General features: G+C 52.9%; 98 protein-coding genes, 1 tRNA gene and 3 pseudogenes (2 of these 102 only partly in view). 36 read left to right on the forward strand and 66 right to left on the reverse strand.

Annotated features, from left to right (window positions below):
• On the forward strand, positions 1–780 hold the end of the coding sequence (mscM, locus tag H7R58_RS21595; protein WP_182929605.1) for a miniconductance mechanosensitive channel MscM. It extends 2544 nt beyond the left edge of the window; 780 of the gene's 3324 nt are visible here — the last part of the coding sequence; the start codon falls outside the window, past its left edge; the stop codon is at positions 778–780.
• A gap of 55 nt (positions 781–835) precedes the next feature.
• Here mscM and yjeM read toward each other — a convergent pair whose 3' ends face one another.
• Together yjeM and epmA are read right to left on the reverse strand one after the other, a co-directional pair.
• Entirely contained in the window at positions 836–2350 is a 1515-nt protein-coding gene (gene yjeM, locus H7R58_RS21600) for a glutamate/gamma-aminobutyrate family transporter YjeM (protein WP_106927430.1), read from the reverse strand.
• Between the two features lie 220 nt (positions 2351–2570).
• A complete protein-coding gene (epmA, locus tag H7R58_RS21605) occupies positions 2571–3548 on the reverse strand; it encodes an elongation factor P--(R)-beta-lysine ligase (protein WP_106927428.1) in 978 nt (325 codons plus the stop codon).
• Between the two features lie 311 nt (positions 3549–3859).
• On the opposite strand from epmA, the gene frdA reads away from it, so the two are divergent.
• From frdA to frdD, 4 genes are read left to right on the forward strand one after another with little or no spacing between them, the layout of a single operon-like run.
• Positions 3860–5650, forward strand: coding sequence for a fumarate reductase (quinol) flavoprotein subunit (gene frdA, locus H7R58_RS21610; RefSeq protein ID WP_106927427.1), 1791 nt, complete (start codon positions 3860–3862; stop codon positions 5648–5650).
• Entirely contained in the window at positions 5643–6377 is a 735-nt protein-coding gene (gene frdB, locus H7R58_RS21615) for a fumarate reductase iron-sulfur protein (RefSeq protein ID WP_106927425.1), read from the forward strand. The genes frdA and frdB overlap by 8 nt, the downstream gene beginning before the upstream one ends.
• Before the next feature lie 10 nt (positions 6378–6387).
• Positions 6388–6783, forward strand: a complete 396-nt coding sequence (gene frdC / locus H7R58_RS21620; protein ID WP_106927423.1) for a fumarate reductase subunit FrdC — start codon at positions 6388–6390, stop codon at positions 6781–6783.
• A gap of 10 nt (positions 6784–6793) precedes the next feature.
• Positions 6794–7150 carry a fumarate reductase subunit FrdD gene (gene frdD, locus H7R58_RS21625; RefSeq protein ID WP_106927421.1) on the forward strand — a complete coding sequence of 119 codons (357 nt, stop codon included), beginning with the start codon at positions 6794–6796 and terminating at the stop codon, positions 7148–7150.
• A 129-nt stretch (positions 7151–7279) separates the two neighbouring features.
• Here the strand turns inward: frdD and sugE are convergent, their stop codons facing one another.
• The 3 genes from sugE to efp all read right to left on the reverse strand — a co-directional run bounded on the left by sugE (position 7280) and on the right by efp (position 8620).
• The gene (gene sugE, locus H7R58_RS21630; RefSeq protein WP_106927419.1) at positions 7280–7597 is read right to left on the reverse strand and encodes a quaternary ammonium compound efflux SMR transporter SugE; all 318 of its coding nucleotides are present in this window, start codon (positions 7595–7597) and stop codon (positions 7280–7282) included.
• Positions 7598–7735: 138 nt separating this feature from the next.
• Positions 7736–7882, reverse strand: coding sequence for a lipoprotein toxin entericidin B (gene ecnB / locus H7R58_RS21635; protein ID WP_106927417.1), 147 nt, complete (start codon positions 7880–7882; stop codon positions 7736–7738).
• 171 nt (positions 7883–8053) lie between these two features.
• Positions 8054–8620 carry an elongation factor P gene (gene efp, locus H7R58_RS21640; RefSeq protein WP_003855940.1) on the reverse strand — a complete coding sequence of 189 codons (567 nt, stop codon included), beginning with the start codon at positions 8618–8620 and terminating at the stop codon, positions 8054–8056.
• Between the two features lie 40 nt (positions 8621–8660).
• Here efp and epmB point away from each other — a divergent pair, with 40 nt between their 5' ends.
• The gene (gene epmB / locus H7R58_RS21645; RefSeq protein WP_106927415.1) at positions 8661–9689 is read left to right on the forward strand and encodes an EF-P beta-lysylation protein EpmB; all 1029 of its coding nucleotides are present in this window, start codon (positions 8661–8663) and stop codon (positions 9687–9689) included.
• A 79-nt stretch (positions 9690–9768) separates the two neighbouring features.
• Here the strand turns inward: epmB and H7R58_RS21650 are convergent, their stop codons facing one another.
• From H7R58_RS21650 to H7R58_RS21660, 3 genes are all read right to left on the reverse strand, one after another.
• Positions 9769–10122: a DUF4156 domain-containing protein gene (locus H7R58_RS21650; RefSeq protein WP_106927413.1), complete on the reverse strand. Its 354-nt coding sequence runs from the start codon at positions 10120–10122 to the stop codon at positions 9769–9771.
• 133 nt (positions 10123–10255) lie between these two features.
• Positions 10256–11902, reverse strand: a complete 1647-nt coding sequence (gene groL, locus H7R58_RS21655; RefSeq protein WP_106927411.1) for a chaperonin GroEL — start codon at positions 11900–11902, stop codon at positions 10256–10258.
• 33 nt (positions 11903–11935) lie between these two features.
• On the reverse strand, positions 11936–12229 hold the full coding sequence (locus H7R58_RS21660; protein WP_003855929.1) for a co-chaperone GroES: 294 nt from the start codon (positions 12227–12229) through the stop codon (positions 11936–11938).
• Between the two features lie 252 nt (positions 12230–12481).
• Between H7R58_RS21660 and yjeH the strand changes: the two genes are divergently transcribed.
• The gene (gene yjeH, locus H7R58_RS21665) at positions 12482–13717 is read left to right on the forward strand and encodes an L-methionine/branched-chain amino acid transporter (RefSeq protein ID WP_182929606.1); all 1236 of its coding nucleotides are present in this window, start codon (positions 12482–12484) and stop codon (positions 13715–13717) included.
• Between the two features lie 155 nt (positions 13718–13872).
• Here yjeH and H7R58_RS21670 read toward each other — a convergent pair whose 3' ends face one another.
• A complete protein-coding gene (locus tag H7R58_RS21670; protein ID WP_106927407.1) occupies positions 13873–14349 on the reverse strand; it encodes an FxsA family protein in 477 nt (158 codons plus the stop codon).
• 339 nt (positions 14350–14688) lie between these two features.
• Between H7R58_RS21670 and aspA the strand changes: the two genes are divergently transcribed.
• From aspA to H7R58_RS21705, 7 genes are all read left to right on the forward strand, one after another.
• Complete coding sequence (gene aspA, locus H7R58_RS21675; protein ID WP_106927403.1) at positions 14689–16125, forward strand: aspartate ammonia-lyase; 1437 nt, start codon at positions 14689–14691, stop codon at positions 16123–16125.
• Positions 16126–16235: 110 nt separating this feature from the next.
• Positions 16236–17537 (forward strand): anaerobic C4-dicarboxylate transporter, encoded by a 1302-nt coding sequence (locus tag H7R58_RS21680; protein WP_182929607.1) that lies wholly within the window; start codon positions 16236–16238, stop codon positions 17535–17537.
• A 106-nt stretch (positions 17538–17643) separates the two neighbouring features.
• Positions 17644–17967, forward strand: coding sequence for a divalent cation tolerance protein CutA (cutA, locus tag H7R58_RS21685; protein ID WP_182928424.1), 324 nt, complete (start codon positions 17644–17646; stop codon positions 17965–17967).
• Positions 17943–19634 (forward strand): protein-disulfide reductase DsbD, encoded by a 1692-nt coding sequence (locus H7R58_RS21690; protein ID WP_182929608.1) that lies wholly within the window; start codon positions 17943–17945, stop codon positions 19632–19634. Before cutA ends, H7R58_RS21690 begins: the two co-directional genes overlap by 25 nt.
• 45 nt (positions 19635–19679) lie before the next feature.
• Positions 19680–20255, forward strand: a complete 576-nt coding sequence (locus H7R58_RS21695) for a transcriptional regulator (RefSeq protein ID WP_106927395.1) — start codon at positions 19680–19682, stop codon at positions 20253–20255.
• A gap of 128 nt (positions 20256–20383) precedes the next feature.
• A tRNA-Phe gene (locus H7R58_RS21700) sits at positions 20384–20459 on the forward strand.
• Positions 20460–20623: 164 nt separating this feature from the next.
• Positions 20624–21883 (forward strand): tyrosine-type recombinase/integrase, encoded by a 1260-nt coding sequence (locus H7R58_RS21705; protein ID WP_182929609.1) that lies wholly within the window; start codon positions 20624–20626, stop codon positions 21881–21883.
• A 188-nt stretch (positions 21884–22071) separates the two neighbouring features.
• On the opposite strand, the gene H7R58_RS21710 is transcribed toward H7R58_RS21705, so the two are convergent.
• From H7R58_RS21710 to H7R58_RS21765, 13 genes and pseudogenes are all read right to left on the reverse strand, one after another.
• Positions 22072–22953 (reverse strand): integrase domain-containing protein, encoded by an 882-nt coding sequence (locus tag H7R58_RS21710; RefSeq protein ID WP_182929610.1) that lies wholly within the window; start codon positions 22951–22953, stop codon positions 22072–22074.
• 934 nt (positions 22954–23887) lie between these two features.
• Positions 23888–24103 (reverse strand): helix-turn-helix domain-containing protein, encoded by a 216-nt coding sequence (locus tag H7R58_RS21715; protein WP_182929611.1) that lies wholly within the window; start codon positions 24101–24103, stop codon positions 23888–23890.
• Complete coding sequence (locus H7R58_RS21720; protein WP_142464964.1) at positions 24100–24561, reverse strand: hypothetical protein; 462 nt, start codon at positions 24559–24561, stop codon at positions 24100–24102. The genes H7R58_RS21715 and H7R58_RS21720 overlap by 4 nt, the downstream gene beginning before the upstream one ends.
• Positions 24562–24857: 296 nt before the next feature.
• Positions 24858–29051 (reverse strand): NACHT domain-containing protein, encoded by a 4194-nt coding sequence (locus H7R58_RS21725; RefSeq protein ID WP_182929612.1) that lies wholly within the window; start codon positions 29049–29051, stop codon positions 24858–24860.
• Positions 29052–29128: 77 nt separating this feature from the next.
• Positions 29129–31180 (reverse strand): RNA-binding domain-containing protein, encoded by a 2052-nt coding sequence (locus tag H7R58_RS21730; protein ID WP_182929613.1) that lies wholly within the window; start codon positions 31178–31180, stop codon positions 29129–29131.
• Between the two features lie 98 nt (positions 31181–31278).
• Positions 31279–32427, reverse strand: a complete 1149-nt coding sequence (locus H7R58_RS21735; RefSeq protein WP_182929614.1) for a DUF3322 domain-containing protein — start codon at positions 32425–32427, stop codon at positions 31279–31281.
• 1 nt (position 32428) lies between these two features.
• Positions 32429–33775 (reverse strand): annotated as a pseudogene (locus H7R58_RS25360) (SbcC/MukB-like Walker B domain-containing protein).
• 1737 nt (positions 33776–35512) lie between these two features.
• Positions 35513–35716 (reverse strand): annotated as a pseudogene (locus H7R58_RS25515) (ATP-binding protein); the annotation flags it as partial.
• Positions 35713–36462, reverse strand: a complete 750-nt coding sequence (locus tag H7R58_RS21745; RefSeq protein ID WP_182929615.1) for a DUF4194 domain-containing protein — start codon at positions 36460–36462, stop codon at positions 35713–35715. The gene H7R58_RS21745 and the pseudogene H7R58_RS25515, both read right to left, overlap by 4 nt.
• A gap of 5 nt (positions 36463–36467) precedes the next feature.
• Positions 36468–37964 (reverse strand): DUF3375 domain-containing protein, encoded by a 1497-nt coding sequence (locus tag H7R58_RS21750; RefSeq protein WP_182929616.1) that lies wholly within the window; start codon positions 37962–37964, stop codon positions 36468–36470.
• Between the two features lie 601 nt (positions 37965–38565).
• Complete coding sequence (locus tag H7R58_RS21755; RefSeq protein ID WP_106927393.1) at positions 38566–39966, reverse strand: hypothetical protein; 1401 nt, start codon at positions 39964–39966, stop codon at positions 38566–38568.
• Positions 39966–40400, reverse strand: coding sequence for a hypothetical protein (locus H7R58_RS21760; RefSeq protein WP_182934528.1), 435 nt, complete (start codon positions 40398–40400; stop codon positions 39966–39968). Before H7R58_RS21760 ends, H7R58_RS21755 begins: the two co-directional genes overlap by 1 nt.
• Before the next feature lies 1 nt (position 40401).
• Positions 40402–41099, reverse strand: a protein-coding gene (locus H7R58_RS21765) for an IS1 family transposase (RefSeq protein ID WP_223335778.1) whose coding sequence is annotated in 2 segments (ribosomal slippage) — positions 40402–40850 and positions 40850–41099 — 699 coding nt in all. Because the reading frame shifts where the segments join, the coding sequence is not laid out codon by codon here.
• A gap of 135 nt (positions 41100–41234) precedes the next feature.
• On the opposite strand from H7R58_RS21765, the gene H7R58_RS21770 reads away from it, so the two are divergent.
• The 6 genes from H7R58_RS21770 (at position 41235) to H7R58_RS21795 (ending at position 49198) form a co-directional block, all read left to right on the forward strand.
• Positions 41235–41510: a YtcA family lipoprotein gene (locus H7R58_RS21770; RefSeq protein ID WP_106928649.1), complete on the forward strand. Its 276-nt coding sequence runs from the start codon at positions 41235–41237 to the stop codon at positions 41508–41510.
• A 19-nt stretch (positions 41511–41529) separates the two neighbouring features.
• Positions 41530–42561, forward strand: coding sequence for a multidrug transporter subunit MdtN (mdtN, locus tag H7R58_RS21775; RefSeq protein WP_106928500.1), 1032 nt, complete (start codon positions 41530–41532; stop codon positions 42559–42561).
• Entirely contained in the window at positions 42561–44528 is a 1968-nt protein-coding gene (mdtO, locus tag H7R58_RS21780) for a multidrug efflux transporter permease subunit MdtO (protein ID WP_106928502.1), read from the forward strand. The genes mdtN and mdtO overlap by 1 nt, the downstream gene beginning before the upstream one ends.
• Before the next feature lie 2 nt (positions 44529–44530).
• Positions 44531–45985, forward strand: a complete 1455-nt coding sequence (locus tag H7R58_RS21785) for an MdtP family multidrug efflux transporter outer membrane subunit (RefSeq protein WP_182930678.1) — start codon at positions 44531–44533, stop codon at positions 45983–45985.
• Between the two features lie 289 nt (positions 45986–46274).
• Positions 46275–48422, forward strand: a complete 2148-nt coding sequence (gene fdhF / locus H7R58_RS21790) for a formate dehydrogenase subunit alpha (protein ID WP_106928504.1) — start codon at positions 46275–46277, stop codon at positions 48420–48422.
• Positions 48423–48514: 92 nt separating this feature from the next.
• Positions 48515–49198, forward strand: a complete 684-nt coding sequence (locus H7R58_RS21795) for a tetratricopeptide repeat protein (RefSeq protein WP_182929631.1) — start codon at positions 48515–48517, stop codon at positions 49196–49198.
• 127 nt (positions 49199–49325) lie between these two features.
• Here H7R58_RS21795 and gltP read toward each other — a convergent pair whose 3' ends face one another.
• Complete coding sequence (gene gltP / locus H7R58_RS21800) at positions 49326–50639, reverse strand: glutamate/aspartate:proton symporter GltP (RefSeq protein ID WP_106928508.1); 1314 nt, start codon at positions 50637–50639, stop codon at positions 49326–49328.
• A 414-nt stretch (positions 50640–51053) separates the two neighbouring features.
• Here gltP and acs point away from each other — a divergent pair, with 414 nt between their 5' ends.
• The 4 genes from acs (at position 51054) to H7R58_RS21820 (ending at position 56685) form a co-directional block, all read left to right on the forward strand.
• Positions 51054–53012, forward strand: a complete 1959-nt coding sequence (gene acs / locus H7R58_RS21805; protein ID WP_182929632.1) for an acetate--CoA ligase — start codon at positions 51054–51056, stop codon at positions 53010–53012.
• Positions 53013–53140: 128 nt separating this feature from the next.
• Positions 53141–53455 carry a DUF485 domain-containing protein gene (locus tag H7R58_RS21810; protein ID WP_106928512.1) on the forward strand — a complete coding sequence of 105 codons (315 nt, stop codon included), beginning with the start codon at positions 53141–53143 and terminating at the stop codon, positions 53453–53455.
• A complete protein-coding gene (gene actP / locus H7R58_RS21815) occupies positions 53452–55101 on the forward strand; it encodes a cation/acetate symporter ActP (protein WP_035895955.1) in 1650 nt (549 codons plus the stop codon). The genes H7R58_RS21810 and actP overlap by 4 nt, the downstream gene beginning before the upstream one ends.
• 288 nt (positions 55102–55389) lie before the next feature.
• Positions 55390–56685 (forward strand): ABC transporter substrate-binding protein, encoded by a 1296-nt coding sequence (locus tag H7R58_RS21820; protein WP_182929633.1) that lies wholly within the window; start codon positions 55390–55392, stop codon positions 56683–56685.
• 65 nt (positions 56686–56750) lie between these two features.
• On the opposite strand, the gene H7R58_RS21825 is transcribed toward H7R58_RS21820, so the two are convergent.
• Positions 56751–59726 (reverse strand): alpha-mannosidase, encoded by a 2976-nt coding sequence (locus H7R58_RS21825; RefSeq protein ID WP_182929634.1) that lies wholly within the window; start codon positions 59724–59726, stop codon positions 56751–56753.
• A gap of 397 nt (positions 59727–60123) precedes the next feature.
• Positions 60124–61701 carry a hypothetical protein gene (locus H7R58_RS21830; protein WP_182929635.1) on the reverse strand — a complete coding sequence of 526 codons (1578 nt, stop codon included), beginning with the start codon at positions 61699–61701 and terminating at the stop codon, positions 60124–60126.
• A 48-nt stretch (positions 61702–61749) separates the two neighbouring features.
• Between H7R58_RS21830 and H7R58_RS21835 the strand changes: the two genes are divergently transcribed.
• Positions 61750–63045, forward strand: a complete 1296-nt coding sequence (locus tag H7R58_RS21835; RefSeq protein WP_106928520.1) for a Gfo/Idh/MocA family protein — start codon at positions 61750–61752, stop codon at positions 63043–63045.
• A gap of 104 nt (positions 63046–63149) precedes the next feature.
• Positions 63150–64439 carry an ABC transporter substrate-binding protein gene (locus H7R58_RS21840; RefSeq protein ID WP_374956748.1) on the forward strand — a complete coding sequence of 430 codons (1290 nt, stop codon included), beginning with the start codon at positions 63150–63152 and terminating at the stop codon, positions 64437–64439.
• Between the two features lie 83 nt (positions 64440–64522).
• On the opposite strand, the gene H7R58_RS21845 is transcribed toward H7R58_RS21840, so the two are convergent.
• Both H7R58_RS21845 and H7R58_RS21850 read right to left on the reverse strand, forming a co-directional pair.
• Positions 64523–65212: an LrgB family protein gene (locus H7R58_RS21845; RefSeq protein ID WP_106928524.1), complete on the reverse strand. Its 690-nt coding sequence runs from the start codon at positions 65210–65212 to the stop codon at positions 64523–64525.
• Positions 65205–65615, reverse strand: a complete 411-nt coding sequence (locus H7R58_RS21850) for a CidA/LrgA family protein (protein ID WP_106928525.1) — start codon at positions 65613–65615, stop codon at positions 65205–65207. Before H7R58_RS21850 ends, H7R58_RS21845 begins: the two co-directional genes overlap by 8 nt.
• Before the next feature lie 102 nt (positions 65616–65717).
• Between H7R58_RS21850 and H7R58_RS21855 the strand changes: the two genes are divergently transcribed.
• Positions 65718–66602, forward strand: coding sequence for a LysR family transcriptional regulator (locus H7R58_RS21855; RefSeq protein WP_106928527.1), 885 nt, complete (start codon positions 65718–65720; stop codon positions 66600–66602).
• A gap of 72 nt (positions 66603–66674) precedes the next feature.
• On the opposite strand, the gene H7R58_RS21860 is transcribed toward H7R58_RS21855, so the two are convergent.
• From H7R58_RS21860 to soxR, 3 genes are all read right to left on the reverse strand, one after another.
• Positions 66675–68321 carry a Na+/H+ antiporter gene (locus H7R58_RS21860; RefSeq protein ID WP_106928529.1) on the reverse strand — a complete coding sequence of 549 codons (1647 nt, stop codon included), beginning with the start codon at positions 68319–68321 and terminating at the stop codon, positions 66675–66677.
• A 194-nt stretch (positions 68322–68515) separates the two neighbouring features.
• Positions 68516–69865, reverse strand: a complete 1350-nt coding sequence (locus H7R58_RS21865; RefSeq protein WP_106928531.1) for an NCS2 family permease — start codon at positions 69863–69865, stop codon at positions 68516–68518.
• 395 nt (positions 69866–70260) lie between these two features.
• Positions 70261–70719 carry a redox-sensitive transcriptional activator SoxR gene (gene soxR / locus H7R58_RS21870; protein WP_106928533.1) on the reverse strand — a complete coding sequence of 153 codons (459 nt, stop codon included), beginning with the start codon at positions 70717–70719 and terminating at the stop codon, positions 70261–70263.
• A gap of 87 nt (positions 70720–70806) precedes the next feature.
• Between soxR and soxS the strand changes: the two genes are divergently transcribed.
• The 3 genes from soxS (at position 70807) to H7R58_RS21885 (ending at position 73264) form a co-directional block, all read left to right on the forward strand.
• Entirely contained in the window at positions 70807–71136 is a 330-nt protein-coding gene (gene soxS, locus H7R58_RS21875) for a superoxide response transcriptional regulator SoxS (RefSeq protein ID WP_106928535.1), read from the forward strand.
• A gap of 221 nt (positions 71137–71357) precedes the next feature.
• Positions 71358–71639 carry a YjcB family protein gene (locus tag H7R58_RS21880; RefSeq protein WP_106928537.1) on the forward strand — a complete coding sequence of 94 codons (282 nt, stop codon included), beginning with the start codon at positions 71358–71360 and terminating at the stop codon, positions 71637–71639.
• Between the two features lie 131 nt (positions 71640–71770).
• The gene (locus H7R58_RS21885) at positions 71771–73264 is read left to right on the forward strand and encodes an MltF family protein (protein ID WP_227673992.1); all 1494 of its coding nucleotides are present in this window, start codon (positions 71771–71773) and stop codon (positions 73262–73264) included.
• A 6-nt stretch (positions 73265–73270) separates the two neighbouring features.
• Here H7R58_RS21885 and H7R58_RS21890 read toward each other — a convergent pair whose 3' ends face one another.
• From H7R58_RS21890 to H7R58_RS21910, 5 genes and pseudogenes are all read right to left on the reverse strand, one after another.
• Positions 73271–73975 (reverse strand): GntR family transcriptional regulator, encoded by a 705-nt coding sequence (locus H7R58_RS21890; protein ID WP_106928541.1) that lies wholly within the window; start codon positions 73973–73975, stop codon positions 73271–73273.
• A 14-nt stretch (positions 73976–73989) separates the two neighbouring features.
• Positions 73990–75308, reverse strand: a pseudogene (gene oxlT / locus H7R58_RS21895) (oxalate/formate MFS antiporter).
• A gap of 32 nt (positions 75309–75340) precedes the next feature.
• Positions 75341–76951 (reverse strand): gamma-glutamyltransferase family protein, encoded by a 1611-nt coding sequence (locus H7R58_RS21900; protein WP_320108684.1) that lies wholly within the window; start codon positions 76949–76951, stop codon positions 75341–75343.
• Positions 76952–77385: 434 nt separating this feature from the next.
• A complete protein-coding gene (locus tag H7R58_RS21905; protein WP_001514834.1) occupies positions 77386–77631 on the reverse strand; it encodes an AbrB/MazE/SpoVT family DNA-binding domain-containing protein in 246 nt (81 codons plus the stop codon).
• A gap of 656 nt (positions 77632–78287) precedes the next feature.
• A complete protein-coding gene (locus tag H7R58_RS21910) occupies positions 78288–79652 on the reverse strand; it encodes an anti-phage deoxyguanosine triphosphatase (protein WP_001514832.1) in 1365 nt (454 codons plus the stop codon).
• A 526-nt stretch (positions 79653–80178) separates the two neighbouring features.
• On the opposite strand from H7R58_RS21910, the gene H7R58_RS21915 reads away from it, so the two are divergent.
• Together H7R58_RS21915 and H7R58_RS21920 are read left to right on the forward strand one after the other, a co-directional pair.
• A complete protein-coding gene (locus H7R58_RS21915; RefSeq protein WP_001514831.1) occupies positions 80179–80745 on the forward strand; it encodes a DNA adenine methylase in 567 nt (188 codons plus the stop codon).
• The gene (locus H7R58_RS21920) at positions 80742–81587 is read left to right on the forward strand and encodes an 8-oxoguanine DNA glycosylase (protein ID WP_001514830.1); all 846 of its coding nucleotides are present in this window, start codon (positions 80742–80744) and stop codon (positions 81585–81587) included. Before H7R58_RS21915 ends, H7R58_RS21920 begins: the two co-directional genes overlap by 4 nt.
• Here the strand turns inward: H7R58_RS21920 and H7R58_RS21925 are convergent.
• From H7R58_RS21925 to H7R58_RS21975, 12 genes are all read right to left on the reverse strand, one after another.
• Positions 81531–82217, reverse strand: coding sequence for a nitroreductase family protein (locus H7R58_RS21925; RefSeq protein ID WP_224376115.1), 687 nt, complete (start codon positions 82215–82217; stop codon positions 81531–81533). The two genes, H7R58_RS21920 and H7R58_RS21925, sit on opposite strands and share 57 nt — an antisense overlap.
• Complete coding sequence (locus H7R58_RS21930; RefSeq protein ID WP_016236833.1) at positions 82183–82788, reverse strand: 7-cyano-7-deazaguanine synthase; 606 nt, start codon at positions 82786–82788, stop codon at positions 82183–82185. The genes H7R58_RS21925 and H7R58_RS21930 overlap by 35 nt, the downstream gene beginning before the upstream one ends.
• Positions 82785–84026, reverse strand: coding sequence for a PfkB family carbohydrate kinase (locus H7R58_RS21935; protein ID WP_001514827.1), 1242 nt, complete (start codon positions 84024–84026; stop codon positions 82785–82787). Before H7R58_RS21935 ends, H7R58_RS21930 begins: the two co-directional genes overlap by 4 nt.
• Entirely contained in the window at positions 84023–84355 is a 333-nt protein-coding gene (locus H7R58_RS21940) for a hypothetical protein (protein ID WP_001514826.1), read from the reverse strand. The genes H7R58_RS21935 and H7R58_RS21940 overlap by 4 nt, the downstream gene beginning before the upstream one ends.
• Before the next feature lie 185 nt (positions 84356–84540).
• Positions 84541–85572, reverse strand: coding sequence for an IS630-like element ISEc33 family transposase (locus H7R58_RS21945; RefSeq protein ID WP_001395480.1), 1032 nt, complete (start codon positions 85570–85572; stop codon positions 84541–84543).
• Positions 85573–85983: 411 nt separating this feature from the next.
• Complete coding sequence (locus tag H7R58_RS25670) at positions 85984–86103, reverse strand: IS1 family transposase (RefSeq protein ID WP_077258877.1); 120 nt, start codon at positions 86101–86103, stop codon at positions 85984–85986.
• A 155-nt stretch (positions 86104–86258) separates the two neighbouring features.
• Positions 86259–87431 carry a response regulator gene (locus H7R58_RS21955; protein WP_001514825.1) on the reverse strand — a complete coding sequence of 391 codons (1173 nt, stop codon included), beginning with the start codon at positions 87429–87431 and terminating at the stop codon, positions 86259–86261.
• Positions 87428–87886, reverse strand: coding sequence for a response regulator (locus tag H7R58_RS21960; RefSeq protein WP_001514824.1), 459 nt, complete (start codon positions 87884–87886; stop codon positions 87428–87430). Before H7R58_RS21960 ends, H7R58_RS21955 begins: the two co-directional genes overlap by 4 nt.
• Positions 87876–89039, reverse strand: coding sequence for a hypothetical protein (locus tag H7R58_RS21965; RefSeq protein WP_320108685.1), 1164 nt, complete (start codon positions 89037–89039; stop codon positions 87876–87878). The genes H7R58_RS21960 and H7R58_RS21965 overlap by 11 nt, the downstream gene beginning before the upstream one ends.
• A gap of 28 nt (positions 89040–89067) precedes the next feature.
• Complete coding sequence (locus H7R58_RS25520) at positions 89068–89253, reverse strand: hypothetical protein (protein WP_320108686.1); 186 nt, start codon at positions 89251–89253, stop codon at positions 89068–89070.
• Entirely contained in the window at positions 89235–90215 is a 981-nt protein-coding gene (locus H7R58_RS21970; protein ID WP_000019445.1) for an IS5-like element ISKpn26 family transposase, read from the reverse strand. The genes H7R58_RS25520 and H7R58_RS21970 overlap by 19 nt, the downstream gene beginning before the upstream one ends.
• A 45-nt stretch (positions 90216–90260) precedes the next feature.
• Complete coding sequence (locus tag H7R58_RS21975) at positions 90261–91778, reverse strand: hypothetical protein (RefSeq protein ID WP_227674947.1); 1518 nt, start codon at positions 91776–91778, stop codon at positions 90261–90263.
• A gap of 111 nt (positions 91779–91889) precedes the next feature.
• Between H7R58_RS21975 and H7R58_RS21980 the strand changes: the two genes are divergently transcribed.
• On the forward strand, positions 91890–92921 hold the full coding sequence (locus tag H7R58_RS21980) for an IS630-like element ISEc33 family transposase (protein ID WP_001395480.1): 1032 nt from the start codon (positions 91890–91892) through the stop codon (positions 92919–92921).
• A gap of 15 nt (positions 92922–92936) precedes the next feature.
• On the opposite strand, the gene H7R58_RS21985 is transcribed toward H7R58_RS21980, so the two are convergent.
• From H7R58_RS21985 to ssb1, 8 genes are all read right to left on the reverse strand, one after another.
• Positions 92937–93227, reverse strand: a complete 291-nt coding sequence (locus H7R58_RS21985; protein WP_227674948.1) for a hypothetical protein — start codon at positions 93225–93227, stop codon at positions 92937–92939.
• A gap of 87 nt (positions 93228–93314) precedes the next feature.
• Positions 93315–94346: an IS630-like element ISEc33 family transposase gene (locus tag H7R58_RS21990; RefSeq protein WP_001395480.1), complete on the reverse strand. Its 1032-nt coding sequence runs from the start codon at positions 94344–94346 to the stop codon at positions 93315–93317.
• Positions 94347–94442: 96 nt separating this feature from the next.
• Complete coding sequence (locus tag H7R58_RS21995) at positions 94443–94685, reverse strand: hypothetical protein (protein WP_182934529.1); 243 nt, start codon at positions 94683–94685, stop codon at positions 94443–94445.
• A 104-nt stretch (positions 94686–94789) separates the two neighbouring features.
• Positions 94790–95209 carry a hypothetical protein gene (locus H7R58_RS22000; RefSeq protein WP_032142156.1) on the reverse strand — a complete coding sequence of 140 codons (420 nt, stop codon included), beginning with the start codon at positions 95207–95209 and terminating at the stop codon, positions 94790–94792.
• A complete protein-coding gene (locus tag H7R58_RS22005; RefSeq protein ID WP_016236831.1) occupies positions 95202–97235 on the reverse strand; it encodes a hypothetical protein in 2034 nt (677 codons plus the stop codon). Before H7R58_RS22005 ends, H7R58_RS22000 begins: the two co-directional genes overlap by 8 nt.
• The gene (locus H7R58_RS22010; protein ID WP_001514820.1) at positions 97228–98787 is read right to left on the reverse strand and encodes a site-specific integrase; all 1560 of its coding nucleotides are present in this window, start codon (positions 98785–98787) and stop codon (positions 97228–97230) included. The genes H7R58_RS22005 and H7R58_RS22010 overlap by 8 nt, the downstream gene beginning before the upstream one ends.
• Positions 98777–100024, reverse strand: a complete 1248-nt coding sequence (locus tag H7R58_RS22015) for a tyrosine-type recombinase/integrase (RefSeq protein WP_032142157.1) — start codon at positions 100022–100024, stop codon at positions 98777–98779. The genes H7R58_RS22010 and H7R58_RS22015 overlap by 11 nt, the downstream gene beginning before the upstream one ends.
• A gap of 157 nt (positions 100025–100181) precedes the next feature.
• On the reverse strand, positions 100182–100718 hold the full coding sequence (gene ssb1 / locus H7R58_RS22020) for a single-stranded DNA-binding protein SSB1 (RefSeq protein WP_064546676.1): 537 nt from the start codon (positions 100716–100718) through the stop codon (positions 100182–100184).
• A 258-nt stretch (positions 100719–100976) separates the two neighbouring features.
• Between ssb1 and uvrA the strand changes: the two genes are divergently transcribed.
• The gene (gene uvrA, locus H7R58_RS22025) at positions 100977–103802 is read left to right on the forward strand and encodes an excinuclease ABC subunit UvrA (protein WP_182929636.1); all 2826 of its coding nucleotides are present in this window, start codon (positions 100977–100979) and stop codon (positions 103800–103802) included.
• On the opposite strand, the gene H7R58_RS22030 is transcribed toward uvrA, so the two are convergent.
• From H7R58_RS22030 to dnaB, 5 genes are all read right to left on the reverse strand, one after another.
• The gene (locus tag H7R58_RS22030; protein ID WP_106928562.1) at positions 103803–104156 is read right to left on the reverse strand and encodes an MmcQ/YjbR family DNA-binding protein; all 354 of its coding nucleotides are present in this window, start codon (positions 104154–104156) and stop codon (positions 103803–103805) included.
• A 159-nt stretch (positions 104157–104315) separates the two neighbouring features.
• Positions 104316–105029, reverse strand: a complete 714-nt coding sequence (aphA, locus tag H7R58_RS22035) for an acid phosphatase AphA (RefSeq protein ID WP_182928430.1) — start codon at positions 105027–105029, stop codon at positions 104316–104318.
• A 199-nt stretch (positions 105030–105228) separates the two neighbouring features.
• Positions 105229–106422: an aromatic amino acid transaminase gene (gene tyrB / locus H7R58_RS22040; protein ID WP_106928566.1), complete on the reverse strand. Its 1194-nt coding sequence runs from the start codon at positions 106420–106422 to the stop codon at positions 105229–105231.
• A 234-nt stretch (positions 106423–106656) separates the two neighbouring features.
• Positions 106657–107736, reverse strand: a complete 1080-nt coding sequence (gene alr / locus H7R58_RS22045) for an alanine racemase (protein WP_182929637.1) — start codon at positions 107734–107736, stop codon at positions 106657–106659.
• A 47-nt stretch (positions 107737–107783) separates the two neighbouring features.
• Positions 107784–109199: a replicative DNA helicase gene (gene dnaB / locus H7R58_RS22050; protein WP_182929638.1), complete on the reverse strand. Its 1416-nt coding sequence runs from the start codon at positions 109197–109199 to the stop codon at positions 107784–107786.
• A gap of 66 nt (positions 109200–109265) precedes the next feature.
• On the opposite strand from dnaB, the gene H7R58_RS22055 reads away from it, so the two are divergent.
• Positions 109266–110249 carry a quinone oxidoreductase gene (locus H7R58_RS22055; protein ID WP_182929639.1) on the forward strand — a complete coding sequence of 328 codons (984 nt, stop codon included), beginning with the start codon at positions 109266–109268 and terminating at the stop codon, positions 110247–110249.
• A gap of 173 nt (positions 110250–110422) precedes the next feature.
• Here the strand turns inward: H7R58_RS22055 and pspG are convergent, their stop codons facing one another.
• The 4 genes from pspG to H7R58_RS22075 form a co-directional block, all read right to left on the reverse strand.
• Positions 110423–110662, reverse strand: coding sequence for an envelope stress response protein PspG (pspG, locus tag H7R58_RS22060; RefSeq protein ID WP_182929640.1), 240 nt, complete (start codon positions 110660–110662; stop codon positions 110423–110425).
• 141 nt (positions 110663–110803) lie between these two features.
• Positions 110804–111802, reverse strand: a complete 999-nt coding sequence (gene dusA, locus H7R58_RS22065) for a tRNA dihydrouridine(20/20a) synthase DusA (protein WP_182929641.1) — start codon at positions 111800–111802, stop codon at positions 110804–110806.
• A gap of 191 nt (positions 111803–111993) precedes the next feature.
• Positions 111994–113241 carry a conjugal transfer protein TraF gene (locus H7R58_RS22070; RefSeq protein ID WP_182934530.1) on the reverse strand — a complete coding sequence of 416 codons (1248 nt, stop codon included), beginning with the start codon at positions 113239–113241 and terminating at the stop codon, positions 111994–111996.
• A 172-nt stretch (positions 113242–113413) separates the two neighbouring features.
• Entirely contained in the window at positions 113414–113902 is a 489-nt protein-coding gene (locus tag H7R58_RS22075; protein ID WP_106928657.1) for a cupin domain-containing protein, read from the reverse strand.
• A gap of 126 nt (positions 113903–114028) precedes the next feature.
• On the opposite strand from H7R58_RS22075, the gene zur reads away from it, so the two are divergent.
• A complete protein-coding gene (zur, locus tag H7R58_RS22080; protein ID WP_106928580.1) occupies positions 114029–114544 on the forward strand; it encodes a zinc uptake transcriptional repressor Zur in 516 nt (171 codons plus the stop codon).
• Between the two features lie 53 nt (positions 114545–114597).
• Here zur and H7R58_RS22085 read toward each other — a convergent pair whose 3' ends face one another.
• Together H7R58_RS22085 and dinF are read right to left on the reverse strand one after the other, a co-directional pair.
• On the reverse strand, positions 114598–114807 hold the full coding sequence (locus tag H7R58_RS22085) for a CsbD family protein (RefSeq protein ID WP_106928582.1): 210 nt from the start codon (positions 114805–114807) through the stop codon (positions 114598–114600).
• Between the two features lie 124 nt (positions 114808–114931).
• Positions 114932–115343, reverse strand: the final stretch of a protein-coding gene (gene dinF / locus H7R58_RS22090) for an MATE family efflux transporter DinF (RefSeq protein ID WP_182934531.1). The gene runs 908 nt beyond the window's last position; only the last 412 of its 1320 coding nucleotides appear in the window; its start codon lies beyond the right edge, outside the window — the gene reads right to left on this strand; its stop codon occupies positions 114932–114934.

Genomic DNA, 115343 nt, shown 5'->3' on the forward strand with positions numbered 1-115343 from the left:
AATCTGCCAGCGCTGCTGGAACTGGCTATTTTGCAACACCTGTCGCTGACGCCGGGCACCGGCTACGCTATTACCACCATCACCAAGTATATTCTGATGATGATTGGCGGCCTGATGGGCTTCTCGCTGCTGGGAATCGAATGGTCGAAACTACAGTGGCTGGTCGCCGCGCTCGGTGTCGGTCTCGGCTTTGGCTTACAGGAGATCTTTGCCAACTTTATCTCCGGCCTGATCATCCTGTTTGAGAAACCGATTCGTATCGGCGACACGGTGACGATTCGTGATTTAACCGGCAGCGTCACGCGTATTAACACCCGCGCCACCACCATCAGTGACTGGGATCGCAAAGAGATTATCGTGCCGAACAAGGCCTTTATCACCGAACAGTTCATCAACTGGTCGCTGTCGGATTCGGTAACTCGCGTGGTGCTAAGCATCCCTGCGCCGTCGGACGCCAACAGTGAGGAGGTAGCACAGATTCTGCTAACCGCCGCGCACCGCTGTTCATTGGTGATTGATACACCTGCGCCAGAAGCGTTCCTTGTGGATTTACAGCAGGGAATTCAGATTTTCGAGCTGCGTATCTACGCCGCCGAGATGGGCCACCGCATGCCGCTGCGCCACGAGCTGCATCAGCTGATTCTGGCAGGCTTCCGCGAGCACGGTATTGATATGCCGTTCCCACCGTTCCAGATGCGTCTGGAGAGCATGAACGGCAAGAAGTCATCGACCACTCTGACCTCCACTGGCCGCGCTAGCCGCAAGCCGGGAAGCTTGTAACAGCGGGTTCAGTCTCCCCCTCTCCCTTTTTAAGGGTGAGGGGGCCATTAGGTGCTTATTCGCTGGTTGGGCATTCCGCCAGGCTCGGCTGGCCGTTCACGCGGCGGCTATAGCGCTCATAGATACTCATCGCCAGCAGCGAGAAGAAGATTGGCCCGCCAATCATCCACAGCGCGCTGCTCCAGTCTCCGGCTTCGATTACCGGCTGAATAACGGTAAACAGGTTCGCAAAGCTCACCACCAGGACCACCACGGTCGTGGCCAGCAGGGTCGACAGCCGGGTTTTGAAAATCACGAACGGGCGTTCGAGATCGGCCCTGGCTTTAAAGAAAGGGAAGGCCAGCGCCAGGAACAGATACGGCAGGGTCATCGAGACATTCGCCATCAGCGTCAGCTTGTTGTAAAACGCCGAGGCAGTATCACCGCCGAACGACACCAGCAGGATGAACAGGCTCACCAGCGCGCACTGCATCCACATCGCCGTTGACGGCATCCCGTTTTCGTTCAGGCGAGTCATGGACGCCGGCCACAGCGCCTTCGGTGTGCCCTGAATAATCGCCTTCAACGGCGAATAGCTCAGCGTAAAGAACGCACCGGTATAGGCGAGAAACATCGACAGGCCGGTAATACGGGCAAACCATACCCCCACGGCAGCCGCCGCTTCCGGCGACAGGTTCAGCGCCTGACCCAGCGTTGAGCCAAGGCTGGTCATCAGCACGTAGGTAATGTTGCCAAGGTTCACCGAGCGGTCGCTGAGAATTTGCTGCCAGTTAGTGCTTACGCCCCACAGGAAAATCGCCAGCGAATAGCCAATCGAAATGACGATCGCGGCGAAGACAATGCCTTTTGCGAAGTTCTTTTCCGGTTTATCGGTTTTATCCACCAGCCCGCCAACGGCTTCAATACCGCCGTACGCGAAAATAGCAAACACCACAAACGACAATACCGCCAGACCGGATTGATAGCCCGGGTGAGGTGACGCGGTAAAATTCAGCGGCTGAGCGAACTGGCCGCCGTTTAATAACAAAATCGCGATACTGACGCACAGTAAAACGAGATTCAGGCACATCACGGCAATACCGCCAACGGCGGTAATACGCGCGATTTTATTAATCCCTTTCGCCGCAATCGTGGTCACCAGCACCATCCATACCACCGCCAACAGCCCGACCACCTGCGTCGACTGCAGGCCGGCCATGCTCCAGCGCTGCGTCATATCCGCACCAAACAGGAAGGTTGAAAACGGCACCCACACTTTTGCTGAGGTGCTGACCATCCAGATAACGTACGAAGAGAACCACATAAACGTGCCGATAAAGGCGTAACGCGGCCCGACGCTGTTATTCATCCAGGAATAAATGCCGCCCTCTTCTTTGCGATAGGCGGAGCCCATTTCAGCCATCATTAAGGCAAATGGAATGAAGAATAATAAGGCGGAAAAAATATACCAGGCGATCGCGCTATAGCCCATCAGATAAAACGCCGACGGACTATTAGCGAAACCAAAAACTGAAGTAAATATCATCAGGATGAGGCCCATCAGGCTCATCTTTTTTATTGATTGGGTCATGTAACCTTCCCTAACTCTGAATCGTTTTTCCCGTCGACAGGACAGCGCGCTGCGAGCTCGTCAGCGACAAGGCAGCGGAAAATCGACGCGTAGAAATGCGGGCCGGATGATAGCAAACAACCAGACAAATATTGTGGCTAGAAGAGTGGTTTGTGGATATAAAATTGGAAAATGGCGCATTTAGCGCCATTTTATTTTGTAAAAAAGTACGAAATCAGACTTATGCCCGATCGACGCTAAACGCCAGGACTTCGGCCAGGGTTTCAACGCCCAGCGCCAGCATGACCAGACGGTCAACGCCCAGCGCCACGCCGGAGCAGTCAGGCAGGCCAGCCGCCAGCGCGTCCAGCAGGTTTTGATCGATCGGCTGCACCGGCAGGCCGCGCGCGGCGCGCTTACGGTTATCCTGCTCAAAACGCTGCTGCTGTTCGCGGGCATCGGTCAGCTCGTGGAAGCCGTTAGCCAGCTCCATTCCCTTGAAGTAAACCTCAAAACGCTCGGCCACACGGTGATCCTCAGCGCTAATCTGTGCCAGCGATGCCTGGCTCGCCGGGAAGTGGTAGACAAACGTCGGACGCTCTTTGCCGATGTGCGGCTCTACGCCGAAAGCAAACAGCAGTTGCAGCAAGGTATCGCGGTCTTCTTCTGTATCAGCCACGTTGCTCAGGTCGAGCTTCGCCGCGGCTTCACGCAGCTGGGTTTTATCCGCCGACAGCGGGTCAATTTCCAGATGACGCTGGAAGGCCTGCTGATAAGAGAGGCTTTCCGCCGGCTGGCACTCGAGCACCTGCTGCAGCAGATCGTCAACTTCGTTGATCAGTCGATACATATCGAAGTGCGGACGATACCACTCCAGCATCGTAAATTCAGGGTTATGGTGACGGCCCATCTCTTCATTGCGGAAGCTACGGCACAGCTGGAAAACGGGGCCGCATCCTGCTGCCAGCAGGCGCTTCATATGATATTCCGGGCTGGTCATCAGATAGAGGTTCATTCCCTGAGAATGCCCCGGACCGACGAAACGCGTTTCAAACGGGACCAGATGTACGTCAGTCACCGTCGCCTGGCTCATACAGGGCGTTTCCACTTCCAGCACGCCGCGGTCAGCAAAGAAACGACGGATCTCCGTCATCAATGCCGCACGCTTCAACAGGTTAGAAATGGATGCGCTCGGCTGCCAGGTTGCCGTCTCGCTCATGGTTTTTTCTCCGATTACAGACAAGGGCACGAAGTCTACCCGCAAGCCGCACACGACACAAATATTGCTCAGTAATTTCTCGTCGAGCAGGAAAGAAGATTTTTTTATGTAATTCGAGAACCTAATTCATCAGCTACAGTGATAAATAAACCGCACTTAACGACAAAAAAATCGAACACATCAAATTTCCTTATTAACCCGACGGGTATACTGCCTTACCCATAAAGGAGCAGTGGAAACGTTTTTGCGCAGGCCACGTGATATCCCCCCACGTAGCGTGTTGTGAAATAACAAAAATCTGGAGGAATGTCGTGCAAACCTTTCAAGCCGATCTAGCCATTATAGGCGCAGGCGGAGCGGGACTACGCGCTGCAATCGCAGCCGCTCAGGCCAACCCGAAAGCCAAAATTGCTTTGATATCAAAAGTCTATCCTATGCGCAGCCACACGGTTGCTGCTGAAGGCGGGTCCGCTGCCGTCGCACAGGATCATGATAGCTTCGACTACCATTTTCACGACACCGTCGCCGGCGGCGACTGGCTTTGCGAACAGGATGTCGTTGATTACTTCGTTCACCACTGCCCGACAGAAATGACCCAGCTTGAACAGTGGGGCTGTCCGTGGAGCCGTCGTCCCGACGGCAGCGTGAACGTCCGCCGCTTCGGCGGGATGAAGATAGAGCGTACCTGGTTCGCCGCCGATAAAACCGGCTTCCACATGCTGCACACCCTGTTCCAGACCTCCTTACAGTTCCCGCAAATTCAGCGCTTTGACGAACACTTCGTCCTTGACATTCTGGTCGATGACGGTCAGGCCCGTGGCCTGGTCGCGATGAACATGATGGAAGGCACGCTGGTGCAGATTCGCGCCAACGCGGTGGTCATGGCGACCGGCGGCGCAGGCCGCGTGTACCGTTACAACACCAACGGCGGCATCGTCACCGGTGACGGTATGGGCATGGCATTAAGCCACGGCGTACCGCTGCGCGACATGGAATTCGTTCAGTATCACCCGACCGGCCTGCCGGGCTCCGGTATCCTGATGACCGAAGGCTGCCGCGGTGAAGGCGGTATTCTGGTCAACAAGAATGGCTACCGCTATCTGCAGGACTACGGTATGGGCCCGGAAACACCGCTGGGCGAGCCGAAGAACAAATATATGGAGCTGGGTCCGCGCGACAAAGTTTCCCAGGCCTTCTGGCACGAATGGCGCAAAGGCAACACCATCCCAACGCCGCGCGGCGATGTGGTCTATCTCGACCTGCGTCACCTTGGCGAGAAAAAGCTGCTGGAGCGTCTGCCATTTATCTGCGAGCTGGCGAAAGCCTACGTGGGTGTCGATCCGGTGAAAGAGCCAATTCCGGTACGTCCAACCGCGCACTACACCATGGGCGGCATCGAAACCGATCAGCAGTGCGAAACCCGCATCAAAGGGCTGTTTGCCGTCGGCGAATGTTCCTCCGTGGGTCTGCACGGCGCCAACCGTCTGGGCTCCAACTCGCTGGCGGAGCTGGTGGTGTTTGGCCGCATGGCCGGTGAACAGGCGATGGCCCGCGCGGCCACGGTCGGTGAAGCCAACGGCAGCGCGCTGGACGCGCAGGTCAGCGACATCGAAAACCGCCTGAAAGCGCTGGTGAACCAGGAAGGTAATGAAAACTGGTCGAAAATACGCGACGAAATGGGTCTGTCGATGGAAGAAGGCTGCGGTATCTACCGTACGCCAGAGCTGATGCAGAAAACCATCGATAAACTGGCCGAGCTGCAGGAACGCTTCAAGCGCGTACGCATCACCGACACTTCCAGCGTGTTCAATACCGACCTGCTCTACACCATCGAGCTGGGCCACGGTCTGAACGTTGCCGAATGTATGGCGCATTCCGCCATGGCGCGTAAAGAGTCCCGCGGCGCGCACCAGCGTCTGGACGAAGGCTGCACCGAGCGTGACGACGTTAACTTCCTCAAGCATACCCTCGCCTTCCGCGACGCCGACGGCACCACTCGCCTCGACTACAGCGATGTGAAGATCACGAGCCTGCCACCGGCAAAACGCGTGTACGGCGCAGAAGCTGAAGCGGCCGAGAAGAAGGAGACGGCGAATGGCTGAGATGAAGAATTTAAAAATTGAGATTGTGCGCTATAACCCGGAAGTGGACAGCGCACCGCACAGCGCCTTCTATGAAGTGCCTTACGATGAGCAGACCTCGCTGCTCGATGCGCTGGGTTACATCAAAGATAACCTCGCGCCGGACCTGAGCTATCGCTGGTCCTGCCGTATGGCTATCTGCGGCTCCTGCGGCATGATGGTCAACAAGGTGCCGAAGCTCGCCTGTAAAACCTTCCTGCGTGAATACACCAAAGGAATCAAGGTCGAGGCGCTGGCGAACTTCCCTATCGAGCGCGATCTGGTGGTCGACATGACCCACTTCATCGAGAGTCTGGAAGCGATTAAGCCGTACATCATCGGCAACCCGCGCACGCCGGATCAGGGGCCAAACACCCAGACCCCGGCGCAGATGGCGAAGTACCACCAGTTCTCCGGCTGCATCAACTGCGGTCTGTGCTATGCCGCCTGCCCGCAGTTTGGCCTGAATCCAGAGTTCATTGGCCCAGCGGCGATTACCCTGGCGCATCGCTACAACGAAGACAGCCGCGACCACGGCAAGAAGGAACGTATGGCGCAGCTGAACGGCCAGAATGGCGTCTGGACCTGTACCTTCGTCGGCTATTGCTCCGAAGTGTGCCCGAAACACGTCGATCCGGCCGCCGCTATTCAGCAGGGTAAAGTAGAAAGCTCGAAAGACTTTCTTATCGCAACCCTGAAACCACGCTAAGGAGTGCATGATGACGACTAAACGCAAACCCTATGTACGGCCAATGCCGTCCACCTGGTGGAAAAAGCTGCCGTTTTATCGCTTCTATATGCTGCGTGAAGGCACCGCGGTGCCAACGGTGTGGTTCAGCATCGTGCTGATTTACGGCCTGTTTGCGCTTAAGCACGGCGCCGAAAGCTGGGCCGGCTACGTCGGTTTTCTGCAAAACCCGATCGTGGTTGTGCTGAACTTGATTACCCTGGCCGCCGCGCTGCTGCATACTAAAACCTGGTTTGAGCTGGCGCCTAAAGCCGCCAATATCATCGTGAAAGGCGAAAAAATGGGGCCGGAGCCAATTATCAAGGGGCTCTGGGTGGTGACCGCGGTGGTCAGCGTGGTGATTCTGTTTATCGCCCTGTTCTGGTAAGGAGACTGGCATGATTAACCCTAATCCAAAACGTTCCGATGAGCCGGTATTCTGGGGCCTGTTCGGCGCGGGCGGTATGTGGAGCGCAATTGTCGCACCGGTCATGGTGCTGCTGGTGGGCATTCTGCTGCCGCTGATGGCCTCTGGCGACGCCTTCACCTATGAACGCGTGTACGCGTTCGCGCATAGCCTGATTGGCCGCGCGTTTCTGTTCCTGATGATTGTTCTGCCGCTGTGGTGCGGTTTACACCGTATTCACCACGCAATGCACGACCTGAAAATCCATGTGCCGAACGGTAAGTGGGTATTCTACGGTCTGGCGGCCATTCTGACGGTCGTTACGCTGGTCGGCGTACTGTTTATTTAACCCATTGGCGCTGTGCGGGGCTTGTAGGCCGGATAAGCGCAGCGCCATCAGGCACGCAGAGCACATTGCCGGATGGCGGCTACGCCTTATCCGGCCTACATGGCCCCTCTCTCCGGGGCCTGTTGATTGTTAATGTGCACTCATCTTCAGGCCAATAATTCCCAGCACAATCAACGCGAGGCTCGCAATGCGCATTGGGCTGGCGGATTCGCCTAACAGCAAAATGCCGGTAATCGCCGCACCCACCGCGCCAATCCCCGTCCACACCGCATAGGCAGTCCCCACCGGCAGGCTTTTCATTGCCCACGATAGCAACGCCATGCTGGCAATCATCGCCACAGCGGTGATAACGCTTGGTACCAGGCGGCTAAAACCATGGGTGTATTTGAGGCCAACGGCCCAGACGACTTCGAGAAGGCCGGCAATAAACAGAATTAGCCAAGGCATAACAGGCTCCATAATCATGGGGCCGTCCCCGGATGCGATACGCTTACGGGTCGTCCCGCAAGGTGTTGAAATGAAACGCCGTCAGTATAGGTGACAAAAAACGACGGTACAACAGAGCGCCATACCGTCGGTCCGGATTTATTGCTGCGCTTTCGTCGCTGCCCCTGAAATTGCGCTACCGCCGTCCGAAATATCCTGCCCAATACCGCGTGTGGTATTACAGGCCGTGAGTACAGAGGAAAGCGCCAGAACTGTAAAAAACGCTGCAATCGCTTTTTTCACCATAATGTCATCCTTTGTGTCAGTTATCGTTATCTTGCTTCATAAGCATAGACAACTTCATACAGGATGCGGGATCTCGGCGATTTTTTTCAGACGAAGACGAAGCGGGTGGGAGCAAATCAGAAGGTAGGCTGGCGCAGCATCGCTGCTGCGCCGAACGGATCAACGCACGAATTATTTCACGCGGGATACGTATTCGCCGGAGCGAGTATCCACTTTGATCACTTCGCCAATCTGAACGAACAGCGGAACTTTAACCACAGCGCCAGTGGACAGGGTTGCCGGCTTGCCGCCAGTACCTGCGGTGTCGCCTTTCAGACCTGGATCGGTTTCCACGATTTCCAGCTCAACGAAGTTCGGCGGGGTCACGGCGATCGGCTGGCCGTTCCACAGGGTGACGATGCACTCAGCCTGATCCAGCAGCCATTTCGCGTTGTCACCGATCGCTTTCGCATCAGCAGACAGCTGTTCGAAGGTTTCGTTGTTCATGAAGTGCCAGAACTCACCGTCGTTGTACAGGTAAGTCAGGTTCATATCCACTACGTCAGCGCCTTCAGCGGAGTCAGTAGACTTGAAGGTTTTCTCTACGCGAGTGCCGGTCAGCAGGCGGCGCAGCTTAACGCGTGCGAATGCCTGACCTTTACCCGGTTTAACGAATTCACTGGCTTCAACCGCGTACGGTTCGCCGTCCATCATGATTTTAAGACCAGCACGAAAATCGTTGCTATAGTAAGTCGCCATAAGGCCCTCTGAAATTGTTAAATGGTAGCTAAGCCACAAAATGGCGCATATTGTAACCCTAAATACCCCATCCAGAGAAGATTGGTTGATGCAACTTGCCGATGTTCTCACCGATCCGGATGAACTATTCCGTCTGTTGAATATAGACGCCGATGAAAATTTGCTCGCTGGCCGTGACGCTAAGCGCCTTTTCGCCCTGCGCGTCCCGCGCGCATTCGTGGCGCGAATGGAGAAAGGCAACCCGAACGATCCTCTTTTACGTCAGGTACTTACCTCGCAGGAAGAGTTTATCGCTGCACCGGGATTCTCCACCGATCCGCTGGAAGAACAGCACAGCGTTGTGCCCGGTTTACTGCACAAGTACCACAACCGCGCGCTGCTGCTGGTGAAAGGCGGCTGTGCGGTAAATTGTCGCTATTGTTTCCGCCGCCACTTCCCGTATGCCGAAAACCAGGGCAATAAGCGTAACTGGCAGGCGGCGCTCGACTACGTAAGCGCACATCCGGAGCTCGATGAAATCATCTTCTCCGGCGGCGACCCGCTGATGGCCAAAGACCACGAACTGGACTGGCTGCTTAGCCAGCTGGAGTCTATCCCGCACATTAAGCGCCTGCGCATCCACAGCCGTTTGCCGATCGTTATCCCAGCGCGCATTACCGATACGCTGGTCGCTCGCTTCGAGCAATCCTCACTGCAAATTCTGCTGGTGAACCACATCAATCACGCCAATGAGATTGACGCAACGTTTTGCCAGGCTATGTCACGCCTGCGCCGCGCTGGCGTCACGCTGCTCAACCAGAGCGTGCTGCTGCGCGGCGTGAACGATAATGCGCAAACGCTGGCGAACCTTAGCAACGCGCTGTTTGATGCCGGCGTCATGCCGTATTACCTGCACGTGCTGGATAAAGTTCAGGGCGCGGCCCACTTCCTCGTCAGCGACGATGAGGCGCGGGAAATTATGCGGGAACTGTTGACGCTGGTATCCGGCTATATGGTGCCGAAGCTGGCGCGTGAAATCGGCGGGGAACCGAGTAAGACGCCGCTGGATCTTCAGTTGCGTCAACGGTAAGCGACCCAGGGCAGGCAGCAGCCTGCCCTGGGCCAGAATCCGTTCGCTGGATAAACAAGACGCTATCCGGCAAAAGCAATCAGTTCGGGCATTTATAAACCTGGCCGTTCATTTCGCTGTCGGTCGGCACAAAGCTCGAGAGCATGCCCTGCGTTGGGCTGCTGACGCCGTAAATGACGTTGCCGCCCATTTCGGCCGCGTGGTTACGCAGCGCATTGGCCGCACCGCGCATGGAGCCGCCTTCGGCGCCCTGCTGGCCGGAAAGCCAGTTGCTCTGCGCGCCGTTAGCCGTCCCCAACAGCTGGCACTCAGCGCCCGGTTTGTCTTCAACAAAGCGAACATTCTGCCCCGATGCGGTCAGCTCGGTCGTAGAGCTACAGCCCGCCAGCAGCAGCGCTGCGCCGACAATCCCTGCTAAATATTTTACCTGCATGTTATTCCCCATAATCAATGAGCTGGACGCATGTCGTCCGTGTGTAAACCTTATACTAAAAAGATGACCAAAAGAAAAACCCCCGAGCATTTCTGCCCGGGGGTTTCTTATTTCTATGGGGTATAGCGCACGATTACATCATGCCGCCCATGCCGCCCATGCCGCCCATACCGCCAGCAGCACCTAAATCAGGCGCGTCGCCTTTCGGCAGGTCGGTCACCATGCACTCGGTGGTGATCATCAGGCCCGCAACGGAAGCCGCGTACTGCAGAGCAGAACGGGTCACTTTGGTTGGGTCCAGGATACCGAAATCAATCATGTTGCCGTATTCTTCGGTCGCCGCGTTGTAACCGTAGTTACCTTCACCGGCTTTCACCGCGTTAGCCACAACAGACGGTTCTTCACCGGCGTTCAGGACGATCTGACGCAGCGGTGCTTCCATTGCGCGCAGCGCAACTTTGATACCGACGTTCTGATCTTCGTTCTGAGCGGTCAGTCCAGACAGTTTCGCTGCAACGCGAACCAGGGCAACACCACCACCGGCAACCACACCTTCTTCTACCGCAGCACGGGTCGCGTGCAGGGCATCGTCAACGCGTGCTTTTTTCTCTTTCATTTCAACTTCGGTAGCAGCACCGACTTTGATAACGGCAACGCCGCCAGCCAGTTTCGCTACGCGTTCCTGCAGTTTTTCGCGGTCGTAGTCAGAAGTGGCTTCTTCAATCTGTTTGCGGATCTGAGCAACACGGCCCTGAATTGCCGCTTCTTCACCCACGCCATCGATGATGGTGGTGGTGTCTTTGTTGATCACAACGCGTTTAGCCTGGCCCAGGTCTTCCAGGGTCGCTTTTTCCAGCTCCATACCGATCTCTTCAGAGATAACGGTACCGCCGGTCAGGGTAGCGATATCCTGCAGCATCGCTTTACGACGGTCGCCGAAGCCAGGAGCTTTAACAGCAGCGACTTTCACGATACCGCGCATGGTGTTGACCACCAGAGTAGCCAGCGCTTCGCCTTCAACGTCTTCAGCGATAATAACCAGCGGTTTGCCTGCTTTCGCAACGGCTTCCAGAACCGGCAGCATTTCGCGGATGTTAGATACTTTTTTGTCAGCCAGCAGGATGAACGGGCTTTCCAGCTCAACAGCACCGGTTTCCGGCTTGTTGATGAAGTACGGGGACAGGTAGCCACGGTCGAACTGCATACCTTCAACCACGTCCAGTTCGTCTTCCAGACCGGTACCGTCTTCAACGGTGATCACGCCTTCTTTACCGACTTTGTCCATCGCTTCAGCGATCAGTTTACCTACGGTTTCGTCGGAGTTAGCGGAAATGGTACCAACCTGAGCAATCGCTTTAGAGTCGGAGCACGGTACGGACAGCGCTTTCAGTTCTTCAACGGCAGCAGCGACAGCTTTGTCGATACCACGTTTCAGATCCATCGGGTTCATGCCCGCAGCAACGGCTTTCAGACCTTCAGTGATGATGGACTGAGCCAGTACGGTTGCGGTGGTGGTACCGTCGCCTGCAGCGTCGTTCGCTTTAGAGGCAACTTCTTTCACCATCTGTGCGCCCATGTTTTCGAACTTGTCTTCCAGCTCGATTTCACGCGCTACGGATACGCCGTCTTTCGTGATGGTCGGCGCGCCGAAGGATTTGTCCAGAACAACGTTACGGCCTTTCGGGCCCAGGGTCACTTTAACTGCATCTGCCAGTACGTTAACGCCGCGCAGCATTTTTACACGTGCGTCGTTACCAAATTTTACGTCTTTAGCTGCCATTTCTTCTATTCCTCAAATTCGTTCGCGCGTTTCTTACGCTTCAACAATTGCCAGGATGTCGCTTTCAGACATGATCAACACTTCTTCATTGTCGATCTTCTCAGATTTAACGCCGTAGCCATCGTTGAAAATCACGATGTCACCAACTTTAACGTCCAGCGGCTGCACGGTCCCGTTTTCCAGGATGCGGCCCTTACCGACAGCGATGATTTCGCCACGAGTTGATTTTGCTGCCGCAGAACCGGTCAGGACGATGCCGCCAGCAGATTTAGTTTCAACTTCTTTGCGTTTGACGATCACACGATCATGTAACGGACGAATACTCATTGATAGCTCTCCTTCGAGAAAGTCATTATCAGTTATGGGTGACGCCGGGCCACGTAGGGTTTTCCGGCTAGTGCCAGAGAGATGGGGATGGTTATTTTGGCCTTCAAGGGGGCACCCTAAAAAAAATTTTTCGCACGCCGTTAATCGCGATAAATCGCTGAAATAGCGGCTGAGAACAGCACAATGACGCGGGGCCATGCGCCGTGCTGGTATGGTAACATTCGCCTCTTTGCAAGGGTATGGAAGCATGTCATGTCAGGTCTGAAACAGGAGCTGGGGCTGGCTCAGGGCGTTGGGTTATTGTCGACATCGCTGCTGGGCACCGGCGTATTTGCCGTTCCGGCGCTGGGTGCGATTGTTGCCGGAGATAACAGTCTGTGGGCCTGGCCAACGCTGATCGTGCTGGTTTTCCCGGTCGCGATTGTCTTCGCGCTGTTGGGAAGACACTACCCCAGCGCGGGCGGCGTGGCACACTTTGTAGAGCAGGCCTTTGGCCCAAGACTGGCGCGCGTCACCGGTTGGCTCTTTCTCTCCGTCATTCCGGTGGGCCTGCCCGCTGCGTTACATATTGCCTCTGGTTTTACCCAGGCGCTGTTCGGCTGGCACGGCTGGCAGCTGCTCATGGCCGAGATGGCGACCCTCGCCGTCATCTGGTGGCTGGGCCTGCGCGGCGCCAGCTCGAGCGCTAACTTACAAACCCTGGTCGCGGTGCTGATCGTCGCCCTGCTGGCCGCCGTTTGGGTGTACGGCGATATCGCCGTGAAGGAAATTCCCTTCCCGGCGCTGGCAGATATCGAAATGTCGCCACTTTTCGCGGCGCTTTCCGTCATGTTCTGGTGTTTTGTCGGCCTGGAGGCGTTCGCCCACATGGCGTCTGAGTTTCGCCACCCGGAACGCGATTTTCCCCGCGCGCTGATGATTGGGCTGCTATTGGCGGGCATGGTTTACTGGGCCTGTACGGTGCTGGTGCTGCATTTTCACGCTTACGGTGCCGCCAACACCGCCGCCGCGTCGCTGCCAACCATCGTAGTACAGCTGTTCGGCGTGAAGGCGCTGTGGGTTGCCAGCGTGGTCGGCTTCCTCGCCTGTTTTGCCAGCACCAACATCTACATTCAAAGCTTTGCCCGGCTGGTGTGGTCGCAGGCGCAGCATAAACCCGATAGCTTCCTGGCGCGGCTTTCGCCGGGGCTGGTGCCGCGCAACGCGCTCAGCGTGGTCATCGGCAGCTGCATGGTCAGCACGCTGGCCAGCTACTGGCTGAACATCAATCTGGATGCGCTCATCATCTATGCCAACGGCATTTTTATCATGATTTATCTGCTGTGCATGCTGGCGGGTTGCCGGCTGCTGGCAGGCCGCTACCGGGCGCTCTCGATGATTGGTGTGGCGCTATGCCTGCTGCTGTTGGCGATGGTGGGATGGAAAAGTCTGTACGCGGTAGTCATGCTGGCCGCACTGTGGATGCTGCTGCCAAAAAGGCGTGGGTAGGCGCATTCATTACCCGATGACGCTACGCTTATCGGGCCTACGTGGGTATACATCCCTTGTCGGCCGGATAACTCGCTTGCGACGCCATCCGGCGGTTTGTCAGTAATCTGAAGCCGGAGGCTTAACGCGCTCCGGCTTTTTATTATCGCCATAACTTACGGGCGATTATCGTCTTTATGATCCAGTTGGTCAGGGCGTTCGTCCTTACGCTGATACTCACCGTCGAAGGTCTGGCCGCTGGTTGTCCCGCCGCCAAAACCGCCCCCCGGCATGCGCCCAAAGTGCAGGTGCGGCATCAGCTTCACGGTCAGATGCTTCTGCACCGGCGGCAGCAACAGCACCAGACCCAGGAAATCGGTAAAGAACCCCGGCAACAGCAGCAGCAGGCCGGCGAGGATCAGCGATACGCTTTTAATCATCTCAGCCGCCGGGCTTTCACCCGCCTGCATTTTTTCCTGCATTAGCATCAGGTTTTTGAAGCCCTGGTTACGCACCAGCGACATGCCGATCACGGAAGTAAAAATAACCAGAATCAACGTCATCAGGACGCCAAACACATGGGCGACCTGGATAAAAATGGATATCTCAATGTAAACATAGAGAAATATGGCAATTAACGGTATCCAGCGCACTGGCATCTCCTGTGAGGTAAATAACGCGTATCACGCGCCTGCAGCGATTCATGTTTCTCTGCACTACAGTGAAGTGGTGATTAATCGCCGTTTTTCAATCAGCGGTTATTGAGATTTTTGTCAACAATCGTCAAGCGGTGATTCATTTCACAAATTAATAATTCTTATCCATTGCTTCTGATAATAAGTGATCCAGATTACTGCAATCCGCTATTATCAGCATATGATCATGGACACCGGGCCGATTAAGGAAATAATCTGCGGTCAGAAAAACGCATGACCATAAAAATCCTGCGTATTTGGGTGAAATCATTGGCAGCTCGCAAAAAGAAGGTTCACATGCTAAACAACATTCGTATCGAAGAAGATCTGTTGGGTACCAGGGAAGTTCCTGCTGACGCTTACTACGGCGTTCATACTCTGAGAGCGATTGAAAACTTTTACATTAGTAACAGTAAAATCAGCGACATCCCAGAGTTCGTACGTGGGATGGTGATGGTGAAGAAAGCAGCGGCCCTGGCGAACAAAGAATTACAAACCATTCCTAAAGGCGTAGCCAACGCCATCATTGCAGCCTGCGATGAAGTTCTGAATAACGGCAAGTGCATGGATCAGTTCCCGGTAGACGTCTACCAGGGCGGTGCGGGTACCTCCGTAAACATGAACACCAACGAAGTGCTGGCAAACATCGGTCTGGAGCTGATGGGCCACCAGAAAGGTGAATACCAGTACCTGAACCCGAACGACCACGTTAATAAATGCCAGTCCACCAACGATGCTTACCCAACCGGTTTCCGCATCGCGGTTTACACCTCTATCGTTAAGCTGGTTGATGCTATCCACCAGCTAGGCGAAGGCTTCCAGCGTAAAGCGGCTGAATTCCAGGACGTGCTGAAAATGGGTCGCACCCAGCTGCAGGACGCAGTGCCAATGACCCTGGGCCAGGAATTCCATGCCTTTAACGTGCTGCTCAATGAAGAAACCAAAAACCTGCTGCGTACTGCGGAACTGTTGCTGGAAGTGAACCTCGGCGCAACCGCAATCGGTACTCGCCTGAACACCCCGGATGGCTACCAGCAGCTGGCGGTGCAGAAACTGGCGGAAGTCAGCAATCTGGCCGTCGTCCCGGCGGAAGACCTGATTGAAGCCACCTCTGACTGTGGCGCGTACGTAATGGTTCACAGCTCGCTGAAACGCCTGGCGGTGAAAATGTCGAAGATCTGTAACGACCTTCGCCTGCTCTCCTCCGGCCCGCGCGCTGGCCTGAATGAAATCAACCTGCCGGAACTGCAGGCAGGGTCCTCCATCATGCCGGCAAAAGTTAACCCGGTCGTACCGGAAGTGGTTAACCAGGTGTGCTTCAAGGTCATCGGCAACGATACCACCGTCACCATGGCCTCCGAAGCCGGTCAGCTGCAGCTGAACGTGATGGAACCGGTCATTGGTCAGGCGCTGTTTGAGTCTATCCATATCCTGACCAACGCCTGCTACAACCTGCTGGAAAAATGCATCGACGGGATCACCGCGAACAAAGAAGTCTGCGAAAGCTACGTCTATAACTCGATTGGTATCGTCACCTACCTTAACCCGTTCATCGGCCACCACAACGGCGATATCGTCGGTAAAATTTGTGCCGAAACCGGTAAGAGCGTGCGTGAAGTAGTGCTGGAACGTGGCCTGTTGACCGAGGCAGAACTGGACGATATTTTCTCGCCGCAGAACCTGATGCACCCGGCCTATAAAGCAAAACGTTATACCGATGAAAGCGAACAGTAATCTTTCTGACTAATAAACTGAGGCATGTCATGATGACATGCCTTTTTTGTTTCTATAATTCACGAAAACACAACAATTACATATCAACTTGTTAAACAAGGAAGGCTAATATGTTTGGAGCAGAACTGGTCATTGTGCTTCTTGCCATCTATTTAGGGGCAAGACTTGGGGGGATAGGCATCGGCTTTGCCGGCGGCTTCGGCGTGCTGGTGCTGACGCTTATTTTTCAAATTAAACCGGGCGCGATACCCTTTGACGTTATCGAGATCATCATGGCGGTTATCGCCGCAATTGCCGCGATGCAAATTGCCGGTGGTATGGACTATCTCGTCAGCCTCGCCGAGCGCCTTCTGCGTCGGCACCCAAAATACATTACGTTCCTCGCGCCGCTGGTCACCTGGTTTATGACTATCCTTGCCGGTACCGGGCATACCGCATTCTCTACGCTGCCGGTGATCACCGAAGTAGCAAAAGAACAGGGCATCCGTCCTTCCCGCCCGCTGTCTATCGCCGTGGTCGCCTCGCAGATTGCGATTACCGCCTCGCCGATTTCCGCTGCGGTTGTGTTCTTCGCCGGCATCCTTGAGCCAATGGGCGTGAGCTACCTGACCCTGCTGGCCATCTGTATTCCGGTCACCCTGATTGCCGTAATGCTCACCGCGATCGTCTGTAACTTCCTGGGCTGCGAACTGAAAGACGACCCGGTGTACCAGGAACGTCTGGCAAAAGGCGAAGTGCGCCTGCGTGGCAGCAAGGTGTTTGAGCTGAAGCCGCACGCTAAACGTTCGGTGCTGCTGTTCCTGATCGGTATTGTGGCGGTGATGTTCTACGCAACGGCCATCAGCGATACCGTCGGTCTGATTCAGAACCCGGTGCTGCCGCGTAACGAAGCCATTGTGGTGTTTATGCTGACTATCGCCACGCTGATTTGCGTCACCTGTAAAGTGGACACCGGTGAAATCCTCAACGCCAGCACGTTTAAATCCGGCATGAGCGCCTGCGTGTGCGTGCTGGGCGTCGCGTGGCTGGGCGATACCTTCGTGAAGGCGCACATCGCTGATATTCAGGGTATTGCGGGCGACCTGCTGCAAAACTACCCGTGGCTGCTGGCGGTGGTGCTGTTCTTTGCGGCCACTCTGCTGTATTCCCAGGCGGCGACCACCAAGGCCCTGATGCCTGCGGCGCTGATGCTGGGCGTTACGCCGCTGACCGCGATTGCGTCCTTTGCGGCAGTGTCTGCGCTGTTCGTTCTGCCAACCTATCCAACGCTGCTGGCAGCGGTAGAAATGGACGACACCGGCTCGACCCGTATCGGTAAATACGTTTTCAACCACGCGTTCCTGATCCCGGGCGTGATTGCCATCGCCCTGTGCGTGATTCTTGGGTTTATCTTCGGTGGGTTAATCCTCTAACCGCCTGTAAATATCCTTAAAGCCGGGCCGCTCTGCGGCCCGATTCACTCAACCCGCTCCTACCTCCGTGCTATAGTGCCTCTTTTCATCGATAACGAGGTTTACAATGAGCACTCCCGACGCTGTAGTGGTTCTCTGTACTGCTCCGGATGAAGCGACCGCCCAGGATCTGGCGGCCAAAGTGCTGGCGGAAAAATTAGCCGCCTGCGTGACCCTGCTACCCGGCGCGACATCGCTATACTATTGGGAGGGGAAGCTCGAACAAGAGTATGAAGTTCAAATGCTGCTCAAAACCGACCTTACCCACCAGCAGGCGTTGCTGGACTGCCTCAAGGCGCACCACCCGTACCAAACGCCAGAACTGTTAGTATTACCCGTTACTCACGCAGATGTTGATTATCTCTCATGGCTCAACGCATCCTTACGCTGATTCTGCTGCTGTGCAGCACCTCAGCCTTCGCCGCCGGGCTGTTTGACGGCCCCGGCAAGACAAATTTCGTTCCCGCTGATCGGGCGTTTGCCTTCGATTTTCAGCAGAAACAGCATGACGTGAATCTCCGCTGGCAGGTAAAAGAGGGCTACTACCTCTACCGCCAGCAGATCAAGATTAACCCGGCCAACGCCAGCATCGCCCCGCTCGCGTTGCCCAAAGGTCAGCCGCATAACGACGAGTTCTATGGCAACAGCGAAATCTACCGCCAAAGCCTGACCATACCCGTCACGCTGACCGAGGCCAGCCACGGCGCCACCTTGACGGTCACCTACCAGGGCTGCGCCGACGCGGGCTTCTGCTACCCACCGGAAACCCGAACCGTACCGCTGAACGCGGTCTCTGCCCTCCCATCCTCCGGGGAGGCCGCCGGGGTAAGGGGCGATGCTAGCGCCGCCCTCCCCTTCAGTGCGCTTTGGGCCTTACTTATCGGTATTGGTATCGCCTTCACTCCGTGCGTACTGCCGATGTACCCGCTGATCTCCGGCATCGTCCTCGGCGGCAAACAGCGTCTTGCCACCGGCCGCGCGCTGCTGCTGGCATTCATCTACGTGCAGGGCATGGCGCTCACCTATACCGCGCTGGGCCTGGTCGTTGCCGCTGCCGGGATGCAGTTCCAGGCCGCGCTGCAGCATCCTTACGTACTGATCGGCCTGTCGGCGGTCTTTATTCTGCTGGCGCTGTCGATGTTTGGTGCCTTTTCGCTCCAGCTACCGTCATCGCTGCAAACCCGTCTGACCCTGATGAGCAACCGCCAGCAGGGCGGCTCTGTGGGCGGCGTGTTTGCGATGGGCGCGATTGCAGGGCTGATTTGTTCGCCGTGTACCACCGCACCGCTGAGCGCTATTCTGCTGTATATCGCCCAAAGCGGTAACCTGTGGCTCGGCGGCGGCACGCTGTACCTCTACGCGCTGGGCATGGGCCTGCCGCTGATCCTGGTAACGGTGTTCGGCAACCGCCTGCTGCCAAAAAGCGGGCCGTGGATGGCGCACGTCAAAACTGCCTTTGGCTTTGTGATCCTTGCGCTGCCGGTGTTCCTGCTGGAGCGTATTATTGGCGATATCTGGGGGCTGCGGCTGTGGTCAATGCTCGGCGTGGCCTTCTTCAGCTGGGCGTTTATTAGCAGCCTCGGCTTGAAAAAACCCTGGCAGCGCATCGGGCAAATTATCCTGCTGGCCGCCGCGCTGATTAGCGTGCGCCCGCTTCAGGATTGGGCCTTTGGCACCACCGTGGCGCAGAACCCATCGCACCTCGCCTTTACCCGCATCAGCAGCGTCGAAACGCTGGAAAGCGCGCTGGCTAACGCCCGCGGTAAACCGGTGATGCTCGACCTGTACGCCGACTGGTGCGTGGCCTGCAAAGAGTTTGAGAAGTACACCTTTAGCGACCCGCAGGTACAGCAGGCGCTGCAAAACACCGTCCTGCTGCAAGCAGATGTTACCGCCAACAGCGCCCGGGACGTGGCGCTGCTGAAACATTTGCAGGTACTCGGTCTGCCGACAATCCTTTTCTTTGATGAAAACGGCAACGAGCTGCCCGCTTTACGGGTGACCGGCTTTATGGACGCCACCGCGTTCCGCGCACATTTGCGCGATCGCCAACCGTAGACAACACTTTTAGACGAATAGCCGTCGGGAACGGAGGAGAATACCGTGCAACGCGAAGACGTATTGGGAGAAGCTCTGCAGCTCCTTGAACAAAAAGGGATGGCCAGCACAACGCTGGAGATGGTTGCTGAGCGTGTGGACCGCCCGCTGGAAGAGCTGCGCCGCTACTGGCCTGACAGCGAAGCGTTGCAGTATGACGCCCTGCGCTATCTGAGTCAGCAGGTGGAAACCTGGCGTCGCCAGCTGATGCTAAACGATGCGCTGACGGCAGAAGAGAAGCTGCTCGCCCGCTACAGCGCGCTAACCGACTGCGTCACCAAAAACCGCTATCCCGGCTGTCTGTTTATCGCCGCCTGTACCTTCTATCCGGACGCCGAGCACCCGATTCATCAGCTCGCTAACCAGCAGAAGCAGGCCGCATTCCAGTTCAGCCATACGCTGCTGACCCAGTTGGAAGTCGACGACCCATCGATGGTGGCGAAACAGATGGAGCTGGTACTGGAGGGCTGCCTGAGCCGCATGTTAGTCAACCGTAGCCAGGTCGATGTTGATACCGCCCACCGGCTGGCGGAAGATATTTTGCGCTTCGCGCAGTGCCGCCAGGGCGGCGCGCTCACCTGAGCCCACCGGGCATGGCTACGCGTTTCCACGACAGAAACCGCAAAATTGCCGTAATAGTAAGCAGTTGAACCATTTTCGCCGAAATTTGGTTGACGGCCGTGACTGATTGCGGTTTAATGCGCCCCGTTGCCCGGATAGCTCAGTCGGTAGAGCAGGGGATTGAAAATCCCCGTGTCCTTGGTTCGATTCCGAGTCCGGGCACCACTATTTAGTTTCATGGCGTTCCTATACGTCCTGAAACGTTAAAAAATCAGTAAGTTACAAAGAGTCTGGAGTATCAATAGATACTGCCAGATTTTTTGACATCCAGAGTTTTTGGGGGCTTAATTGGGGGCCTGTTGGTTCGATAAACTCTGGAGCCCCCCGCTATGCCACTCACCGATACCGCCATCCGTAACGCAAAGCCGCTCGATAAACCTTACAAACTCAGCGACGCGCAGGGTTTATACCTGCTGATCAAACCCAACGGCTCCAAACTCTGGCAACTCAAGTACCGCTTTGGCGGCAAGGAGAAGAAGCTGGCGTTTGGCGCTTACCCGACCGTGACGCTGGCAAATGCGCGCAAACTTCGTGAAGAGGCTCGCGCCGTACTCAGCGCAGGCGACGATCCGGGGGTGAAGAAGCAGCAGGAAAAACAGGCGAAGAAAAGCGGTAATACCTTTGAAGAGATCGCCCGTAAGTGGCTGGCGGGAAATATCCGCTGGAATGAAGCCCACGCGGCCAAAGTCCTGCGTTCGCTGGAACTGCACGTTTTCCCCCTAATCGGTAAATTCCCTGTCGCCGATTTGAAAACTGCCGATCTGCTGATCCCGCTGCGGGTGGCTGAGAGAAAAGGCAATCTGGAAACCGCCGCGCGGATACAGCAGCGCACCACGGCGATTATGCGCTACGCGGTGCAGGAGAGTCTGATCGCCAGCAACCCGGCCAACGATCTGACCGGGGCTATCGCGCCGCCGCCGAAAAACCACTACCCCGCCCTGCCACTGGAGAAGATCCCGGAGTTACTGGAGAAGCTGGAAAGCTATTCCGGCAGGCTGTTAACCCGGCTGGCGGTACAGCTTAACCTGCTGATCTTTATCCGTTCCAGCGAACTGCGCTTTGCCCGCTGGACGGAGATCGATCTGGATGGCGCAATGTGGATCATCCCCGCCGAACGTGAGCCGATCCCGGATGTGCGTTATTCAGAGCGTGGCGCAAAGATGAAAATGCAGCATCTGGTGCCGCTGTCAAAACAGGCGGTCGCGGTGCTAAAACAGCTAAAATTGCTGTCCGGCAGCAGTGAATTGCTGTTTCCCGGCGATCACGATCCACGTAAGCCAATGAGTGAAAACACCATCAACAAGGCGCTGCGGGTGATGGGCTACGATACGAAGGTGGACGTCTGCGGTCATGGCTTCCGCACGATGGCCTGTAGCGCGTTGATTGAGTCCGGGCGCTGGTCGAAAGACGCCGTGGAGCGGCAGATGAGCCATCAGGAGCGTAACAACGTTCGCGCCGCCTATATCCACAAAGCTGAGCATCTCGACGAGCGCACGCAGATGATGCAGTGGTGGTCGGACTGGCTCGACGCCAGTCGGCAGAAGTTTGTTGCGCCGTATCGTTATAACAGGCAGGTTCAGGTAGCCTAAGCCATTCAGCGAGCCACGCCGGAAAGCAGATCTCACGGATCTGCTTTTTTATTTGTACCAGTGCCGAAACCCGGTTAACTGCGCCAGTTCCGGCCTTTTAAGCCCTTTGGCCTTTTCCGGTCTGGCGCTGTTACCCTTAGCGTCCCCTTATCCCTTCGGCCTTTTCATGATTGCACCAGAACAGGAAATTACTCCTCATCACGCCGCCCGTAGACCTGCACCACATATCGCCCGCGTCCGTCGCCGTGGCCCAAATCCATTGAGGTCAGCGCCAGCGCTTCTTTGTCGCTGAATCCCTGCGTCAGATAGTGACGGATGGCATCCTGCGCCCACGCATAGCGCAGTGAGTGCGGGGTATAATTCCCCGTCAGTCCGGCTTCAGCGAGCGCTCCCCGCCAGTAATTCATGGCCTTCTGGAGGTTGGGCTGATCAATCAGTCTGCCGTTACGCAACTCTGCGACAGATAAGGCGTTATCCAGCGCTTTTTTCACTGCGCCAGTATCCTGAATAATAGTTTCACGCGGACGATGCCCCTTGGTGCCAAACACTACCGTCAGCCGGGTTTCGCCGCGCTCCAGCGCCTGTTTCCACGTTTTTAATGACTGACAGCACTGAACCGCTTCCTGCGAGCGCAACCCCATCAGCCTTGCCAGTTCCAGCGTTACCGCCAGCCCTGCGTCTTTATCGCGGGCGGCTTCCAGCACCTGCTGATAATACTCCGGCGTGATGGCCCGGTTGGTGCCGTTACGCGATGCGCCAGCCAGCCCCAATGATTTATTGGTCAGCCGCTCATGCTCTGCCACCTGCTTACATCCGGCCTGTTGCAGTACGCCGCGCAGCGCGGCCATTTCATTTTGCAGCGTCCGTTTACCGATTTCCTGCGCCAGACGTGCCTGAACGTAGCATTCGATATGGCGAACCTTGATCTGCTCCACCCGCTGGATCTGGATATTCAGCGAGCGTAAATGGTGGCTGAACCGCTGCACAATATGAATGCGGTCATCCACCGTTTTAAAACTGCCACCGACCTTTTTCGCCAGCGCCTTCATTTCACCGCCTAATTTACCCATAGCTACCCCTTGCCGCTGTTAAAAAGCACAATCTGGCCCCGGCGTATGCTTTATGGCTGCGCCAGAACGATACCTTCACGCCGGGGTGGCAGGTTGTTGAGGTGTAGGGAGTTTCAGACTGTACGCGGTACAGGCTGCTTGCCGTAGCAGGAAATTCTCCGGGGCATCATGCCCCCCTCGGTATCGATCTTCTTCTCCTTTTTATGGCTGACAGCGGCCTGAAAACGGCGTGTCAGTGTGGGGGATTGAGGGCGCAGGCCAGATTTTCCGTGGCTCGCGTCGGTGTGGTGGAACGGCGTCACTTGCGCCCGTAATACGGGACTCAAGTGACGCCCGGTCAGGTTTGGTGCTCTGAAAGAGGCAGTTCTGGTGCAGGTTTACGGTCACGCGGCAGCAAAGCCTTGCGGCAATGCAGGCCGCAGCCCGTAACGCAAAGGGCGCCGATGTAGCAGCAGGTGCAGGATTTACCGGAAAGTTTCCGGCACGGTGAAACATCGACCAGTGGACTGGTGCAGGTAAAAGGCGCTGAAATTCAGCAGGTGTAAGTGAGCCGTGAAATCGGGTGATTTCCGGTTGTGTGGAATGACAGCCGATGAACTGGCGCAGTAAAAGGATGTAGCGTGTATAACTTCGGGCCTCCGCCGCGATGTTTTGCGACCCGGTGTTTGCAGAGGTCTGCACCGGTAAAGGGATCAACCGTCCTGATAACAGGTGCTTCTTTCAGGTTTTGAAGCAAAGGGAGCTGTCGACGACAGCATATTGCAGGAGGGAGATTACACCCGGTTTATGAGGATGAAAAGGGGAAATCTTTTTTCTGGAAATTGAGTTGTTTGTGGATTTTTTCGTCATTCTGTGAATGGCAGTCTGCCGCGCTTCGCTTGCCTTCTCCCGATCTTCAGCCAGCAGAGCTGACAGAAGATCGGGAGAGTCTGTTTTAACTTGGTCTGTGATAGCGGGAAGGCCAGATTTGCTCAGGCGCAATGCCCAGCGCTTCGGCGATCAGCCTTTCACCTTTGGGCCAGTGTCTAATCAGCGCATTCGCCAGCGTGGAGGACGCCAGCCCTGAGTTGCGGGAAACGGCGGACAGCGACGTTCCACGCTTTTTCAGCGCCGCGATAATGTCGGCGGAATGCCAGTCCGGTTGCATCATGCCGCCACCCCATCAATAAACTTTACGCCGTCAGGTGTACGCAGCCAACGCGGGGCTTTCATTTCTGCCGCAAAGTAATTGATCAGGTCATACAACAGCCAGCTAAGGTATTTCTCCGTTTCAGAGGAAAACCCCTGCCCCGCCAGCGTCTGCGTCAGGGCAAGGCAGTAGTTACATAGCTCGGTACATTCAGGCCCAAACTGAGGGGCGTTTGCGGGGAGGGTGTCAACGGTCAGGCTTTCAACAAGATGGGGCGGGACGGGGTCTAACAGCGTGGGCTGGAGCAGCGTCAGAGCGGTGTTGAGTCTGCCGCAGAGCGCCATTTTTAACGCGATATCTTTACTTTCAATCAGGGTTTCGGCGAAGTTTTCGCAGTGGCTGGCAAGGACGGTGAAGTCCGTAGCGGCATTGAAGGGAACGGCAAGTAACGGGTGTGTCTGGGTGGGGATCGTAGCCATAATGGCAACCTCCAGTAAGTGATTAATTGAACCACCACCGAAGAGACCAATCTTGCGGGTGGTGGAACCGGACGGAGTTGGTCTTACCGGCCTTACTGGACACCGGCGCGTCTTACGACGCCTCCGCCCGGCCCACCATTGAGATGTAGCCGGATGAACGACATAAAAAAGACGCAAAGCGCGTCATATGTCGCCAGTAAGGAATATCTTCAGGAGACCAATCCCGGCACCTGAATTTGCAGGCGCCGGGAAAAGATACCGCTATTGGTAACAGACGGCAAGAAATTTTTAGCCCCTTATTTAATTATTCTCCACCCGCCTACATTATTATTCTTTAAAGTATAAAGCCCATATATCTCCAGCCATTTATCACCATCGAGATCAATATGACGCATTGAGTGAATATTCTTTTCACCGGTAACAACCCAAACTATATTCAATTCATTTTTTAATAAAAATTGCTCTAGTTTATCTTTATCAACAATGAGTGCTGATTTATTTTCACAGTGAATAGACGGATCCAAAAATGTAACATCGCCATCACTATCCAACCATTCCCCTGTATTTTCAGAATAATTCAACTTCATACCATGATACATAAATTCGCAAGGTGCCAGATATGATAGTTCATTATCACCGGACGAATCAGACTCCCAATGATGACTTTCAGATGTCAGACAAACCGTCGCAATGGGTTTTCCCTGCTTTTGCCAATCAGTATAAATATTCTGCCATCCCTTATCTCCGTAGTACGGGTCGTCAAAATATTGATATGCAGGCGACCAGTAATACTCTCGGCTAAAGACTCGGTATTGATCATGCGATTCTGGTAAATTTCGGATTAATGACAGATCTTTATTCAAATTGGATATTAGCGTTGGTAATTCACCTTCTTTTACTAAATAACTTCTAATATGATACCAAAGGTGTTTTTTTGCATAGCCATATTCGTCCTCACCAAGAGGAAGTGGCTCATCCCATGTAAAAAAGCCATCAAGCAATAAATATTTTTTATCATCAGCAGACAGAACTGATATCAGTTCAAGTGGATCAGGTAAATTAGCCTCTCTCTTCAACCAATCATTAATAGTGCCATCCCAGTCATTATATGGATTTTCATTATTCCAGAAGCTTTTTTGTCTTATAATCTCTTTGCTATAAGATGGCGTGGTTGGATCTATTTTTCTGACAAACAACTCCCAGGGCCCCTGAAACCAGACATAATTTTTCGACTCTGACCAGCGACTGCCCCCTTCGGCCACCTGATGATTGTCCGCAATACGCGCCAGAACCTCATACAATGCAATCCATTGGTATTTTTTACCTATTCTTTCTTTTTTGTTCCTGCTTCTATCCCCCTCACTGGCGTATCGATCAAACTGTCCATGCTTCTCAACATCATAGCCATATTTCTCAAAAATCAGTTTACAGGCATAGTTACTTAGATCATTAGGGTCAAAATCACACCATCCAGATAATGCACTCTGAAAAGTATAACGTCCGAAATCACCATAGCTACAGATCCCCCGTCCATACTCAGTAACCATTGAGCTTAATATTGCATTTTGTCCCCAATAGTAATCTTTAAAATCCGCAGCATTATAATCATATTTATACGCATCAATTTCCTCATTGGTTGGGAAAGTCGTTGGAAAATCACTTCGATATGGAGGCCGAATAATATCAACATTATCCATTTGATATACTTTTTTATATAAAGCATATTCTATTATATTTCTGGCATAATCCCTGACAAGAACATTAGGATATACTTCCTCAGCTTCAAAAATAGTGGCAACAATATTTTCAGACAATTTATCTAAATCATCCAGAGTAACAGAATTTAAAACCGCGCCATAAGAGGCCGCCAGGATCCGCTCCAGTACGTAAGGATCATTAACATCTTTAAAGCTGTCTATGAGCGCCGTAATCGTTTTAATATTATTTTTCAATAAATTGGCTAACGATTTCGTTGCGCCATCTCGTAATTTGATATTCGTGCTCGTCAGTAGCCATGACAGCGCCTTAGCAGCCAGTAATCTTGAGTCATCCGATAAATAAAACTTATCCTCTTCCGTGCCAGCCCAGTCAATTAAACGCTGCATCGAAGAAGTTTCGTAATAATCTAAATTATGGAGATACTTCGTCCAGAATGAATCTCTGATTGCCATTGAATGTTTTGAAAGAAATTTGTGTAACTTGTCTGCGTTATAAATATGTTCGGGGTCGGAGGATACGGTATAAACCATTTGCATAAAGGCATCAAAGCCGTTATCAAATGGAATGATATATTTATTAATATATTCAAGCGTCTTTTCCTCAATATTATCAGGCTTACGCCAGATAAGACTTGAGATAAATGCACGAATAATACCATCATGTTTTTTATACTCAACTTCAACCAATTCATAAAGCTCTTTGCCAAATTTCTCAGGCAACTGAATAGAAAGTGATTCAATTATACCCTGATAAAAATAGCTCGATTTTATATATTTATATAACTCACCATTCTCTTTAAAAAAAGAATCTAGTGCATCATTATTATTTATTGAATATTTATCTAAGAGAAAAGATACTGTCAGATGGTCTTCAAATCGTTCATAAGCCAGATATACCCCTTCTTCATAATTATCTTTCGAATTCCAATAGATATTCTTTGACAATATCCCTTCTGAAATTAATTCATCGAGAAAACGACGTCGATCACTATATCGACCAATGATTTTCTCTGCAATATCAAATGCTGCTTCATACGGAATAAAACTCAAGTCATTATTTAGCTTATATTCTATTAATTCATTAATGGTTTTCTCTATAAGCTTAAAATTTTCAGGGTAATTGAAAGAGGAAGGTCTCGATAATTTAGCCTCAATACTGTTTATGAAAAATGAAATGATATTACTTATCCCAGAATATCCTTTCGGAATTTTATTTAATCCAGAGCGATATAGACCTTCGCAAAAAATTTTAAGAAAAAGTGGATTACTGAATTCAGGATGTAATATCGGGACTCCCGGTTGCTCTATACCATATTGAGAAAAGAAGAACTTAGATGCCTGATATTCGACACTCCCAAAACCAGAATGAGCAATTCGTGTTATTTTATTTTCATCGAAAAAGTCTTTGGGGACAATTAATTTTTCATATGAGCTTCTGATACTCAAAACAAGCCCAAGCCAAGGATATTTAGAGAACTGATTTATCATACCGACTATATAATCGGGCCAAAAATACCGTCCTTTCCCTTCATTGATTGCATCAATAATAAATAGCAGACGTTCTCCCTGAGCCTCAGCTCTGGCATTCAATGCCCCTAATAAGACATTTTCTTTACTATCAACACGCAGAATATTTCTTAGTATTTGTGTCCATGGTGACTCTTCTGATACAAAGTTTTGCCCCAGAAGTAATAGACAAGGAATCCTACTTTTTATTCGATGGTTTGCTATATCCGCTAATAAATGAGATTTTCCAATCCCGGCCTCCCCTGACAGAATCATTAGAGGGCTATTTGCCAATTTCAGCATTGGGCCCTTGATAAAGTCTGAAAAGTCAGAAATTGCCTGCCATGCATTATTAACCTGATACCTCAGATCGTCATTTTTCTTTTCGCTATTATCAATAAATTCATGTTCAAAATCAGATAAGTACTTACTAATATTATCTATGTGACTCAACAATAAATTTATATCAAACTGTTCCAATGCACGGTCTTCGGGAACAAAGCTGTCTTTAACATCATAAATCCAGCGTTTAAATTGTTCGGATGTGTTATTACCAGAATAATGAATGGCTCCATCTGTAAACTTGTTAAGTTTTGAAAGAAAATCATGAAAATATTTATGTGTTACCTTATAAAAACCACTATTTCTGCTAATTGCATCAAAATTTCTGGAAATATCCAGTTCGACATTCAGTTCTGGAGTATATCGCTTGCCAAGGTTTTTAGTACTCTCTTCTATCTGTTCGCTAAACCAACGAGTGGTAAACTCTTCCGCTGAGAACCAAAAATGTAACCGGCCAGCATTATTCTCTTGTGATAACCGATGGGTTAGTTCCGAGCTTCCCCAATACTCAATACTGATATTTCTTCCTAGCCCTTTAGCGTATTGAGTCCATTCAGCAACCTTTTTATTCCATTTATCCATAAACCAATCCTGATCCTTTCTACGAGGATCCTGTCGATCTAACGGAATACAGATATAATATTTGGTAAGATTTGGATGTGTTTTTAAAGCAGTTTCAAATGATTCTTTTAACTGTTTCCACTGAGCATCACCCATACTAAAAAAATACTTTGCCTGCCAGCCATATTCAGTTCCATCATCAAGTACACAATAGGCTTCGACGCCACCATCTGGCGCTGCCACACGGCGAAAATCTATTTTGTTAATAATAGGTTCTTCTCTTGCTAACTGACAAATCAGTTCTTCAAAAGCATTATTTTGAGAATTGTTGAACGTCCTGATGCTTTCCCATCTTATCGACATATTATTTCCTTACGATGTGCGTTCAAATCAAACGACACGAGGCGCACGTTTATTGAATATCGCAACCAGATATAGCATTAAACTGCACTATACCCCTGCTTCGGGTCATTCTTATACTGCGGAAACGCCAGCTTCAGTTCCCCTTGCTCTACCAGCGGTTTTAAGTACTGCTGACGCAGCGCATTAGGGTTACGGCTAAGGATCTGCCCCAGCGCTGCAACGGAAATATACTGCCCCTGGCACACATTCAGGATCACACTTTTCATCAGCGCTTTATCCCCCAGACGCAGCCTTTCACGTGGAACCGCAGCCAAAGCAAATAGCGAATCCCGGAAAGCATCAGTAAGATTTTCAACATCATCAATATAAGGTCTGTCGATAAAGCGATTAAGCAAACGTCCATACTCATCCCGGAACGCAGGTTGATCGTCCCCGGCGTTATGTGTGGACCTCTTCTCGTTATATGTGGAGTTCCCCTCGTTATGTGTGGACCTCAGCTCGCTATATGTGGAGCTCCCCTCGTTATGTGTGGACCTCTGCTCGTTATATGTGGAGTTCCCCTCGTTATGTGTGGAGCTCACCACCGCACCTAACGAGAAAACTTCATCCGGCGTCATGACCGATACGCCGGGCAAGGTGTAATATTTGCTTTTCTGCTCACCTCCAGCGACCAGAAAACCTTTACTTTCCAGACGTGGAAGCGTCAACGTGACTTCGCGGGAATGACGGGTTGTTAACTGGCAGGCGCGTTCATGATTGACCCAACCTTCAATCGCTGCGGTTGCAACAATCACCTGTTCAAAATCATCAAGCTGATCGAAAGTCTCGCCAAATCGTTGATGCAAATCATCCAGAACGTGCTGCGGGATCAGGCTGGCGGTTGGTAACTCCAGTATTGTCTGTGCCGGGAAGGGATTTTCTCTCAGTCTCGGCATGCGCCAGTTGGTCGTTCGCCAGCCGCTAAAAATCTTCGGCATTCCTGAACCTGCACGTTCACCCAAACCAATCAGCAAAAACATCTGGTGTAGCAACCTGTTGCGGCAATCACTGACGCCGCCTGCAATCACATCCTCCAACGGCAGGCGCATCAAGCCGGGATTGCGAAAGCCAAACATATCGGGGCGTTTGACGATCAGAATAGAAACCCGGTCGGTAAAATCAGCATGGACCAGCGTGTTAACCAGCGCTTCACGCAGCGCGATATGTACTGGCGTATCCGTTTTGCGCTGACCCTCTTCAAGGGTAAACGGGACTTTCAGATCGGCGACCAGCTTTTGGTATACCTTGCGATAAAAATCAAACAAGTTCCCTGACCATGTACCGTCCGGACATACCCGATCCACCCAACGTAGCTCCGTTTTAGCCTCGGGCCGTTCCTGATAGTCCACCATGTAGTTGGGCGCTGCGGCAATAATTGCATCCCATTGACCAAACATGAGAACGCCAGCCAGCGTTATGCCCTCTTTTCCGGTTTCCCTGTCTTTACGCCATCCACCAACCATTTTAAATAGTTCAAACGGCTCACAGGCCAGATAAGGATGTTGCGGGTTATTTGCCGATAGCAGATTGCGATAGACTTTCAGACTGTCCAGATCGATATCGTCCTGAAAGGTATAGTGTTCGGAAAGCACTTCATTATCGCGACTGTCGTGGATCTGCTCTGCAAGCATCCGCTTGACGGTCATATCATCACAAACGCGATCGCCTTCGTGCAGACGTTGATAGGTGTTACCAAATGGGGACTTTTTCAGGTGAACCGGCTTTTGTTTGCGCATCGCCTGTGGAATATGGATCGCCAGAACGTCCGTTCCCTGCAAAGAGACCTGTTGCACATCGTTTTCTGATCTCAGCACATTCGCACTGACCCGATCGCGATCGTTTAACTGATTAAACAGATCGGTCTTAATCTTTTCGGGATCAGCAATACCAACTGGTGTAAATTTTCCAGCCTGTTCTTTTACACCGAGAACTACCCAACCGCCCCGACCATTTGCCATTGCGGAATAGGTGGGCCAGAAGTCTTTCGGTAACTCGCCTTTGCCGTCTTTTCCCCCTGCCAGCTTGAACTCTACCTGTTCCGATTCAACAAGGGTTTGCAGATCTATAATGTCTTTTATTTGCAAAGGCATAGAGGTTCCTCTGGCTGAAAAATCTTCGGCTATATGATACCGCATCTACCGAATATCCGGTAGATTGCTAAGGGTACTCACGGATCTTTCAACCTTCTTTATAATCCTTTCCGCCACATGACCAGCGCCTTTTCAACTATCCCCGCAGGCAAAAATTCCTGCTCCAGACGACCACGCGGCAAGCGGATCAAGTTGCGATAAAAATCGATCTCTTCATTAAGCAAGCCATCAGGTATTGCTTGCTGCGCTATTACCGGTTCAGAAACGGCGCTATGGCTGGCATATTGCTCAAACAACTCACGGTTCATAAGCAGAACATCAAGCGTCGGGCGACAGCGCCTGGCTCTCGCCAGCATCAGTAGCCCCCAGCTATCCATGTCCCCCCAATAGGCAACGCGTTTTTCATCCAGAACAGAGCTGGATAACCATTGCACGTCAAGGCCGCACCCTAAGATCGCAATAGTGTCAGATAACGCTGGAAGTTGATGCAGACACTGTTCATTTTCAATCACCAGAATACGCGACGCGGGCAATGTCGTTTCCGCCAGTTCCGCCGTCGTCACCCGGCATTTTTTAAAAGGGAGCAATCCGGGCGATAATGGCACAACCAGAACCCAGTGGCTGGACTCATCGAAAGCGTCAAGAAAGGTGGTTAATCCCTGCTCGCTGGCTTCGCCGGAAAAACGCACATCCAGCAGTCGGGTTAATAACGAAATATTATTCTCGATAAATTTGGTATCCACCCCTTGCCCGGAAAGCAGCCTTAACGGTAGCCCTTTTGCGCAGCCTGGCTCTAATCGGCAGGCCAGCCTGGCTGCGCTGATGATGTCTTGTGGGTCTTTGTGCCGCCAGAGAGAACGATGGCTGACCAACAGCGGATGAAAAATGGCATCAACCTGCTCAATAATTCTCTCCAGCAAGCGAAATTCCCGACTCATCACCGGATCCGCCGCTGCGTTGATCCAGTCAGAAGGGCCATTCAGTATCCAGCGTAACGGCATTAATACTGGCGTGCCGCTAGCCCGATAACTCACCTCTTCCCAATCCACACGCCCAACCGTTACTTGCCGCCATAACTGTACGTGCTGCAAAACGTACTGCGTTTGCTCTGCGAACATTCTGGCGGAAGGTTTGCCAATGGGCAGGCAGAGCGGCCAGCTACTTGGAGGAAGTAAGCGCTCAGCCCGAAGCTTTGCATTATCCCACTGCCGGGCTAGTTTTTTACGCAGTTCCTCAGGAGAATACATTTTACGCGTTCTCCCGCCGCTGGTAGTGTTGTTCCAGTTCTTCCCAGCTCAGCGAGGCCATATTCGAATCCTGACCGCGCCGGTGGACGACAATCGCCGAGCGAGTATGGTCGCGCAACAGGCGCATCTCTTTATTAGGGGTGATAAATACCGCATGTAAACCAAACTCTCTAAGCGCGGCAATGATCCTGCCCGCCACGGCATGAGAGCTACGGGAGAAAGCTTCATCAAGGACAATAGTGCCAAACAGCGGATAACGACTCCCCGCAGGGCATAGCGCGTAGCTAAGTGATGCGGTCAGCACGTAAGACGCGATAATCTCTTTTTCTCCGCCGCTACCGCCCTGCGAGCCGGTACGTGACTCAATTACATTACCACTCTGGCGATCCATCACCGATACGGCGAACTCCAGACGAAAACGGGGATCCAGCAGCGCCTTCGCCCCCAGGGTACGGTTTCGTTCACAGGCATCCCGCAGTTGCGCCACCAGCACCTGTAAGGCCTTATAATGGCTCTCGCCATTATCATCAACAAACCGGGCGGCATTTAGCTGACGCTGCGCTTTTTCAAGCGTGCGCAGGCTTTCATGAACAACTTTTTTGGTATCCAGACGCAGGTAGCGATCCGGCTGAAAATCAACCCTGAACATGGTTTCATTGAGTTCGCTGAGTCGCGCTTCAATCACCAGCACCTCATGATCGATATGGCTGAGCAGTTGCGTTACGCCGTCGTCAGATGAACGATTCAGATAGTCAAGAAAGCGATTAAGCTTTTCCGGCAGGGCTTCTTCGGTCAGTTCCTGCAAACGCTGTAAATAGACAGGAATATCGTCTAAATCAGCCCCTGCCTCAACGAGCGCCCCGGTATCCACACGTTTGGCTTCAGACATACGTTTGGTCAGTTCAATGTTCAGTCGATGCAGTTCACCTTTAACACCCTCAATTTCTTGCTGAATTCCCCGCTCATGTTGACGTTACAGATCGCGAATGTCGGGCAGCTGCTCCAGAGTCACCGCAGGAAAATGTAACGCGCACAACTCTCGCTCTTCATCCTGCATAGCTTGTTGCGCGGTTTGCTGGGCCTTACGTTCTGCGGCCCGGGCTGAGGTGAGTTCTGTATCCAGCCCGTTAGTGACTTTATTGGCGGCTCTGAGCTGCGTATCAAGTTCAGATTCAACCGTTTGAGCTTCATCAAGCTTTGCTTTCGCTACGCTGGCGTCAGAATCCGGGCGGATTAGATTCTCCAGCCGTTCCTTGAGCGCTTCCAGTTGGCCCTTTGCGCCGGGAACATCGATGCTATCGTAATCAATTTGTTGTATTTTCTGGAATGAAATGGCCTGATTTTGCAAAAGCCCCACCTCGCCTTTCGCAAACTCAAGTGCCTTGTTTGCGGCTTTAACCTGCTCCTGAAGCGCGGCAATTTCTTTTGCAAGGAAATTCAAGCGATCGCGGTTATCGAATCCCGTTAGCCAGTCTTCATCAAGGCGTTTCTGATCCTGCTTGTCATAAAAACGCTGTTTACCGGACATTAATCCCTGCATCGTCATGGCATGAGGCATGTCGCGCAACTGTTCAGGGCTGTCAACACAATGCCTGTCGCTTTCCGCCAGTAAGGCTTTGACGGCTTCCCGCCACGGATGCTCTTTCCACAACAGCTTGCGGGTAAAGCCATCGTCGAAAAACCGGGCGGGAGAGTGCGGCAATTTGACTTCCAGCATCCGCACATGCAGACGGTTGTTGCGCTGATTTACCCAGCGCAGCGCTTCCGGTGCAGATTCTGGTGAAACCAGAATACGCAGCCGGTTACTGCCAACGGCACGTTCAATCGCACCGCGCCATTGCGCCTCTTCCGGTTTAACCTGAATCAGTTCGGCGACAAAAGGCAGTTCAGACTCATCAATGTTCAGCGCTTTTGCCAGCTCGCTGCGAAACGCCTGATAATGTACGGGAAGGTTAGAATCTGGACGACGCGCGATCTCGGCGCGTTCAGTTTCCCGCTCACGCAGTTCTTCGGTAATGCGATGGCTGAGCGCGCCTTTTTGATACGCCTCCTCCTGTTTTAACTTTATATCATCGGCGAGCTGTTCACGTCGGGCCTCGGCTTCATGCTGATTCGCTTCCAGCTGTGGCTGGCTCAGGTCAGGCGGCAATCCAAGATTGCGGGTCAGCTGTTGATACTGGTGCGCCAGAGTTTCTCGACTACCGAGCGTTTTTTGCCAGTCATTGATGCGCTCGTTCAGTTCATCAATATTGGCGCCGCCGACCTGGAGATAGCGCTGCATACAGTCGCTAACCACCTTTTTTTGCAGTTCGAGCCGTGACTGGATCTGTTCTTCGTGAGTTTGTGCCTCACCAAGCTCAGCGTTAAGGAGGCTAATCTTTTCCCGCCAGAGCTGACTCGCCTGTTGGGCAAACCAGATAGGTAACAACGATTCCTGCATCTTCCTGTCAGCAAGTTGTCGCTCTTGCTTCTGGTACTTGTCCCAACTCAGAGCAACAGGTTGCAAGGACTGCTGCTGTTTACGCGCCGTTTCGAGTTCCTGATGAATCTCAGTCAGACCATCAAAACTATTGGCCACTTCTGTTGCGCGATCGAAGGCGGAATGGTCGTCCAGCACCAGCTCCCGGAAAATCTCATCAATACTGTTAAGCTGTTTTAACCCTGCCGCCCGGTTTAACAACGTAAACGCGTTTTCCCCCACTTCGAAGAAATCCCGCAGGCGAGCCAGGTACTGCTTTTTATTCGGGTATGTCCAGATGCCGGTCGCTTCCTTTTCCATTTGCCGCAGCAAACGTGTGCCGCCATCATGGTAAACGTTCAACCAGTGCTCCAGTGTCTGCCCGGGGTTATCGCTGAACAGCCAAAGCCTTTTCATATCCGTCACGCTGGAGCTGGTGGAATCAAACCACAACAGCGCCCCCAGACGTACCTGTTGTCCTTCGCGCTCCAGCGTAGCGGCAATACCGGTCACGGTTTTACCCGGTCTGGCAATATGCGATTGGCCTTCTCCTCCATCACCGGGGCCGGATACGCCGCGCACGTAGGAGATAAGATCCCTGTCGCTTTCATGACCGCCGGTTGAGGCCAGGTTGTAACGGGGATTGGCGCAGAGTAGCGTCATCAGGGCATCGACCAGCGTGGTTTTTCCGCTCCCGGTTGGGCCAATAACGGCAGTGCCTTCATGATGGATTGCGGCCTGATGCAATCCATGAAAACCGCCCCAGTTGAACAACTCGATGTGGGTAAGAATGAAAGATTCCTTCCCAGTCAGACGAACCATCTGATTCATACGTCCTCCTCACTGCTATCCTTTTCTGACGCGTTATCCGGGGAGGTTTGCCGGGCAATCTGTTCCCGCAGCCATGCCAGTAATGCCTGAAGATTCATCGGATCGGCAAGATGAGCAATAATCGGACGAATCACGATCCGCTCATGCGCATCCGGCGACGTTACCAGCCCATGACCCTTTAATTGATCCAACAGGGTAAGCAACCGGGTACGTTCTTTTGATTCACTCCCCGGATCGCCAAGGTAAATCTGGAGCTGAGGGAGAAGATCGTCGATAGCGATCTGCGCCTGGCTGGCGCCGGTTCCACTTTCTTGCTCCCAGGCAACAAAATGCTGACGCAATATGGCGACTAATAATGATTGTTCAAGATTGAGCCGTTGCCGTCTCACCAGAGGGTGTGACCATTCATCCTGTTCTGGCGTTTCGTCAAGCCTGACTTTGACATACAGCAGACCGCGGATCTCATCAATGCCAATATCCAGATCGAGAGGTTCCAGAATGCGAGTAACCTCTTCAGGGTGAGTCAGTACCACGCGGTACAGATTGGGTTTACTGGCCTCTTCCAGCAGGCCGTATTTGAGCAATTCCTGAGTCGCTTCGCGTATTTTTTTCAGTGTTCGCGTTTCACTACTGGTTGCATTTTCCTCAACCAATGCTTCGGCAACTTCTTCATCCAACGATTCTGATTCACTGCCTGTATTTGCAGTAACGCTCCGGTTAATCAGTTTGTCAAAAAAGCCCGCCATGCCAACTACTCCCAATCAATATCCATTAATGCCTGACTTTCCAGACCGGTAATGGGCAGATTAAATCGCCAGCGACGACCTTCCCCATCACTAAGTTCAGCAAATTCGCGCTGTGAATCAATAACCTCAATGCCCGCTTCTCTCGCCATGCCAATCCAGACGGCGAACGTTTCGAGATCGTGAGCCGGGGGCAACAACGCCGCCAACTCAGCCAGACCAACGGGACGATTTTCTTTTGCCAGAAGCTGCAACGTCTGCTGAATCAACGCCTCACGATCGAGACCATTGAAAGCATCCCAGAAATCATCACCAATCTGCGTTAAATCTGCCGCATGATTACTGAGATCCAATGTCTGTTCCGCTTCATCGTCCACTTCTTTAAAACGCAAGCGTTCAATAGCAGGGACACCCGTGACTGACACACCAATGGCAGGAAGCGGAACCTCTTGTTTGCGAATAACCTGGCGCTGCCAGTCGAGTTTTAATGCCAGATTCAGAAATTCGTTAAGCAGATGGCCAACACGGTGATGTTCAGCCGCAAGACCCGTTTTCATAAAACCGCGAACATCGCGCTCGCTACGGGCGCGAGCCTGAAGTACGGTTTGCGATTCATCGACCAGGCGTTTAACCAGCCAGCGCAAATCATGACGCTGTAGACGGTTGAGCGCATCAGAAGCAGAAGGATGGCCAAGGATTACGTGCAGTCGCTCGCTCATTGCAGTCAGTTCAGCTGACTGGCGTAGCTGTTGCTGAAAACTGTCGAAGACTCTTCCCTCTGGTGTATTAAGCAGCGCGTCCTGATCGTTTAACAGGCGTTCTACTATATCGCCACGGTGATATTGCTCACCGATAATGGATTGCCGAAGCGCACGGTCTGCCTCACGCCAGGAATCTTCAACGCGACGAAAGTCAGCCCTCAGGCTGGAAGCTAAATTGAAGACCTCACGAATATGTTCGACCGCCTGATACGTTTCCAGTACTTCAATATGTCCGGCTTCTGCCTCCTGTAATTCACATTCCAGCTCGGCAATACGACGACGTAAGGTTGAAACCCGGTTTGCCGGGTTAGGATTAAGCCGGGTTTCCAGATTTTCAATTTCTCGCTGTACGGTGGACAGACGGGAAGCCGTAGAGGTCATGAAACGATTATCCAACGACTCAACAAACGTAATCGCGACCTCAAGCGCATCGGTGGCGAAGATACGCCCATCCCGTTCGACAATTAAACGCCGTTTTATCCATTCTCGTAGTTCACGGCTGGCCTGAAGAGACGGATTTTCCTGATTAATATCATACTGTTCCTGACTCACATGCTCGACAAGAATACCGGTAAGGGACTGAATCGCGTCCTCAAGAGGGATACCATCATTTGATTTTTCAAACAGCGTTTTCAGGCAACTCAGTATCAGCGGGGAACGACGGGTAGCAAGAAGTATCCAGGCAGGATGCTGGTTTTTTGCTGAAATATAATTTTCCGTACGCTGCCTTGTGTTTTCTTCCATGTAGCAGAGCCTTCAAAATACTGGTTGAGGTACACAGACTACGATAATTCGCCGTTGCGGATTTTTTCTCCAGTAGCCTGCCTTACTTTGTGATTTTTATCACAATATTTTCCCTAGTGACTTTTCTCCATTATCAGAAAAAATCCCGGAATCTGTATGCGATAAGTTCGGGCTAACGCATGAACTGATAACGTCTAGTAATAACTTTACAAGACAGGATGCTGAAAGGCGTGGTGGAAAAATGCGGAAATGGTGTTAACTCCCTACGATAAAAAACAACAACTCTGCTTCATAACAATGGTGAGTTTTATGGTATGGAGCAAATCGCGTGTCGGAAGAGTGGGGGTGTGGGTCAATTACACTCCAATTTTTCGAGACAATCATCACAAAAACAAAGCGATTTTTTATGGGGGCCTAAGTGGGGGCGCTGTTTGTGAGAAATATCAACAAAACCAATAACAAACAGCATGTTAATCGTCGATATGATTCCGAGTCCGGCACCACTATTTAAAGAACCCAGCCTATGGCTGGGTTTTTGCTTTTGGGTATTCTCCATTTATGCCACGCCAGCCTTATGCCAAATGAGGCGATACACTGCTTATCACCGATACCCTACATTATTAAATGAAATCACTCCCCTCCTCAGCACGCTAAACCCCGGATGAGCATGTTGGTAAGATTGGGGATGGAAGCGCGCGATGGCGAACCGCTGAGTCTTGAAGGTTTGGCGCGCAAAAAGATCGAATCCGACCTCCCTGAGGACCTCTTCAGGAACCTGATACGATTGATCGACTAACCCCCAAAACGTCCAGCCAGATTCAACGCAAATTCCAAGTATCTTGCTGTTCGCGTAGCTGACGCTGACTGCGCCCAGCGTTGAACCAACCAGATTGCCGAGCAAAGCCCCCAATACCGGTACCGGAACAATCATCTGTCCCAGTAATGCCCCTCCGCTTCCCATAATAAGCGCTACAGCATCTCTTGAGGACTTAAAGGCCAGTTCTTTGCCGGTGATCTGCCCCTGAGCATATCGCCAGGAGTTTTCAATGGAATTCAGCGCGATGGCGGTCGCCATGCCAACCGCAGTGGGGGAGATACCTTTAAAAGACTGTCCCATTAGCCCCGTTTTGCATGAGGCCGTAATGAGCGCCGCAAGACCGCCTCGTAATCCCGCGCCAGAGGAGCTGGAAAGCACCTGACCTGCGCCTTCACGAATGAGCCTAGCATCCCATTGACCGGACTGAATGTACTGAACCACGAGACGATATACGTGAGGGGCGGCAGTCAACGCCGCAGAAAAAGCGGCCGCATTTAGCGCCGCATTCCCGGACTCTCTAAGAATATCTGACCACGCAATGAAACTCTCGGTATTCAGCCCGTACGCATCGGGATCAATTTCGCCCTCGCGTTTAAAGTCTGATGCCATTTCTCTGGCTTCATTTTCACTTTGAGGCTTAGACGAAATGCCATCCACTTCAATACGATCCCTCGCCGTATCAGCCGTGTTTTGATATGCATCCGCCAGTTCAGGGGAAATCGCCTGGTTTCGCGCCGCTTGTTTTTGCGACTCTGCAATAACACCGTCAAGCTGATCGCTCGGTACAATTTTTTGGCTGCCGGAATAGGCAGGCTCACCCAGTTCCCTGGCCGTGTCTTTCGCTGTTTTGTAGTATTTTAATTCTGCGTAAGAGGCGGTTTCGGAATCGCCGTAATGAATATCCTGGCCTGTCTTATTGTTCCCTGGTACGTTAGCCCATATGTCATCATGACCTTTCGCCGTGGCGGAAATCTTTAGTGTTTCCGAATGCCAGACCTCAGCAATGTGACCTTTAACGTAGTTTGCATCCACATTGGCACGACGCTCAGCCTCCGTTTTAAGTGCTTCAACAGCCTTATCTATCGCAGACTGAACATCATTGACGAATTCTGCCGATTCCTGGGCACCCGCTACCCCAGAAAAATCACGGCTCGCGCTGTAATAGGCATCGGCAAAATCAGTCATTATGAACAGCCCTCATTGCCAACCCAGGCATCCAGTTCAGTAAAAACAAAATGGTAAATGGCGAGCTTTGTTTGCTCGTAACGCAATGCTTTTACTTCACTCTTGCCCTTAAAAAAATTGACGACTTTATACCCAATAATGCCTAAGGCGCCGCCGAGGGGAATGAACGGGACGGAAAGAAGCAATGCGGCATTAACCGAAGCGCCAATCTTTCCTGAAGGCTTTAGCCCATAACCTAAATCATGTCGATAGGCTTCAAAATCTTGTTTCTGTGCCAGATTACCCATTCCGAATACGACGGCTTTACTCCCATCATGCCCAAAACAGACACCGTTGATATTCACAATATTGGAAATCTGTGGCAGGTACATCTTTGAGAATTTATTTTCTTCCGCATCACCAATGAATATCACATAGCTAGGTAATGACTCCAACTTAATGATAGTGTTTTATGTTCAGATAATGCCCGATGACCTTGTCATGCAGCTCCACCGATTTTGAGAACGACAGTGACTTCCGTCCCAGCCTTGCCAGATGTTGTCTCAGATTCAGGTTATGTCGCTCAATGCGCTGAGTGTAACGCTTGCTGATAACGTGCAGCTTTCCCTTCAGGCGGGATTCATACAGCGGCCAGCCATCCGTCATCCATACCACGACCTCAAAGGCCGACAGCAGGCTCAGAAGACGCTCCAGTGTGGCCAGAGTGCGTTCACCGAATACGTGCGCCACAACCGTCTTCCGGAGCCTGTCATACGCGTAAAACAGCCAGCGCTGGCGCGATTTAGCCCCGACGTATCCCCACTGTTCGTCCATTTCCGCGCAGACGATGACGTCACTGCCCGGCTGTATGCGCGAGGTTACCGACTGCGGCCTGAGTTTTTTAAATGGCGGAAAATCGTGTTGAGGCCAACGCCCATAATGCGGGCGGTTGCCCGGCATCCAACGCCATTCATGGCCATATCAATGATTTTCTGGTGCGTACCGGGTTGAGAAGCGGTGTAAGTGAACTGCAGTTGCCATGTTTTACGGCAGTGAGAGCAGAGATAGCGCTGATGTCCGGCGGTGCTTTTGCCGTTACGCACCACCCCGTCAGTAGCTGAACAGGAGGGACAGCTGATAGAAACAGAAGCCACTGGAGCACCTCAAAAACACCATCATACACTAAATCAGTAAGTTGGCAGCATCACCCGAAAATAGCCATACTGTCGCTTTACGTTATTTCATATTCACTCCGGATATTGTTCGAAATACACAGGATGTATTTTATTATGCAAATCGTTAAATCCAGGGCCATCCGTTCGCTAATAAAAGGGGCCTGTTTCACGCCGCTCGTGATGCTCGCCGGGTGTTCATTGCCCCCTGCCATTCCGTTTATTGGCGCCTATTACCCCGGCTGGCTTCTGTGCATGATTGTCGGCGTTATTCTCACGCTGCTCTCCCGGCGAATTCTTTTACGTAAGCGTCACGCCCTGCCGTTGGCCGGCGTGGTTTATACCGCCCTCTTTGCCCTCTACTCCATGCTGTTCTGGCTGGTCTTTTTCTAATTTATATTGAGATGCGCTAATGGAAAGCACGCAGAAAAACGTTCCTCGTCGTAAAGCCCACGCGCTGGCGCTGGCCCTGCTCGCCCTCGTCGTGATGGTATTCGTTATCTGGCGCATGGAAACGTCGCCTTCCACTAACGATGCCTATGCATCCGCAGACACCATTGACGTGGTGCCCGAAGTCAGTGGCCGTATCGTTGAACTGGCGGTAGCAGATAACCAGCAGGTTAAGCAGGGAGACCTGCTGTTTCGGATAGACCCCCGGCCTTATGAAGCCAGCCTCGCCAAAGCAGAAGCCTCGCTGGCCGCGCTGGATAAACAAATTATGCTGACCCAGCGCAGCGTTGATGCCCAGAAATTTGCGGCCGGCTCCGTTGAAGCCACCGTAGCCAAAGCGCGCGCGGCGGCCAAACAGGCCAGCGATACGCTGAAGCGCACCGAACCGCTGCTGGCCCAGGGATTTGTTTCCGCCGAAGACGTCGACCGCGCCAGAACCGCCCAGCGCGCCAGCGAAGCCGATCTTAACGCCGTGCTGTTGCAAGCGCAGCAGGCCGCTAGCGCGGTGAGCGGCGTTGATGCGCTGGTCGCCCAGCGCGTCGCGGTGCAGGCCGATATTGCGCTGACTAAGCTGCACCTTGAGATGGCGACGGTTCGCGCACCGTTCGACGGCCGCGTGGTCTCGCTGAAAACCGCCATCGGCCAGTTCGCCTCGGCCATGAAGCCGGTCTTCACGCTGATTGATACCCGCCACTGGTATGTGATCGCCAACTTCCGAGAAACCGAGCTGAAAAATATCCGCCCAGGCACCCCCGCCACCGTACATCTGATGAGTGACAGCGGTAAAGCCTTCAGCGGTAAAGTAGACTCCATCGGCTACGGCGTGCTGCCCGACGATGGCGGTATAGTGATGGGCGGACTGCCGCGCGTTGCGCGCTCCATCAACTGGGTACGCGTGGCCCAGCGTTTCCCGGTGAAGATTATGGTCGACAAGCCAGACGCAGAGACGTTCCGCATCGGAGCCTCGGCGGTTGCCACGCTTGAGTCGCCATAATGAACATACTCTCCTACCTGCCGCTACCGTTGGTCAGGCTGCTGGCATTTTTCCGTGAGGAGCTGAGCGAGAAGCGGCCCGGGCGATTCACCCACACCATGCAGCTATGGGCGGGCTGTCTGCTGGTGGTGCTGATCTCCATGACCTTCGAGATCCCTTTTATGGCCATCTCGCTGGCGGTGCTGTTTTACGGCGTACAGTCGAACGCGTTTTACACTAAATTCGTCGCCGTGCTGTTCATCATGGCGACGGTACTGGAAATCGGCAGCCTGTTTCTTATCTACAAATGGTCGTACGGCTATCCGCTGGCACGCATGATTATCGCCAGCGCTATCCTGATCGGCTGCATGTTTATGATGCGCACCCATCGCCTGGGGCTGCTGTTCTTCGCCGTGGCAATCATCGCGGTCTATGGTCAGACGTTTCCCGGCATGCTCGATTACCCGGAAATTGTTGTACGCCTCACCCTCTGGTGCATTGTGGTTGGCCTGTATCCAACGCTGCTGATGGTACTGCTTGGCGTGCTCTGGTTTCCTCTGCGCGCCGGAAAGCAGATGCAGGAAGCGCTGTGTGCCAGGCTCGATGACGCGCTTGGCCATCTGGCAACGCCCGCCGCACCGCTGGCGGAAAAATACGTCGAGCGGGAAGCGCTGGCGCTGCAGAAGCTGAATGTCTTCTGTATGGCCGATGATGCCGACTGGAAGGCGCGCAGCGCCTGGTGGCAGTGCTGCGTCTCCACCGTGACCTTCCTGTATACCACGCTCAACCGCTACTCAGGCACCGCACCGCGTGCGCTCACCGACAGGCTAAGAGATGAAATGCTGTCGCTACGTCAGGCCATTGCCGCCGGTCAGTGCTGGCAGAGCCGCTGGACGCTCAGCGACGATGAGCACGCCATCGCCCGGCAATACGGCCTTGAGAACCTGTGCGAACAGCTACGTCTGCTGGGGCAGATGGATCCTGACACGCCGCCCACGCCCGCCGTGAAGCCACCATCCATGGCCGCAGATGCCTTCACGAATCCTCACTACATCCGCTATGCGCTGAAAACGCTGCTGGCCTGCATGATTTGCTATGTCTTTTACTCCGGCGTCGACTGGGAAGGGATCCACACCTGCATGCTGACCTGCGTGATTGTCGCCAACCCCAGCATCGGATCGTCGTATCAGAAAATGGCGCTACGCTTCGGCGGCGCAGTCTGCGGCGCTGTACTGGCGCTATTGGTCACCATTTTCATCATGCCGTGGCTGGATAACATCGCCGAGCTGCTGTGTTTGCTGGCCCCCATTTTCCTGTTCGGCGCATGGATCGCTACCGGATCGGAACGATCGTCCTATATCGGCACACAGATGATCGTCACCTTTGCGCTGGCGACGGTCGAAAACGTCTTTGGCCCGGCTTACGATCTGACCGAAATACGCGATCGCGCCGTCGGTATTCTGATTGGCACCGCCGTTTCCGCCGTCGTGTATACCTTTGTCTGGCCGGAAAGCGAAGCCCAGGCTCTGCCGAAAAAGCTGGCCGCCGCACTGGGTATGCTTGGCAAAATGCTGCGTCTTCCGCAGCAGGAACCCGCGACCCAGCGCAGCTATTTACAGCTGCGCATCGGCTGCCATGCAGCCTTTAATGCCTGTGAAGAAATGGCCGAACGCGTCGCGCTGGAGCATCAGCTTGACGCCGACGCGCGAAGCGCGCTGCTGGCCAACAGCCGCGCCGTTATCGCCTGCGGTCGCGAGATCCTCTACCGCTGGGAGGGCGCTTCCGCTCCCGAGCCTCGGCTCGCCGAAGCCCTGGAGCACTACGCCGCAAGTCTGGAAAATGGCATCACGGCGTCGGTAGCCCCTTTTGAATATCCCCCTTCACTCGCCGCGCATGCCCAAGGCGTGATGCAGCAGATAGCCCATTTACCCGACTGGACTCACCGGGCGGCCCTTCCGGCCGGAAAACAGGCGCAAGGAACCCCATGACCATGATCCGTTCTCTTTCTCCTTTACTCCTTTGCAGTCTGCTTGCGAGCACGACGGTGCTCTCAGGCTGCGCGCTGATCCGCGAAGATGCCTCGCCGCATCAGCAGCTGGCGCCGGAGCAAATCAAACTGGCCGATGACATCCACCTGGCCAGTAGCGGCTGGCCGCAGGCGCAGTGGTGGCGGCAGTTTAACGACCCACAGCTGGCGGCGCTGATAGACAAAACGCTCTCCGGTTCCCACACCCTTACTGAAGCCAGGCTGCGTGAAGAACAAGCGCAGTCTCAGGCCGAACTGCTGGAGGGCGGCTCGCAGCTGCAAATGGCGGCACTAGGCATGATTAACCGCCAGCGAGCCTCCGCCAACGGCTTTCTTGGCCCCTATGCGCTGGATGCGCCGAAGCTTGGTATGGATGGCCCATACTACACGCAGGCCACCGTTGGCCTGGTCGCCGGGCTGAATCTCGATCTGTGGGGCGAGCACCGTTCGGCCGTCGCAGCGGCCATCGGCGCGCAAAACGCGGCCGTCGCAGAAACTGCCGCCGTCGAACTGTCGCTTTCGGTGGCCGTCGCGCAGCTGTACTACAGCATGCAGGCCAGCTATCAGATGCTCGACCTGCTGGAGCAAACCCGCGATGTGATTGATTACGCGGTACGAGCGCATCAGAGCAAAGTGGCCCAGGGGCTGGAAGCGAAGGTGCCGTATCACGGCGCACGGGCGCAGATGCTGGCCATCGATAAGCAAATCGCCGCAGCCAAAGGCCAGCTCAAAGAGACACGCGAATCGCTACGCGCGCTGGTGGGCGCGGGGGCCGATACGCGGTTAGACATCAAGCCAACGGCGCTGCCACAGGTACAGACGGGGATCCCGGCAACGCTCTCCTACCAACTGCTCGCTCGCCGGCCGGATCTTCAGGCCATGCGCTGGTACGTGCAGGCCTCGCTCGATCGGGTCGATGCCGCGCGGGCCCTATTCTACCCCAGCTTCGATATCAAAATGTTCTTCGGCCTTGATGCAATTCACATCAACGATCTGTTTAAGGGGACCAGCCGACAAATTAACTTTATCCCCGGCCTGCGCCTGCCGCTGTTTGACGGCGGTCGCCTCAACGCCAACCTGAAAAACACCCGTGCCGCCAGCAACATGATGATAGAACGCTACAACCAGTCGGTACTGAATGCGGTGCGCGATGTCGCCATTAACGGTACCCGTCTGCAAACGCTCAACGACGAGCGGATGATGCAGGCCGAACGGGTAGATGCCACCCGCTATACCCAGAGCGCCGCCGAAGCCGCTTTTGGCCGCGGTCTCGGCAGCCGCCTGCAGGCAACCGAAGCGCGTCTGCCGGTGCTTGCCGAGCAGATGTCACTGCTGATAATCGATACCCAACGCGTGATTCAGAGCATCCAGCTGATCAAATCGCTGGGCGGCGGCTATCAGGCCGCCCCCGGCGAGTAGGCCTGATAAGCCTAGCGCCATCAGGTAGCTGGCGCAGGTTGCCGGGTGGCGGCTTCGCCTTATCCGCCCTACAGGTCTCAGGCCCGTCAGGCAGTCCCCGCCGCGTGATTACCGTCACGCGGCTTTTCCCTTCGACACGTCAAATATGACGACAGCCTGTTTTTCGTCAGGGTTTTGCCCAGAAATCACCCGTATTATCAGGGAATGCCCACAATAAAAAAGTGGCATAAAAGATGCATACTGAGGGCGACAGCGCGTATGCGCGATTTGATTAACTGGAGCGAGACCGATGAAAAAAGTCGTCACGGTTTGCCCGTATTGCGCATCAGGTTGCAAAATCAACCTGGTGGTCGATAACGGAAAAATCGTCCGGGCAGAGGCGGCTCAGGGGAAAACCAACCAGGGTACCCTGTGTCTGAAAGGCTATTACGGCTGGGACTTTATTAACGATACCCAGATCCTGACGCCACGTCTGAAAACCCCCATGATTCGTCGCCAGCGTGGCGGCAAGCTGGAATCCGTCTCCTGGGACGAGGCGCTGAATTACGTAGCCGATCGCCTGAGCGCGATCAAAGCGAAATACGGCCCGGATGCTATTCAGACAACCGGTTCCTCACGCGGAACGGGTAACGAAACAAACTACGTCATGCAAAAATTCGCGCGCGCCGTTATTGGTACCAATAACGTCGACTGCTGCGCACGTGTCTGACACGGCCCTTCGGTTGCAGGTCTGCACCAATCGGTCGGTAACGGCGCAATGAGTAACGGCATCAATGAAATTGATGGCACTGACTTAGTCTTTATTTTCGGCTACAACCCGGCGGATTCTCACCCTATCGTGGCGAATCACGTCATTAACGCCAAACGTAACGGGGCGAAAATCATCGTTTGCGATCCGCGTAAAATTGAAACCGCGCGCATTGCCGACATGCACATTGCTTTAAGAAACGGCTCAAATATCGCGCTGCTTAACGCGATGGGGCACGTCATAATTGAAGAAAATCTGTACGACCAGGCGTTTGTCGCTAACCGTACCGAAGGTTTTGAAGAGTACCGTAAGATTGTCGAAGGCTACACGCCAGAGTCCGTCGAAGACATTACCGGCGTCAGCGCGCAGGAAATTCGTCAGGCGGCGCGGATGTATGCCAGCGCCAAAAGCGCGGCGATTCTGTGGGGTATGGGCGTCACCCAGTTCTATCAGGGCGTAGAAACCGTGCGTTCCCTGACCAGCCTCGCCATGCTGACCGGCAACCTCGGTAAGCCAAGCGTCGGCGTTAACCCTGTCCGCGGCCAGAACAACGTTCAGGGCGCGTGCGATATGGGCGCGCTGCCGGATACCTATCCGGGCTATCAGTACGTGAAAGATCCGGCCAACCGCGAGAAGTTCGCCAAGGCCTGGGGCGTGGAAAGCCTGCCTGCGCACACCGGCTATCGCATTAGCGAACTGCCGCACCGCGCGGCGCATGGCGAAGTTCGCGCGGCGTACATTATGGGTGAGGACCCGTTACAGACCGATGCCGAACTCTCTGCGGTACGTAAAGGGTTCGAAGATCTGGAACTGGTTATCGTCCAGGATATCTTTATGACCAAAACCGCGGCGGCGGCGGATGTGATTTTACCGTCAACGTCCTGGGGTGAGCATGAAGGCGTCTTCACCGCGGCGGACCGTGGCTTCCAGCGCTTCTTTAAAGCCGTGGAGCCGAAGTGGGATCTGAAAACGGACTGGCAGATTATCAGCGAAATCGCCACCCGTATGGGCTACCCGATGCATTACAACAACACCCAGGAAATCTGGGACGAGTTGCGCCATCTGTGCCCGGATTTCTACGGTGCCACCTACGAGAAGATGGGCGAATTGGGCTTTATCCAGTGGCCTTGCCGCGATACTTCGGATGCCGACCAGGGGACGACCTACCTCTTCAAAGAGAAGTTCGACACCCCGAACGGCCTGGCGCAGTTCTTCACCTGCGACTGGGTAGCGCCTATCGACAAGCTCACCGAAGAGTATCCGATGGTACTGTCGACGGTGCGTGAAGTCGGCCACTACTCCTGCCGTTCGATGACCGGCAACTGTGCGGCGCTGGCGGCGCTGGCGGATGAACCGGGCTATGCCCAGATCAACACCGCCGATGCGGCGCGTTTAGGCATTGAGGATGAAGCGCTGGTGTGGGTGAACTCCCGCAAAGGCAAAATCATCACCCGTGCGGCAGTTAGCGACCGTCCGAACAAAGGCGCGATTTACATGACCTACCAGTGGTGGATTGGGGCCTGTAATGAACTGGTAACCGAGAACCTGAGCCCGATTACCAAAACGCCTGAGTATAAATACTGCGCCGTCAACGTTGAGCCAATTGCCGACCAGCGTGCCGCAGAGCAGTATGTTATTGATGAGTATAATAAGCTGAAGGCTCGCCTGCGCGAAAGCGCAATGGGCTAAGCGGACTCGTTTCAACGCCCCCATTCGGGGGCGTTTTTTTATCCTCGCATTCTCTTTATACTGCCCACTTCCTCGACCACCTACATAAAACAATGAAACGACTTTTAGCACTGCTGTGGCTCGCCACGCTGTCAGTACACGCCGAAGAGCCGGGCAGCCAGTATCAACAGGCCGCCGAGGCCGGAGACGCGCGCGCGCAGTATTATCTGGCCGATACCTGGTTTAGCTCAGGCGATTTGAGTAAAGCCGAATTCTGGGCGCAGAAATCCGCCGACGCCGGCGATGCCGACGCCTGCGCGCTGCTGGCGCAGATCAAAATCACTAATCCGGTTAGCCTGGATTATCCGGCGGCCAGAGCGCTGGCGGAGAAAGCTACCCACGCAGGTAGCAAAGCCGGTGAGGTCATCCTGGCGCGAATTTTAATTAACAGCCAGGCGGGCAAGACCGACTACCCGCGCGCCATCAACCTGCTACAGCAGGCATCGATGAATACTGAAAACGACTTTGCGGTCGATGCGCAGATGCTGCTGGGGCTGCTTTACGCCAACGGCGTAGGCGTGAAAGAAGACGATGAAAAAGCCACCGGCTACTTCAAAAACAGCTCGGCGCTGTCACGTACCGGCTATGCCGAATACTGGGCAGGCATGATGTTCCAGAGCGGTGAGAAAGGGTTTATCACGCCCAATAAACAAAAGGCGCTACAGTGGCTGAATCTGAGCTGTACGGAAGGGTTTGATACCGGCTGCGAGGAGTTTGATAAGTTAAGCTCTGAGTAGGTCGGATAAGGTCTCGCCGCCATCCGGCAATGTACGCAGGCTTGCCTGATGGCGCTACGCTTATCAGTCCTACAAAACCACAAAAATAACAACGCCGGGCATGCCCGGCGTTGTTGTTTCTTTTCTATTACTGATCGGCAGTTTTATCAAACTTGCCCAGCATCTCGCGCTCGTAGGCCAGCGCTTTTTTGCGGTCAAATTTGTGTTCCCACTTGGCAATCACCAGCACCGCCAGCGCATTACCGACCACGTTTAGCGCGGTACGCGCCATGTCGAGAATACGGTCAACCCCAGCAATAAAGGCCAGGCCTTCCAGCGGAATGCCTACGCTGCCCAGCGTAGCCAGCAGCACCACGAAGGAGACGCCCGGTACGCCGGCAATCCCTTTTGAGGTCACCATCAGCGTCAGAACCAGTACGATTTCCTGCCAGATGGACAGGTCGATACCGTACAGCTGGGCAATAAAGATAGCCGCGATGCTCTGGTACAGCGTAGAGCCATCGAGGTTAAAGGAGTAACCGGTCGGCACCACGAAGCTGGTGATTGACGCCGGCGCGCCGTACGCTTCCATCTTCTCAATAATACGCGGCAGCACGCTCTCGGAGCTGGCCGTAGAGTAAGCCAGAATCAGCTCGTCCTTCAGGATGCGAATCAGGATCCAGATTTTAAGCCCGCAAATGCGCGCCACAATACCCAGAACCACCAGCGCAAAGAACAGAATCGCAAAGTGCACCAGCAGCACCAGCTTGGCCAGCGGCCACAGCGAGGCGAAGCCAAAGTTAGCGACCGTGACGGCAATCAGCGCGAACACGCCGACCGGCGCGTAGCGCATAACCATATGGGTCACTTTAAACATGGTTTCGGAAATTGAACGGAATACCGTCACCAGCGGCTCACGGTGCGTCGCGGGCAGCGAAGAAAGGCCCAGGCCAAACAGCACCGAGAAGAAGATGATCGGCAGCATATCGCCTTTCGCCATGGAGGCGATGATATTGGTCGGCACCAGCGACAGAATCGTGCCCATCAGGCCATGCGCGTGGCTCTGCACTTCTGCCGTTGTGCTCTGGTATTTCGAAATATCCACCGTCGCCAGCTGCGACATATCAATACCGGCACCCGGCTGGAACACGTTGGCCATGGTGATACCGATAATGATCGCAATCGTCGTGATCACTTCGAAATAGATGATGGTTTTGGCGCCAATTCGCCCCAACTGTTTTGCATCGCCAACGCCGGCTATTCCGACAATCAGCGTCGAAATAACAATCGGCACCACAATCATTTTAATCAGATGGATGAAAATATCGCCAGCCGGGGACAGCAGATTCATAACCAGCCAGTCACGGCTATCGCTATGATAATGCAGATAACTACCCAGAATAATACCCAGCACGAGGGCGATGAGAATTTGCCAGGCTAAGCTGACACGTGTTTTCTTCATAACGGCAAACTTCCTCAATGAAAAACACCATGCCATACAGGAATGGTATTCACTTGAAAGGGGGTGATTTGTGTTGCGTTTACTTTTAGAGGTTTTTAACGCGCAGTATCAGTATCATCTGTACGGTGTCTCGCGCAACCCTTTCAGAACAGGGCTTTTCACTGACAAAAATCATATTACTGCTAATTTCCACCAGTAATTATTTATAAGTTTTTGTTATAAAAACAAAATTTTTCCTCCATTTTCTATAAATCCCCTTCCGTAATTATTTTCGTTCAAAGATTCAAGTGAACGTTATTTGAACAATTCCAATAATGCGTGATCTGCCGCGCAAATAGTAAACAAAGCGACACGCACCTCTGTTATTAACTTTTATGAGACATATTATTAACATCTTACAAGGAGAAAAAAAGCATGAGCCAAATTCATAAACACCCTATTCCTGCAAATATTGCAGACCGCTGCCTGATAAACCCGGAGCAATACCTGGCCAAATACCACCAGTCAGTCACCAACCCGGACGCGTTCTGGGGTGAAGAGGGAAAGATCCTCGACTGGATTCGGCCGTATACGAAAGTTAAAAACACCTCCTTTGCTCCCGGCAATGTCTCCATCAAATGGTACGAAGACGGTACGCTGAACCTGGCGGCTAACTGTCTCGACCGCCACCTGGCAACCCGCGGCAACCAGACCGCCATCATCTGGGAAGGCGACGATGCCAGCCAAAGTAAACACATTAGCTATCGCGAACTGCACCGCGATGTTTGCCGCTTCGCCAATACCCTGCTCTCTCTGGGCGTGAAAAAAGGCGACGTGGTGGCTATCTATATGCCGATGGTGCCGGAAGCGGCGGTGGCCATGCTGGCCTGCGCCCGCATTGGTGCCATCCACTCGGTGATCTTCGGCGGCTTCTCGCCGGAGGCGGTGGCCGGTCGCATTATTGATTCCAGCGCCCGCCTGGTCATTACCTCTGATGAAGGCGTGCGTGCCGGACGTAATGTGCCGCTGAAAAGGAACGTCGATGACGCGCTGAAAAACCCGAACGTCAAAACCATCGAAAACGTGGTGGTGCTCAAGCGCACCGGCGGCAACATCGATTGGTACGAAGGCCGCGACCTGTGGTGGCATGACCTGCTGGAAAACGCCAGCGACCAGCACCAGCCGGAAGAGATGAACGCCGAAGACCCGCTGTTTATCCTTTATACCTCGGGCTCCACCGGCAAGCCGAAAGGCGTGCTGCACACCACCGGCGGCTATCTGGTGTACGCCGCAACCACCTTTAAATATGTCTTCGACTACCATCAGGGCGACATCTACTGGTGTACCGCCGACGTGGGCTGGGTTACCGGCCACAGCTATCTGTTGTACGGACCGCTGGCCTGCGGCGCCACGACGCTAATGTTTGAAGGCGTGCCTAACTGGCCAACCCCGGCGCGCATGTGCCAGGTGGTTGATAAACATAAAGTGAATATTCTCTATACCGCACCAACCGCCATCCGCGCGCTGATGGCCGAGGGCGATAAAGCGACGACGGGCACCGATCGTTCATCGCTGCGCATCCTGGGTTCCGTAGGTGAGCCAATTAACCCGGAAGCCTGGGAATGGTACTGGAAGCAGATCGGTAACGAGAAGTGCCCGGTGATGGACACCTGGTGGCAGACCGAAACCGGCGGCTTCATGATTACGCCGCTGCCGGGCGCTATCGAGCTGAAAGCGGGCTCCGCTAGCCGTCCGTTCTTCGGCGTACAACCCGCGCTGGTGGATAACGAAGGCCACCCGCAGGAAGGGGCGACCGAAGGCAACCTGGTTATCACCGACTCCTGGCCGGGCCAGGCGCGTACCCTGTTTGGCGACCACGAGCGCTTTGAGCAAACCTACTTCTCCACCTTCAAAAACATGTACTTCAGCGGCGACGGCGCGCGTCGTGATGAAGATGGCTACTACTGGATCACCGGCCGCGTCGATGACGTGCTGAACGTCTCCGGCCACCGCCTTGGGACTGCAGAAATTGAATCAGCGCTGGTATCGCATCCGAAGATTGCCGAAGCGGCCGTCGTCGGCATTCCGCACAGCATTAAAGGCCAGGCCATCTACGCCTACGTCACGCTGAACCACGGCGAAGAGCCGACGCCAGCGCTGTACGCCGAGGTACGCAACTGGGTGCGTAAAGAGATTGGCCCGCTGGCAACACCGGACGTGCTGCACTGGACCGACTCGCTGCCCAAAACCCGTTCTGGCAAAATCATGCGCCGCATTTTGCGCAAGATCGCTGCGGGCGACACCAGCAACCTCGGCGATACCTCAACGCTCGCCGATCCTGGCGTGGTGGATAAACTGCTGGAAGAGAAGCAGGCCATCACGATGCCGTCATAACGACAGTTTGCCCGGTGGCACTGTGCTCACCGGGCCTACGCGAATTGTAGGCCGGATAAGACGCCAGTCGCCATCCGGCAACAGACAGCTCTAAAACAACAACAACCTGTACCTCTGGAGACTCTGTGATGAATGATCAAATTTGTCAGCAGATAGAAGATAGTGCGCATTTCAGGGAGCTCGTCGAAAAACGGCAACGGTTTGCCACCTTCTTATCGCTGATTATGTTAGTCGTGTACGTCGGCTTTATTTTACTCATCGCTTTTGCCCCTGGCTGGCTTGGCACGCCGCTCCATCCGGGCACCAGCGTCACGCGCGGTATCCCGATTGGGATCGGTATTATCGTCATTTCCTTCCTGTTGACCGGCGTCTATGTCTGGCGGGCTAACAACGAATTCGATCGCCTGAACAAGGCCGTACTGCGTGAGGTAAAAGCATCATGAAGAAAGTCCTGACGGCGCTTGCCGCCACACTTCCTTTCGCAGCCAACGCGGCCGATGCGATTAGCGGGCACGTTGAGCGTCAGCCGACCAACTGGCAGGCGATTATCATGTTCCTGATTTTCGTTATGCTGACGCTGTATATCACCTACTGGGCCTCGAAGCGCGTACGTTCACGCAGCGATTACTACACCGCTGGCGGCAACATTACAGGGTTTCAGAACGGGCTGGCGATCGCCGGTGACTTTATGTCAGCGGCGTCATTCCTCGGTATTTCCGCGCTGGTGTACACCTCCGGCTACGATGGGCTGATTTACTCGCTCGGTTTCCTCGTTGGCTGGCCGATTATTCTGTTCCTGATTGCCGAACGTCTGCGTAATCTCGGTCGCTACACCTTCGCCGACGTCGCCTCTTACCGCCTGAAGCAGGGGCCAATCCGTATGCTTTCCGCCTGCGGTTCACTGGTGGTCGTGGCGCTGTACCTGATTGCCCAGATGGTGGGCGCGGGCAAGCTTATCGAACTGCTGTTCGGCCTTAACTACCACGTCGCCGTCGTGCTGGTGGGCGTGCTGATGGTGATGTACGTGCTGTTCGGCGGCATGCTCGCCACCACGTGGGTACAGATCATTAAAGCGGTACTGCTGCTGTTCGGCGCCAGCTTCATGGCCTTTATGGTGATGAAACACGTCGGCTTCAGCTTCAATAATCTGTTCACTGAAGCCATGGCGGTGCACCCGAAAGGCGCAGCCATCATGAGCCCAGGCGGGCTGGTGAAAGACCCGATATCGGCGCTGTCGTTAGGCCTCGGCCTGATGTTCGGTACCGCTGGTCTGCCGCATATCCTGATGCGTTTCTTCACCGTCAGCGATGCGAGCGAAGCGCGTAAGAGCGTGTTCTATGCCACCGGTTTTATGGGTTACTTCTACATTCTGACCTTTATCATCGGCTTTGGCGCGATCATGCTGGTAGGGGCGAATCCGGCGTTTAAAGATGCCGCGGGCGCGCTGATTGGCGGCAACAACATGGCGGCGGTTCACCTGGCCGATGCCGTAGGCGGTAACCTGTTCCTGGGCTTCATCTCTGCGGTCGCCTTTGCCACCATTCTGGCGGTGGTTGCTGGCCTGACGCTGGCGGGCGCTTCGGCGGTGTCTCACGACCTGTACGCTAACGTCTTTAAGAAAGGCGCGACCGAACGTGAAGAGCTGAAGGTTTCTAAAATCACCGTACTGGTGCTGGGCGTGGTGGCGATTCTGCTGGGCATTCTGTTCGAGAATCAGAACATCGCGTTCATGGTAGGCCTGGCGTTCTCCATCGCGGCAAGCTGCAACTTCCCGATCATTCTGCTCTCCATGTACTGGTCGAAGCTGACCACCCGTGGCGCGATGATTGGCGGCTGGCTGGGCCTGCTGACGGCGGTGGTGCTGATGATCCTCGGCCCAACCATTTGGGTGACGATCCTCGGTCACGAGAAGGCTATCTTCCCGTATGAATACCCGGCGCTGTTCTCGATTGCCATCGCCTTTATCGGGATCTGGTTCTTCTCTGCTACCGATAACTCCGCCGAAGGTAATCTTGAACGCGAGCAGTTCCGCGCGCAGTTCATTCGTTCGCAGACCGGTCTGGGCATCGACCAGGGCCGTGCGCATTAATGTTATCCTCCCCGGCCTTCCAGGCCGGGGATCACAGTTTTATCCCCCGCAGATGAAGCCCGTCACGTTTATTCACCGGGAATACGTATCCCACTTCACAATGATTATTTCCGGGTTGTGAAGCGCCTTCCACTCCAGAATTTTTCTCCGCTTTTTTTATTATTCTGCTCCCCTTACCCACTCGCTGACGAAAAATTATTTCTATGCTCCCCTGACTAATATTATTAGCTAATAACAAAAATAGCCTTTTATTAATTCATTGTATTTATCCTACAGGAGCAATAATTCATGAAACGTTTATTCTGCGTCAGCCTGCTCTGCGCGAGCGGCCTGCTAACGGCTGCCTCCAGCTTCGCTCAGCAGGATGTCACCCTCAGAATGTCATGGTGGGGAGGGAAATCACGCCACGAAGTGATGCTCAAAGCGTTGGAAGACTTTGAAGCTCGTCATCCGGGGATTAAAGTGCACGCCGAGTATATGGGCTGGGACGGCTATCTTGAGCGCATGACCACGCAGATATCCGGCGGCCAGGAGCCGGATGTGATGCAAATTAACTGGCCCTGGTTCCCCATTTTTTCCCGCACCGGCGATGGGTTTTACGATATCAACAAACTGGGTGATGTATTCGACCTCAGCCAGTACCCGGCGAAAGAATTAAAATCCACGACCATTAATGGCAAGCTAAATGCGATTCCCATTTCGCTGAACGTGCCCGGGTTTTATTACAATACGGAAACCTGGAAAAAGGCGCAGCTCACCTACCCGCAAAGCTGGGACGACCTGTTTGCCGCTGGCAAAATATTTAAAACGCGGCTCGGCGATGAGTATTACCCGCTTATTTTTAACGATCAGGATACCTTCCTGATGGTGAACTGTTATATGTCGCAAAAGTACAATACGCCAATGTTTACCGCCGATGGTAACCACTTCGCCTGGAGCAAAGCGCAGTGGCATGAAGCCTTCAATTTTATTCAGCGTCTGGTCAACGATCACGTGATGCCCGGCCCGAAATACCTCGCCTCGTTCGGTAAATTCGATTTTATCGACAGCAAATACTGGCAGGACGGCAAATGGGCGGGCACCTACACCTGGAACGTGGTGATTCAGTACTATGCGCCAAAGCTGACGCCGCCGGCGAAGCTGGTGCTGGGTGACTATGTCATGTACCCCGGAGCCACTAACGCCAGCGCCTATTTTAAAGTGTCGTTGACCTATGCCATCAGCAAGGTAACGAAGCATCCGAAGGAGGCGGCAAAGCTATTGAATTTCTTGCTCAACGATCCGCAGGCCATTGCAGCCATCAGGCTGGAGAACGGCATTCCGTTGAGCAGCATTGCGATCAAAACGCTCACCGACAACGGCACGCTGACCAATGACAATCCGTCGGTCGCCGGATTTAACGCCGCACAGAGGTTAACGTCTGAATCAACGGCCACGTCGTGCATGGAGGATCAGAAAATGCAGTCCTTTTTCAAGGAGGCGCGACAGAATATGGACTACGGGCGGATGACGCCGGAACAGGCGGCAGATGACTTTGTGGCAAAGGCTGAGCGGTTGATGAAGCGGTCTGCGGCGCGTCATTAGCGGCGGTGATTGCCCCTCTCCCCACGGGGAGAGGGTTGATGCCGCAGTCCGCGTGATTCGCTGCCTTACGGCAACATCAGCAGCAGCGTTTTAATCTCAAACGGCGTAAACATCAGCGTCACGCTTCCCTCGACGACCGCGATCTCCTCTTCCACCTCTTCCATCAGGTTGGCAAGGTAGCAGCACGTCACGCCCGCCGGTAACCGGAGCGTTGCCGCCGCCTGCACGCCGTCAAACTCATAGGCACGCAGCACCAGCGCGCGGACGTTTTCCGCTTTTTTGACCGTCTCCAGGCACACATGCGGCGAGTCGCAGGCCACAAACGATGCGCCCTCTTCGGCCTCCTGCGGCCGCGCAGCACCCTGATACACCCGCAGCGGGTTGTTGAATAAATACGCCTCGCGGTTTACTGCCCCCACCACTTCATCGCCGCAGTGTGGGAACAGCGCATAGGAAAAACGATGCTCGCCGGCATCGGCGTTGACGCCCGGGTAGAGCTGCGAGCGCAGCAGATTGAGATCCAGCACGCCGTCTTTGGCGTAGTGCCCGTATTTACTGTCGTTCAGCAGCGCCACTCCGTAATCCGGCTGCGAGTAGTCAATCCACTTATGGGCACAAATCTCAAACTGCGCCGCGTCATAAACGTTATTGACCCTGGCGCTGCGGCGAATTTTGCCAAACTGAATGTCACAGCTTACCCGTTCACTCAGCACGTTCACCGCAAAGGCGGTGCGCAGCATTTTCTCGCGTTCATGCCAGTCCACGACGGTTTCAAAGGTCAGCCGTTTGCTGCCGGGTTGCAGGCTGATTTTCTGCGTCAGCGTCGAGCGACCATAGCGATAGTACTGCTCAACAACGGCGGCTGCGCCTTCGCGTCGGGCCGAGGTCGCGATCATCTCAAAGCACGCCGGTTCACGCTGACGGTAGGTAATGTCGATATCCCAGCAGTCGCCGCAGATGTCGTCATACACCGCCAGCCGGTTGCCGACGGTGCCAGGTTGCAGCAGCGAGCGGCCGGCCTGCTTGTCCACCAGCGCCACGATATGCCCCTGCGCATTAAACTCAACGCACAGCAGATCGTTTTCCAGCCGCTGCGGCTGCGCCACCGCCTGCGGAAGCGCCGCAGACACGGTGGGTTCAACGATCCGATAACCAAATGCCGGTACCGCCACGCGTGCGGGCTGGCCCGCCAGCATCAGCCACTCTTCGCGATCGAAACCGCTCAGATTATGAATGACGAACGCATCGGGCCGCTCGCCTGCGCGCGCAAGGCCATCGCCGATGAATTGTTCCACCTGCGCCAGCAGCGCCTCATAGCGGGCGACAGATTCGTCGTACACGCGCTTGATGGATGAGCCCGGCAGAATATCGTGGAACTGGTACAACAGCGCTTCTTGCCAGATAGCCTCAAGCTGCGCCGTTGGGTACGCCGTTTCATCGTGCAGCCAGCGGCGGCTGGCGACAAACTCCAGCTCGCGCAGCGCATTTTCCAGCTTACGGTTAAACCACTTGTTGCGCGCCTGCGTTGTCAGCGTGCCCTGATGCTTCTCCAGATACAGCTCGCCGTGGTAATGCGGATAGCGCTCGCAGCGCTGGGCAATATGCTGGAAGAAGTCGATCGCGTAGCCCTGCTTCACCGGCGCGATACCGCTGAGGTTTTTGATTCGCCGCAGCCGCGCCAGATGCTCTTCGCCAGGGCCCCCGCCGCCGTCGCCAATACCAAACAGCATCAGCGCCTGGTCGCAAACGGCCGCTTCACGGTAGGCCGTTTCAATACGCCGAATGCTACGCGGCGCGGCTGGGCCGTTGTAGGTCTCTTCCGGCAGCATATGCGCCAGCACGCTGCTGCCGTCAATTCCGTGCCAGATAAACGTATGGTGGGGAAAGGCGTTATGCTCATTCCACGACAGCTTCTGCGTCATAAAGTAGTCAACGCCAGACTTGCGCATAATCTGCGGTAGGTTGGCATTGTAGCCAAACACATCGGGCAGCCAGAGCATCCGCGTCGTCTGGCCAAATTCACGCTGAAAGAACTGGCGCCCGTAGAGAAACTGACGCACCAGCGACTCACCGCTGGGCACGTTCGTATCCGCCTCTACCCACATGTCGCCCTGAATCTCAAAACGCCCTTCTCGCACCTGACGCTGCACGCGCGCATACAGCTGCGGGTAGCCCTCCTTCACCCACTGAAACAGCTGCGGCTGGCTGGCGCCAAAATGGTAGTCCGGATCGTCGGCTAGCTGTGCCAACGCCGTCGCGAAGGTGCGCGCGCCCTTGCGTTTGGTTTCCCGGATCGGCCATAGCCAGGCAAGATCGATATGCGCATGGCCGATCCCCACCACGCTGACCGTCGGATCGCCGCCACGCTTATTTAGCTCTACCGCCAGCGCCCGCCGGCAGGCCGCAATCGCTTCATCATCGTAGCGGGACAGACCGTTAAGCGCCTCGCTCAGGCAGGACAACACGCGCTTGAAGCGGGCGCAAGCGCGATCCAGACAGCCCAGCAGATCGGCCAACACCCAGGCATCGTAGTAAAGATCGCGCAAAGCCGCATTGCAGGTGGCAATATGCGCCTGTGCCAGCACGCCGCTGCGCAGCGATCCAAAGAGATCGTTACAGGCCAGATCCAGCCACAGATCGACCTCTCGCCGCCCCTCCAGCGGCAACACCACTTTCCCCGCCTGGCCAAGACTGGGCTCAAAGGTGGAGTCGACGTTGGTCAGCCCCCGCAGCGGCGTGCCATCGCTCGCCACCACCAGCGCTTCGCCGCCGCAGTCGAACAGCACCACCGCCTCTTCCACCTTCACACCGTCCGGCACCACGCCGCGCACGTTCACCCATGCACAGTCCCACAGCGCTCCCCAGCGTTCTCCGAGGTGAAATTCATGCGGCTCGCCCTGTTCACGCCGGGCAAAAGGCACCGGTTCTGGCGTCAAAAATCCATTTACCGTTAATTCACACACCGGCGTATAGATCGCCATTTTTATTTGTTGAATTTGATAATCAATATCACGCAGTAATTTATCATCGAAGCTGAGCATGCAATATTCCTTTATAGGCGAAGGGCGGGCGGAAAGATAAATAAAGCGCAGGTAGTAGATAAGTTATGAATATTGAAATCCGTGACTCGCGACAAAAACAGAAAAATAAGAAGGTAAATATTTAATACCTATTTATTTAATAAATAATTAATACTCAATATATTTTCATGCTCAACTCCATCCTATTTATCCCTTAAGATTCATCTTGCATAAGATCACATTATTCACCGCAGCAGGTGATAAGCATCACGATTGCTTTATAAAAAAGAATGACGATGATCACTTTAAATTTTTAATCTCTGTGACCAGTACCTCATTTTCATCGTCGATGCGCCATAACGCGGCCTGAGCATGCCGCCGACGCGCGACATTTCAGGTCTCACTTTTTATGCTTAGCTCATTCGGACTCGGTCAGGCTGCGCGCAAAGCGGGCCAGGCGTTGAGGGCTTAACAGCAGCGGCAAAAACAGAGGGCTGCCCGCGGGCGGCGACGTTAGCCAGCGTTCCAGCGTGTCGACATAGTGCAAAAGCTGGTTTTGATGCTGGCGCAGCGTATCGGCAGGCAGCGCGTTATCGCCGTAGCGGTCGCGCCAAAGCAGGTCAACGGTGGCCCCGGCTACCCGGGAGAACATCTGGCTGTAGATTTCCGCATTGCGCCAGGCGGCGTGCAAAATCTCCAGCGAATCGTCAGGGCAGGTTATGCGTGGCAGTAGCTCACGCAGCGTCTGCACCGCGTTGGCAGCAAGGAAGCAGGCGGCTTCCTTTTCAAGGCTAATCAGCTGGCGCTGCTCCTGGCCTAATGGCAGATCGTCAGCCGGAATCAGCGGCTGCCAGGCCTGAAGCCAGTTGGCGCTGCGGGTGTCCATATGTAGCACCTGCTGCGCCTGGGAAATACCGTCCGGTACCTGGCTCTGATAATGCAGGCGGCGGCCCAGCAGGTTGGGCGTTTTACACAGCCAGTCGTAGCTGGAAGGAAACAACGCCGCCAGCCGCTGCCGGTCCTGCGGCGTGCGAAAGCGCAGCTGTCGTTGCTCGACCCAGCGGTCGAACACCGACGCCGTCGCGCCGTCCGTGACCTGGTTCGCGGCCATCAGGCCAATCAAATTGATGCTGTTTGCCGAGTCCATGACCCGGCTGTCGGGCATCCACTGCCAGCTCACGCGGGAGGTAATCGCCTCCACTTCGTTGCCGGTGGCGCTGATGGCCCAGCTCAGACGACCGCTGATTTCATCGGCCAGGTAGCACGGTAGCGCCGTCCAGCCGTAGCCAGTGCCGACCAGATCGTATTCGATCCACTTTTTGTGGCCGGGCAGCCCGACGATGTGCGGATGGTTAGCAAAACCAGGATGGTAGTCAATTTCGGTGGCTTTGACGGCGGCACGAACGTCATCCGGCAGCGCGGAGAGCACCGTCGCCAGCTGCTGGCGCGGCCAGCTGTCATCAATAAAGTCGCGCAGCACCAGCTTTTTACCGTGGCTGCGCAGCTGGCTCCAGACGCTGTAAAGCCCCTGCTGCCAGCCCGCGGTCTGGAAGGCTGGCGTCGTCAGGCCAAGCACCACGCCGCTGAGATGCGGTAGCGCCGGAAGAAGCGGGGAAAATATTGCCGCATAAAAATGTGGCCAGAAATCCGGTGAGCTTTTTTCGTCGAACGTTAATTCCGGGAATTTACGCTTGATGATGTCGTCCGTCGGCGCGGCCTCACCCTGAAGCCAGAAGGAGAGATTATTTTCCGCCAGATAACGATCGACGCGTTTTAAATACTGCAACGCGTAATTTTGTTGATGAATAAGGTTCTCGACGTTCAGCTTCTGACTCAACGGCGAGGGCGTAGCCAGAATAGAAAGCAGTTCCTGTTGGTGCAGGATGATACCGGTGAAACCATGCTGTTTCGCACTTTTAACACCCTGAATAAACCAGGGCCAGTTCCAGATAAAAGTGCTATTCAGCTCCATCAGCTGATGTGGAATACGTTTCATCGCCCTCACCCTGCAAATAAATATGTGCTTATCATAATCGAGGATGTCATGAAAAAATATGCGCTGGTCGGTACCGGGGGTCGTGCGGGTCTGTATATTTCCGCCATTGGCGGACAGTGGCGTGAGAATGCGAAAATGGTCGCCTTTTGCGATACCAATCAGACGCGCATGAACTACGCCAACCAACTGTTGCAAAAAGAAGGCGCCGAGCCGGTTTCGACCTGGAAAGCGGCACAGTTTGAAGAGATGATCCGCGAAACGCGTCCGGATATCATCATCGTCACCACCATGGACCGCACCCACGATGATTACATCGTCCGCGCGCTGCATGCGGGCTGCGACGTGATCACCGAAAAGCCGATGACCATCGATGAAAAGCGCGCGCTGCGTATTCTCGACGCGATTGAAGAGACCGGGCATTCCGTCCGCGTAGCGTTCAACTACCGCTACGCGCCACACCATAGCAAAGTGCGCGAACTGCTGATGCAGGGCGTGATTGGCAACGTGACCTCGGTGCACTTCGAGTGGCTGCTCAACACCGAACACGGCGCAGACTACTTCCGCCGTTGGCACCGCGAAAAACGCAACAGCGGCGGCCTGCTGGTGCATAAATCCACCCATCATTTCGACCTGATGAACTTCTGGCTAGCGAGCTACCCTGAGCGCGTTTACGCCGAAGGCAGCCTGCAATTTTACGGCAAAGAGAACGCCGAAAAACGCGGCGTAACCCAGTTCTATCCTCGCACCCACGGCTACGCGGAGGCCAAAGATGATCCGTTTGCACTCAACATGGCGGACAACGCTCAGCTGAAGGCGCTGTACCTCGACGCCGAGCATGAAGATAACTACTTCCGCGATCAGAGCGTGTTCAGCGACGGCATCACCATCGAAGACACCATGTCGGTGCTGGTGAAGTATCAGAACCAGGTGCAGCTCACCTATTCACTGAACGCCTACCTGCCGTGGGAAGGGTTGAACGTGGTCTTCAACGGTACCGAAGGCCGTCTGGAGATGAAAATCGTCGAGAAATCCTACGTTAACGCCGGTGGTAAACGCGAGAACGAAGGCAGCCTGGAACAGTGTGATATCACCGTGTTCCCGATGTTTGCCGAACCGTGGAAAGCCGAGTTCAGCCTGGGCGAAGGCGGCCACGGCGGCGGCGATAACGCCATGCTGGCCGACCTGTTCGGCGAGCCGGGCAATGACCCATTACAGCGCGCAGCCGACCATCGCGCGGGGGCCATGTCCATCCTCACCGGTATTGCGGGCAACATCTCCATGCAGCAGCAGCGCCCGGTGAACTTTAAGGAGTTTGAGCTGGTTTCCCGTCTGGCGAAACGCTAAGCGTTTCATTCCGGCGCGGCCCGTACCGCGCCGGAGCGACCGGTCAGTATTTTGCAGTTACTCACCTGTTTAATAACATGATTTCTGGCTCTGTCCCGGAGACAATAATGAATAAACTCGTTTCAGGTGTTATCGCATCGCTGTTATTTTCCTGTACCGCTACCTGGGCCCAGCAGCCCGTTGAACTGCGTATGTCGTGGTGGGGGGGCAACAGCCGCCACCAGGCCACCCTCAAGGCGCTCGAGGCCTTCGAGAAAAAATACCCCGATATCAAAGTAAAGGCCGAATACACCGGCTGGGACGGCCATCTCTCACGCTTGACCACACAAATCGCAAGCGGCACCGAGCCGGACGTGATGCAGACCAACTGGCCGTGGCTGATTATTTTCTCCAAAAATGGCGAAGGCTATTACGATCTTAACAAACTGAAAGACCAACTCGATTTAAGCCAGTATCAGGCGAAAGATCTGCAGTCCACGACCGTGAAAGGCAAACTTAACGGCCTGCCTATCTCGGTCAACGCGCCGGTCTTTTACTACAACGACGTCTCCTGGAAAAAGGCCGGGCTGGCCTATCCGAAAACCTGGGATGAGCTGTTTGCCGCCGGAAAAGTGTTCCAGCAAAAGCTGGGCGACAACTACTACCCGTATGCCATGGTCGACCAGGACGTTATTTTGCTGTTGAACGCCTACATGATGCAGAAATACCAAAAGCCGATGTTCGATAACGACGGCAAGTTTACCTGGGATGACGCGCAGTGGGCCGAAGCGTTTAGCTTTGTGAAGCGCCTGAGCGACGATCGGGTGGTGCCTTCGCCCAAGAAGCTTTCGTCATACGGCAAAGGCAATCTGTATGAAATGAAGCCATGGATTGCCGGAGAATGGGGCGGCACGTTCACCTGGAATATCTCCATCCGCATGTACATCAATAACCTGACGCCCCCTGCCCATCTGGTGCTGGGGGATTACGTTATGCAGCCTGGCACAACCGAATCCGGCGTCTACTTTAAAACGGCGCAAATGTTCTCAGTGGCCAAATCGACCCGCCATCCAAAAGAGGCCGCCATGCTGGTCAATTTCCTGCTTAATGACCCGCAGTCTATTGCAGCGCTGGGGCTGGAGCGCGGTATTCCGCTCAGCAAAGCAGCAGAAACGTTGCTAACACAACAAGGGGTTATTGACCCGAACGATCCGGTGGTGGCGGGACTACGCCAGGCTCAGGCGCTGCCGACGACGGTTGTCGCCACGCCGTATATTGAAGATTTACAGGTTGTCGATCAGTTCATGTCCGCACGCGAGAAGCTCGATCAGGGCAATCAAACGCCTGCTCAGGTGGCCGCCGATTTCCGCCAGCAGGTGGAGCGTATCGTTCGGCGTTTGAACCGCGGAGCCTGATGGTGCCGCGCTTACCCGGCCTACCACGTCGAATGTAGGCCGGGTAAGCGTACGCGCCACCCGGCAAAATTCACCACCGAGGCCTAGAACATAATCCAGCCAACCAGCGGAGCAACCAACACCATCACCACGCCGGAAAGCATCATCACCAGGCTTGCCACAACCCCTTCCTGCGGGCCAAGCTCATAGGATCGCGCCGTACCGGCGCCGTGCGATGCCGCGCCAAATCCGGCCCCTTTGGCCATTCCTTCGCGAATCGCGAGCCGCAGAAAAAGGACGTCGCCAATCGCCATACCAAATACGCCGGTCACAACGACAAACAGTGCCACCAGCTCCGGCTGGCCACCGAGCGATTTCGCCGCCGCCAGCGCAAACGGCGTGGTGATTGAACGCACCGCCAGGCTGCGCTGAATTTCATCCGACAGCGTAAACAGCCGCGCCAGCCACACGGAACTGGTCACCGCCACCACCGTTGCCGTCACCACCCCGGCGGAAAGCGACATCCAGTGGCGTTTGATAATCGCCAGATTATCGTACACCGGCACCGCAAACGCGATGGTCGCCGGCCCCAGCAGCCACAGCAGCCAGTGCGCCTCGCCCATGTAGTTCTGGTAGGAGATATGACCAAACACCAACATCAGCACCAGCAGTACCGGCGTGAGCACCAGCGGCATCAGCGGCAGCTTACGAAAGCGGCGATACAGGCGCTTATTGGCAAAGTAAAGTACCAGGGTAATCACCAGGCATAACACGCTCAGCTGAAAGTTACTCATGGCGCATCCGCTTCAGTTCGTAGCGATAAACCTTATCGACCACCCACGCGGTCGCCCCTAGCACCATCATCGTGCTCAGCGCGATGACAAGAAAAATACGCCAGCCGTCGACCATCAGCAGCTGAGCGTAATTCACCACCGCCACAACCGCCGGCACGAAAAACAGCAGCATCTCCGCCAGTAGCCAGCGCGACCCGGCACGCACCCACTTCAGCGGCACCACGTGGCAGACAATCAGCGCCAGCAGCAGCATCATACCCACCAGGTTGGCGGGCAGCGGCAGATGCCACCAGCGCACCAGATATTCAGCAAAAACAAACAGTCCTGCGTACAGCACAACCTGTACCGGCACCTGCAGACGGTTTAACACGGAGGGCACAACGCGCCCTAAGGCCTCAGCCATGGAGGGATGTCCAGAAAAAATCACAGGCGCACAGTATAGTGAGGCAACGATGATGACAGAAATGAATTAAACTCATCGGTAGCATAGTTTAGAGGCATAATCATGGACATTAGAACGCTGCGCTACTTTGTCGAAGTCGTTCGCCAGCAGAGCTTTACCCGCGCCGCAGAGAAGCTCTTTGTCACGCAACCGACGATCAGCAAGATGCTCAAAAATCTGGAAGATGAGCTGAACTGTACTCTGCTGATTCGCGATGGGCGCAAACTGCTGATGACCGATACCGGACAAGTGGTGTTCGAGCGCGGGCTGGCGATTCTCGATGAGTTTCGCCAGTTGGAAGCCGAGCTCAGCGACATTAATCATCTTAACAAAGGCGTGCTGCGTCTCGGCATTCCGCCAATGGTAGGCATGCTGATGGCCGGGCCGATTGGTCTGTTTCGTCAGCGCTACCCCGGCGTTGAGCTAAAAATCGCCGAATTCGGCGGCTTAACCGTGCAACAGGCGGTGATGAACGGCGAACTGGACCTGGCCATGACGGCGCTGCCGGTAGAAGAAGAGAGCGCGCTGACCACACGGCTCTTGTTCAGCCACCCACTTTGCGTGCTGGTACCGCGCTCCGGCGACTGGCTGGAGCAAACCTCGGTGTCGCCGCAGCAGCTCGCCGCCCATCCTTTGCTGATCTACAACGAAGATTTCGCCCTGAGCCGCCAGCTGATGCAGCTGTTTGCCCGTCACAACGTGAAGCCGCGTATTGCGGTGCGCAGCGGTCAGTGGGATTTTCTCGCCGCGATGGTGCAGGCGGGCGTCGGCGTGGCGATTCTGCCGGAGCCGATTTGCCGCAGGCTTGATGAGAAAACCCTGCGCTGGCTGCCGCTGGAGAGCGATTTGCGTTGGCAGTTGGGAATGATTTGGCGGGAAGGTGTCTATTTGTCTCACAGCGCCCAGGCGTGGCTGAAGTGCTGTGAGGGGTTTAAGGTGCCGGAGTAGAAGTTCAGGCGCGGTGTGTTCCCTCTCCCTTTTTAAGGGAGAGGGAACACAACAGCGCACGCTTTATCCGTATTACGCGTCTTCTATCAACAGCGCTTCCAGCAGGTCGAGATCGTGCAGCAGCTTCTGTAGCGTCTCATTGCTGATCTGCCTTGTCGCACGCAGGTGGTACAGCTCCCCGCGCTCCGAGCGCAGCGCCGCGAGGCGGAAACGGCGTTCCAGCTGTTCTTCCAGCATCGACGTCTCCACATCATTACGCCCGTCGGCCCGACGGCGCAGATTACCAATGACCCTTGAACTGACTTCAGTAAGCAGCTGGTTATCAATGTTCTCGTTGGCATCCGCCGCCAGACGCTCTTCCATTTTCTGAATAGCGACAATCGCCACATCGGCCGTTGCCGCGCGCGCCAGACGCTCTTCATTACGCTGCTGGACATGATCGGTGGATTCGATATGACGCAGCAGAATCGGCAGCGCCACGACGCCGACAAACAGCGAAAACAGAATGACCCCGGCTGCGAGGAAAATCAGCTCATAGCGCGCCGGGAACACGTCGCCGCTCGGCAGCAGCAGCGGAATAGAGAGAACACCGGCAAGCGTAATCGCCCCGCGCACCCCGGCAACAGAAGAGATCAGCAGTTCGCGCGTGGTCCAGGAGCCGAACTCCAACGGTTTCTTTTTCAGGAAGCGCTGGCTGAGCTTACGCATCGTCCATAGCCAGCCAAAACGCACCAACATCAGCGCCGCGTAGATCAGGATAATGTCGGTAAACAGCATCCACGTTTCCACGTTCGGGTCGGCTTCCGCAGCCACCAGCGAGCTGTGCAGGATGTCCGGCAGCTGCAGACCCAACAGCAGGAATACCATGCCGTTGAACACAAACTCGAGCATCGACCACGTACTGTTGGCGCGCAGGCGCATGGCCAGGGGTGCGGTACGCATTACGCCGGAGCGGGTGATGGTCATCCCGGCGGCGACCGCCGCCAGAATGCCGGAGACGCCGATATGTTCAGCAATCAGGTAAGAAGCAAACGGTAGCAGGAACAGCAGGACAATCTGCGTGGCAGGCTCATCGCCGCCCCAGCGGCTGAGAAAGCGCATTGAGCGGCCGTACAGCCAGCTCACCACGAAGCCCGCCAGGATACCGCCGATCGCCACCTTGAGGAACTCTACCGTGGCCCCGCCAACGGTAAAGACCATGGTGCCCATCGCGACCGCCACGGCAAACTTCAGCGACACCAGGCCAGAAGCGTCGTTCATCAACGCCTCGCCCTGTAGTATGCCCATAATTTTTTTCGGAATACGCCCTTCGCCCACGATGCCGGAAAGCGCCACCGCATCGGTTGGCGACAGCACCGCCGCCAGCGCAAACGCCGGAATCAGCGGAATGCCAGGGACAATCCAGTAGATCAGGAAGCCAATCCCGACCACCGTCACCAGCACTAACGCCAGCGCCAGGCCGAGGATCTCCCTGCCGTGTTCGATAAACTCGCGGGTCGGTGTCTTCCAGCCGTCGGCAAACAGCAACGGCGGGATAAACAGCACCAGAAACAGCTCAGGATCGAATTCAACGTGCAAACCAAAGGTCGGCCAGGCCAGTAGCGCACCGATGAGGATTTGCATTAAAGGAAGTGGGACCTGGAAGGGCAGTACGCGCGTAACCACCCCGGAGAGCGAAACCACGAGGGTCATGATAAGTATGGTAAAGAATATTTCCATGCGTTCCCTGTTTACAGCGTTGTCTTATTATTCAAAGCATGAAGCGTCGTGCTTCTAATCATACGCGTATCAGAGTAACGCAAAAGGAAACGAGAAGTGGCCGAAAAGAGAAAAAAAGTCCAGACCCGTAGTTCGACGGGGGTGAACAAAAAAAAACCCGCCAGCCGGCGGGTTCTTGAGAGACCAGAATAGACTTAGATAGCCCAGCCGCCTGCGTAGAAAACCACCAGCGCGACGGCGATAAGCACGGTACCGATATTCAGTTTACGCCATTCGCCGGATACCACGCGGCCTACGACCAGCGTCGCGAAGCCGATCATAATGCCGGTAACGATGTTACAGGTCAGCACAATCATCACCGCGGTGATCAGACCGGACATGGCGTCAACGAAGTCGTTGAAGTCGATGCGCGCCACGTTGCTCAGCATCAGCAGGCCAACGTACATCAGCGCCGGTGCCGTAGCATAGCCCGGAACAAGGTAGGACAGCGGGGACAGGAACAGAATCAGCAGGAACAGAACGCCGACGGTAATGGCCGTCAGGCCCGTTTTACCGCCTGCCGCGGTACCCGCAGCAGATTCGATATACACCGCCGCCGGTGCGGCACCCACGACCGCCGAGAACACGCTGCTCAGGGAGTCGGTAGTCAGCGCTTTACCGCCGTTGATGATCTGACCGTCTTTATCCAGCAGGTTTGCCTGCCCGGCTACCGCGCGGATGGTGCCGGTAGCGTCGAATACCGCCGTCATCACCAGCGCCAGCACGCTTGGCAGAACGACCGGGTTCAGCGCGCCCATGATATCCAGGCTGCCGATCAGCGAGTTGCCGTTGTCATCGCTCAGCGACGGCATAGCGAAGACGCCAGAGAAGTGCACGTTCGGATCGAAAATCAGGCCGACGATAGACACCCCGATAATGGTCAGCAGAATGCCGCCCGGGACCTTGAGTTTTTCCAGCCCGATGATCATCGCCAGACCCACCAGCGTCATCACCACCGGGAAGCTGTTGAACTGGCCCAGCGCCACCGGCAGGCCGTCCAGTGGGTTTTTCACCACCATGCCCACGCCGTTAGCGGCGATCAGCAGCAGGAACAGGCCGATACCGATGCCCGTGCCGTGCGCAATGCCCTGCGGCAGATTGCGCAAAATCCAGCTACGAATACCGGAAGCTGAGATAATGGTAAACAGCACGCCCATCAGGAACACGGCGCCCAGGGCTACCGGCACGCTGATGTGCTGGCCCAGCACCAGGCTGAAGGCGGTGAAGGCGGTCAGTGAAATGGCGCAGCCAATGGCTAAAGGCAGGTTCGCCCACAGCCCCATCACGATAGAGCCGACACCGGCTACCAGGCAGGTCGCCACAAAGACGGCCGCGGGCGGAAAGCCCGCTTTGCCCAGCATACCCGGCACGACGATCACCGAGTAAACCATCGCCAGGAAGGTCGTCAGACCGGCGACAATCTCCTGACGAACGGAGCTACCACGAGCAGAAATTTTAAACCAGGCGTCTAATGAACCGCCGGTACGCGCTGAAGGCGTAGACATAGAAAACATCCCCTGAGAGTTTTTATCATTCGTGCGTCTGCGTGGTGGAACATCCACTGCCAGCTAAGCGTCATCTCCATGTGCTACATTGCGGCAAAGGGGAGCCACAAAAAAAGCAAACGATTAACTCCGCGCAGACAAAACGAGAATCGGAATACCTCATCTTCGCGGGTGCGATATGAGGTGAGCCTGGTCATTTTCGGCACAAGATGCGGCCGGAAATTCAAGGCAAACGATTATCTGGCTTTTATGCCCTCTTTTTCAACAGAAGTTTGCCCTGGTTTATGAAAATTAACGATTGCCGATGAAGAATTGGCCAACCCATGCGCAAACGTTATCGTTTATGCGCAATCCGGCAACAATTCTGTGGCAAAGATGTCGCTAATCGATAAGCGTTATTCGTCTTCCAGCAAACGTGCGCCGGTACCTTCCTGACCGAGTTTATCGCCCGGGTTACGCAGTGGACAATCGCGCAACGACATACAGCCGCAGCCAATGCAGCCATCGAGCTGGTCGCGCAGGGCCTCCATGGCATGAATACGCTTATCCAGCTCTTCCCGCCATTGGGTGGTGAGGTGCTTCCAGTCACGCGGCCCTAACGTGTGGTTTTCCGGCAGCACGCTAAAGGAATCGCCGATGGTCGCCAGCGGAATACCGAGGCGTTGCGCGATTTTAATGATCGCCACATAGCGCAGCACATCGCGCTTATAACGGCGCTGGTTGCCGCTGTTGCGCGTGCTATGAATCAGCCCTTTACTCTCATAAAAATGCAGTGCAGAGACCGCAACCCCAGTTCGTTTCGCTACCTCACCGGGCGTTAGCAGAGATTTTATGCGGGTCGATTTTTTTTCCATAATACGCTTTACCTCAAGTTAACCTGAGGAATTATACTCGCCGACAGACAAAAAATCGACGCGAAAATAGACAACGGGGAGAGCCTTATGTCACATCGGGATATTATTCATACGCTCATTGAATGGATAGATGAACATATCGATCAACCGCTTAATATCGACATCGTGGCCAGAAAATCCGGCTATTCGAAGTGGTATCTGCAACGGATGTTCCGCACCGTGATGCACCAGACGCTAGGGGAGTATATTCGCCAGCGACGCCTGCTGCTGGCGGCAGAAGCGCTGCGCACCACCCAGCGCCCCATCTTCGATATTGCCATGGATCTGGGCTATGTCTCACAGCAGACGTTCTCTCGGGTATTCCGCCGTGAGTTCGACCGCACGCCGACGGATTATCGCCACCATATCTCCGCATAGTATTGCTCTGCCGCGGCTCACGGGGCCGCGGCGTTGACAAAAATCCTGCGTTTACCTCTGGTGAATAAAACAACAAACGTGATATAGTTCACACATTGAGATGAAACAAAAACACTGTTTCATTCGATTTGTGAATGCCTTTAGATAGCCTGAGCGCCTCGCGCCTCAATCAATAAGTGCTGTCAGGGCAGCTTGTTGTTTATCTCTGAGGATAAGGTCTCATGGTTTCGATTACCGCAGGCGTTGCGTTGTTACGCTGGCCGTTGACCAGCGCGGTACTGATGTTTCTCGCCAGTACGCTGAAAATTCAATTTCGTAAATCTGACTATGCCGGGCTCGCCGTCATCAGCGGTCTGCTAGGGGTAGCCGCCGCTTGCTGGTTTGCTACCGGATTACTGGGCATCACCCTCGTGGATATCGCCACTATCTTCAACAATATTAAAGATGTGATGGTGGAAGTGATGAGCCAGGCACCGCCGGAATGGCCGGTCGCCCTCTACTGATAATGAAGCCCCGATGCGTCGGGGCTTTTTATTGCCCGAACCAATGAAAAAGCCCTATCCCGGAAAGGGCTTTTGACGCCGCTCAGCTAAAATAGAAAGATCCCCCTGCGGAGCGTCGCCTCATGAACGCCATGCCTTTTTATCGCCTGATTACGGCCAGCTTCAGCGCGCTGCTGCTTATCTGCGCCGTCGCACAGGCGGAAGAAAAAACCGATGCGCTGGAAATTAACATCGACAGCGTTATGCAACCCTGGCGCGGCGACCTGCCGGGCATGCTCGACAGGCGCGTTATTCGGGTCCTCACCACCTACAGTAAGACCTTCTTTTTTATTGATAAAGGTCAGCAGCGCGGCGCCACACACGATATTTTCGCCGAATTTGAAAAAGCGCTGAACGCCCGGCTCGCCAAAGAGAAAAAGCTGCAACAGCGCCATCTCAAGGTGCGTATCATTTTTGTGCCGGTCACTCGTGATAATCTTCTTTCCGCGCTTAACGCCGGCAAGGGCGATATTGCCGCCGCGAACCTGACGATAACCCCCTCGCGCCAGCAGGCGGTCGCCTTCACCGACCCTATCTACAACAATATCCAGGAACTGTTAATCTCCGGCCCAGCCTCCCCCACGGTAAAGAATATTGACGATCTCTCCGGCAAGACGGTCTTTGTCCGCCGATCGTCGAGCTACTATGAGAGCCTGGTCGCGCTTAACGCGCGCTTTGCTTCAGCCTCCCGGCCGCCGGTCATTATCCAGCCCGCGCCCGAAGCGCTGGAAGATGAAGATCTGCTGGAAATGCTGAGTGCCGGGCTGATCCCGCTTATCATCGTCGATCGTCACAAGGCGCTGTTCTGGAAACAGGTTTTCCCTAAAATTCAGGTTCATGAAGATATCGTCCTGCGCGAAAACGGCAGTATTGCCTGGGCTGTGCGCCAGGATGAGCCGCAGCTGTTGGCGGCGCTCAACGGCTTTATCAAAGATAACCGCCAGGGCAGTACGCTGGGAAATACCCTGTTGCTGCGCTATCTGAAGAACGCGAAATACGTTAAAAACGCCGCCGCGGAAAAAGAACGACGCAAATTTTTGACGATGGTGGAGATTTTCCGCAAGTACGGCGACCGCTATGACGTTGATTGGCTGCTAATGGCCGCGCAGGGTTACCAGGAGTCACGACTTAATCAGTCGGTGCGCAGTCATGTCGGCGCGATTGGCGTGATGCAGGTGATGCCTGGCACCGGTAAAGCGTTGAAGGTGGGCGACATTAAACAGCTGGACCCGAACATTCATGCCGGGGTGAAGTATATGCGCTGGATGATTGACCACTACTACGGCGACGAGCCGATGACGCAGCTGGATAAGGCATTGTTTTCTTTTGCCGCGTACAACGCCGGGCCCGCACGCATTGCGCGTTTGCGCCAGGAGACAGCAAAACGCGGTTTTGACCCCAACGTCTGGTTTGGCAACGTGGAAAATCTGGCTGCCGAGAAAATTGGCGCCGAGACGGTGACCTACGTGAGCAATATCTACAAGTACTTCATCGCCTACCGGCTGATTCTGGATGAGATGAACCGGAAGCGGGCGGCGATGGGGAAACCGCCGATTTTGCCCGCGACCGATAAAAACAACGGCTAGCCCCGGTTACAGAATCTGCTTGACCCGCACCCCCTGCAAGCGTCGCAGGGTTATGGTGCTGGCGCCCTGGTAAGCATCCTGAATATGCGCCGAGATCAGCGCTATCGCGCGCGCTTCATCGCGCTGTTCAATGGCTTCCAGCAGCTCAGCATGCTCTCTGTAGGTCTGGGTAATACGGGATTCATATTCAAAATCGAGCCGCCGCATAATGCGAATGCGGTTGGTGATATTGGTCAGAATAGCCGTTAACTCCCGGTTGCCCGCAGCCTCGGTTAGCGCCAGATGGAACTGCTCGTCCAGCGAGGCAATATCATCGCACGCCAGCATCTCCTGCGGCGCAACCCGCCAGATAGCGTTCAGCCCGGCGAGTACCTGCCGATTCACTTTTACTGACGTAGAACTGCATAGACTGCGCACCGAATTCACTTCAATCAGCGCGCGCGTCTCGTACAGATCTTCATAGACATCGAAATCGATGGGGAAGACTTCCCACCCGTTACGTAAACAGCGCCTGACCAGCCCCTCGTTTTGCAGCCGCAGCAGCGCTTCGCGAACCGGCGTGCGGGAACACCCCAGGCGGCGGGCAATGTCCACCTCCGTAAAACGATCGCCGGGCAGCAGGACGAACTGATAAATCTCCTGTCGCAGCTGCAGAAATACGCGATCTGAATGCGCAAGAAGCGGCGTGGGTTCCGATGTCGTGAACGTCATAAAGTGCTCCGCGATTAACTGTGCTGGCGAATAAAGCGTGCACGCCAGGGTTTCAGCACCCACAGTGCCAGCCCTGCGGTGACGAAATCAAGGGTAATTGCACAGCCGAAGACCACATGCCACCCTTGAGTGTGCTGGTACAACAGCGCAGCCAGCGGCCCGCCAAAGATGGAGCCTATCCCCTGCGAAATATACAACCAGCCGTAGTTCGAGGCGGCATTCTCACTGCCGAATGTGTCGGTCAGCGTCGAGGGGAACAGCGAGAAAATTTCGCCCCATCCGAAGAACACCACCCCGGAAAGCAGCACAAACAGCAGCGGGTCCTCGCGACAGGCGAGCCATAGCGTCATCGCAACCCCTTCAAGGGCAAAGGCGATGAACATGGTTTTTTCACGACCGTAGCGGTCAGAAATAAAGCCGAACAGCGGCCGTGTCAGCCCGTTAGTAAAGCGGTCGATGGTCAACGCCAGCGGCAGCGCGGCCATACCGAATACCACGGCTTTGCTGATGCCGAAATCCTCGGCAAAGATGGCCATCTGCGAGGTGACCATGAGCCCGGAGGTGGACATCATCGCCATCATGGCGAACATCAGCCAGAACAGCGGCTGGCGCAGCATTTCACGAGAGGAAAACTGACGCGTTCCCTGCACGATTTTCCGGCTGGCGGGCTGCGCGGTCGAATTGGGCGGCAGGCTCAGCCCCTGACTGGCCAGCAACCCCACGGCGGCGAAGACGATGCCGAACACGGTCATGGTCTGCTCCAGACCGTAGTGACCCAGAGAAATCGAGATCGGGAAGGTGGTTAATATCGCCCCCATGCCGTAACCCGCAGCCACCGCCCCCGCAGCAAAACCACGGTTTTGCGGAAACCACTTCACCATCAGCCCCACCACGCCGATATACACAATCCCGGTGCCCAATCCACCGATGCAGCCGTACACCAGGTACAGCGCCATCAGGCCGTTAATATGAGCGGAGAGCACCCAGCTCATTCCCGCCATCACCGTGCCAATGGAAATCAACAGCCGGGGGCCAAATCGTTCAACCAGCCGCCCCTGAAAGGGGGAAAAAAGGTCTGTAGAATAATTAACAGCGAAAAGGTCACCTGCAGCTCCGGCAGGCCTACGCCCAGCTTTTCCGTCAGCGGTTTGGTCAGCAGCGTCCACACATACTGCGGACTGGAGATAGAGGCCATACAGATAAGACCCAGCACCAGCTGCGCCCATTTGCCCAATTTTGGTGCCACCAAAGGTTCTCTGAGAACGGTCATTTTACGCTCCAATAGACGAAAAAATGTCGCCAGAAAGCGGGCACGCTTTGCGCGCCGCGTCATTCCAGGAATGTTTCATTTGGAAAAATGCTGGGTTACCAGCGGGCGACGCCACCGTCGCTGCGCGGGTCGCTTCCGCCTTCCAGCATGCCGTTGCGGTGCCGGAGGATTGCCCCGGCATGCCCCATGAGGTCGTCATAAGGGGGGTATATCTCGACGTCATGGCCGTACTGTTTGAGGGTCTCGGTAGTCTCCGCTCTAAGGCGGCTTTCAATCTTAAGCGTGTCGTTGCTCTCACCCCAGGTGCGCCCTAATAACCAGCGCGGCGCGGCGACCGCCGCCTGAGGCGTCATGTTCTGATGGAGGATGCGGTCAAAGATGGCTGCCAGCGTCTGCGGCTGGCCGTCGCCGCCCATGCTGCCGTAGACCAGCGCGTCGCCATTGCTCAGCCTCGCCAACCCTGGGTTAAGGGTATGGAACGGCAGACGACCCGGCTGTAGGGGGTTAGTGGCATTGGGATCCAGCGAAAAACTACTTCCGCGGTTCTGCCAGATGATGCCGCTATCGGCAAGAACCACCGCGCTGCCAAATTCGTGATAGATACTCTGAATAAAGCTGACCGCCGTGCCGGAAGCATCAATAACGCCCATCCAGATGGTATCCGCCGGCCCGCGACCTTTACCCCAGGCCTGCGCCCGGTCGGGAACAATCTGCGCGCTGAGCTGAGCGATGCTGTCTGCCGTCAGCAGCGATTGTGGATCCAGTGTCATGTGGGCCGGATCAGTGATATGGCTATCGCGCAGGCTGAAAGCCAGCTTGGTGGCTTCGACACAGTGGTGGACAAAATCGGCTTCGTCGGCAATAGCCCCCTTGTTACGCTGCTGCTCAATCATGCCCGTAATCAGCAGCGAAACCAGGCCCTGCGACGGCGGTGGAAGGTTATAAACCGTCCCTCTCTCCGTTTCCAGCGCCAGCGGCTTCACCCGTGCGGCACGATAAGCGTCAAGGTCGCTAAAGCGCAGCAGGCTTCCGGCTGCCTCCAGTTCGCTGGCGATCAGGCGGGCGGTCTCACCGTGGTAAAAATCACCCAGCCCATGGGTTGCCAGCCGTTCCAGCGTGTTGGCGAGTGCAGGCTGAAGCAGCAATTCATCTGGGCCGAGCGCCTGCCCTTCAGGCGCAAACAGACCGCAAAATCCTGGATACTGGCCCAGCTGTGGCAACCGTACGGCAATCTGTTGATGCAGCCCTGCGGTAACCGGCACGCCATGACGCGCATAGTGTATGGCGTCCTTTAACAAGCGCGTTAACGGCAGCGGCGCATTTGCCTCATATTCTCTCGCCCACTCCAGCGCACGTTCCCAACCGCCAATCGTGCCCGCAACGGTATTGGCCGCCAACGGTCCGCGCACCGGCACCTGTGCATAACCCGCCTGGCGATAAAAATCGATATTCGCTTTTTCCGCCGCGAAGCCACAGGCCTGAATCGCCACAGGTTCTTCGCCGGGCCGGGAGATTAACCAGAATCCATCACCGCCGATGCCGTTCATATGCGGGTAAACCACAGCAATAGTCGCCGCCGCAGCCACCATTGCTTCAACCGCATTACCGCCATCGCGTAAAACGGCCACCGCGCTTTCCGCAGCCAGCGAGTGCGGCGCAACGGCCATGCCCTGCATACATTTTGCTGATTGGATCTGAGTCATCATCTGCTCCTTGCCTACATGTGTGTATACACTGATGTAGGCACAAAACGTGCCAGATATAAATTTATATTAATTTTCATTTAGTTAATCTAATTAAGCCGAAAATAATGAGCGCAATACAGAGCAATTGACGCACCGAAGCGGTGCTGATGTGGGCAGATGGTGCGCAATAAAAAAGCAAAAACCCTGCCGGAGCAGGGTTTTGAACGTCTTAATAAGGGCCGTTGAGCGGCGGCTTATCAGAACGGTTCTAATTACCTGATAGTGGAAAACAAAACAAAAAATATAATAATTTCATATTGTTATATGATAATTTATTAACTATGTGAAGTTTATAGTAAAAAATAGCCTTTATTACGACTAAAAACTTTACTTTCCTCTCTTGGTTGTTGCTCACCGCAATCATTCCAATTTTCTGGAATTAGTCTAAAAGAGAATCAGAGCAACTCTTTGCCTATTGGCAGCCTGAAGTCAACTCTGTTGTGAAGATTAACCTCAGAAATGCCCTCAATAAGATTTTCAAGGGAATATTTAACCAGTTCCGCTGGGCCAATAATGATACAGCCATTTTTGGCTTCAATATCAATAGCATCGCCGATACTGAAGCCAACTTTTTCCATAATTGCTTCTGGTATTTTGAATACTGGGCTATCTCCGCATTTCTCAATAATTATCTGGATCATTAGAGCTCCCCCGCTAGTACCATCATACATCATGTCTATAACTATGATTATATATCAACAACTTACATTATTTCAAACCATTTAGTAAGTATCATTGCACTAATCAGTATTAGTAAAAATAATTCAACTATCTTTTATTAATAGATAATTGATACATCCCGCTACAGCACATCGTCCGCATCAAATAGTATCTAATTGATTAGAAATGATTTTAATTTAAAACAGATGAAAAAAGTCAGATGTGCTGTAGTGGGAAAATGATTTTTAATGGAGTGGCTTGCAGTGCAAAAACCTCCTGTTCGATCACCATTTAACAAATGAAAATTTACACAAACTTACAGAAAGGCTCAAAAATTTGTATACATAGCGCAGTTGAGGTTAGGATAAGCAAAGCTTCCCGCCTCCGGGTTGCTACTTACCAAAAATACCAAAGCGGGGTGCTACCCCCGCTTTTTTTGTAACTGACACTTATTCAGTAACCGTGACTTTCTGGCCCAGTGACGCGCAGTATGCTGAGTTAGCAATAGAGCTTATGCTATCCCAAAAAAAGCCATAGAACCCGACAATACTGATAAGGATTGAGCCCCCCTGAAAACAGGGCCAGTGCCAACTTCTAATTCATCATGCTCACGGTTTTGCCATGTGCAGGGGGAACATCAGAGTCTGTCAAAGATTGATCCTTTGCGCGGAACAAAGATTTTCTCATACATCCGGGTCGCGTACTCGTCCGTCATACCTGAAACATAGTCGCTAATGACCCGCATTTTTTTATCGTCAGCTTTTTCAGCTTCTCTATACTTCTTGCACGTCTCTGCCGGGAGAAAACGTGTGGGGTCGCTTGCCAGCACATTGAACAGCTCTACAATCAACTTCTGGCCTTTGAACTCCAGTAGCTGAACGTTTTCGTGCCGGATAACCTTGTCCTCAACCAGACTGAAAATGGCCTCACGTAAGGCTTCGACTTCAGCAGGTAGTGCCACTTTATAGCGAAGCATTCCGCACTTGAAATCAGGATGCTGCACCTGAAGCGTGACACTTGTGATCATCAGATGAACCAGCGTTCCGATACATTCCTTGCGAAGGTAGCTTCTGCCGAACAGCTTATCGGCTACGTCTTCAGCGGTCAGGTCAAACGAGCTACGTTGACATGCTTCAAACAGATGCGACTTGTCACTGAAGTAGTCCATCCACATGCTTTTGTCGATCATTCTCAGTGAGATCGCGTCCTCAAGATCATGGAGTGAGTAGGATATCTCATCCGCTAAGTCCATAATCGTTGTGTCCAGCGCTTTATATTTCGTTTTCCTGTGCTCAACCGGCTCGGTGGTCTTTCTTCCGGATCTGAATAACAGCGCATCATCATGATCAAAAGGTTGGAGTGCGAAGCTGACAGTATCCGCTTCGGAGTCCAGATAGCATTTCGGGGGCTTAAAGCCGGAGGATTTAAACAGCCATTCACGGCTTCCTGACTCTAGCTGGCCGTAAGCGCTCTCGTTGACTACCTCAGAGTAGCTTGCCGGGTATTTCAGCACGCCTAGAATAAGCCTGCGCGTCGGATCCAGCCCGTTGGACTCGGTGTACTTATCCAATTGGGTGAGTATACGCAGCGTCTGTCCGTTACCCTCAAAGCCTCCATAGGCTCTCATGCAGTAGTTAAGCGCAACTTCACCACCATGACCGAAGGGGGGATGGCCGATATCGTGGGCAAGGCAGATAGCCTGCATAAGGCTTGGGTGAGGCAGGAATTCCGCCTCAGCCGCTACCCCAACGGGATAGCGTATATTCAGCTGAGACAGGATGCCGCTGCCAATCTGCGCTACCTCCATAGAGTGAGTCAGCCGTGTGCGGTAGAAGTCGCTCTCGCCCAGCCCCAGCACCTGTGTCTTCGACTGTAATCGCCTGAACGCGGAAGAGTGGATTAGTCGGGAAAGATCACGTTCGTATTCCGACCTTATTTCATCTGGCCTACGGGTATTGTTCCCCTGACGTTCAGACCAGAGCTGTTCTTTGCTGCGTGTCATACAGGCTCCTGTGGGCAGAATATAGCAATCAGCCTGCTTAAGCGCAGACGTGAGAAATGTAAACCCGGGGCTGAGATTCGTCCCTGTTATTCGGAATGAATCCTCTGTGCCAGCAAACTACCCAGGTTTTATCATCGTTAAAGAGTTCCGGGCGAGTGCTCGTCCGTGCTGCACCCTGGAAGTGAAAATGCATCCGTCGCATCCATCATTGAGCAGAATAAATTATCTATCGCATCTATTCCTGTAACGAGACAATATATTTTTTAAATCATCACGTTGCTATGCGTTAGTGCGAACAGCTATGCAATAGAGTTTACAAAAAACGAACTATCAAGTTATTGATTATGTACCTTGTAGTAAAGGAGCGCGTACACCAATACCGATTGTAATTGACATCATCGTCAGAAATGACGATGATTAGCGCATGAGATATCCCGGTGGTAAAGGCAAGTGCTATCAGAGACTCATCAACCTGATGCCAGTGCACGAGACATATATTGAAACCCACCTTGGTGGAGGAGCTGTGATGCGCAACAAACGGCCAGCAGCCCGTAATATTGGAATCGATATTGACCAACAGGTTATTGATGTATGGCGCGGCGGGGATATTCCCTGCGAACTCATTCAGGATGACGCTATAGCGTATCTCAGTACGTTTCCGTATCAGGGTAGTGAACTGGTTTACGCCGACCCACCCTATGTTCATAGCACGCGTAAACGTAGCAAAATCTATCGTCATGAATATTCAGATGACGATCATCGCCGGTTGCTGCAAGTGCTTGCCAGGTTGCCCTGCATGGTCATGATATCCGGTTACGGAAATCCTATCTATGACGAAATGCTGAGCGGATGGCGCTGCGAGCGATTTAACGCCAAGACTCATACGAGCGTGCGTGAAGAATGCGTATGGATGAACTTTGATGTTCCTGACAGGTTGCATGACGCGCGATACATGGGCAGCAGTTATCGGGAAAGACAGACTCTGGCCCGCAGACGCACTCGGCTTTATGATCGCATAGAACGAATGGAACCCGCAGAGCGCAACGAACTGATCAACTGGCTGAACGCAACTTATGGTCTGGAGACTGTATGACGCAGCGCGGAGCGGTCTTCATTGGACCGACAATTATCAATCTTGACTTTCCAGCTCCGGAACAGGATATCCTGCCGGGAGTTCGGTGGGGAAGAATTGAGGCGTTCCCATCGCCAGCGTACTGGGCCTATCAAATACTCGCCCGTCGTCTGGAAGTCAATGCCGTCAATTACAAGCTTGGGCGAACGCTCAAAGAGGAAGTGGGTGCCTGCCTGCTGGGTGGACACGGCATACCAGCTGCGATAGGCCTTGCCGCATTCAATAAGCTGAAGGATTGCGGTGCGTTTGATGCTCAGCCACCATCTGAAGCCACTCTTTACGAATGGCTATCAGAGCCCATTAAAACTGGTAACAAATCAGTGCGTTACCGCTTTGCTCGGCAAAAATCGCGCTATCTCTCGGTTGCACTAAACAGGCTGGATGTAGAGATGCCGCCGACGGATTCGGGCCGTGCTCTCAGAGACTGGCTGACCTCCATTCCCGGTATTGGTCATAAAACGGCATCATGGATAGCACGTAACTGGCTCTGTGCGGATGATGTCGCTATTCTGGACATTCACATCCTTAGGGCGGGATTACTTGCAGGTTTTTTCCCGGGAGACCTTACTGTTGAACGTGACTACCTGAAGCTGGAACAAATATTTCTGGAGTTCAGTGAAGCTATGGGCGTAAAAGCATCCGAGCTGGATGCGCTTATCTGGTATGAAATGCAGGCCTCTTCCAGTACGGTGTTCAGTCTCATCGAAAACATGCGCGACCAGCCTCTTGCGAAATTGCGCCCTCGTTCATCGCGAGCCAAAAACCGCCAGTCCGGTACCAGCCAGACGACCTTCCAGTTTTAATCCGGAGCACCAGTCATGGCCTGTAATGCCCAGCGGGCAAAAATTGCATTCTAGCGCTTCGGCAACAAGCGCCATCTGCCCAACAAGAACACCAGAATCGCGCCAAACAAGGCTATCAGCATCTGAATATTTTGCTGACGTTTTTCCCGGCTCAGCGATAAGTCTGACAATAATTCCGCTCTGGATATCAATTACCGGCAAAAGCTCATCGCGTATTTCGAATCGGGTCTGCTCAGGGATCCGAAGCGGTGCCAGCGCGTGCATGTCAGGCAGATACAGCTGCCACCCATCCCGTTCAGGGAGGGAAAGAATAATGTGAATAGGATGTATGGCCCCAGCGGAGGGGACGGGGCGTTGAGTTAGTGGAAAGCCATAGCTTGAATGTCCCACAGCCATCACTCTGCCGGTTAGCCATAGCCAGTGAGATAGCTGGGCCTGACTGACGTGGCTGAAGTTTCGCTGTGTTCTACGGGTTTCGATCACATCATTCAATCCGGGAAGCACTGCATTCTCCGAAGGAGGCGGCAGAAAAAACGGATCTCCGGCGGGCCAGTTAACGGGTTGATAACTGAGTGGCTGTTCGCGAGGAACAGGACTAGCGGGAACGGTCCAAGTCATATCCGACATCATCCAGAACCTGAAAATACTTATTGCACCCCCGGCAGTTGCCGCATGGGATGTTTGCCTTATGGCAGCTATGGGCCCAAGCGAGGCCACCTGGCGTAACATCTGAAATTCTGATCAACTCAGAGGTTGATAACGTAATTGCCGGAGCTTCGACAACCATGCCTCCTTCCTGAAACGACATAAGCTCACTGATTCTGCTGATAAAGCCTATGGTACCATCTAGATGCGTTTCATCTGACTTCACTGTGCCGATCCACAGGTGCGTGACGCCAAGCGTTATTGCCTTCATGGCCGCCAGCGAGATGAGCATCTGGTTACGATACGGCCACCAATCGCTCGATGGTGCATTCGGATCCATAGCGGTACCAGCCATATCCCCTGATCCCAGCGAACGGCAGTCAATGCGTATAATGTGATGCTCAATTCCAAGGGCCTCACAGGTGGCAGTGGCAGCTTTAATTTCGGCATTGGCGGCTTGCTGACCGTAGTCGAGTGTCAGTGCTATATCCGGGCGCTTCCACCAGGCAATAGCAATGGAGTCCATTCCGCCAGAAAGTAAAAGTGCGGTTTTCATTTTTGAGCGGCCACCCAGAGCGTTTTATAAATTGCTGTGACGTAATCTTTGCTCAAGATACATCCTGATCCTTCCATCATTTTCTGATCCTCTTCCGATTCGTTCTCGGCATAGAACACCACCGGGGTGCCTAGCGCCCGTGCGTAACCGACTTCATAGATGGTGCCGGAGTCGAGTGCATCACCTATTGCAAAAACGATGTCGGCCTGCCGTATCGCATCAAGATCCTTTTCGACTACTTCTTCTGCGGGTCCGTGTCCAACCATGTGGTAGGGGGAAAAAACGTCCAGCCCAAGATCGCTCAGGTTCCGTCGCGCTTGCTCAACAAGCCAGAGCTGTGCCAAGGTAAAGAAGGGGCCAGCCAGATAGACTTTTCTGTTGCCACCCTCAATGAACGCCTGAGAAAGCTTGATGGGGCTGGGACTGAAAGCAGCCAGCCCTTCTGCTGAAGGAAAAAGTCCGCTTTCGCAGTAGCATGCGGTGGCAAGTGAGGCATAATTCGCAGCATCGTGGGCTGTTTTTTTGTTCAGCATCCACTCACGGGAAAAATAGGCTACGAATGCGTCACCAGATCCAATTTTGTTGACCCGACTTGTCTCATAGGCAGGGATATAGGATATTTTCCCTTTATCGCAGATGAGTGCACCGGCTGGGCCCTGCTTGATAATGATGACTTCGGCATGACCACTTTCGTAGAGAAACTCTGCATGCTCTCTGTCGGATAATTCACTCTGGCCACTAAGGGTCTTCGCCTCATAGCGATTAAGGATCAATGCGAGGTGCTTTGCTCTGGATCCGTTTGCTGTGAATGGCTCCGGATTGGTCACATTCTGGGGATCATATACTGCGTATTCCGCGTCGATTACAGCGGATCCCTCCAGCATTCCATAGCGTAGAATACAGGGCGCTTTCACTGTAATGGCCGGGTAAGGGGTGTCCGGGTAATTGAAAATTCGAGGTTCCGCCAGCCCATGCTCATAATGGAATATGACGGATTCACGTACTTCATTCGTATGAAGCGTGAAGTTTTCAAAACAGGCGCGTTCTCGAAGAACCGAATTGACTACTTCATCAGCGTAGGTGTACAAATCAACGTTTACACCGAGCGTTGCCAGTGCTGATGCCGCCCTTCCCGCTGAACCGTAAACCTGGTGATTTCCTGGATAAAGGATAATTTCATGATAGGCACCGCCTGCAATAGTGATGATCTCCGTACTGACCGTTTTGCTGTTGCTCATATCGCGTACACACTGACCCTGACCTGACCACCGTTAATGGCGGTCACTTTAGCAACATAGGTAGTACCATTACTCATACAGTCACGGAGGCGCTGGATGTAGGGAGAAGCGATACCCCCAGCCTGCATACCGTTGTGCATAGCAACCGTTAGCAGAGTCCCATTTGAATTGATTTGCATAATCCCCATAATCACGCCGATTGACAGCTGCGCTACGACATGCGGATCAGGCGAACTTAACTGAGTATCAATCGTAAGTTTTTCACAGGTCACTTCAAAATCATCCTGACCGAACTGGCCGCCAAAGCTACCCCCACCAGAGCCTGACATAGACACCTCATGTTACAATTATTAATATATTTGATATTTGTATATCAATAAATTTTGTCGGTGTATAGAAAAATTGTTTGCTTTATGTGCAGGTATCAGGTGCTATTTTTTTAACTAACATTAGTCATGATTTGTCTTGATAGTCATCTCGGTAGCGTCAGCCTAAATAGCTGCGCCTAATACCGCTACACTTTTGCCTGACCATGTTTTCCTCCGGGGAATGGGCTGGCGGTTTCCATAAAATGGCGGACCTTTTTCAGTAACTGCCACATTGAGCGGCACTGATGATTACGGGTTATCGTGTCATGAAGTGCCTGCCATAGCCGTTCCACATGATTCACCCACGGCGAGTAAACCGGCTGGTAAATTACCCTGAACTTGGGATTTGCTTTCAACCAGCGCTGTGTTTCGCGGCTTTTATGGATAATGTAGTTATCAACGATCAGCGTGATTGTTTTCGCCCGCCGGTAAGTGGCTTTCAGGTGCTTCAGCAGAGCGATAAACAGCGCTGAACTTTTGCTGTTGCCGCCCACGTAGCTGACTTTACCCGTGCCACTGTGCAGTGCGCCGGCCAGATAGTATTTTTCGTTCTGCCCCGGCGTCACTACCCGTTTCTGCTGTCCGCGCAACTGCCAGTCCGCACCGATTTTAGGATTAAGGTGGATATCCACTTCATCTTCATAAAATACCGGATGCTCTGCGCTGCATTCATCCAGCGCTTTGTGGATTACCGCCATCTTTTCATCTTTATGTGGGTCACGGATACGCAGAGTTGGCGCGGCCCTGCGCCATACAAGCCCCGCAGATGGCAACCAGCGGCGAACGGTTCCTGCATGTAACTGGCAACCGGTTATCTCATTGATTTTTATTGCCAGTAATTCGGTGCTCCAGCGTGAACGTTGATAACCAAAATCGCCGGGAGAATGCTTTATCAGCTCACGTAACAGGGTGCAGATATGTTCAAAAGGCCAGCGTCGGGAGCGCCCTGCGGGTAAGGATTTCAGGCCTTCAATACCTGAGTGCGTAAACCAGTTAATCCAGCGACCAACGGATGAACGGGCACAACAGAGAGTTCTGGCAACATCGCTGACCCGTTCACCCCGATGAAGCATCAGCATGGCCGTGAGTCTGCGGGCATGATTTTTATCACGCGTTTTATGAATAGCTTTCTGCATCAGGCGTCGTTCGCCACGGGGTATTGGTACTATGATCGGCATCGCTCAGTCCGGTTGGTGATTTTGGTTGGTTTGGCGATTGATCAGATCGCACAATCCGGGCTGAGTTCCCTTTCAGTGATCTACTATTCCGCGCAGCTATTTAGGGTCCTTCGAGCAGACCTCGTCGTGAGGACAGAAAGTGTCCATAATTACGGCACCACCTCAATTAACGTATTGAATAAATTACCTATTACAGATAAAACAATCGTTCTTAGGGATAAAACTTCCGTTACCCTAATTAAACATGTACTCTACCTGGTTGGGCTTTTTCCAGCGAAAAAACGCGGAGTTAGCACACATGAAGCGGAAACACAGAGTATTCACCTCCCTTTCGCGCCGTAAACGCCGCGCTAAAACCCGAGAAATCAAAAACCTTATCCACCGTGAACGGCATCACTGTGGTGGTGTATTCTATGACGAGTGCGATATAGATGAGGCATTTGCATGCGGAAATTGGAAGTGGAGCAACATACTTTTCTTGGGAACCTCATCAGAATCACAGCGGGGACAATGGATAGTTACAGTAGCCATGGGAATACCTCAAATGAGGGCAGGATATCATAAAATCCAACTATTCAGAGGCATCACCGCCTATTGATTAGTAGAACTCATTCTTTTTATAATCTTAATCGCATTCTAATTAACTCCGCAGAAACATTAAGAACCGCGGAGTTAAATTGCGTAAATCATTTCATGCAAAAATAATAAAAACAAAAAAACAAGGCTGTGAGATATATTATACCCTTAACTTTCCCAAGCCCAGATGTAACTTTCTCAATAATACCAGAGGTAACAATACTGTCACATCTCTGATCTATCACTTCTATATTGGAATCGCCATAGAATAGAGGCAGCCAATATTTTTCCATGAATCCACTACCTTCATCAAAATAATGACTATGTCCACCTTTAAAAAATCTATTTACAAACCTTGCATTATTAAGCCCATAGAATCCTACCCTTCCTGCCATACCTGTATTTGGTACAAGCCCTTCAGAAAGAAGAAGAATTCTATCATCACAGCCACAATCGTTTATCAACTTCATATCTGTCAAAGTCATTATCTTATGAAAATCATAGTTTGATGGAAGAACGCTACCAGATAAAACCAGCATCTTGATATTGACTGTAGTTCCTTCGGACAATAATTTGGAGATAGCATTAACAGTAATATATGTCCCAAAGCTATGGCAAAATATAAAAATTTCTTTACCTTGAAGATTTATCCTTTTTAGTTCTTTACTGAATGAATTGACTTTTATCTGTCTTAAGAATGGTATCATAAAAGACAATACAGTAAAGTATCCATATTTGTAGCTTTCAAAACTGACCGTGTCAACATTGGACTCTACAATTTTCTTGAATTTTTGCTGCCACTCACCTCTGGTTCTTATTCCGTGAACGGATAAGCAGGTGACATTTCTTTCAGTAGTATACTTCGATATAAGTTTCGAGTTTTCAAATTTAACAGCTTGTAAAATCTTACCTTTCCAATCTTTTGAGCGAGTAGATGCTTCGATTAATACTTCACAATGAGAATCAAATTGTGTTCTAAAAGACTCAAGATCTTCAAATTGGGCTGTAATACCAACAATTTTACCAGGCTTTTTAATTGTAGGCCTTTTCTTAATATCATTTAATAGGGCAAGGCCAAATTCAGCACATGGTGGCTCATCTCTCTTTGGCAAAACCACATCTAAAATCAAGAAATCGAATCTAATACTTCTCATCAAAGTTTTAGCCGATTGTGTGTTATATGCTGTATAAATATCAGGCTCGCCAATTCCTAGTTCTTCTTGTAAAAGAGCCTTAACTTCTTCACATCTTGCAGCATTATCATCAACTATTAAAATTTTCACTTTTCTAACTCTTTTATTGACTTAACAAGTTCATCACGCCATTCACTTTTAGTATTACTGTAGAGTATGAAACCTAGGCAATTAGAACTGTACTTACACAATAGTTCTGACTTCAAATCATCATAAGAATAAGAGTTAATATTATCACTAAAACTCTTATACTGCGTAATAAAAATAAACTTTGATTTTACATTTCTTTTTCCCATTTTCCGGGCTAACTCTTTCCCTCCAAAAATTCTAAAAACTCCTCCAGGGTCAGAGTCTGTTTTATCAAAAGTAGGCAAGCTCATATCTAATAAAATAACGTCAAAAACATGTTCAGATATAAACTTCCAAGCTGAAGTAAAGGAGTATGATTCAGTCACAATGCAATCATTGAAATCAGATTTGATAACTTCAACAATTCGTTTCCGTTTGTATTCATTATCTTCAACAACAAGTATATCAATACCCATATGTAACCTCTACACAGAACTTATCATTAACAATCATTGGCTGCAAATTATATTTACTTGAAACAGTTTTCAACCCATGAAGTGATTTGTATAACCCTGAACCACCTTCTTTTGTTAGTAAATCATTATTGTCAGCATCTGCTAACTTACTTATCAAAAGATCAATCCCTCCATTCTGCAGATACTGCAACGTGCTATTACTTATCTCATTAAGTATTTTAATGGAAAAACACTTGCTCTCTTCACCAGTGATTTCAACATATATATCTCTATTTTCACTTGAATATTTATATGAGTTATTAAAACAATTAAGGATACAAAACACAAGCGCATATAATTGACCGCCATCAATTTTATGATTCAAGTGCGATTCAACATGAATTTCAATATCACAACTATTAATTTGTTTGAAGCAACGCTCTGCTAATCGAATTAATTTATCTAACTCGATACTTTCGAAATCTACGGATTTTTTAAGGGAAAACCACTCGCATACAGTTCGTATATTCTCTTTAACCTCGGTATTTGCCAATCTGATTTCCTCCAACAAATAATTCATACCGGTTGTACTTTTCGCGGCATTTATATTATCGATAAGGTCAGTAAACAAATCATCCACCTGAGAAGCAAAAACCTCATTTAATTTTGATTTCATAGTATCAAGGCAACTTAGCAGCTTTTCATTAAATAAATGAAACATACTATTTGTAATTTCATCAACACTGACAGAGGCATCTGCCAGATCTCTTATCATATTAAATTCTTCAACAGTAAAGTTGAACACAAAAACTCTATCAGTATCATCACTGTTAAGAGATACTTTCATCCACTGTTCTGCTTTTTCTATAATTTGATTAAAATCCTCACTAAACTTAACTAACAAGGCATCAACTTTATTTAATATTTCTGAACTTATCATTTTATAGTATTCCAACCAATATTGATTGGATTTATATTTACCACTTCCATCTAATTCTGTAAGCAGGTGTCTGTTTTGAGGTCCTGAACAAATTAAATTACCAAAAAAACCATGTCTTATTTCTGAGCTTAAATTTTTATCCAAGCCGACCTCTTTATTATTAAAATATTCAACCAGAAGTATGTTCATCATTCTTGTTAGAATTTCATTTTTGCTGCCTTTAAGTATTGCCATAGATTCAATTTCATATTGTACATTGTCATTAACTTGATCCTCTTCTAAGGAAGGTGCGAATAAGCAGGTCATTTCTTCCCAAGCTGACTCGCTGATTAAAATTTCGCGGATCTGGGCCGATTTTTTTCCCGCAAACACATCGAATCAGCCTATTTAGGCTATTTTTTCCACCATTTCTGGCGTTATTTCCGGTTTTTACTGAGATCTCTCCCACTGACGTATCATTTGGTCCACCCGAAACAGGTTGGCCAGGGTGAATAACATCGCCAGTTGGTTATCGTTTTTCAGCAGCCCCTTGTATCTGGCTTTCACGAAGCCGAACTGCCGCTTGATGATGCGAAACGGGTGCTCCACCCTGGCACGGATGCTGGCTTTCATGTATTCGATGTTGATGGCCGTTTTGTTCTTGCGCGGATGCTGCTTCAAGGTTTTTACCTTGCCGGGACGCTCGGCGATCAGCCAGTCCACATCCACCTCGGCCAGCTCCTCGCGCTGTGGCGCTCCTTGGTAGCCGGCATCGGCTGAGACAAATTGCTCCTCTCCATGAAGCAGATTACCCAGCTGATTGAGGTCATGCTCGTTGGCCGCGGTGGTGACTAGGCTGTGGGTCAGGCCACTCTTGGCATCGACACCAATGTGGGCCTTCATGCCAAAGTGCCACTGATTGCCTTTCTTGGTCTGATGCATCTCCGGATCGCGTTGCTGCTCTTTGTTCTTGGTAGAGCTGGGTGCCTCAATGATGGTGGCATCCACCAAAGTGCCTTGGGTCATCATGACGCCTGCTTCGGCCAGCCAGCGATTGATGGTCTTGAACAATTGACGGGCCAGTTGATGCTGCTCGAGCAGGTGGCGGAAATTCATGATGGTGGTGCGATCCGGCAGGGCGCTATCCAGGGATAATCGGGCAAACAGGCGCATGGAGGCGATTTCGTACAGGGCATCTTCCATGGCACCGTCGCTCAGGTTGTACCAATGCTGCATGCAGTGAATACGCAGCATGGTCTCCAGCGGATAGGGCCGTCGGCCATTGCCCGCCTTGGGATAAAACGGCTCGATGACAGCGGTCATATTCTGCCATGGCAGAATCTGCTCCATGCGGGAGAGGAAAATCTCTTTTCGGGTCTGACGGCGCTTAGTGCTGAATTCACTATCGGCGAAGGTGAGTTGATGGCTCATGATGTCCCTCTGGGATGCGCTCCGGATGAATATGATGATCTCATATCAGGAACTTGTTCGCACCTTCCCTAAGCTATTTTTATACTTATGAAGTAACGATTCTATATCATTCTTTCTTTTATTTAAAATAGATCTAGTATCAATATATATTTTAGCATCATTAAATTTTGCTGCTTCATTTTCGATGAGAATGTCGTCTACGATCATTTTACATTCACCATCAACATTTGTTTGAGATAAAAAACCTGCGGACACGAGTTTATTTAAAATTTTTATCCTTTCTATTTTCAAATCATTATCATTATCGAAACAACCTAAATAATCCATTACGTCAATTTTAGAAATCTCATTTAAAAGTATTATTTCTTTTTTAGATAATTCACCAGTAACTAATTCACTTGGACGAAAAACATCGCGAGAAATTATATACTCTTCAAAAACCTCATTCAAAACAGAGCTGTTATCCTCTGATGAAAACTTATTATAATAATAGCTGCAAATTACAGAATCAATAGTATATAAGTTATTTTCGCTAACATAACCAACAATATCCTTCAAAGGCAAGCATATATTTGAGTTTGGATTTATAATCAATTCATTTGAAGCGTACTCAATTAACGATTTTTTATCACTGCATCGAATAAAGCATTCAACCATAAGCTCAATTGCATCTTTCTTAATAGGTGCAACCTCATAATAGTCTTTAACTTTATCCAGCATTTTTTCATCATTATTTAAAACAGCAAAAATTGCAGTTCTCTTCCTTATTAAATGTTCGACATTTAAATCCAAGGAGTAGTTTTCATATAGTGAAGGTGATTCATCAAGGTGGCATGCAAGCGGGGTAAGCTGTTTTTCCAGAAACTTTGATTTAAAGATAATTCCATCTTTCTGCTGAGCTGAAAGGAAATACGGTGCAGATTTTAAAACACTTATCATTAAATGATCGGAAACATCTAGCACTGAATATTTTACAATCAACCCAACCTGCTGCATTATCGCCTGATTTGCATCCTTTAGAGAGTATATGCTAATGAGATTATTGATGACTTCATTCAGGAAAATAGGTAGCCCATTTGGTTTCCTATTCGAATGGATGTATGATTTAGCAAAAATATTAATTTTTGTTATAATATCATCAAGACTATTTAGTCTTGTTTCCACTGCATCTATAACATATTCGTAATTTCCCTCGCTATAATTTAATATGATATCATCAGTTATTGGCAAAATACTCTGAGCCGAATTTTCTGAAGAAATTGCAGTTACTATCTCTCGTAAATCACGTAAGTTCAACTCCTTATTCAAGGATACGAACAGATCTCTTAAAGAATTTTTTTCAATCTCACTTAGGCACCCATTACCCATTCCATATACTGTGATTTTTTTTACAGCATTAAATAAATCTATAGTAGGTAATAGTTGCAACCATTTCATACTATACATTAAATCAACATCGTTGTAGAGTGGATAATGAAGACATGTAAGTGAATAAAATGCAGCTATAATAAAAGCATTTCCATCTATAAACTCTTTATTTGGCCTACGAACCATAGTTTCCATAATAAGACTAAATAGCTGCGCGGAATAGTAGATCACTGAAAGGGAACTCAGCCCGGATTGTGCGATCTGATCAATCGCCAAACCAACCAAAATCACCAACCGGACTGAGCGATGCCGATCATAGTACCAATACCCCGTGGCGAACGACGCCTGATGCAGAAAGCTATTCATAAAACGCGTGATAAAAATCATGCCCGCAGACTCACGGCCATGCTGATGCTTCATCGGGGTGAACGGGTCAGCGATGTTGCCAGAACTCTCTGTTGTGCCCGTTCATCCGTTGGTCGCTGGATTAACTGGTTTACGCACTCAGGTATTGAAGGCCTGAAATCCTTACCCGCAGGGCGCTCCCGACGCTGGCCTTTTGAACATATCTGCACCCTGTTACGTGAGCTGATAAAGCATTCTCCCGGCGATTTTGGTTATCAACGTTCACGCTGGAGCACCGAATTACTGGCAATAAAAATCAATGAGATAACCGGTTGCCAGTTACATGCAGGAACCGTTCGCCGCTGGTTGCCATCTGCGGGGCTTGTATGGCGCAGGGCCGCGCCAACTCTGCGTATCCGTGACCCACATAAAGATGAAAAGATGGCGGTAATCCACAAAGCGCTGGATGAATGCAGCGCAGAGCATCCGGTATTTTATGAAGATGAAGTGGATATCCACCTTAATCCTAAAATCGGTGCGGACTGGCAGTTGCGCGGACAGCAGAAACGGGTAGTGACGCCGGGGCAGAACGAAAAATACTATCTGGCCGGCGCACTGCACAGTGGCACGGGTAAAGTCAGCTACGTGGGCGGCAACAGCAAAAGTTCAGCGCTGTTTATCGCTCTGCTGAAGCACCTGAAAGCCACTTACCGGCGGGCGAAAACAATCACGCTGATCGTTGATAACTACATTATCCATAAAAGCCGCGAAACACAGCGCTGGTTGAAAGCAAATCCCAAGTTCAGGGTAATTTACCAGCCGGTTTACTCGCCGTGGGTGAATCATGTGGAACGGCTATGGCAGGCACTTCATGACACGATAACCCGTAATCATCAGTGCCGCTCAATGTGGCAGTTACTGAAAAAGGTCCGCCATTTTATGGAAACCGCCAGCCCATTCCCCGGAGGAAAACATGGTCAGGCAAAAGTGTAGCGGTATTAGGCGCAGCTATTTAGGATCGACGCTTTGAGATTTCCATGCTATTACCCTTGCAATATCCCGTAGAAACTCATCATCTGTCTCACCTTTTATTTTTTCAAGATATTCAGTTATGGCACTATATTCTTTTCTAATTGTGTATATTGCAAACCTGACTTCCATTTCCCAAATGGAAAAGCCTAAATTTTCATTTAACTCGTCCAGTATATTTATTGCTTGATTAAGGTCACCATGGACAAACAACTCTTCCACTTTTTGCTTAGCATCAACATATAATCTGAGACTATCAATTTTACTCAAAAGAATAGCATTATATAATTTTATTATTCGTGCATTACTAACATTATTCGCTGAAACAATAGTTCTAAATAGCTGCGCCTAATACCGCTACACTTTTGCCTGACCATGTTTTCCTCCGGGGAATGGGCTGGCGGTTTCCATAAAATGGCGGACCTTTTTCAGTAACTGCCACATTGAGCGGCACTGATGATTACGGGTTATCGTGTCATGAAGTGCCTGCCATAGCCGTTCCACATGATTCACCCACGGCGAGTAAACCGGCTGGTAAATTACCCTGAACTTGGGATTTGCTTTCAACCAGCGCTGTGTTTCGCGGCTTTTATGGATAATGTAGTTATCAACGATCAGCGTGATTGTTTTCGCCCGCCGGTAAGTGGCTTTCAGGTGCTTCAGCAGAGCGATAAACAGCGCTGAACTTTTGCTGTTGCCGCCCACGTAGCTGACTTTACCCGTGCCACTGTGCAGTGCGCCGGCCAGATAGTATTTTTCGTTCTGCCCCGGCGTCACTACCCGTTTCTGCTGTCCGCGCAACTGCCAGTCCGCACCGATTTTAGGATTAAGGTGGATATCCACTTCATCTTCATAAAATACCGGATGCTCTGCGCTGCATTCATCCAGCGCTTTGTGGATTACCGCCATCTTTTCATCTTTATGTGGGTCACGGATACGCAGAGTTGGCGCGGCCCTGCGCCATACAAGCCCCGCAGATGGCAACCAGCGGCGAACGGTTCCTGCATGTAACTGGCAACCGGTTATCTCATTGATTTTTATTGCCAGTAATTCGGTGCTCCAGCGTGAACGTTGATAACCAAAATCGCCGGGAGAATGCTTTATCAGCTCACGTAACAGGGTGCAGATATGTTCAAAAGGCCAGCGTCGGGAGCGCCCTGCGGGTAAGGATTTCAGGCCTTCAATACCTGAGTGCGTAAACCAGTTAATCCAGCGACCAACGGATGAACGGGCACAACAGAGAGTTCTGGCAACATCGCTGACCCGTTCACCCCGATGAAGCATCAGCATGGCCGTGAGTCTGCGGGCATGATTTTTATCACGCGTTTTATGAATAGCTTTCTGCATCAGGCGTCGTTCGCCACGGGGTATTGGTACTATGATCGGCATCGCTCAGTCCGGTTGGTGATTTTGGTTGGTTTGGCGATTGATCAGATCGCACAATCCGGGCTGAGTTCCCTTTCAGTGATCTACTATTCCGCGCAGCTATTTAGAAAACGCCTCTTTAATAGGTTTAACATTCTGATTTAACGCGTTTGATATTTCTTCATCCCGAAGGATTATATTTATAGCCCTGTTAAAGTCTTCATCATTTGAACGGCAGACAAAATCGCTAAAACAGGCCTTCTTTGCATCAATTTTACTACCTAAAAAGCGGCTTGGGTTCAAGACAGAACTTACAATTTCATGCGTTGGTTTTATTTTAAATCTTTTTTGTTTATTTAACAATTTAGTCACCAATTCGGATTTTTTAATTAGATAATGGTATAAAGCACAATAGTCATTATTCAGAAAAACTGTATCTAGTTTTTTAGCACCGCTAAGTTGAAAAGTTAACGTTTTTCACCATCAGTTCTCTCCCGGTCAATCTTCGTCAACTGCGCATTAAGTTGATGCTCCTTCATTCCATGTTTGTATGCATTGTATTGCCAGATCACAAACTGTTGTTTGTACATCCGGTTCTCTTCCTTCAGCTCTTCGATTTCGTTCTCAAGCTTCACAATCCTAGCGGCTGCAATGTTCAAACTAGCTGGACGCGGATTTTTGGGTCCACGGCCTTTAAGCGCTTCTTTCTTTGTTTGATAGGCAGTCACTATTGCCTCATGTGCATTAAGGGACTGTCTTGACGGCAACTTTCCGACCAATGGTTCTGCCGCCTCACAGATTGCTGACCAGGACAGTTTTGGTTCCTGCCATCCTCGAATTAGATTCACGATGGCGTTAATGTCTCGATTGTCCAGATGCTTAGCCAAGGCCCCCCCCTAACAAAGTTGTCAAATTATCTAACATCACAGCTTCTTCACTTTCTTTGCCTTTTTGCTCGATGGCCTCAATAGAAGTCTTTGCGACAACACGGCGAAGCTGGCTGAAATCATTGCCCAAGAGCTTAATCTGGGTACCATTTTCAATGTTTGGATCTTCTAAAATGGCGACTAGTTCCCGAAGCCTGGTAACGGTCTTCTTATGGTACTGATACCAGCGGTCAGCCCCCATCTCGCCGCTTGCCACAGCCGTTTCAGCAAGCGAAAATAATCGTTCCGACTTCACCAGCCGCTTTTTAATTCGGTCTGATTTTTCTGTATCATCGCCCTTGATACAAACCTGCTCAGTACAGTTGACGCAATCTCGGAACTTCTCACAAGGACTCATGGTGTAATCATGCACACAGTAGCCATACTCCGTCACATGGACTGCGGCATGCTCTAAGGTATTCAACTCCTGCATAGTCACGGGCAGATGCTTTGCCACTTCGCCAACAGGCCCAAATAGCGCTTTTGTGGGATCAAGGCGTTCAGCCATGCCAACCAGTTCGTATTCAGTCATGTGGTTGTAGGTTCGATTCTGCTTCACGTCTGCCCGTCCAGACCACTTGGCAATTTCCAAGTTTGACAGTCCTCCACGCTGGGCAATGGTGTTGAGCAGGTGTCGAGCCTGATGCGAGGTCAATTTGACCCGCTCTCCATTTTCAGTACGATAACCATGGCGATCAAAGATACTGGCATGTTTTCCTTCAATGGCCTCACGAGGCGTAAGATCATTGTTAAAAAAATTATGGGTTGGTTTGTGCAATTCAACCGGCAGGCAGCCTCGGTTTCCATGAAACTGATTAGCATTCAGTGCAAACAAAGCATTACTGTACATAATACCTTTGTCTTTATCGAACCACGGAAAACTATCAGGCAAACGCGCCAAAGTATGCTGCCACAAACTATTTAGCGTGTGCACACCATCTTTTTGGACTAGTCCTCGATTATAAAGAGAAGAATGACATTGCTTTTTGGATTCACAAGCAAGACCGAGAGCTATACAAGACTCCTCCATCGTTAATGGCTTATCATCAGCAACATCAGGACAGTCAATATGACGGTAAAACTTGTTAGGGTTATTCTCAATCCACTTGGCTAGGCTTCGGGCATTCTGTGATAGAGTTTTCACTCTGGCGATGGCAGTTTTGGCTACTTCGACCATAACGCTTGGTATCCACTTTATATCACCCTCGTAACCTTTCCCGGCAAAGAAACGCCAGCCATAACGTTCTATACCTTCGCGATCAGTTTCAAATACCTCGCAATCCGCAGGTAGAGCCAAAACTTCAGTAATGCGTGATGGTGCTGACATCAGCATCGCAAACACCGATGATGTGAATATATCCCTCTCATTAATTGGATTAGTGGCAAAAATTTCGGCCAGCGCATTGAGAGCAATATCACAGGGCAGTTTCTCCTCTCTATTTTTCTTCGCCTCTCTGCCTGTTTTATTCTTATCACTAGCACGCTGAATTGGATTGACCCAATCTTGTATAGCGTTTGGTACAAGCTGGTTTTCAACTACAAACTTAGCCAGCCGCTCAATCTCACGGCCGCAACTATATGCTGAGCCATCTGAGTAGTGCTGCCTTGCCAATTCAGCTGCTTCATCAAGCACAGTAATTGACAGGCCATCAATATTTGCACTCCCGTTTACTTGAAGCAAAGACGCCTCAACCGCTCGGAGGGCCTTACTTTCATTTTTTGTCCCCGTGGGATGATGCCCCTGCTGGTAACGGAAATAAGCTTTAGCGAAATCGATGAACTCTGGATCTTGCATCTCTTGGGGTTTTGGTTTGCGAGTAGTAACGCCCAACTTGGCGAACACAGTTATGTTTGGCCACACAGGAGCATCCCAATTGAGTTCGGATCCGAATACAGTCAGTTGATCTCGGCACTTGGCTATGAATGCTCCAAGGTTTTCTGCTGCCGTCAGAATAGCCTTTGGCTTGAACTGGAAAATCTCAGCCATTGGTAATTAATCCCTCTTTACCAAGCTCTTCACGACGTTTAGCGCAACGCATAATCACATCTGCCACCGCGATGATGCTACGATCAAGCACGGCAGCAATCTGGATGTCGCCAGTTATCTCTTTCACCCGCTCACGCTCATTAAGCAAGCCCTGATAGACATCTTCATGCGGGCCATCCAGCCATGGCTGAAAATGCATGCAGGTGTAGCAAGGAATAGGTACATTGGCGCCACAAAAGCCATGTTCGCCACAAGTTCCAACACCTTGACCTATTTCGGTCCGAATACGGCTGGTTGGGTCGTCACCTCGATGTGCATCCCTCTCTGAATCTACAAGTACCCCGACAAATGCCTGAGCGTATGGCGCCAATTGAAAACCAACCGCCTCATCCAGCATTTTCACATGCTCGGGTATATTCTTGATATAAACACCTGCGTTTTGGGTGTCCGTATGGTCAAGCAGTTCCGCTATTACCAACTCGCCAAAACCTTCACGGGCAGCCCGTGTGCCCGTGGTATACCGAAAGCGGCGAGAATTGATATGCAATAGATCACCAGTACGTTCTGACCGGATATCTGATTCTTCTACGATTAAATGGAGTGTTTTAGTTATCACTGAAGCGGCGATGTGGAGTTTGTCAGTGGCAAGCAGTTGGTAGAATTCATAAGGGGATTGGATGGTCGCTAGCACATCAAGATCAGGAAACAGAGGGATCTGCTGCCGGTCAGCTTCCTGCAATTCAATCCCGAGACGATTCTCAACCAGAGTAACAGCATTCCTTGCCTGAGCACTCAGGACTGCCCATAGTTCGAGAGTCATCGCATAGGGCTTGAAGCTTTCGCGAAAAAAGCTGTTACGTTGCTTGGCTCGCGGCACATTCAACACATAGAAGGGTTCACCCTTTTCATTTTCTCCGCAGAGAATATCAACCACGCGCAGCTGAGAGATCTGGATTGAACGACGCCCTGTATGACTGACGCTAAGAGCCATAGCCAACTCCGCGATGGTAATTAAGCTCTTTTCATAAGCTCGTACAACCGCCTCGTTAAACGCTTGAAGTTCATTATCCGTCAACGGCCCCTTTAGAGGATCCAATCGCTTAACCGCATCCCCCTTACGCCCCCCCTTTAACCTCCATCCCTCCAGCAAACACGCCACGTTCTTGCTAACACCGGGATAGCCCAGCTTGTGCCACTTTCGCAGTAAAACACTAACGCAGGCTAACTCATGCTCATGAGCCGCATCCAAAGAAGACCTATATCCAATCAACATGATATCGTCAATACGAGTAGCTTTAGTTGCACGAATCATGTCTAAGAAACACAGGAAAATATGTCTCGTGTATGCCGCGGACAGGTTCCTGGCATAAAATGACAGGGTATGAAGAAACCCACTCAGAGTCTCAGGATCCAGAAGGTCATGTATCATACCAACCGAAATATTGTTGTTTTTATCTAATCTCCACATAGCTTCATGCAACGTGAAAAAGTATCCATTTGATTTTGCAGGTATTTTCTCGGTAGGCAATGCTGGTAAGATGTTATTCATCATCAATCTTCATGTCCTTTGGTAAGCGAGTGCCATTTCCCTCTTGTAAAGCCAAGGCGGCCTCAAAACCTTTTTGCTGAATGAAACGCTTGTTGTAAGTCGCTGCGGTTCCTGAGCCCGGTTTCCAACCTTGTAAGTACGCACGGATTTGCTCTTGTCGTTCTTCGCTGACTGGCTCATCCATGGCATCCATTCTTTCTGAAAACTTACGATTCCATGTGTGGCGGAGCGAGTGTCCAGTCACTGTGTACAATTGCGGCGATACATCTTTGACCAAGGAAAATATTTTGTGATAACCCGCCTTGGAGATAGGGTTTCCGACAGTTGGCCCACGCTTGTAAGTCACAAACAGGTAGTCATTTTTCTTTGCATTTTGGACTTTGCGGCGATCTTTGGTGATATAACTGTGCAGTTCTTGAGCTAAGGATTCAGCCAACGGTATGAGCCGTTCTCTGGTTTTGGCATTAGGCTCATTGGTTCTAGAATCAGCTCGTTCATCTGCTCGCCTAACGATACGGATCCTGTTAGAGCTAAAATCTATGTCCTGTATTCTGATGTTCAATAATTCACCACCTCGGATGCCCAGATGATACAGAAGCAAGATCATCAGCCGATTGCGGCGCTGCACATCAATTGAAAAAGGATTCCACTCTGAATCGAGCTTGATCGTCTCAAATAGCACATCCAATTGAACGTCACTCAAAGACCTGTCTTGCAATGTACTGTTTCTGCTCTTTTTAGACGGTCGGCGCACCTTTATTTGCGTCGCCATAGTCTTGATCTGTTCGCCAACATCCAGCTCAGGCATCTTTAAGAGATGCATAGCATACCAGCGTAAATAGTTGGCAAACGTTGTTAGGCGGGAATGTTGTGTTCCGTTATCCACGATATTGGCCAACTCATCATCCAGCCAAGGATTGGAGAGCGCCTTTGATGGCATCCTGCCTTGCTTGCGCTGAGCAAAGTCTCGCAGATCGTCCATCTCATGTGGCTTGAAGAAATCTTTGGTCAATAACCGTTCTTCAAGGTTAATGTCACGACTCTCTAGAAAGCGTAACAACAAGACTAGGTTGTTAGCAGCAGCTAGCGTCGTTGAGAAGGCATTGCCTTTATTGCGGATTTGGGTTGTTAAAAACAAAGTTGGGTAATACATGGGAAGGCCAGAAGCACGATCCACTACCATGCAATAGCGCTCGCCACTATCCATGACAAATGTTGTAACTCTGTAGTTCTTTTCCATGCACTCACACCCATAAATAGTACACAATTACAAGGTAGACTATATGTGAAAAATCACCAATTTATACAAGACACTTTTCTTGGCGCTAGAAACGAAAAACCCCTGAATTAACAGGGGTCTATGTTTACATTCTTTACAGATAACTCTAAGGTCATCTTCAGAACGGGATATCGTCATCGAAATCCATCGGCGGTTCGTTAGACGGTGCCGGAGCAGACTGCTGCTGCGGGCGAGACTGCGCGCCGCCGCTGAACTGGTTGCCGCCCTGTGGCTGCTGAGGTTGACCCCAACCGCCCTGCTGCTGGCCGCCGCCCATGTTGCCGCCTGCCGGTGCACCGCCGCCCTGACGGCCGCCGAGCATCTGCATGGTGCCACCCACGTTGACCACGACTTCGGTGGTGTATTTTTCAACGCCGGACTGATCGGTCCATTTACGGGTACGCAGCTGGCCTTCGATATAAACCTGAGAGCCCTTACGCAGGTATTCACCTGCCACTTCCGCCAGCTTGCCAAACAGCACTACACGGTGCCATTCGGTCTGCTCTTTCATTTCCCCGGTCGCTTTATCACGCCAGGATTCGGAAGTAGCCAGCGTAATGTTGGCGACTGCGCCACCATTCGGCATATAGCGTACTTCCGGGTCCTGGCCCAGATTACCGACGAGAATCACCTTGTTGACGCCTCTGCTGGCCATGATTGTCTCTCCTGATACGAGTCTAGTTACTTAATAAGTGTAAACGGGGGATTGTAGCATTACAAAGTGGCGCTTTGATAGCATGTGAGGTCTATTCAGACAAACAAACTGGGTGACGACATTTTTGCATTGCACGCTGGAAGCAGGCACCCAATACTGTATATTCATTCAGGTTAAATTGTGTCATAATTAGCCGTTTCTGCCGTTTGTCCTTCAAACAAACCAGGCAATCCGTGTATCTTCTACCGGGAAAGGTGAATGGATAAGATCGAAGTTCGGGGCGCCCGCACCCATAATCTCAAAAACATCAACCTCGTCATCCCTCGCGACAAACTGATTGTCGTGACCGGGCTTTCGGGTTCTGGCAAATCCTCACTGGCATTCGACACCCTCTACGCCGAGGGACAGCGTCGCTACGTAGAATCGCTTTCTGCCTACGCGCGTCAGTTCCTGTCGTTGATGGAAAAGCCGGACGTCGATCATATTGAAGGCCTGTCGCCGGCGATTTCTATCGAGCAGAAATCGACCTCGCACAACCCGCGTTCAACGGTAGGTACTATCACCGAAATTCACGACTACCTTCGTTTGCTGTACGCACGCGTCGGCGAGCCGCGTTGTCCGGATCACGACGTGCCGCTGGCGGCGCAAACCGTTAGCCAGATGGTCGATAACGTGCTGTCGCAGCCGGAAGGCAAACGCCTGATGCTGCTGGCGCCGATCATCAAAGAGCGTAAGGGCGAGCACACCAAAACGCTGGAAAACCTGGCAAGCCAGGGCTACATCCGCGCGCGTATTGACGGCGAGGTCTGCGACCTGTCCGATCCACCGAAGCTTGAGCTGCAAAAGAAACACACCATTGAAGTGGTCATCGACCGCTTTAAGGTCCGTGACGATCTGGCCCAGCGCCTGGCAGAGTCATTTGAGACCGCGCTGGAGCTTTCCGGCGGCACGGCCGTGGTCGCCGATATGGACAATCCGAAAGCGGAAGAGCTGCTGTTCTCCGCCAACTTCGCCTGCCCGATTTGCGGCTACAGCATGCGCGAGCTTGAGCCGCGCCTGTTCTCGTTCAACAACCCGGCGGGCGCCTGCCCGACCTGTGACGGGCTGGGCGTACAGCAGTATTTCGATCCGGACCGCGTGATTCAGAATCCCGAGCTATCGCTGGCCGGCGGCGCAATCCGCGGCTGGGATCGCCGTAACTTCTATTACTTCCAGATGCTTAAGTCGCTGGCGGACCACTATCAGTTCGACGTAGAAGCGCCGTGGGAAAGCCTGGACGCGGCCGCGCAGAAAGCCATTCTGTACGGGTCTGGCAAAGAGTCGATTGAATTCAAGTACATCAACGATCGCGGTGATACCTCCGTGCGCCGTCATCCGTTCGAAGGCGTGCTGCACAACATGGAGCGTCGCTATAAAGAGACGGAGTCCAGCGCGGTGCGCGAGGAGCTGGCGAAATTCATCAGCAACCGTCCATGCGCCAGCTGCAACGGTACCCGTCTGCGCCGCGAAGCGCGCCACGTGTACGTTGAAAATACCCCGCTACCGACTATCTCAGACATGAGCATCGGTCACGCGATGGACTTCTTCAATAACCTGAAGCTTTCCGGCCAGCGGGCAAAAATCGCTGAAAAAGTGCTGAAAGAGATTGGCGATCGTCTGAAGTTCCTCGTTAACGTCGGCCTGAACTACCTGACGCTCTCCCGCTCGGCGGAAACCCTCTCCGGCGGCGAAGCGCAGCGTATCCGCCTGGCAAGCCAGATCGGCGCCGGGCTGGTTGGCGTGATGTACGTGCTGGATGAGCCGTCTATCGGCCTGCACCAGCGCGATAACGAACGCCTGCTCGGCACCTTGATTCACCTGCGTAACCTCGGCAACACGGTTATCGTCGTCGAACACGACGAAGACGCGATTCGCGCCGCCGACCACGTGATCGATATTGGTCCTGGCGCTGGCGTACACGGCGGCCAGGTGGTAGCGGAAGGCACGCTGGACGACATTATGGCGGTACCGGAGTCGTTAACCGGCCAGTTCATGAGCGGAAAACGCAAAATTGAAGTGCCAAAACAACGTGTGCCGGCCGATCCGGAAAAAGTGCTGAAGCTGACCGGCGCATCGGGTAACAACCTGAAGGACGTGACGCTGACGCTGCCGGTAGGCCTGTTTACCTGCATTACCGGCGTGTCCGGTTCAGGGAAATCAACGCTGATTAACGATACTCTGTTCCCGATCGCGCAAACCCAGCTGAACGGAGCCACCATCGCTGAGCCCGCGCCATATCGCGACGTGCAGGGGCTGGAGCACTTCGATAAGGTTATCGATATCGACCAAAGCCCGATCGGTCGTACTCCTCGTTCAAACCCGGCTACCTACACCGGCGTCTTTACGCCAGTGCGTGAGCTGTTTGCGGGCGTGCCGGAATCGCGTTCACGCGGCTATACGCCGGGCCGTTTCAGCTTTAACGTTCGCGGCGGGCGCTGCGAAGCCTGTCAGGGCGATGGCGTTATCAAAGTTGAAATGCACTTCCTGCCGGATATCTACGTGCCGTGCGACCAGTGCAAAGGTAAACGCTATAACCGTGAAACGCTGGAGATTAAGTACAAAGGCAAGACCATCCACGAAGTGCTGGATATGACCATCGAAGAGGCGCGTGAGTTCTTTGATGCCGTACCGGCGCTGGCGCGTAAGCTGCAAACGCTGATGGACGTCGGCCTGACCTACATTCGTCTTGGCCAGTCGGCGACGACGCTTTCCGGTGGTGAAGCCCAGCGCGTGAAGCTGGCGCGCGAGCTGTCAAAACGCGGCACCGGCCAAACGCTCTATATTCTGGACGAACCGACCACCGGCCTGCACTTTGCCGATATCCAGCAGCTGCTGGAAGTGCTGCATCAGCTGCGCGACCAGGGCAACACCATCGTGGTGATTGAGCACAACCTGGACGTCATCAAAACGGCGGACTGGATTGTCGACCTTGGCCCGGAAGGCGGCAGCGGCGGCGGGGAAATTCTCGTGTCAGGCACGCCGGAGACGGTGGCGAACTGTGAAGCGTCGCATACCGCTCGTTTCCTGAAACCGCTGTTGAAATAGCTAGGAGTACATCTGCTGTCGGAGCGCTTCCGGCAGCAGATCCACCGCCAGCTGGTAGGAGGCGTCCACCAGATAGTAAATCTGCGAGTTCGGCAGCGTACCGTCGAGGTACACGGTGCTCCAGTGCGCTTTATTCAGATGGCGACTTGGGCGCACGTCTTTATGCTGTTCGCGCAGCAGTTCTGCCAGCTCAGGGCTGGTTTTCAACGACACCGCCGGGCGGTCTTCTACATCCTTTACCATCGCAAAAAGTACGTCGGCCACTTTAATCTGTGTCGCCTTCCAATCGCTGTGTACGCTTTGTTCTGCGCCACGTTTCGCCATGCAATACTGCAGCAGTTCCGAACTGGTCATTGTTATACCCCTTAGTCTCGCCAACTGTTCTGAGCAAAAAAACATCATCTAAGTGTGCAACAAGACGCCGAAAGGATAAACCTTTCCGCGCCTGATTTTGACTAAAAAAGCATCATTTATTGATGGGGTGTTCGGAACACATTGTGGGCCGGATAAGCGCTAGTACTCGGAGTTAACGATCACTTCTTCGTTAAACGCACCCGCCTGCGGCAGTGGGCGATAGGTTGAGTTAGAGGCGCGCAGGACGCGGATACCGCGGGCTCCCACTTCACGCGCGGCGGTGATATCGTTATCGGAATCACCGTAGAACACCCTGATATTTTTCTCTTTCAGCCACTGGGTCTTCGTGTTCTGACCGGGATGGTCGCCGGCAAAAATAACCGGGTTCATGTTCGCCCCGGGGATCAGGAAATCATCCTGCAGGGTCTTCGACACCGTCTCGGTTTTGGTCTGGCTGCGCCCGGTAATGAAATAGATGCTGTCGCCGCGCTTGATGTGCATGGCAATCAGCGAACGGGCGACCTCTTTTGGAATGCTGAACGCATCCCAGCCGTTATTCATTTTTTCCCAGAACTCGGCATTCTTTAAGTAGTCCTGGCTGTCCGGAGAATACGTTTTCTGCCCGCGCCAGAAGCCGGGGCTGGAGAACAGCACGGTATCGTCGATATCAAAGCCGACGGCCATCGGCGGATGGCTCAGCAGACTGTTTTCAATCTGCGCCACGGATACCCAGTGGATTGGCGCCTGTTCAGCCAGTTTCGCCACATCGGTACCGGGGTAAAGCGGAGAAGGTGACGAAGCGTGAGCCGTCACCGTTGAATTCAGTGCAAATAACAAGCAGACGGCACTGAGAGCTTGCGTGATCTTGCGCATGTTTTCCCTTAATTCGTCGAGTCGTTATTGTAATAAAGTGAGTGCTACTTCAAATAAAGCCTCTGGGACCTTACCGTCTGAGGGGGGTGAAAGAAAGGAATTTCTAAGATTAATCCTGAAATAAATAGGGTGATCACATTTTGCTTCTTAAGAATCACTCTGGCTCAGCATAACGTTCCGAACCAGAGTGAGCACTTGCTTACATCACAGCAGCAAAGGCTTTTGCCACGCGCTGGACGTTGCGGCTGTTCAGTCCCGCCACGCACATACGCCCGCTGGCGATCAGGTAAATACCGAACTCATCGCGCAGACGATCGACCTGAGCGGCGCTCAGCCCGGTATAGCTGAACATCCCACGCTGCTTAAGCAGGTAATCGAAATTACCGTTCGGCATCTCTTGTTTCAGCACGTTCACCAACGCCTGGCGCATGTCGAGAATGCGCGTACGCATGCTTTCGACTTCCGCCAACCAGTTTGCCTTCAATTGCTCGTCGCCGAGCACCGCGGCAACCACCTGCGCACCAAAGTTTGGCGGGCTGGAGTAGTTGCGGCGGACGGTAGCTTTTAGCTGGCCCAGCACGCGCAGCGCCGTTTCGCTGTCGTCGCAGATAACCGAGAGGCCGCCAACGCGCTCGCCGTAAAGGGAGAAGATTTTTGAGAACGAGTTGCTGACCAGCGCCGGCAGGCCCGCATCGGCAATTGCGCGAATAGCATACGCGTCGTCGTCCATCCCCGCACCAAAGCCCTGGTAGGCAATATCAAGGAACGGAATCAGGTCGCGCGCCTTCAGCACGTCAACCACGCCGTCCCATTGCGCAGGGGTGAGATCCGCGCCGGTTGGGTTATGGCAGCACGGATGCAGCAGCACGATGCTGCGCGGCGGCAGCGCATTCAGCGCCTCCAGCAGCGCATCGTAGCGTACGCCGTTGGTCTCGTTGTCGAACCACGGATAGGTGCCAACGGTGAAGCCTGCCCCCTCAAAAATAGCGATGTGGTTTTCCCACGTCGGATCGCTGACCCAGACGCCGGAGTCCGGGAAATAGCGTTTGAGGAAGTCTGCGCCAATCTTCAGCGCGCCGGAGCCGCCGAGGGTTTGAATGGTGGCCACGCGCTGTTGCTGAAGAACCGGGTGCTCCGCGCCAAACAGCAGCGGTGCCACGGTGTGACGATAGCTGTTCAGCCCTTCCATCGGCAGGTACAGCGAAGCGCCGTGCGGCTGCGCGTTAAGGTGCGCTTCGGCATCCGCTACCGCCTGTAGCTGCGGAATGATGCCATCTTCGTTGTAATACAAGCCGATGCTGAGGTTAACTTTGTCGCTGCGCGGATCCTCTTTAAAACGTTCCATTAAAGAAAGGATAGGGTCGCCCGCATAGGCGTCAACTTTTTGAAACACGCGATGGTTCTCCAGGTTTACAGAAGGCAGGAAATAACACAATAAACCGGATAGGAAGGAAGGTCGAGCGGTTGTTGCGGTTGATGAAAAGATTGCCGGATGGCGGCGTAAACGCCTTATCCGGCCTACGACCTCTGCGCGATGGAGGCCAAATAAACTCAGCCACCACCCGGCCCACGAGCCATGCGCGATGTAGGCCGGATAAGCGCAAGCGCCATCCGGCACCCTACAGCACTAATCGATATACTTCATCGCCACCCGAGACGTCAGGCGCGTAATAAGTTCGTAAGCACTCACTTTCGTGATTTCGGCAATGCGTTCAACCGGCAGGCCCTCGCCCCACAGCGTCACCGGATCGCCGGCTTTGTCCCGCGCTTGCGGACCTAAATCGACGCAAATCATATCCATGGCGACGCGGCCAACCAGCGGCACTTCGCGGCCGTTGACCAGCACCGGCGTACCGGACGGCGCAGCGCGCGGGTAACCATCGCCGTAGCCCATCGCCACCACGCCAAGACGGGTATCGCGTTCGCTGATCCAGGTACCGCCGTAGCCGACAGGTTCGCCCGCTTTATGCTCGCGTACCGCAATCAGGCTTGAGGTCAGCGACATGACTGGCTGCATACCGAAATCCGGCCCCCAGGGCTTTTGCTCCAGCGGCGACACGCCGTAGAGGATGATGCCCGGGCGCGCCCAGTCAAAGTGCGATTGCGGCCACAGCAAAATGCCGCCGGAGGCCGCGATGGAACGCAGGCCGGGCTTGCCGTCGGTAAAGGCGGTGAAAATCGCGAGCTGCTTTTCGGTCGCGCCGCATTCCGGTTCGTCGGCACGAGCAAAGTGGCTGACGACGTTCACCGGCTGGCGCACGTTTTTGCAGGCGCTCAGGCGCTGGTAGAAGGCCTCGGCGTCTTCCGGGCGTACGCCCAGACGGTGCATGCCGGTGTCGAGCTTCATCCAGACGGCGACCGGTTCGCTCAGTTCGGCGCTTTCCAGCGCCTCAAGCTGTTCCATGTTATGCACGGCGGTATGCAGATGCTGTGCGGCAATCGTCGGCAGGTCGGTCGCGTTAAAGAAGCCTTCCAGCAGCAGAATCGGCTGGGTGATGCCGCCCTCACGCAGGCGCAGCGCCTCTTCCAGGCGGGCAACGCCAAAAGCATCGGCGTCGGGGAGCGTTCGCGCGGTCTCGAGGAGGCCGTGTCCGTAAGCGTTCGCTTTCACCACCGCAACCAGCTTGCTGGCAGGCGCCAGTTCGCGCAGACGTTGCAGGTTGTGTCGCAGAGCGCGGCGGTTAATGACTACAGTAGCCGCTTGCATTTTTATTCCTTGATAAGTATTTGCTTGAGTCACCAGATTCAGCGTTGTTATTCGTCGTCGTACTGCGGGCCAGCGTAGTTATCGAAGCGCGACCACTGGCCGTTAAACGTCAGGCGCACCGTGCCGATCGGGCCGTTACGCTGTTTACCGATGATAATCTCAGCGATGCCTTTTAAGTCACTGTTTTCGTGATAAACCTCATCACGATAGATAAACATGATTAAGTCAGCATCCTGCTCGATGGAGCCGGATTCACGCAGGTCGGAGTTGACCGGGCGCTTGTCCGCGCGCTGTTCCAGAGAGCGGTTAAGCTGCGACAGCGCCACCACCGGCACATGTAATTCTTTCGCTAACGCTTTGAGTGAACGTGATATTTCGGCGATTTCCAGCGTACGGTTGTCAGAGAGCGACGGCACGCGCATCAGCTGGAGGTAGTCGATCATGATAAGCCCGATGCCGCCGTGCTCACGAGCGATACGGCGCGCGCGGGAGCGCACTTCCGTCGGCGTCAGGCCGGAAGAGTCGTCAATGTAAATATTGCGTTTTTCCAGCAGTATCCCCATGGTGCCAGAGATGCGCGCCCAGTCTTCATCATCGAGCTGGCCGGTACGGATTTTGGTCTGGTCCACCCGCGACAGCGAGGCCAGAGAACGCATCATAATCTGTTCCGATGGCATCTCAAGAGAGAAGATAAGGACCGGTTTATCCTGCAACATCGCCGCATTTTCGACGAGGTTCATTGCAAATGTCGTTTTACCCATCGAGGGACGAGCAGCGACGATAATCAGATCCGACGGCTGTAAACCAGCGGTTTTCTTGTTGAGATCGTCGTAGCCGGTGTTCACCCCGGTAACGCCGTCGTGCGGCTGCTGGAATAGCTGTTCGATACGCGCGACGGTAGCGTCGAGCACATCGGTAATGTTTTTCGGGCCTTCGTCTTTATTGGCGCGGCTCTCGGCGATTTTAAACACCCGGGATTCAGCGAGATCCAGCAGGTCCTCGCTGGTGCGCCCCTGCGGGTCGAAACCGGCTTCGGCAATTTCATTGGCCACCGAGATCATTTCGCGAACGACTGCACGTTCGCGAACAATGTCGGCATAAGCGCTGATGTTTGCCGCACTTGGCGTATTTTTTGACAATTCCGCCAGATAGGCGAAGCCGCCGACGCTGTCCAGTTGCCCCTGTCGCTCCAGCGATTCCGCGAGCGTAATCAGGTCTATCGGGCTGCCGCCTTCCTGTAAACGCCCCATCTCCGTAAAGATATGGCGGTGCGGACGGGTGTAGAAATCCTCCGCAACCACGCGTTCAGCGACGTCGTCCCAGCGCTCGTTATCCAGCATCAAACCGCCCAACACCGACTGTTCCGCTTCAATCGAGTGCGGCGGTACTTTCAGCCCTGCCACCTGCGGATCGCGGTCGCGAGCTTCGGCTTGAGGTTTGTTGAAGGGTTTATTTGCTGCCATAGTGAATGGTATTACCGAGATAAAGAGTGGGTCGAAAGATTACCACATAATTGTTCAGGAGGAAGCATGGCAACCCGTATTGAATTTAGCAAACATGGCGGCCCGGACGTGCTCAACGCCGTTGAATTCACCCCTAACGCCCCTGCCGAGAACGAAGTGCAGGTAGAAAACAAAGCTATCGGCATCAACTACATTGATACCTATATTCGCAGCGGGCTCTATCCGCCGCCATCGCTGCCGAGTGGCCTGGGTACCGAAGCCGCTGGCGTAGTCAGCCAGGTGGGCAGCAACGTTAAGCATATCAAGATAGGCGATCGCGTGGTCTACGCGCAGTCGGGCCTTGGCGCTTACAGCTCGGTGCACAACGTCGCGGCGGATAAAGTGGCTCTGCTTCCGGCAGCCATCTCCTATGAACAGGCTGCAGCTTCCTTCCTCAAAGGGTTAACCGTCTACTATCTGCTGCGTAAAACCTATGAAATTAAGCCCGGCGAACCGTTCCTGTTCCACGCTGCGGCGGGCGGCGTGGGGCTGATTGCCTGCCAGTGGGCGAAAGCGCTGGGGGCGAAGCTGATTGGTACCGTCGGCAGCGCAGAGAAAGCGAAGCGCGCGCTGCAGGCAGGTGCCTGGCAGGTGATTAACTACCGTGAAGAGAACATTGCCGAACGCGTCAAAGAAATAACCGGCGGTAAAAAGCTGCCGGTGGTGTACGACTCGGTGGGGAAAGATACCTGGGAGGCCTCGCTCGACTGCCTGCAGCGTCGCGGTCTGATGGTCAGCTTCGGCAATTCATCCGGCCCGGTGACCGGCGTGAATCTGGGGATCCTCAATCAGAAAGGCTCGCTGTTCGTGACCCGTCCTTCCCTCTACGGCTATATCACCACCTACGACGAGCTGAAAGAGGCCAGCCACGAACTGTTCTCACTGATCGCCAGCGGCATTATCAAGGTAGACGTGGCGGAAAGTCAGAAGTACCCGCTGAAGGAAGCGCGTCGCGCGCATGAGATTCTGGAAAGCCGGGTAACGCAAGGCTCAAGCCTGCTGATTCCTTAAGTGTTTTCACTGCACAAAAGACTAGGGCTTCCCGCAGGAAGCCCTTTCTTTTTTTAGTTCGGCTGTATGTAGGGTACAGCACGATGAATTCGTTATCGGCGGTAATAGTGACAGATTTATTACGCGGATCCTACGGAGATTTATGCAAAAATATCGAGGTTGTGACACACCCCTCAATACCTCCGGTAATTGCTGCGGTACGGTGGATTTTTCGGCCCCTTGATCGCCCGGATAATCCACACCGCTGCCACCGCCAGAATTAACCACGGCAGCAGCTTGATCATCATCGCAAACAGTCCGCCGACGAACATCAGTACCGCCGCCACAACAAGTGCGGCGAGAATGCCAAGCAGGGAAATCCCCGTCACCAGCAGCATCACAAAAAAGCCAATCACAAATAACAGTTCCAGCATGGTCGTGCCCCCGGAAAATAGACGTTTCTCTGATGTCACTATTACAAAAACCGTGCCAAAAATAACTTATTGATTATCAACAAAAACGCCCCGCGACAATGCGCAGGGCGTGGTGAATTTGACCAGATTTTAGCGAAAAATTTAGCGCTTATCGGCCACCAGCTTCAGCGCATGCTCCAGTACGTTAATATCGGCCCCGGCCTTGTGCGCGTTTTCGCTCAGATAGCGACGCCATTGGCGCGCACCGGGGATGCCCTGGAACAGCCCCAGCATGTGACGAGTGATATGTCCAAGATAGGTGCCGTTGCTCAGCTCACGCTCGATGTACGGATACATCGCGCGCACCACCGCCACCGGGTCGGCATCGACGTCGGTGGCGCCGAAGATTTCACGATCGACCGACGCCAGAATACCCGGGTTTTGATAGGCTTCACGGCCCACCATCACGCCGTCCATATGTTCCAGATGCGCCCTGGCCTCTTCCAGCGATTTAATGCCGCCGTTGATGGACATCGTCAGATGCGGGAAATCGCGCTTGAGCTGATACACACGCGGGTAGTCCAGCGGGGGAATTTCGCGGTTCTCTTTCGGGCTCAGGCCTGAAAGCCAGGCTTTACGGGCGTGGATGATAAACATCTCACATTCGCCGCGGCCGGAAACCGTGTCGATGAAATCGCAGAGGAATTCATAGCTGTCCTGATCGTCAATACCAATACGGGTTTTCACCGTCACCGGAATGGACACCACGTCGCGCATCGCCTTGACGCAGTCTGCCACCAACTGCGCGTTGCCCATCAGGCAGGCGCCAAACATACCGTTCTGTACGCGATCGGACGGGCAACCGACGTTAAGGTTGATTTCGTCATAGCCGCGTTCCTGCGCAAGCGCGGCACACTGCGCCAGCGCCGCCGGGTCGCTGCCGCCAAGCTGCAGGGCAACCGGATGCTCTTCTTCGCTATACGCCAGATAATCGCCCTTACCGTGAATAATTGCCCCGGTCGTCACCATTTCGGTATACAGCAGCGTGTGCCGGGACAGCAGGCGCAAGAAGTAGCGGCAGTGCCTGTCGGTCCAGTCGAGCATCGGCGCGATGGAGAAACGGTGAGCGGGGAAAGTAGCGGTCGAGGATTCTGACAACATGGTGATTATTTAAGCATCCGGAAAAATGGGCGGCTACTATAGCACAAACCTTGAGCGCGGATGTAGCGAATCCCCGGTGGGTAACACGCTGGCAGCTGGGGTAAGCCTGATAAGCACTGCGCCATCAGGCGGTCCAGCGCACATTGCCGGATGGCGACGTAAACGCCTTATCCGGCCTACAAGATCCGTGGTCAGAACATGACGCTAAGCTGCATCCCCGCCCCCCAGGTTTGCTCTTCGCCGTACAGTCCCATCAGATCGACGTGCACCCGATTAAAGGGCGCAAAGCCGACGCCGCCAGTAAAGACGTTGCTGTCGTTATTTTTTACATCAGCGCGATAACCCGCGCGCACCGCCAGCCAGTCCAGCGGGCGCACTTCTGCGCCAACGCCTACGTACTGCGACGCCTCTTCACTTTTAAAGCCCTTGGTTTGCGTCAAATCACCATCGACGCTTAAGGTCACGAGATCGGTGTGCCAGGCCACCCCAGCGGTCACCAGTGGACGTATCTGGTAGGTATCGCGCACGCCGGCCACTTCTTTGGTATCAATATCGCGCGAGAACAGGTTTTGCCCGCTGAGCCCCACCGTCCAGCTCTCGCCAAAATCGGCAGTCATCCCGGCATCGACGTTAAAGCCCGTATCATCATTGCGATAGCGGCTGCTGTTGATGTCGTCGCTGCTGAAGTTGTAGATAGAGACGGTGTAGTTATAGAGCCAGGTTTGCTGGAGCTTCGGCGTAATGCCCAGTGAAATCGGTACGCCGCCAGGATTAAACTGACGGGCCATCGCCACGCCGTAGTCAGAGACGATCGCTGCGCGGCCAAATCCCTGTGATTTCAGATTGTTGGGGTCGACCGCCAGCACGCTGGCCGGCACCGCCTGCACGCGGCACAGCGTGTCGATGTCACCCTGGTCGATATACGAGCTGAGGCGCGCGCGCGCGTTGGCCTTTGCCACAAACGCCACCGCCAGTACATCGTTCGGCACTGCCACCACCATCCCTGCCCCCGCTTTCGCGCTGGCAGTTTTGCCCTTCAGGGATGATAGCCGATCCGCCAGATCCCCCGCCGCACCGGATACCTGACGATAACCCGGGCTGCCGGGGACAAACAGCTGCACCGGATTCACACCGTTGAGCGCTTTACGGTAGCCATTCACATCGTCGCTGATATCGTCGATTTCGCTGCGCAGATCGTCCTTATCGGATATCTGCGCGCCGATCGTCGGAAAAACCAGCGTCACCGCGTCGTCAGGCTGCGACCTGGCCAGCAGCGCGGGGTTAATCAGCGCCCCGCTGGCGTACGGCGCCGAAGCCACCCCCGTGCCACCCATCGCATCGCTTCGGGCCTCAACCCAGCCGTTTGCCGCCTCTGCCTGCCCTGCCATAATGAAAGAGACAGCGATCCCCATCAGCGAAAATTTGTCGTTTTTTTTCACAGTTTGCTCGTCTTATTGTCTGTTATGAAACAATCCCCCCTTCGTTATCACCTGAACGGGGGCGAACTATTGCTGTGAATAACGGGACAAAAAGCGTTCTGTTCCCTTAACTGAAATTTTCTACAAGCTGGTTATTATTAATAAGCACCCTAATCTTTTATAGAAGATAAGATTACTTTCGCCCAGGTTTTCCGTCGTGCGGGCCAAAAAATTGCGGTGGGTGATCCACCCAGCGGTCTTCGCGCGTGACGGCATAAGCAGCGTTCAACGGGTAGTAAATACGGTTATGCTTTTTGTTGGCTTCACCCACCACCAGCAGCCGTACCTCTTCGCTGGTGTTGTTGATGAAGGTATGGCATACGCCGGTTCCGGCCGGAAAACCAACGCTGTCACCCGGTTCAAGTTTCCACAAATAGCCGTTAATCCACGCCTGTGGATAGCCTTCCAGCACGTAGATAAACTCTTCCTCGTCGCTTTCGGCGTGCGGATACGAGGTGCGGCGGCCGGGCGGTAATCGTTCGTGGTGAATGCCGATATGCCTGAGCCCCAGCGCACGGGCCAGCGGCGCACCGATGGCAAAACGCTCGTCGCTGTCGGGGTAAGTGGAGTCGTCGGGTCCTTCAACATCGCGCCAATGGCGAATACAGTCGGGTCTTTTCATCATTTTTCATCCTGAGTGTGAAGTTCACCTGCTATAACACACCTATAGCACACCTGTGGAAACTCGGTGTTTCCGGCATAACATGGTAAAGTAGGGGTTTATTTCACCCGTAACCCGAGGACGCCAATGGATAAGACCACCACGCAAGAACTGTTAGCGCAGGCTGAGAAGCTGTGCGCGCAACGCGGCGTGCGCCTGACTCCGCAACGTCTGGAAGTGTTGCGCCTGATGAGCCTGCAGGAAGGGGCGATTAGCGCCTATGACCTGCTGGACCTGCTGCGCGAGAAAGAACCCCAGGCCAAACCGCCAACCGTCTATCGCGCGCTGGAGTTTCTGCTTGAGCAAGGCTTCGTACACAAGGTGGAATCCGCCAACAGCTACGTGCTCTGTCATCTGTTCGATCAGCCGACGCATACCTCCGCGATGTTTATCTGCGATCGCTGCGGCGTGGTGAAAGAAGAGTGTGCAGAAGGGGTGGAAGATATCATGCATACGCTGGCGGCGAAAATGGGCTTTGCCCTACGCCACAACGTCATTGAGGCCCATGGCCTATGCTCTGCCTGCGTCGAGGTTGAAGCCTGCCGCGCGCATGAGCACTGTCATCACGACCATACCATTCAGTTGAAGAAAAAGGCCCGCTAACCGAGCGATTAGCGGGGGGAGTACATCCGTGTACTCCGGGCAGGAGAAGCGCGTTACCAGCGGATATTGTGGCGTTTATCCCAGCTGTCGACCTCTTTTTCCGCCTGATCTTTCGCGTATCCGTAGCGTTCCTGAATTTTACCGACCAGCTGGTCGCGTTTGCCTTCGATCACCGTCATATCATCGTCGGTGAGTTTGCCCCATTGCTCTTTCACTTTACCTTTAACCTGTTTCCAGTTACCGCCGATTTCGTCTTTATTCATCGTCGAATCCTCGATCGTCAGTGAGTGAATAGCGAAAGAGACACGTTCTTTTTCGCTAAGCGTGAGGTTAATTGTAGTCAGTCATTCTGGGTTCATTTCACTATTCGGAATCTTTAACCATTTCTCAGGAAAACCAGCTATTGTTTCGCCAATGGCGACGCCAGATATACGCCAGCGACAGCCCGCGCAGCGCGAGGAATACAGCCAGCGCCAGCCACAGCCCGTGGTTGCCGAGCAGCGGCAGCGCCAGCAGCGTTAGCGCAAAGCCTAAGGCGGCCACCGCCATACTGTTTCGCATTTCAGCGCCGCGCGTTGCGCCGATAAACATCCCGTCCAGCAAATAGCACCACACGCCGATCGCCGGCAGCACAACCTGCCAGAGCACATAGCGATCGGCAAGCTGCTGCAGTTCAGGTAGCGACGTTAACAGCGCGACAATCTGTTGCCCCAGCAGCGCGTACACCAGCGCAAACGCCAGCGCGACCACGCCCGCCTGACGGCATGCGGCGTGCCAGACCTCCAGCAGCTTGCTGCCA

This window comes from Klebsiella sp. WP4-W18-ESBL-05 (assembly GCF_014169075.1).
GTDB lineage: Bacteria > Pseudomonadota > Gammaproteobacteria > Enterobacterales > Enterobacteriaceae > Kluyvera > Kluyvera ascorbata_B.

What these genes read in the sequence shown, in the direction of transcription:
- H7R58_RS21965 (WP_320108685.1), bottom strand. Translation starts at nt 89,039, where the DNA reads ATGGCAATACTTAAAGGCAGCAAAAATGAAATTCTAACAAGAATGATG.
- dusA (WP_182929641.1), bottom strand. Translation starts at nt 111,802, where the DNA reads ATGTTGTCAGAATCCTCGACCGCTACTTTCCCCGCTCACCGTTTCTCC.
- H7R58_RS21940 (WP_001514826.1), bottom strand. Translation starts at nt 84,355, where the DNA reads ATGTCAGGCTCTGGTGGGGGTAGCTTTGGCGGCCAGTTCGGTCAGGAT.
- H7R58_RS21910 (WP_001514832.1), bottom strand. Translation starts at nt 79,652, where the DNA reads ATGACACGCAGCAAAGAACAGCTCTGGTCTGAACGTCAGGGGAACAAT.
- H7R58_RS21705 (WP_182929609.1), top strand. Translation starts at nt 20,624, where the DNA reads ATGCCACTCACCGATACCGCCATCCGTAACGCAAAGCCGCTCGATAAA.
- H7R58_RS21935 (WP_001514827.1), bottom strand. Translation starts at nt 84,026, where the DNA reads ATGAGCAACAGCAAAACGGTCAGTACGGAGATCATCACTATTGCAGGC.
- alr (WP_182929637.1), bottom strand. Translation starts at nt 107,736, where the DNA reads ATGCAAGCGGCTACTGTAGTCATTAACCGCCGCGCTCTGCGACACAAC.
- H7R58_RS21725 (WP_182929612.1), bottom strand. Translation starts at nt 29,051, where the DNA reads ATGTCGATAAGATGGGAAAGCATCAGGACGTTCAACAATTCTCAAAAT.
- frdC (WP_106927423.1), top strand. Translation starts at nt 6,388, where the DNA reads ATGACGACTAAACGCAAACCCTATGTACGGCCAATGCCGTCCACCTGG.
- zur (WP_106928580.1), top strand. Translation starts at nt 114,029, where the DNA reads ATGGATAAGACCACCACGCAAGAACTGTTAGCGCAGGCTGAGAAGCTG.
- H7R58_RS25670 (WP_077258877.1), bottom strand. Translation starts at nt 86,103, where the DNA reads ATGGCTACTGTAACTATCCATTGTCCCCGCTGTGATTCTGATGAGGTT.
- H7R58_RS22005 (WP_016236831.1), bottom strand. Translation starts at nt 97,235, where the DNA reads ATGGCTGAGATTTTCCAGTTCAAGCCAAAGGCTATTCTGACGGCAGCA.
- frdB (WP_106927425.1), top strand. Translation starts at nt 5,643, where the DNA reads ATGGCTGAGATGAAGAATTTAAAAATTGAGATTGTGCGCTATAACCCG.
- H7R58_RS21990 (WP_001395480.1), bottom strand. Translation starts at nt 94,346, where the DNA reads ATGCCGATCATAGTACCAATACCCCGTGGCGAACGACGCCTGATGCAG.
- aphA (WP_182928430.1), bottom strand. Translation starts at nt 105,029, where the DNA reads ATGCGCAAGATCACGCAAGCTCTCAGTGCCGTCTGCTTGTTATTTGCA.
- H7R58_RS21730 (WP_182929613.1), bottom strand. Translation starts at nt 31,180, where the DNA reads ATGCCTTTGCAAATAAAAGACATTATAGATCTGCAAACCCTTGTTGAA.
- actP (WP_035895955.1), top strand. Translation starts at nt 53,452, where the DNA reads ATGAAGAAAGTCCTGACGGCGCTTGCCGCCACACTTCCTTTCGCAGCC.
- H7R58_RS22085 (WP_106928582.1), bottom strand. Translation starts at nt 114,807, where the DNA reads ATGAATAAAGACGAAATCGGCGGTAACTGGAAACAGGTTAAAGGTAAA.
- H7R58_RS21915 (WP_001514831.1), top strand. Translation starts at nt 80,179, where the DNA reads ATGCGCAACAAACGGCCAGCAGCCCGTAATATTGGAATCGATATTGAC.
- H7R58_RS21735 (WP_182929614.1), bottom strand. Translation starts at nt 32,427, where the DNA reads ATGTATTCTCCTGAGGAACTGCGTAAAAAACTAGCCCGGCAGTGGGAT.
- H7R58_RS21690 (WP_182929608.1), top strand. Translation starts at nt 17,943, where the DNA reads ATGGCTCAACGCATCCTTACGCTGATTCTGCTGCTGTGCAGCACCTCA.
- H7R58_RS21680 (WP_182929607.1), top strand. Translation starts at nt 16,236, where the DNA reads ATGTTTGGAGCAGAACTGGTCATTGTGCTTCTTGCCATCTATTTAGGG.
- H7R58_RS21825 (WP_182929634.1), bottom strand. Translation starts at nt 59,726, where the DNA reads ATGCTCAGCTTCGATGATAAATTACTGCGTGATATTGATTATCAAATT.
- H7R58_RS21960 (WP_001514824.1), bottom strand. Translation starts at nt 87,886, where the DNA reads ATGGGTATTGATATACTTGTTGTTGAAGATAATGAATACAAACGGAAA.
- H7R58_RS21980 (WP_001395480.1), top strand. Translation starts at nt 91,890, where the DNA reads ATGCCGATCATAGTACCAATACCCCGTGGCGAACGACGCCTGATGCAG.
- soxS (WP_106928535.1), top strand. Translation starts at nt 70,807, where the DNA reads ATGTCACATCGGGATATTATTCATACGCTCATTGAATGGATAGATGAA.
- H7R58_RS21975 (WP_227674947.1), bottom strand. Translation starts at nt 91,778, where the DNA reads ATGGAAACTATGGTTCGTAGGCCAAATAAAGAGTTTATAGATGGAAAT.
- H7R58_RS21860 (WP_106928529.1), bottom strand. Translation starts at nt 68,321, where the DNA reads ATGGAAATATTCTTTACCATACTTATCATGACCCTCGTGGTTTCGCTC.
- H7R58_RS21920 (WP_001514830.1), top strand. Translation starts at nt 80,742, where the DNA reads ATGACGCAGCGCGGAGCGGTCTTCATTGGACCGACAATTATCAATCTT.
- H7R58_RS21650 (WP_106927413.1), bottom strand. Translation starts at nt 10,122, where the DNA reads ATGCAGGTAAAATATTTAGCAGGGATTGTCGGCGCAGCGCTGCTGCTG.
- H7R58_RS21745 (WP_182929615.1), bottom strand. Translation starts at nt 36,462, where the DNA reads ATGGCGGGCTTTTTTGACAAACTGATTAACCGGAGCGTTACTGCAAAT.
- pspG (WP_182929640.1), bottom strand. Translation starts at nt 110,662, where the DNA reads ATGCTGGAACTGTTATTTGTGATTGGCTTTTTTGTGATGCTGCTGGTG.
- yjeM (WP_106927430.1), bottom strand. Translation starts at nt 2,350, where the DNA reads ATGACCCAATCAATAAAAAAGATGAGCCTGATGGGCCTCATCCTGATG.
- H7R58_RS21890 (WP_106928541.1), bottom strand. Translation starts at nt 73,975, where the DNA reads ATGACGTTCACGACATCGGAACCCACGCCGCTTCTTGCGCATTCAGAT.
- H7R58_RS22015 (WP_032142157.1), bottom strand. Translation starts at nt 100,024, where the DNA reads ATGGAAAAGAACTACAGAGTTACAACATTTGTCATGGATAGTGGCGAG.
- H7R58_RS21900 (WP_320108684.1), bottom strand. Translation starts at nt 76,951, where the DNA reads ATGATGACTCAGATCCAATCAGCAAAATGTATGCAGGGCATGGCCGTT.
- mdtO (WP_106928502.1), top strand. Translation starts at nt 42,561, where the DNA reads ATGAACATACTCTCCTACCTGCCGCTACCGTTGGTCAGGCTGCTGGCA.
- epmB (WP_106927415.1), top strand. Translation starts at nt 8,661, where the DNA reads ATGGCGCATATTGTAACCCTAAATACCCCATCCAGAGAAGATTGGTTG.
- H7R58_RS21830 (WP_182929635.1), bottom strand. Translation starts at nt 61,701, where the DNA reads ATGAAACGTATTCCACATCAGCTGATGGAGCTGAATAGCACTTTTATC.
- ecnB (WP_106927417.1), bottom strand. Translation starts at nt 7,882, where the DNA reads ATGGTGAAAAAAGCGATTGCAGCGTTTTTTACAGTTCTGGCGCTTTCC.
- H7R58_RS21810 (WP_106928512.1), top strand. Translation starts at nt 53,141, where the DNA reads ATGAATGATCAAATTTGTCAGCAGATAGAAGATAGTGCGCATTTCAGG.
- H7R58_RS21720 (WP_142464964.1), bottom strand. Translation starts at nt 24,561, where the DNA reads ATGGCTACGATCCCCACCCAGACACACCCGTTACTTGCCGTTCCCTTC.
- H7R58_RS22075 (WP_106928657.1), bottom strand. Translation starts at nt 113,902, where the DNA reads ATGAAAAGACCCGACTGTATTCGCCATTGGCGCGATGTTGAAGGACCC.
- H7R58_RS21710 (WP_182929610.1), bottom strand. Translation starts at nt 22,953, where the DNA reads ATGGGTAAATTAGGCGGTGAAATGAAGGCGCTGGCGAAAAAGGTCGGT.
- soxR (WP_106928533.1), bottom strand. Translation starts at nt 70,719, where the DNA reads ATGGAAAAAAAATCGACCCGCATAAAATCTCTGCTAACGCCCGGTGAG.
- H7R58_RS21970 (WP_000019445.1), bottom strand. Translation starts at nt 90,215, where the DNA reads ATGAGCCATCAACTCACCTTCGCCGATAGTGAATTCAGCACTAAGCGC.
- sugE (WP_106927419.1), bottom strand. Translation starts at nt 7,597, where the DNA reads ATGCCTTGGCTAATTCTGTTTATTGCCGGCCTTCTCGAAGTCGTCTGG.
- H7R58_RS21905 (WP_001514834.1), bottom strand. Translation starts at nt 77,631, where the DNA reads ATGATCCAGATAATTATTGAGAAATGCGGAGATAGCCCAGTATTCAAA.
- H7R58_RS22030 (WP_106928562.1), bottom strand. Translation starts at nt 104,156, where the DNA reads ATGACCAGTTCGGAACTGCTGCAGTATTGCATGGCGAAACGTGGCGCA.
- gltP (WP_106928508.1), bottom strand. Translation starts at nt 50,639, where the DNA reads ATGAAGAAAACACGTGTCAGCTTAGCCTGGCAAATTCTCATCGCCCTC.
- H7R58_RS21795 (WP_182929631.1), top strand. Translation starts at nt 48,515, where the DNA reads ATGAAACGACTTTTAGCACTGCTGTGGCTCGCCACGCTGTCAGTACAC.
- ssb1 (WP_064546676.1), bottom strand. Translation starts at nt 100,718, where the DNA reads ATGGCCAGCAGAGGCGTCAACAAGGTGATTCTCGTCGGTAATCTGGGC.
- H7R58_RS21925 (WP_224376115.1), bottom strand. Translation starts at nt 82,217, where the DNA reads ATGATGTCGGATATGACTTGGACCGTTCCCGCTAGTCCTGTTCCTCGC.
- cutA (WP_182928424.1), top strand. Translation starts at nt 17,644, where the DNA reads ATGAGCACTCCCGACGCTGTAGTGGTTCTCTGTACTGCTCCGGATGAA.
- H7R58_RS21885 (WP_227673992.1), top strand. Translation starts at nt 71,771, where the DNA reads ATGCCTTTTTATCGCCTGATTACGGCCAGCTTCAGCGCGCTGCTGCTT.
- dnaB (WP_182929638.1), bottom strand. Translation starts at nt 109,199, where the DNA reads ATGGCAGCAAATAAACCCTTCAACAAACCTCAAGCCGAAGCTCGCGAC.
- H7R58_RS21660 (WP_003855929.1), bottom strand. Translation starts at nt 12,229, where the DNA reads ATGAGTATTCGTCCGTTACATGATCGTGTGATCGTCAAACGCAAAGAA.
- H7R58_RS21750 (WP_182929616.1), bottom strand. Translation starts at nt 37,964, where the DNA reads ATGGAAGAAAACACAAGGCAGCGTACGGAAAATTATATTTCAGCAAAA.
- acs (WP_182929632.1), top strand. Translation starts at nt 51,054, where the DNA reads ATGAGCCAAATTCATAAACACCCTATTCCTGCAAATATTGCAGACCGC.
- H7R58_RS21880 (WP_106928537.1), top strand. Translation starts at nt 71,358, where the DNA reads ATGGTTTCGATTACCGCAGGCGTTGCGTTGTTACGCTGGCCGTTGACC.
- yjeH (WP_182929606.1), top strand. Translation starts at nt 12,482, where the DNA reads ATGTCAGGTCTGAAACAGGAGCTGGGGCTGGCTCAGGGCGTTGGGTTA.
- H7R58_RS21945 (WP_001395480.1), bottom strand. Translation starts at nt 85,572, where the DNA reads ATGCCGATCATAGTACCAATACCCCGTGGCGAACGACGCCTGATGCAG.
- H7R58_RS21845 (WP_106928524.1), bottom strand. Translation starts at nt 65,212, where the DNA reads ATGAGTAACTTTCAGCTGAGCGTGTTATGCCTGGTGATTACCCTGGTA.
- H7R58_RS21850 (WP_106928525.1), bottom strand. Translation starts at nt 65,615, where the DNA reads ATGGCTGAGGCCTTAGGGCGCGTTGTGCCCTCCGTGTTAAACCGTCTG.
- H7R58_RS21755 (WP_106927393.1), bottom strand. Translation starts at nt 39,966, where the DNA reads ATGACTGATTTTGCCGATGCCTATTACAGCGCGAGCCGTGATTTTTCT.
- H7R58_RS21865 (WP_106928531.1), bottom strand. Translation starts at nt 69,865, where the DNA reads ATGTCTACGCCTTCAGCGCGTACCGGCGGTTCATTAGACGCCTGGTTT.
- H7R58_RS21785 (WP_182930678.1), top strand. Translation starts at nt 44,531, where the DNA reads ATGATCCGTTCTCTTTCTCCTTTACTCCTTTGCAGTCTGCTTGCGAGC.
- H7R58_RS21930 (WP_016236833.1), bottom strand. Translation starts at nt 82,788, where the DNA reads ATGAAAACCGCACTTTTACTTTCTGGCGGAATGGACTCCATTGCTATT.
- frdD (WP_106927421.1), top strand. Translation starts at nt 6,794, where the DNA reads ATGATTAACCCTAATCCAAAACGTTCCGATGAGCCGGTATTCTGGGGC.
- aspA (WP_106927403.1), top strand. Translation starts at nt 14,689, where the DNA reads ATGCTAAACAACATTCGTATCGAAGAAGATCTGTTGGGTACCAGGGAA.
- H7R58_RS21820 (WP_182929633.1), top strand. Translation starts at nt 55,390, where the DNA reads ATGAAACGTTTATTCTGCGTCAGCCTGCTCTGCGCGAGCGGCCTGCTA.
- H7R58_RS21855 (WP_106928527.1), top strand. Translation starts at nt 65,718, where the DNA reads ATGGACATTAGAACGCTGCGCTACTTTGTCGAAGTCGTTCGCCAGCAG.
- H7R58_RS22055 (WP_182929639.1), top strand. Translation starts at nt 109,266, where the DNA reads ATGGCAACCCGTATTGAATTTAGCAAACATGGCGGCCCGGACGTGCTC.
- uvrA (WP_182929636.1), top strand. Translation starts at nt 100,977, where the DNA reads ATGGATAAGATCGAAGTTCGGGGCGCCCGCACCCATAATCTCAAAAAC.
- H7R58_RS22010 (WP_001514820.1), bottom strand. Translation starts at nt 98,787, where the DNA reads ATGATGAATAACATCTTACCAGCATTGCCTACCGAGAAAATACCTGCA.
- epmA (WP_106927428.1), bottom strand. Translation starts at nt 3,548, where the DNA reads ATGAGCGAGACGGCAACCTGGCAGCCGAGCGCATCCATTTCTAACCTG.
- mdtN (WP_106928500.1), top strand. Translation starts at nt 41,530, where the DNA reads ATGGAAAGCACGCAGAAAAACGTTCCTCGTCGTAAAGCCCACGCGCTG.
- H7R58_RS21715 (WP_182929611.1), bottom strand. Translation starts at nt 24,103, where the DNA reads ATGATGCAACCGGACTGGCATTCCGCCGACATTATCGCGGCGCTGAAA.
- H7R58_RS21835 (WP_106928520.1), top strand. Translation starts at nt 61,750, where the DNA reads ATGAAAAAATATGCGCTGGTCGGTACCGGGGGTCGTGCGGGTCTGTAT.
- H7R58_RS21770 (WP_106928649.1), top strand. Translation starts at nt 41,235, where the DNA reads ATGCAAATCGTTAAATCCAGGGCCATCCGTTCGCTAATAAAAGGGGCC.
- groL (WP_106927411.1), bottom strand. Translation starts at nt 11,902, where the DNA reads ATGGCAGCTAAAGACGTAAAATTTGGTAACGACGCACGTGTAAAAATG.
- efp (WP_003855940.1), bottom strand. Translation starts at nt 8,620, where the DNA reads ATGGCGACTTACTATAGCAACGATTTTCGTGCTGGTCTTAAAATCATG.